Annotated in this window: 90 protein-coding genes, 2 tRNA genes, 1 pseudogene and 1 riboswitch (1 of these 94 only partly in view); of the genes and pseudogenes, 47 read left to right on the top strand and 46 right to left on the bottom strand. The window is 59.1% G+C overall.

Annotation, left to right across the window (positions count from 1 at the left end; genetic code table 11):
• The 3 genes from G5171_RS09720 to mgtE form a co-directional block, all read left to right on the top strand.
• Positions 1-856: the final stretch of a FlgK family flagellar hook-associated protein gene (locus G5171_RS09720; RefSeq protein WP_421260098.1), read on the top strand. It extends 1,148 nt beyond the left edge of the window; 856 of the gene's 2,004 nt are visible here — the last part of the coding sequence; the start codon falls outside the window, past its left edge; its stop codon occupies positions 854-856.
• A gap of 4 nt (positions 857-860) precedes the next feature.
• A complete protein-coding gene (gene flgL, locus G5171_RS09715) occupies positions 861-2,069 on the top strand; it encodes a flagellar hook-associated protein FlgL (protein WP_216979071.1) in 1,209 nt (402 codons plus the stop codon).
• A gap of 176 nt (positions 2,070-2,245) precedes the next feature.
• A riboswitch (M-box (ykoK) riboswitch) is annotated at positions 2,246-2,415 on the top strand.
• A gap of 122 nt (positions 2,416-2,537) precedes the next feature.
• Positions 2,538-3,887: a magnesium transporter gene (gene mgtE, locus G5171_RS09710; protein ID WP_421260097.1), complete on the top strand. Its 1,350-nt coding sequence runs from the start codon at positions 2,538-2,540 to the stop codon at positions 3,885-3,887.
• 65 nt (positions 3,888-3,952) lie between these two features.
• On the opposite strand, the gene ppx is transcribed toward mgtE, so the two are convergent.
• The 3 genes from ppx to G5171_RS09695 form a co-directional block, all read right to left on the bottom strand.
• Complete coding sequence (ppx, locus tag G5171_RS09705; protein WP_421260096.1) at positions 3,953-5,443, bottom strand: exopolyphosphatase; 1,491 nt, start codon at positions 5,441-5,443, stop codon at positions 3,953-3,955.
• A complete protein-coding gene (gene ppk1, locus G5171_RS09700; RefSeq protein WP_005344546.1) occupies positions 5,433-7,502 on the bottom strand; it encodes a polyphosphate kinase 1 in 2,070 nt (689 codons plus the stop codon). The genes ppx and ppk1 overlap by 11 nt, the downstream gene beginning before the upstream one ends.
• A 74-nt stretch (positions 7,503-7,576) precedes the next feature.
• The gene (locus G5171_RS09695; protein WP_005344548.1) at positions 7,577-8,092 is read right to left on the bottom strand and encodes a glycine cleavage system protein R; all 516 of its coding nucleotides are present in this window, start codon (positions 8,090-8,092) and stop codon (positions 7,577-7,579) included.
• A 197-nt stretch (positions 8,093-8,289) separates the two neighbouring features.
• Between G5171_RS09695 and G5171_RS09690 the strand changes: the two genes are divergently transcribed.
• The 5 genes from G5171_RS09690 to G5171_RS09670 all read left to right on the top strand — a co-directional run bounded on the left by G5171_RS09690 (position 8,290) and on the right by G5171_RS09670 (position 14,260).
• Positions 8,290-9,168, top strand: coding sequence for a DUF2726 domain-containing protein (locus G5171_RS09690; RefSeq protein WP_421251220.1), 879 nt, complete (start codon positions 8,290-8,292; stop codon positions 9,166-9,168).
• A 268-nt stretch (positions 9,169-9,436) separates the two neighbouring features.
• Positions 9,437-10,858 (top strand): sigma-54 dependent transcriptional regulator, encoded by a 1,422-nt coding sequence (locus tag G5171_RS09685; protein WP_421260122.1) that lies wholly within the window; start codon positions 9,437-9,439, stop codon positions 10,856-10,858.
• 106 nt (positions 10,859-10,964) lie between these two features.
• On the top strand, positions 10,965-11,999 hold the full coding sequence (locus G5171_RS09680) for a sensor histidine kinase (RefSeq protein WP_421260095.1): 1,035 nt from the start codon (positions 10,965-10,967) through the stop codon (positions 11,997-11,999).
• On the top strand, positions 11,996-13,339 hold the full coding sequence (locus G5171_RS09675; protein ID WP_421243984.1) for a sigma-54-dependent transcriptional regulator: 1,344 nt from the start codon (positions 11,996-11,998) through the stop codon (positions 13,337-13,339). Before G5171_RS09680 ends, G5171_RS09675 begins: the two co-directional genes overlap by 4 nt.
• Positions 13,340-13,498: 159 nt before the next feature.
• Positions 13,499-14,260 (top strand): Nif3-like dinuclear metal center hexameric protein, encoded by a 762-nt coding sequence (locus tag G5171_RS09670; RefSeq protein WP_216979065.1) that lies wholly within the window; start codon positions 13,499-13,501, stop codon positions 14,258-14,260.
• A 117-nt stretch (positions 14,261-14,377) separates the two neighbouring features.
• Here G5171_RS09670 and purN read toward each other — a convergent pair whose 3' ends face one another.
• Both purN and purM read right to left on the bottom strand, forming a co-directional pair.
• Positions 14,378-15,016 carry a phosphoribosylglycinamide formyltransferase gene (purN, locus tag G5171_RS09665; protein ID WP_421243983.1) on the bottom strand — a complete coding sequence of 213 codons (639 nt, stop codon included), beginning with the start codon at positions 15,014-15,016 and terminating at the stop codon, positions 14,378-14,380.
• Between the two features lie 32 nt (positions 15,017-15,048).
• Complete coding sequence (purM, locus tag G5171_RS09660) at positions 15,049-16,086, bottom strand: phosphoribosylformylglycinamidine cyclo-ligase (RefSeq protein WP_421243982.1); 1,038 nt, start codon at positions 16,084-16,086, stop codon at positions 15,049-15,051.
• Between the two features lie 176 nt (positions 16,087-16,262).
• Here purM and upp point away from each other — a divergent pair, with 176 nt between their 5' ends.
• The 3 genes from upp to hda all read left to right on the top strand — a co-directional run bounded on the left by upp (position 16,263) and on the right by hda (position 18,863).
• Positions 16,263-16,889 carry a uracil phosphoribosyltransferase gene (gene upp / locus G5171_RS09655; RefSeq protein WP_005334115.1) on the top strand — a complete coding sequence of 209 codons (627 nt, stop codon included), beginning with the start codon at positions 16,263-16,265 and terminating at the stop codon, positions 16,887-16,889.
• Between the two features lie 150 nt (positions 16,890-17,039).
• Positions 17,040-18,059 (top strand): DUF2066 domain-containing protein, encoded by a 1,020-nt coding sequence (locus G5171_RS09650; protein ID WP_139406423.1) that lies wholly within the window; start codon positions 17,040-17,042, stop codon positions 18,057-18,059.
• Positions 18,060-18,161: 102 nt separating this feature from the next.
• Positions 18,162-18,863, top strand: a complete 702-nt coding sequence (hda, locus tag G5171_RS09645; protein WP_013723920.1) for a DnaA inactivator Hda — start codon at positions 18,162-18,164, stop codon at positions 18,861-18,863.
• Positions 18,864-18,969: 106 nt separating this feature from the next.
• On the opposite strand, the gene aceA is transcribed toward hda, so the two are convergent.
• From aceA to G5171_RS09625, 4 genes are all read right to left on the bottom strand, one after another.
• The gene (gene aceA / locus G5171_RS09640; protein WP_139406426.1) at positions 18,970-20,283 is read right to left on the bottom strand and encodes an isocitrate lyase; all 1,314 of its coding nucleotides are present in this window, start codon (positions 20,281-20,283) and stop codon (positions 18,970-18,972) included.
• 73 nt (positions 20,284-20,356) lie between these two features.
• Entirely contained in the window at positions 20,357-21,964 is a 1,608-nt protein-coding gene (aceB, locus tag G5171_RS09635) for a malate synthase A (protein WP_421260094.1), read from the bottom strand.
• A gap of 688 nt (positions 21,965-22,652) precedes the next feature.
• Positions 22,653-22,793: a hypothetical protein gene (locus G5171_RS09630; RefSeq protein WP_005334106.1), complete on the bottom strand. Its 141-nt coding sequence runs from the start codon at positions 22,791-22,793 to the stop codon at positions 22,653-22,655.
• Positions 22,794-23,016: 223 nt separating this feature from the next.
• Positions 23,017-23,093 (bottom strand) — tRNA-Pro (locus G5171_RS09625).
• A gap of 249 nt (positions 23,094-23,342) precedes the next feature.
• Here G5171_RS09625 and tadA point away from each other — a divergent pair.
• The 9 genes from tadA (at position 23,343) to G5171_RS09580 (ending at position 34,451) form a co-directional block, all read left to right on the top strand.
• Positions 23,343-23,888, top strand: coding sequence for a tRNA adenosine(34) deaminase TadA (gene tadA / locus G5171_RS09620; RefSeq protein ID WP_265177713.1), 546 nt, complete (start codon positions 23,343-23,345; stop codon positions 23,886-23,888).
• Between the two features lie 204 nt (positions 23,889-24,092).
• On the top strand, positions 24,093-26,330 hold the full coding sequence (locus G5171_RS09615) for an ABC transporter permease subunit (RefSeq protein WP_139400607.1): 2,238 nt from the start codon (positions 24,093-24,095) through the stop codon (positions 26,328-26,330).
• Positions 26,331-26,362: 32 nt separating this feature from the next.
• A complete protein-coding gene (pstA, locus tag G5171_RS09610) occupies positions 26,363-28,012 on the top strand; it encodes a phosphate ABC transporter permease PstA (protein ID WP_005359546.1) in 1,650 nt (549 codons plus the stop codon).
• 133 nt (positions 28,013-28,145) lie between these two features.
• Positions 28,146-28,964 carry a phosphate ABC transporter ATP-binding protein PstB gene (gene pstB / locus G5171_RS09605; protein ID WP_236350713.1) on the top strand — a complete coding sequence of 273 codons (819 nt, stop codon included), beginning with the start codon at positions 28,146-28,148 and terminating at the stop codon, positions 28,962-28,964.
• A gap of 85 nt (positions 28,965-29,049) precedes the next feature.
• Positions 29,050-29,760, top strand: coding sequence for a phosphate signaling complex protein PhoU (gene phoU, locus G5171_RS09600; protein WP_005334097.1), 711 nt, complete (start codon positions 29,050-29,052; stop codon positions 29,758-29,760).
• A 189-nt stretch (positions 29,761-29,949) separates the two neighbouring features.
• On the top strand, positions 29,950-31,269 hold the full coding sequence (locus tag G5171_RS09595) for a hemolysin family protein (RefSeq protein WP_005334094.1): 1,320 nt from the start codon (positions 29,950-29,952) through the stop codon (positions 31,267-31,269).
• A 19-nt stretch (positions 31,270-31,288) separates the two neighbouring features.
• Complete coding sequence (locus tag G5171_RS09590) at positions 31,289-31,831, top strand: hypothetical protein (RefSeq protein ID WP_167558049.1); 543 nt, start codon at positions 31,289-31,291, stop codon at positions 31,829-31,831.
• A gap of 292 nt (positions 31,832-32,123) precedes the next feature.
• The gene (locus G5171_RS09585; RefSeq protein WP_421251218.1) at positions 32,124-33,026 is read left to right on the top strand and encodes a homocysteine S-methyltransferase family protein; all 903 of its coding nucleotides are present in this window, start codon (positions 32,124-32,126) and stop codon (positions 33,024-33,026) included.
• Positions 33,027-33,035: 9 nt separating this feature from the next.
• On the top strand, positions 33,036-34,451 hold the full coding sequence (locus G5171_RS09580) for a basic amino acid/polyamine antiporter (RefSeq protein ID WP_421260093.1): 1,416 nt from the start codon (positions 33,036-33,038) through the stop codon (positions 34,449-34,451).
• A 112-nt stretch (positions 34,452-34,563) separates the two neighbouring features.
• Here G5171_RS09580 and G5171_RS09575 read toward each other — a convergent pair whose 3' ends face one another.
• A complete protein-coding gene (locus tag G5171_RS09575; RefSeq protein WP_421251216.1) occupies positions 34,564-35,403 on the bottom strand; it encodes a sterol desaturase family protein in 840 nt (279 codons plus the stop codon).
• Between the two features lie 182 nt (positions 35,404-35,585).
• Between G5171_RS09575 and G5171_RS09570 the strand changes: the two are divergent.
• Positions 35,586-36,378: pseudogene (locus G5171_RS09570) on the top strand (substrate-binding periplasmic protein).
• Positions 36,379-36,486: 108 nt separating this feature from the next.
• On the opposite strand, the gene G5171_RS09565 reads toward G5171_RS09570, so the two are convergent.
• The 3 genes from G5171_RS09565 to G5171_RS09555 form a co-directional block, all read right to left on the bottom strand.
• A complete protein-coding gene (locus G5171_RS09565; RefSeq protein WP_064338276.1) occupies positions 36,487-37,230 on the bottom strand; it encodes an amino acid ABC transporter ATP-binding protein in 744 nt (247 codons plus the stop codon).
• Positions 37,214-38,173, bottom strand: a complete 960-nt coding sequence (locus tag G5171_RS09560) for an amino acid ABC transporter permease (RefSeq protein ID WP_100646278.1) — start codon at positions 38,171-38,173, stop codon at positions 37,214-37,216. Before G5171_RS09560 ends, G5171_RS09565 begins: the two co-directional genes overlap by 17 nt.
• A gap of 99 nt (positions 38,174-38,272) precedes the next feature.
• On the bottom strand, positions 38,273-39,073 hold the full coding sequence (locus G5171_RS09555) for a transporter substrate-binding domain-containing protein (RefSeq protein WP_005334079.1): 801 nt from the start codon (positions 39,071-39,073) through the stop codon (positions 38,273-38,275).
• Positions 39,074-39,592: 519 nt separating this feature from the next.
• Here G5171_RS09555 and G5171_RS09550 point away from each other — a divergent pair.
• Positions 39,593-40,726, top strand: coding sequence for a GGDEF domain-containing protein (locus G5171_RS09550; RefSeq protein ID WP_421251215.1), 1,134 nt, complete (start codon positions 39,593-39,595; stop codon positions 40,724-40,726).
• Positions 40,727-40,818: 92 nt separating this feature from the next.
• Here G5171_RS09550 and G5171_RS09545 read toward each other — a convergent pair whose 3' ends face one another.
• The 8 genes from G5171_RS09545 to G5171_RS09510 form a co-directional block, all read right to left on the bottom strand.
• Entirely contained in the window at positions 40,819-42,153 is a 1,335-nt protein-coding gene (locus tag G5171_RS09545; RefSeq protein WP_421251214.1) for an MFS transporter, read from the bottom strand.
• A 21-nt stretch (positions 42,154-42,174) separates the two neighbouring features.
• A complete protein-coding gene (uhpB, locus tag G5171_RS09540) occupies positions 42,175-43,695 on the bottom strand; it encodes a signal transduction histidine-protein kinase/phosphatase UhpB (protein WP_421251213.1) in 1,521 nt (506 codons plus the stop codon).
• Positions 43,692-44,282 (bottom strand): transcriptional regulator UhpA, encoded by a 591-nt coding sequence (gene uhpA / locus G5171_RS09535; protein WP_005334071.1) that lies wholly within the window; start codon positions 44,280-44,282, stop codon positions 43,692-43,694. Before uhpA ends, uhpB begins: the two co-directional genes overlap by 4 nt.
• A gap of 193 nt (positions 44,283-44,475) precedes the next feature.
• Complete coding sequence (gene rnk, locus G5171_RS09530; RefSeq protein WP_005334070.1) at positions 44,476-44,871, bottom strand: nucleoside diphosphate kinase regulator; 396 nt, start codon at positions 44,869-44,871, stop codon at positions 44,476-44,478.
• Positions 44,872-45,116: 245 nt separating this feature from the next.
• Positions 45,117-45,854, bottom strand: coding sequence for a substrate-binding periplasmic protein (locus G5171_RS09525; RefSeq protein WP_128836039.1), 738 nt, complete (start codon positions 45,852-45,854; stop codon positions 45,117-45,119).
• A gap of 82 nt (positions 45,855-45,936) precedes the next feature.
• Positions 45,937-46,623: a hypothetical protein gene (locus G5171_RS09520; protein WP_421260121.1), complete on the bottom strand. Its 687-nt coding sequence runs from the start codon at positions 46,621-46,623 to the stop codon at positions 45,937-45,939.
• Between the two features lie 72 nt (positions 46,624-46,695).
• Positions 46,696-48,087, bottom strand: a complete 1,392-nt coding sequence (locus G5171_RS09515) for an alkaline phosphatase (RefSeq protein ID WP_421260092.1) — start codon at positions 48,085-48,087, stop codon at positions 46,696-46,698.
• Between the two features lie 11 nt (positions 48,088-48,098).
• Positions 48,099-49,496, bottom strand: coding sequence for an alkaline phosphatase (locus G5171_RS09510; RefSeq protein WP_421260091.1), 1,398 nt, complete (start codon positions 49,494-49,496; stop codon positions 48,099-48,101).
• 323 nt (positions 49,497-49,819) lie between these two features.
• On the opposite strand from G5171_RS09510, the gene ylqF reads away from it, so the two are divergent.
• A complete protein-coding gene (ylqF, locus tag G5171_RS09505; protein ID WP_005334061.1) occupies positions 49,820-50,770 on the top strand; it encodes a ribosome biogenesis GTPase YlqF in 951 nt (316 codons plus the stop codon).
• Between the two features lie 136 nt (positions 50,771-50,906).
• Here the strand turns inward: ylqF and G5171_RS09500 are convergent, their stop codons facing one another.
• The 3 genes from G5171_RS09500 to dinG form a co-directional block, all read right to left on the bottom strand.
• Positions 50,907-51,803, bottom strand: coding sequence for a histone deacetylase (locus tag G5171_RS09500; protein WP_421243973.1), 897 nt, complete (start codon positions 51,801-51,803; stop codon positions 50,907-50,909).
• Positions 51,804-51,984: 181 nt separating this feature from the next.
• Entirely contained in the window at positions 51,985-52,644 is a 660-nt protein-coding gene (locus G5171_RS09495; RefSeq protein ID WP_005344612.1) for a DUF2057 domain-containing protein, read from the bottom strand.
• Positions 52,645-52,784: 140 nt separating this feature from the next.
• Positions 52,785-54,857 carry an ATP-dependent DNA helicase DinG gene (dinG, locus tag G5171_RS09490; protein ID WP_216979049.1) on the bottom strand — a complete coding sequence of 691 codons (2,073 nt, stop codon included), beginning with the start codon at positions 54,855-54,857 and terminating at the stop codon, positions 52,785-52,787.
• Positions 54,858-55,253: 396 nt separating this feature from the next.
• On the opposite strand from dinG, the gene G5171_RS09485 reads away from it, so the two are divergent.
• A complete protein-coding gene (locus G5171_RS09485) occupies positions 55,254-56,303 on the top strand; it encodes a porin (RefSeq protein WP_005344614.1) in 1,050 nt (349 codons plus the stop codon).
• Positions 56,304-56,846: 543 nt separating this feature from the next.
• On the opposite strand, the gene tyrA is transcribed toward G5171_RS09485, so the two are convergent.
• The 12 genes from tyrA to hinT form a co-directional block, all read right to left on the bottom strand.
• Positions 56,847-57,974 carry a bifunctional chorismate mutase/prephenate dehydrogenase gene (gene tyrA, locus G5171_RS09480; RefSeq protein ID WP_421251210.1) on the bottom strand — a complete coding sequence of 376 codons (1,128 nt, stop codon included), beginning with the start codon at positions 57,972-57,974 and terminating at the stop codon, positions 56,847-56,849.
• Positions 57,975-58,108: 134 nt separating this feature from the next.
• The gene (locus G5171_RS09475; protein WP_421243971.1) at positions 58,109-59,182 is read right to left on the bottom strand and encodes a 3-deoxy-7-phosphoheptulonate synthase; all 1,074 of its coding nucleotides are present in this window, start codon (positions 59,180-59,182) and stop codon (positions 58,109-58,111) included.
• Positions 59,183-59,590: 408 nt separating this feature from the next.
• Complete coding sequence (gene glgC, locus G5171_RS09470) at positions 59,591-60,892, bottom strand: glucose-1-phosphate adenylyltransferase (RefSeq protein WP_158112320.1); 1,302 nt, start codon at positions 60,890-60,892, stop codon at positions 59,591-59,593.
• A 289-nt stretch (positions 60,893-61,181) separates the two neighbouring features.
• Entirely contained in the window at positions 61,182-62,099 is a 918-nt protein-coding gene (gene secF / locus G5171_RS09465) for a protein translocase subunit SecF (RefSeq protein WP_421260090.1), read from the bottom strand.
• A 150-nt stretch (positions 62,100-62,249) separates the two neighbouring features.
• Entirely contained in the window at positions 62,250-64,052 is a 1,803-nt protein-coding gene (gene secD, locus G5171_RS09460; protein ID WP_421260089.1) for a protein translocase subunit SecD, read from the bottom strand.
• 158 nt (positions 64,053-64,210) lie between these two features.
• Entirely contained in the window at positions 64,211-64,645 is a 435-nt protein-coding gene (locus G5171_RS09455; protein ID WP_005344628.1) for a hypothetical protein, read from the bottom strand.
• A 95-nt stretch (positions 64,646-64,740) separates the two neighbouring features.
• Positions 64,741-65,598, bottom strand: coding sequence for a DUF6279 family lipoprotein (locus G5171_RS09450; protein WP_421260088.1), 858 nt, complete (start codon positions 65,596-65,598; stop codon positions 64,741-64,743).
• Between the two features lie 3 nt (positions 65,599-65,601).
• Positions 65,602-66,447: a phosphotransferase gene (locus G5171_RS09445; RefSeq protein WP_421260087.1), complete on the bottom strand. Its 846-nt coding sequence runs from the start codon at positions 66,445-66,447 to the stop codon at positions 65,602-65,604.
• Entirely contained in the window at positions 66,437-67,033 is a 597-nt protein-coding gene (lpoB, locus tag G5171_RS09440; protein ID WP_005334041.1) for a penicillin-binding protein activator LpoB, read from the bottom strand. Before lpoB ends, G5171_RS09445 begins: the two co-directional genes overlap by 11 nt.
• Positions 67,033-67,431: a YcfL family protein gene (locus G5171_RS09435; RefSeq protein ID WP_005334038.1), complete on the bottom strand. Its 399-nt coding sequence runs from the start codon at positions 67,429-67,431 to the stop codon at positions 67,033-67,035. Before G5171_RS09435 ends, lpoB begins: the two co-directional genes overlap by 1 nt.
• An 83-nt stretch (positions 67,432-67,514) precedes the next feature.
• On the bottom strand, positions 67,515-68,909 hold the full coding sequence (locus tag G5171_RS09430; RefSeq protein WP_421260086.1) for a COG3014 family protein: 1,395 nt from the start codon (positions 68,907-68,909) through the stop codon (positions 67,515-67,517).
• Positions 68,910-68,938: 29 nt separating this feature from the next.
• The gene (hinT, locus tag G5171_RS09425; RefSeq protein WP_421260085.1) at positions 68,939-69,289 is read right to left on the bottom strand and encodes a purine nucleoside phosphoramidase; all 351 of its coding nucleotides are present in this window, start codon (positions 69,287-69,289) and stop codon (positions 68,939-68,941) included.
• A gap of 249 nt (positions 69,290-69,538) precedes the next feature.
• Here hinT and G5171_RS09420 point away from each other — a divergent pair, with 249 nt between their 5' ends.
• On the top strand, positions 69,539-71,551 hold the full coding sequence (locus tag G5171_RS09420; RefSeq protein WP_005344641.1) for a methyl-accepting chemotaxis protein: 2,013 nt from the start codon (positions 69,539-69,541) through the stop codon (positions 71,549-71,551).
• 71 nt (positions 71,552-71,622) lie between these two features.
• On the opposite strand, the gene G5171_RS09415 is transcribed toward G5171_RS09420, so the two are convergent.
• Entirely contained in the window at positions 71,623-72,498 is an 876-nt protein-coding gene (locus tag G5171_RS09415) for a 6-pyruvoyl trahydropterin synthase family protein (protein ID WP_180342922.1), read from the bottom strand.
• 80 nt (positions 72,499-72,578) lie between these two features.
• Between G5171_RS09415 and G5171_RS09410 the strand changes: the two genes are divergently transcribed.
• The 5 genes from G5171_RS09410 to G5171_RS09390 all read left to right on the top strand — a co-directional run bounded on the left by G5171_RS09410 (position 72,579) and on the right by G5171_RS09390 (position 77,947).
• A complete protein-coding gene (locus tag G5171_RS09410) occupies positions 72,579-73,922 on the top strand; it encodes a dihydroorotase (RefSeq protein WP_042053202.1) in 1,344 nt (447 codons plus the stop codon).
• A 112-nt stretch (positions 73,923-74,034) separates the two neighbouring features.
• Positions 74,035-74,111 (top strand) — tRNA-Pro (locus tag G5171_RS09405).
• A gap of 216 nt (positions 74,112-74,327) precedes the next feature.
• A complete protein-coding gene (locus G5171_RS09400; protein ID WP_421251243.1) occupies positions 74,328-74,759 on the top strand; it encodes a CC0125/CC1285 family lipoprotein in 432 nt (143 codons plus the stop codon).
• A gap of 204 nt (positions 74,760-74,963) precedes the next feature.
• Complete coding sequence (locus tag G5171_RS09395; RefSeq protein WP_421202613.1) at positions 74,964-76,223, top strand: dicarboxylate/amino acid:cation symporter; 1,260 nt, start codon at positions 74,964-74,966, stop codon at positions 76,221-76,223.
• A gap of 104 nt (positions 76,224-76,327) precedes the next feature.
• Positions 76,328-77,947 carry a methyl-accepting chemotaxis protein gene (locus tag G5171_RS09390; RefSeq protein WP_421213327.1) on the top strand — a complete coding sequence of 540 codons (1,620 nt, stop codon included), beginning with the start codon at positions 76,328-76,330 and terminating at the stop codon, positions 77,945-77,947.
• Positions 77,948-78,014: 67 nt separating this feature from the next.
• Here the strand turns inward: G5171_RS09390 and G5171_RS09385 are convergent, their stop codons facing one another.
• Complete coding sequence (locus G5171_RS09385; protein WP_421213329.1) at positions 78,015-78,617, bottom strand: DUF924 family protein; 603 nt, start codon at positions 78,615-78,617, stop codon at positions 78,015-78,017.
• Between the two features lie 250 nt (positions 78,618-78,867).
• Here G5171_RS09385 and G5171_RS09380 point away from each other — a divergent pair, with 250 nt between their 5' ends.
• The 3 genes from G5171_RS09380 to G5171_RS09370 all read left to right on the top strand — a co-directional run bounded on the left by G5171_RS09380 (position 78,868) and on the right by G5171_RS09370 (position 81,850).
• Positions 78,868-79,008, top strand: coding sequence for a hypothetical protein (locus G5171_RS09380; protein ID WP_021231002.1), 141 nt, complete (start codon positions 78,868-78,870; stop codon positions 79,006-79,008).
• Position 79,009: 1 nt separating this feature from the next.
• Positions 79,010-79,930 carry a DUF808 domain-containing protein gene (locus G5171_RS09375; RefSeq protein ID WP_421260084.1) on the top strand — a complete coding sequence of 307 codons (921 nt, stop codon included), beginning with the start codon at positions 79,010-79,012 and terminating at the stop codon, positions 79,928-79,930.
• A gap of 123 nt (positions 79,931-80,053) precedes the next feature.
• Positions 80,054-81,850: a M3 family oligoendopeptidase gene (locus G5171_RS09370; RefSeq protein WP_421260083.1), complete on the top strand. Its 1,797-nt coding sequence runs from the start codon at positions 80,054-80,056 to the stop codon at positions 81,848-81,850.
• Between the two features lie 63 nt (positions 81,851-81,913).
• Here G5171_RS09370 and G5171_RS09365 read toward each other — a convergent pair whose 3' ends face one another.
• Positions 81,914-83,320, bottom strand: coding sequence for a nucleobase:cation symporter-2 family protein (locus G5171_RS09365; protein ID WP_421243962.1), 1,407 nt, complete (start codon positions 83,318-83,320; stop codon positions 81,914-81,916).
• A gap of 504 nt (positions 83,321-83,824) precedes the next feature.
• Between G5171_RS09365 and ycfP the strand changes: the two genes are divergently transcribed.
• Positions 83,825-84,364, top strand: a complete 540-nt coding sequence (gene ycfP, locus G5171_RS09360) for an alpha/beta hydrolase YcfP (RefSeq protein ID WP_005334000.1) — start codon at positions 83,825-83,827, stop codon at positions 84,362-84,364.
• A gap of 74 nt (positions 84,365-84,438) precedes the next feature.
• Positions 84,439-85,731 (top strand): NAD(P)/FAD-dependent oxidoreductase, encoded by a 1,293-nt coding sequence (locus tag G5171_RS09355; protein ID WP_216979035.1) that lies wholly within the window; start codon positions 84,439-84,441, stop codon positions 85,729-85,731.
• Positions 85,732-85,815: 84 nt separating this feature from the next.
• Here G5171_RS09355 and G5171_RS09350 read toward each other — a convergent pair whose 3' ends face one another.
• From G5171_RS09350 to G5171_RS09340, 3 genes are all read right to left on the bottom strand, one after another.
• Positions 85,816-86,457 (bottom strand): energy-coupling factor ABC transporter permease, encoded by a 642-nt coding sequence (locus tag G5171_RS09350; protein ID WP_005361550.1) that lies wholly within the window; start codon positions 86,455-86,457, stop codon positions 85,816-85,818.
• A gap of 88 nt (positions 86,458-86,545) precedes the next feature.
• Positions 86,546-87,343 carry a pyruvate formate lyase 1-activating protein gene (pflA, locus tag G5171_RS09345; RefSeq protein WP_005333994.1) on the bottom strand — a complete coding sequence of 266 codons (798 nt, stop codon included), beginning with the start codon at positions 87,341-87,343 and terminating at the stop codon, positions 86,546-86,548.
• A gap of 65 nt (positions 87,344-87,408) precedes the next feature.
• Positions 87,409-90,345 (bottom strand): EAL domain-containing protein, encoded by a 2,937-nt coding sequence (locus G5171_RS09340; protein ID WP_421260082.1) that lies wholly within the window; start codon positions 90,343-90,345, stop codon positions 87,409-87,411.
• A 135-nt stretch (positions 90,346-90,480) separates the two neighbouring features.
• Here G5171_RS09340 and G5171_RS09335 point away from each other — a divergent pair, with 135 nt between their 5' ends.
• The 4 genes from G5171_RS09335 to pbpC all read left to right on the top strand — a co-directional run bounded on the left by G5171_RS09335 (position 90,481) and on the right by pbpC (position 100,491).
• Positions 90,481-92,169, top strand: a complete 1,689-nt coding sequence (locus tag G5171_RS09335; RefSeq protein WP_005344666.1) for an FAD-dependent oxidoreductase — start codon at positions 90,481-90,483, stop codon at positions 92,167-92,169.
• A gap of 215 nt (positions 92,170-92,384) precedes the next feature.
• Complete coding sequence (locus G5171_RS09330) at positions 92,385-93,044, top strand: DedA family protein (protein ID WP_005353037.1); 660 nt, start codon at positions 92,385-92,387, stop codon at positions 93,042-93,044.
• 165 nt (positions 93,045-93,209) lie between these two features.
• Positions 93,210-98,093 (top strand): alpha-2-macroglobulin family protein, encoded by a 4,884-nt coding sequence (locus tag G5171_RS09325; protein ID WP_421260081.1) that lies wholly within the window; start codon positions 93,210-93,212, stop codon positions 98,091-98,093.
• A gap of 1 nt (position 98,094) precedes the next feature.
• Positions 98,095-100,491, top strand: a complete 2,397-nt coding sequence (gene pbpC, locus G5171_RS09320) for a penicillin-binding protein 1C (protein ID WP_421260120.1) — start codon at positions 98,095-98,097, stop codon at positions 100,489-100,491.
• A gap of 426 nt (positions 100,492-100,917) precedes the next feature.
• On the opposite strand, the gene G5171_RS09315 is transcribed toward pbpC, so the two are convergent.
• A complete protein-coding gene (locus tag G5171_RS09315; protein WP_421260119.1) occupies positions 100,918-101,883 on the bottom strand; it encodes a hypothetical protein in 966 nt (321 codons plus the stop codon).
• A 176-nt stretch (positions 101,884-102,059) separates the two neighbouring features.
• Between G5171_RS09315 and thiI the strand changes: the two genes are divergently transcribed.
• On the top strand, positions 102,060-103,508 hold the full coding sequence (gene thiI / locus G5171_RS09310) for a tRNA uracil 4-sulfurtransferase ThiI (RefSeq protein WP_421260080.1): 1,449 nt from the start codon (positions 102,060-102,062) through the stop codon (positions 103,506-103,508).
• A 698-nt stretch (positions 103,509-104,206) separates the two neighbouring features.
• On the opposite strand, the gene ahpF is transcribed toward thiI, so the two are convergent.
• The 3 genes from ahpF to G5171_RS09295 all read right to left on the bottom strand — a co-directional run bounded on the left by ahpF (position 104,207) and on the right by G5171_RS09295 (position 107,620).
• Positions 104,207-105,793, bottom strand: coding sequence for an alkyl hydroperoxide reductase subunit F (ahpF, locus tag G5171_RS09305; protein ID WP_005344672.1), 1,587 nt, complete (start codon positions 105,791-105,793; stop codon positions 104,207-104,209).
• A gap of 122 nt (positions 105,794-105,915) precedes the next feature.
• Positions 105,916-106,482, bottom strand: a complete 567-nt coding sequence (ahpC, locus tag G5171_RS09300; protein ID WP_005344674.1) for an alkyl hydroperoxide reductase subunit C — start codon at positions 106,480-106,482, stop codon at positions 105,916-105,918.
• Between the two features lie 691 nt (positions 106,483-107,173).
• The gene (locus tag G5171_RS09295) at positions 107,174-107,620 is read right to left on the bottom strand and encodes a CBS domain-containing protein (protein WP_040066530.1); all 447 of its coding nucleotides are present in this window, start codon (positions 107,618-107,620) and stop codon (positions 107,174-107,176) included.
• Between the two features lie 230 nt (positions 107,621-107,850).
• Here G5171_RS09295 and queA point away from each other — a divergent pair, with 230 nt between their 5' ends.
• The 7 genes from queA to nlpI all read left to right on the top strand — a co-directional run bounded on the left by queA (position 107,851) and on the right by nlpI (position 114,809).
• On the top strand, positions 107,851-108,903 hold the full coding sequence (gene queA, locus G5171_RS09290; protein WP_335828135.1) for a tRNA preQ1(34) S-adenosylmethionine ribosyltransferase-isomerase QueA: 1,053 nt from the start codon (positions 107,851-107,853) through the stop codon (positions 108,901-108,903).
• A gap of 74 nt (positions 108,904-108,977) precedes the next feature.
• Positions 108,978-110,114, top strand: a complete 1,137-nt coding sequence (gene tgt, locus G5171_RS09285) for a tRNA guanosine(34) transglycosylase Tgt (protein WP_005337329.1) — start codon at positions 108,978-108,980, stop codon at positions 110,112-110,114.
• Between the two features lie 51 nt (positions 110,115-110,165).
• Positions 110,166-110,501 carry a preprotein translocase subunit YajC gene (gene yajC, locus G5171_RS09280; protein ID WP_005337327.1) on the top strand — a complete coding sequence of 112 codons (336 nt, stop codon included), beginning with the start codon at positions 110,166-110,168 and terminating at the stop codon, positions 110,499-110,501.
• Between the two features lie 18 nt (positions 110,502-110,519).
• On the top strand, positions 110,520-112,373 hold the full coding sequence (secD, locus tag G5171_RS09275) for a protein translocase subunit SecD (protein WP_421260079.1): 1,854 nt from the start codon (positions 110,520-110,522) through the stop codon (positions 112,371-112,373).
• Between the two features lie 10 nt (positions 112,374-112,383).
• Positions 112,384-113,331: a protein translocase subunit SecF gene (gene secF, locus G5171_RS09270; RefSeq protein ID WP_005344682.1), complete on the top strand. Its 948-nt coding sequence runs from the start codon at positions 112,384-112,386 to the stop codon at positions 113,329-113,331.
• Between the two features lie 83 nt (positions 113,332-113,414).
• Positions 113,415-113,783 (top strand): rhodanese-like domain-containing protein, encoded by a 369-nt coding sequence (locus G5171_RS09265; RefSeq protein ID WP_005344690.1) that lies wholly within the window; start codon positions 113,415-113,417, stop codon positions 113,781-113,783.
• A 90-nt stretch (positions 113,784-113,873) separates the two neighbouring features.
• Positions 113,874-114,809 (top strand): lipoprotein NlpI, encoded by a 936-nt coding sequence (nlpI, locus tag G5171_RS09260; protein ID WP_005344691.1) that lies wholly within the window; start codon positions 113,874-113,876, stop codon positions 114,807-114,809.
• Positions 114,810-115,343 lie beyond the last annotated feature (534 nt).

Below are 115,343 nucleotides of genomic sequence, written 5' to 3'. Positions count from 1 at the left end.
AGCGACGTTTGAACTGGCTGGTCACGGGATCTCGATCGATCTTACCGGCACACCGGCGGCAGGAGACAAGCTGCTACTGCAACCGGCAAAGGGGGCTGCTGCCGGGCTTGCTCAGCAGATCACCCGGCCGGAAGACCTGGCCCTGGCTGCACCGCTTAAAGTGCAGAAGACAACCAACAACATCGGCAGTGCGGACATTAAACTGGATGGTGTCTTCAATACCGGAACGGGTTCCGGTTTTGGTACCAATAGCCTGGATCCCGCCGCGCCCCAGATCGTCAAGATCGGCAACAACGGCAACTATGAGGTATATGCCGGTGATGGGACTACCTTGATAGGAATCGCTCCGGCAGCCAGCAAAGGGCAGAATTTGATGGCATCTATCGTCAGCCCCTTTCCGGGCGGACCCGCGGTCTATAGCAACCCTAAACAGAGCCCGGGCTACGAGTTCAGTATTACCGGCACGGTAGTACAAACCGACAGCTTCCAGCTCAGTTACAATACCAATGGTTTTGCTGACAACAGTAATGGCTTGGCTATGGCGGAGTTGCAAAACAAGGATCTGGTGCGCAAGAGTACCAACGGGGGAACGACCAACGACAAGATGACTTTCAACCAGGCTTACTCAGGCTTGGTGATGGAAGTGGGCAACAATACGAGCCAGGCAAAAACTCAGCTTAAAGCCAATGAATCCAAGCTGATCCAGAGTACCGGGATCTATGAGAGCGTCTCCGGGGTCAATCTGGAGGAGGAGGCGGCCAATCTGATCCGTTTCCAGCAATCTTATGCGGCATCCGCCCAGGTGGTCAGTACGGCCAAAACCATCTTCGATACATTGCTTTCGTCCGTGAGGTAACGTCATGCGCATCACCACCAACATGATCTACGATCGGAATCTTTACTCCCTGACCAATACCAACGAGCGGCTGGACAAGGCCTATCAGCAGTTGCAAACCGGCAACAAGTTTCAGACTGCTGGTGAAGATCCAGCAGGCATGAGCCAGAAGATGGCATTGACCAAAGAGATTGAGTTGTTCAAACAGTACAGTGTGAATGGCAGTTTGCTGCAGAACAGCCTGGGACATGAAGAGACGGTATTGGATTCTCTCAATACTGCGATGCTCAGTGCCCAGACCCTGATCCAGAAGTCCAATAATGGTGCCATCAGCCTTGATGACCGCAAGGCCATCGCCAGCGAACTGGAAGGGTTGCAGCAGCAAATGTTTGACCTGATGAACAGCAAGAACTCATCGGGTGAATTTATTTTCGGTGGCAATCAGAGCAAGACACAGCCTTATATAAGAGACGCCAACGGCAAATACATTTATCAGGGTGATCCTGGCCAGCGAAATATTCAGGTATCACCCACAGTGCAAATTGCTGCCAATGATTCTGGACAGGATCTGTTTGAAATCGTAGCGACCAGAAGAACCGCCAGTGCCACCAGTGCAAATATCAACGTCGGGGTCGGTGATCAGGGGGATTTTGATAATTTCTATAAAGCAAGTTATGACCCGACACTGCCCAGCAACACCTACACTGTTTCTACCACCATTGGCCCACCTGATACCTATGATATCAAAGATGCCGGTGGCAATACTCTGCAGACGGGCAATTACACTCCTGGTACCAAAATACCGTTCAATGGTCTCGAATTGACACTGGACCAGCCTGCAGGTGGCGCAGCCCAGCAGTTTGCTCTTAATCCTCCCAAAAATGACAACGTGTTGAACGGGATGTCGGATTTTATTACTGCTCTGCGTGACCCCAATATTTCCGCGGAGAGCTTTGAGCAAAAAGTGGCTGATGCCACTGTTCATATGAAAAATGCTCGTTTGAATATCGATCACGGGTTGGGTGAGCTGGGTGGCCGTATGAATAGTCTGGAGCAGGTGATGGGGTCCAACGAGGGATTGAGCACTCTCAACGCCGAAGCGAGATCCAAGGTGTCGGAGGCCGATCTCTATGAGGTGATTTCAACGTTGTCCAAAGAAGATGCTGCCTTGAGTGCCTCACAACTCTCGTTTAGCAAAATAAGTCGTCTGACATTATTTGACTATATTCGCTAAGAAAAGGCCCCTATGGGGCCTTTTTACTGTGGGTTTCCGGCAGAGTTCCCCTGGTATTGTCGGACAATTGTAACAAGCTGTTGCCATACTCGGTTTCATGGTTGAGGCGGGGTTGACCTCCCGGTGGGATTGGATAATCATGCCGCCCGCACAACAGAGGGTTGTGCATATTATTTGCAGCATCTCGTTAGGCGAGGCTCCTGTATAAACACAGGCCACTGATCTCACGACGTCCAGAGACGCCCAAGATCAGGACAGTTTTCATCGGATTAAGGTGTAAACCCAAGTGGCTTCCGGCATGCCGGATACGTTATACAGTGCTAAAGCTGGTACGTGGGGATGATGACACGCCGAACGGCGTCATTTCCTGCCTATTACTCGTCAATCAAATTGCTGTTTTCTTGTCGTTGCATCCGGCTATTTCCGGAAGCATTCAGGCTTGCCTGAAATCACATGAGGTTCTTTGTGATGAAGAAAACACACACCATTCTCAACCGTCATCAACTACTCGATCTCGCCAGTCTGCAAAGCTGGCTGGAACACAACCTGGATCCGGTTCAGCGTGCCGATCAGCTGCTAACCCTGCGTCCGGAAGAGCTCAACTGCATCTTTGACACCTTGCCTGCGTCAGAAGGGGCAGAACTGATCGCCTCTCTCTCCGCAGAGTGTGCCGGTCGCCTTTTGCTGCGGCTACATGGCAGCATCGTCAGCGTATTGCAAGAGGCGATCCCCCGCCGCGAAATGGTGGCTATCCTGCGCAAGCTGGGTCGCCAGGAACGCACCATGCTGCTGGCCCGTTTCCCGGCCCAGGCGCAGGCGTTGTACTACTCCCTGCTGGATTGGCCGTCTGAGTCCGTTGGGGCTAACATGCGCTATGAGTATCTGGTGGTGAGCGAACAGGATACCGTTGGCAAGGCCAAGCAGCTGATCCACGACGCCTGGGACAACGCCCAGCTATTTCGCCACATCTATGTGGTCAATGTAGACGGTCGTCTGCAGGGGAGTATCTCGCTCAAGAGCTTGCTGATTGCCGACCCCGAGGCCAGTGTTACTACGCTGATGGATCGCGAAACCGTCCGGATCAATGCCCGGGCGGATCAGGAACTGGCTGCACGCCTGCTGATCGATCGCGACCTTTCGGTCCTGCCAGTAGAGGATCAGGGGCGCTTGGTCGGTATTTTCCATGTTGATGATGCGGCCGATATTCTGGAACTAGAATCGACCGAGGATGCCGAGATGCAGGGGGGCTCATCCCCGCTCGATACCTCTTACTTACAGGCGACACCTTGGCAGCTATGGCGTAAAAGAGTGGGCTGGTTGCTCATCCTGTTTGTGGCGGAAGCCTACACCGGCACCGTGTTGCGAGCGTTCGAAGAGCAGCTTGAGGCGGTCATCGCGCTGGCGTTCTTTATCCCGCTGCTGATCGGCACAGGGGGCAACAGTGGTACCCAGATCACCACCACCATAGTACGTGCCATGGCGGTCGGGGAGGTGAGTCTGCGTAACCTCGGTACCGTGCTGAAGAAAGAACTCTCTACAGGTCTGCTCATTTCAGGTGCCATTGCAATGGCGGCCTGGGTTAGAGCATGGAGCCTCGGTGTCGGTCCCGAAATTGGCATGGTAGTGACCTTGACGGTGATCGCCATCGTGCTCTGGAGCGCCACAGTTGCCTCCATCATCCCAATGGTACTGCGTCGCTTCCGTATCGATCCTGCTGTGGTATCGGCTCCTTTTATTGCCACCCTGGTGGATGGCACTGGTCTTATCATCTACTTCGAGATTGCCAAGCTGCTGCTCCCGCAGTTGCAGGTGGCCTGACGGGGAAACAGCAAAGCAAAGAGGCAGCCGATGGCTGCCTCTTTGCTATCTGCGTATCTGCGGGCTCAGGCCAGTTGAAAGAGCAGGGGCCAGCCCTGCTCCTGGCAATAACGGTGCTCCTTCTCCAGATTCTGCATCAGAAGGCGGTTCTCCTCGCACCAGTCGATCGGCAGGGTCACAACCAGCTGATCGCCTTGCACTGAGACTCTCCACTCAGGCAGCAGGTCGTCCTGGCGTCTGTGATGGGCTGCTACCGCAAGGCGCAGAATGCGGATGCAGCGCAGCACCGTTTGTATGTCGTGGTTGGGCAGGGAAGGGAGCTCGGAGAGCTTGAGCCCCTTGCGCTGAAAGCGTACCAGCGCCGCCAGCAGAGCTTGATCGTCCTGGTTGAAGCCGGGCAGGTCGGTGTGTTGCAGGATATAGGCGGAGTGGCGATGGATGCCGCTGTAGTTGATGGCAAGGCCAATTTCGTGCAGCCGCGCCGCCCAGCCGAGGATGGCGCGATAGGGGTCTACCTCCATCTGCCAGGGTTCTTGTAGGGCGTCAAACAGGGTCAGCACGCTCTGCTCTACCCGGGCGGCTTGCTTTTTGTCCATCCGGTAGTGGGTGCCAAGGGCTTGCGCAGTGCGCTCGCGGATATCGTGGTGCTGCAAGCGCTCCTCAAACTCGTAGAGCAGCCCTTCACGCAGGGCGCCATCAGAGTAGTCGAGCCGCTCGATGGGCAGCGAGGTAAACAGGCCGAGCAGGATGGCGACCGCGGCGGCAAACACCTCCTGACGCTCTTCGGTGAGCCCGACCAGCTTGAGGTTATCGACCCGCTTGCGCTCGATCATCAGGGCTTTAAGTCGCTCCAGCCCCTCCAGCGTAATACTGCCGTCAGTCAGCCCCTCACCCTGCAGTACGTCGCGCACGGTGCGGATCGAGCCTGAACTGCCAAGACAGCTCTGCCAACCCAGCTTGCGGTACTGGTTGACGATGGGGGCGAGCTGGTGCTGCGCCTCCAGTACCGCATTGCTGAAGTTTTTCTCGCTCAGCTTGCCGCTGGCAAAAAAACTCTGGGTAAAGCTGACGCAGCCCATCTTGCGGCTGGTGAGTGCCTTGTGATCGAACCCCTCGCCGATGATGAGCTCGGTGCTGCCACCGCCGACGTCAACTACCAGTACCTGACCTTCAATATGCTGGGTATGGGCGACGCCCTGATAGATGAGGCGCGCCTCTTCCTGCCCGCTGATGATCTCGATGGGGTGGTTGAGCACCTTGGCCGCTTCGCTGACGAATTCACGGGCGTTACTGGCGCGGCGCAGGGTGTAGGTACCGGCAATACGAATTTGATCCGGTTTGATATTGGTGAGCCGTTCGGCAAAGAGTGACAGACAGGCGAGGCCGCGTTCCATCGCCTCTGGGCTCATGCGCTTCTGCTCGTCCATCCCCTCGGCCAGACGCACCCGCTCCTTGATGCGATCGACGATGCGAAAACGCCCTTCGCTCAGATGGGCGATCACCATGTGAAAACTGTTGGAGCCGAGATCGACGGCGGCGTAGAGGCTATTGTCCATTGTTTGACTCGATACGTTTGAGATAGTCGTAAATCGCGACCTGAGAGCGGATTTTTCGGCGATTGCCCCGCTTCACATATTCGTTTTTCTGGTCGGCATCGATCACCCGCGCCTTGCAGGTATCACTCAGTTGTAGCTCGAGAATATCCATGATGCGCTGCTTGAGCCGCTCGTCATAGATGGGCGTGCCCACCTCGATCCGGCCGTCAATATTGCGGCTCATCCAGTCAGCGCTGGAGATATAGAGCTGGGGGTTGCCCTTGTTGTGGAACACCATCACCCGCGGGTGCTCGAGGAAGCGGTCGATGATGCTGATCACCTTGATGTTGTCACTCAAACCCGGCACGCCCGGCCGCAGGGCGCACATGCCACGGATGATCATCTGGATCGGCACGCCCGCCTGACCGGCGGCATAGAGCCGGTTGATGAGATCCCGGTCCACCAGATTGTTGATCTTGAGGATGATGCCGCTCGGCTGGCCCGCCTTGGCGTTGGATAGCTCGTTGTCGATGAGACGATAGAGCTGACGTCTGCTGTTGATGGGGGAGACCAGCAGGTGGTTGAATTTGTAGCGCCGATAGGGGTACTCGATATATTCAAACACCCCCTCTACTTCGGCGGTGATATCCGGATTGCGGGTCAGCAGCGAGAAGTCGGTGTAGATCTTGGCGGTCTTCTCGTTGAAGTTACCGGTACCGATGTGGGCATAGCGCACTGGCTCGCCATTTTCGTGGCGAGTGATGAGGCATAGCTTGGAATGGATCTTGAGGCTCGGTACCCCGAACACCACCTTGACCCCGGCATCGGTGAGGATGTTGGCCCAGTCGATGTTGGCCGCTTCGTCGAAGCGGGCACGCAGCTCGACCACCACGGTCACCTTCTTGCCGTTGTTGGCGGCATCGATGAGGGAGTGGATGATCCGCGACTTCTTGGCCACCCGATAAATGTTGATGCGAATGGCGCTCACCGCCGGATCGAACGCCGCCTGGCGCACCAACTCGGTGAAGTGGTGGAACTTGTGATACGGGTAGTAGAGCAGAATATCCTGCTTGGTGATGGCATCGAAGGCGTTGACGAAGCCGTCAAAATCGCGGCAATCGAGGGCCGGCAGTTTGGGGTTTTCGAGATAGTCACGGCCCACGTTGGGGAAGCCGATGAAATCCTTGAAGTTGTGGTAACGCCCACCCGGCATGATGGCGTCGTAGGAGCTGATCTGCAGCTTGAGTTTCAGGAAGCTTATCATGGCGGCGGGCATCTCCCGCTCGTAGACGAAACGCACCGGCATGGCGGTGAGGCGCTGCTTCAAGCCGTCACTCATCTTGTCCACCAGGCTCAAGTCCAGCTGGTCGGAGAGGTCGTATTCGGCATCCCGGGTCAGCTTCACCGCATAGGCGGCAATCTCGTCGTAGTCGAAGAAGCCTTTGAAGATCTCGTCGAGGCAGAAGCGGATGACGTTATCCAGAATGATGATCTGCTTCTTGCGGCGGGTCCCTTCCGGCGGCAGCTGGAAGAAGCGGGGCAGGTCATCGGTCGGCACTTCCACCAGGGCGTACTGGATCACCTGACCGTTCTTCTTCATCTCGATGGCCAGATAGGTGTACTCATCCTTGAGGAATTTGACCGGATTGACCTCCTTGTTGAGCAGGATCGGGATGATATGACGCAGCACCTTCTCCTTGAAGAAGACCCGCAGCCACTTCTGAATGGCATCGGAGAGCTGGTTCTCGTTGACCAGGAAGATGTTGTGGCGAGCGAGTGCAATCAACAGCTCCTTGTAGGTGTTGTCAAACGCTTCACCGAGCGCCATCACTTTTTGCTGGATGGCGCGCAGCAGCACCTTGGCTTCATCGTCGCCTCCATGTACTTCATTGATGAGGATGCGACGCTTGACGTCCGATACCCGCACCTTGAAGAACTCATCCTGGTTGGAGGAGAAGATCCCCAGAAAACGGACCCGCTCGATGAGGGGCACCGTCTTGTCCATTGCCTCTTGCAACACCCGTTCATTGAATGAGAGCCAGCTCAGCTCTTTCTCTTCATACAGCTTGTCGGTGCTCATCTTGTGCCTCTGTTTCAGGTCGCGTCTGCGCGGCAGTTATGGCGTTAATATATGACAAATAAATGACGGTATTGTTACTGCTCGCTGAACGCCTCGTCTATGTCGACCACCAGATCGTCGGAGAGGGATTCCAGCGCGGTGATCAGGTCATCCATCGCGAGTCCGTCGGGCAAGGCAACCAGCGCGTGAGCATAGAATAGCGGGGCGCCTGAGTGGGGGGCCGGCTCACAGCCGGTAGTGAGATCGGCCACGTTGATCTCGAGTTGGCGCAGGATGCTGGCTACTTCATGGACGATGCCGGGGCGGTCGTTGCCGGTTACCGTCATCATTACCTGATGAGCCGGCTCGGTGGTTGGTGTCCCTTCGGCAAAGCTGATGGTCAGACCCGGCAGCAGGGCCAGTGCTTCGCATAGGCTGCGATAGTGCTCGTCGGGGACAGATACATGGAGGATTCCGGCAAACTGGCCTGCCAGTTCGCTCATGGCGCTGCCCAGCCAGTTGCCCTGCTCGCGGCTGATGACGGCCGCCAGACTCTCGACGATCCCGGGTTTGTCTGAACCGATCACGGTGACCACCAATTGCTTTTGCATCCTGCTCTCCTTGAAATTGGATTTCTTGCTCGATCCCCATTGTGCCTGCTGTGGCTGGTCATATGAACCCCCGCCTGCGGGCAAATAGATAAAAAGACGGGACTTTTACACTTTCCATACGCTTGTCTGCTGCCTTGCTTCGTGGCGGCTGTGGTAAAGTAATTCCCCTTTCGTGTTGTGAACTGGATCGTGCTCTCATGAATACCCTTGTCCTATCGGGATTACTATTGCTGGCGCTGCTTGTGCTGGCGATCTTCTGGAGCAGAGGCAGACAGCAAAAGCGCCTGCCCTATGATGTGCAGGAGACCCTGTTCACTCCCGCCGAGCGATCTTTCCTCGGGGTGCTGGATCTAGCGGTGGGTGACAAGGCCCGGGTCTTTGCCAAGGTGCGGGTGGCCGATGTGCTGACGCCGCTGGCCGGGATCGGCAAAAGCAAATGGCAGCAGTACTTCAACAAGATCAGCGCCAAGCATTTCGACTATCTGCTTTGCCACCCCGCCGATCTCTCTTTTATCTGCGCCATCGAACTCGATGACAGTTCCCACCGTCACCAGAAGCGCAAGGCGCGGGATCTTTTTCTGAAAACCGCCTGCGACAGCGCCGGTCTGCCGTTGCTGCAGATCCCGGCAAGTGCCAGCTATCTGGTGGGAGAGCTGCGCGAACAGATCCTGCCGCTGCTGGTCAAAACCAGCGAGCCGCTGATCGACGATCTGCCGCACGGGGCGCGTCGCGAGCCGACGTTCAACCCTCTGCTGCTGGATGGCGTGGATGTCGGTGCCGGGATGCGTGGTCGCACTGCCCATACCGAGGCGATCTCGCCTGCGTCGCTCCACGAGCCCGCCATTCAGGCCAAGGGGATGGTGGAGGCGCCACAGAGTGAGGGGGAGCTGGTCGATGGCTTGTTTGCCGATGTAGAAGATGATGAAGAGCATGAGGTGCAGCTCTGCCCCCGCTGTGATGCGCCGCTGGTGGAGCGGGAAGCGAAAAAAGGTCCCCACGCCGGTCGGCTATTCCTGGCTTGCAGCCGTTTTCCCGAATGTCGCTATGCGGCGCCGCACCACCATAATCGCCACTGAGTGCTCTTCACAGTGTCACATGCTGCCCTCTGACGAGGGCAGTTTTTTTTCTGCCATTGGTGGCGTTTGTTCGCGGCGCCAATGCAGAAAATTCCTCGGCAAAATTTATCTAATCTCCCGTTTCTGTCGATACACTTAGCCTGAATACGACAATTTTTGACAATGCGTCGGTTTTTTGGCACTTTGTGTGCTTGCAAAAATACAGTCTGTAGCTGTTTTATTAATAAATAAAACAATAGGTTAGTTCAGGATGTCGCGAGGGATGGATATGGTGGAGATGGGCGTGTTGATTGTTGATGCCGATGCGCAGCGGCGCCAGCAGTTGGGAACCGTACTCTCGTTTATGGGGATCCTGTGGCAGGATGTCGCAGAAGGGGACCTGGATGTTGCTATCGAATCTTCCGGCCCACTGCAAGGGGTACTGGTAGGTGAGCTGACTGGTCGCACTTTGCCCGAGTTACTTGCCGCTTTCCCTCGTACCCCCTTTATCTCGCTGGTTGAGGAGGTACTGCCCAACAGCAACTTCATCGGGGTCGCGCTCTCACCCTTTACCTATGAATCTCTCACCCGCCATCTGCACTTCTGTCAGGCCTTTGTCTCTCTCCATCCTCGTCAACAGACTCACGACAAGGGGCAGACGTTACTGCGTTTGCTGGTGGGTAAAGGAAAAGGGATCCAGGAGGTTCGTCGCCTCATTAGCCAGGTGGCCGAGACAGATGCCAACGTGCTGATCCTCGGCGAGTCCGGAACCGGCAAAGAGGTCGTGGCCCGTGCCATTCACGAACTCTCGGCCCGCAGTAGTGGCCCCTTTGTGCCTATCAACTGTGGTGCCATTCCTGCCGAATTGCTGGAGAGCGAGCTGTTCGGTCACGAGAAGGGAGCCTTTACCGGCGCCATCGCAGCCCGTCGCGGTCGTTTCGAGCTGGCGCAGGGGGGCACCCTGTTCCTCGACGAGATTGGCGACATGCCGATGCCGATGCAGGTCAAACTGCTGCGGGTATTGCAGGAGCGGCTGTTTGATCGGGTGGGTGGTGGCAAGCCTATTCAGGCTGATGTGCGCATCATTGCGGCGACCCACCGTGATCTGGAGGCATTGATCCGCAGTCAGGGCTTTCGTGAAGATCTCTACTATCGTCTCAACGTCTTCCCGATCGAGACTCCGCCACTGCGGGAGCGCATCGATGACATTCCGCTGCTGCTGCAAGAGCTGCTCAACCGTCATGCGGAGCAGCACCACAGCGTGATCCGTCTGACTCAGCGGGCGCTGGAATCACTGATGCAGTATCCCTGGCCGGGTAATGTACGCGAGCTTTCCAATCTGCTTGAGCGGCTGCTTATCCTTTACCCACAGCAGATTGTCGATGTGGCGGATCTGCCAAGCCGTTATCGTCTGCTGCCGTGTGAACCGAGGGATGAGCGGCTGACAGAGTTGGATGAGCGGGATGCGCTGGCTGCGGTATTCCAGGAGCCGCCGGAACTGGATCATCCTCTTGCCTCTGCCCGCACCATGCAGTTGCCGGAGGAGGGGGTCAATCTCAAGGAAATGTTGGCCGACCTCGAGGTGGAGTTGATCCGCCAGGCGCTGGAGTCTCAGGACGGGGTGGTGGCCCGCGCCGCCGATCTGCTCGGCATGCGGCGCACCACCCTGGTAGAGAAGATGAAAAAGTACGGGATGAGCAAGGACGTCTGAGGGTCAAAGCCTTGACGCCAACGCACAATTCATTGTTTTAATTCATATAATTTAGTGGCATGGAAATTGAATAACCTGACTCAATAGCCAGTTTGAGGTCAGCTTTATGACAATCCAGCAACAGGACATGCCACTCCAGTCACACGAAGTGAGCCAGCTCTACGCCATCTTCAAGGCGCTCCCCACCGGGGTGTTGCTGCTTGATGGGGCTGGTGTGGTCACCCGCGCGAATCCAGCAGCCATCTCACTGCTGGGAGAGCCGCTGGAAGGGGAGCTTTGGCGTAACATCATTGCACGCTGCTTCGAGCCGCGCGAGGATGATGGCCACGAGATCTCCCTGCGCGACGGGCGCCGGGTGCAGCTCTCGACCCAGCCGCTGCCTGATCAGCGTGGTCAGCTGGTCTTTATCAACGACCTGACTGAAACCCGCAAGCTGCAGGATCGCATCAATCACATGAAGCGGCTGTCGGCACTCGGTAATATGGCGGCTTCGCTCGCCCACCAGATCCGCACTCCGCTCTCCGCAGCCATGCTCTATGCCGCCAACCTGGCCAACCGTACCCTCAAGCCGGAGTCCCGCACTCAGTTTCAGCAAAAGCTGATGGCCCGTCTGCAGGATCTGGAGAAGCAGATCAACGATATCCTGCTGTTTGCCCGCAACGGTGACAGTCAGGTGGTCACCCCCATCTCGGTACAGGGCCTACTGGTTGAAGTTCAGGCAGGCGCCGAGGCTTTCTGTCAGCAACAGGGCTGCGAGCTGCACATGGAGGCGCCTGAGCCCGATCTCTGTCTGCTGGCCAACAGCAGTGCGCTGGCGGGAGCCATCAACAACCTGATAGCAAATGCTCAGCAGGCAGGGGCCACCTCGCTGCTGGTCAGCGCGGTGCGCAGTGGTGCCCGGGTGGAGATACGGGTCATCGACAATGGCAAGGGGATCCCTTCCCATCAGCTCGGTCAGGTATTCGAACCCTTCTTTACCACTCGCTCCCAAGGCACTGGCCTCGGGTTGGCGGTGGTGCAATCCGTCGTGCGTGCCCATCAGGGGGAGGTCGGTGTGGCCTCGGTTCCCGGTGAAGGCACCTGTTTTACTCTGTCGTTCCCCCTGCATCAGCAACCGGTGCAGCTTGGAGGTGTAGCATGACACAGGCCAGGATCCTGGTAGTTGAAGATGACAATGGCCTGCGCGAAGCGCTGGTGGATACTCTGTTACTGGGGGGCTATGAGTGTCGTGAAGCGGACAGTGGCGAGCGGGCTCTGCTGGCGCTCTCCCGTCAGCCGTTTGACATGGTGATCTCCGATATCCAGATGGGGGGGATGGATGGGGTGACGCTGCTGGCCACCATCCGCCAGCAATATCCACAGATCCCCGTGTTGCTGATGACCGCCTACGCCAATATCGACGGTGCAGTTCGTGCCATGCGCGAAGGGGCCATCGATTATCTGGCCAAGCCCTTTTCTCCGGAAGTGCTGCTCAATCAGGTTAGTCGTTATGTACCGGCCCAGAAGGTGGAGAAGCGCGCCGTGGTCTACGGGGATCCCAAAACCGCCGAGCTGTTCCAGCTGGCGACCCGAGTGGCCAGAAGCGAAGCGACCGTGATGGTGACCGGCCCGAGCGGAACCGGCAAAGAGGTGTTGGCCCGTTACATTCACGACAACTCCAACCGCGCCGAGCAGCCTTTCGTCGCCATCAACTGCGCCGCCATTCCGGAAAACATGCTGGAGGCGACCCTGTTTGGCTACGAGAAGGGGGCTTTCACCGGTGCGGTACAGGGGTGCCCCGGCAAGTTCGAGCAGGCGCAGGGGGGCACCCTGCTGCTTGACGAGATCACCGAGATGGATCAGGGGCTGCAAGCCAAATTGCTGCGGGTGTTGCAGGAGAAAGAGGTGGAGCGGCTCGGCAGTCGCAAGATGATCCCGCTGGATGTGCGGGTCATCGCCACCAGCAACCGGGATTTGAAAAAAGCGGTACAGGATGGCCTGTTTCGCGAAGATCTCTACTATCGTCTCAACGTCTTCCCGCTGCGCTGGTCTGCTCTGAACGAGCGGACCGGTGACATTCTGCCGCTGGCGGAACATTTGCTGGCCCTCCATGCCAGCCAGCAGGGGTTGCCGACACCCAGATTGACCGAGACATCACGGAGGAGGCTGCTAGCACACAGCTGGCCCGGCAATGTGCGGGAGTTGGACAACGTGGTACAGCGCGCCCTGATCCTCAGTCCGGACGGGCTGATCGATGGGGAGCACCTCATTCTGGAGGAGCTGGACGAAGAGAGCATGGAGTCGATCTGTGTGGAGCGCAGTTATGGCGGTGATCGCCTTGGCAGCGAGCTCAAGCAGCAGGAGCACCAGATCATTCTCGACACCCTGCAAGAGTGCAACGGCAGCCGCAAGGATGTCGCGGACCGACTCGGCATCAGCCCGCGCACCCTGCGCTACAAGCTCGCCCAGATGCGGGATGCGGGGATCGATTTGCCCGCCTGAGTCAGGTTGTTTGCCCGAGAGTGAGGGCGAAGCTTCATCGTGCTGGCGCTGTCATGGTCTTGACAGCCCGGCTCGATTATCATGGGGCCCTTGGCGCTTTGAGCCTGGCCCCTGTTTTTATTGGTAAAGCAGGGGACCGAGCCTTAATAAGGGACCCCTATGATCTCTCATCGAAAACTCGAAACCGTACTGAACCATCTGCTCGAACCTCACGCCATAAAGGATTACTGCCCCAACGGCTTGCAAGTGGAGGGGCGCGAGCGCATTCGCAAGGTGGTGACCGGTGTCACCGCCAGTCAGGCGCTTATCGACGCGGCGGTGGCTGCCGAGGCCGATGCTATTCTGGTCCATCACGGCTACTTCTGGAGCGGTGAACCGGCCCAGATCACCGGCATGAAGCAGCGTCGGCTCAAGACCCTGCTGACCCACGATATCAACCTGTTTGCCTACCATTTACCGCTGGATGTCCATCCCGAGGTGGGTAACAACGCCCAGCTCGCCAAGCTGCTCGACATCAAGGTGCGTCGCGGTCTGGAGCCGTGGAACAGCAAGAGCGTCGCCATGGTGGGCAAGCTGGAAGAGCCGATGAATGGTGCCGACTTTGCCAAGCTGATTGCCGATCGCCTTGGCCGCGAACCACTCTATTGTGGCGACAGCGGCCCCGAGCTTATCCGTTCCGTAGCCTGGTGCACCGGTGGCGGTCAGAGCTACATCAATCTGGCGGCGGAGCAGGGCATCGATGCCTTTATCTCTGGCGAAGCCTCCGAGCAGACCATTCACACCGCTCGCGAGATGGGGATGCACTTCTACGCCGCTGGCCATCACGCCACCGAGCGTTATGGTGTCAAGGCGCTGGGGGAGTGGCTGGCGACCGTGCATGGGCTGGATGTCACCTTTATCGATATCGACAATCCGGTCTAGGGTCGCTTGGCCGCGTAGCGGCGTAATCGGACCTGACCTAAGCCATCGTGAGGTAGGTAGAAATGACAAGGGAGGCCTAAGCCTCCCTTGTTGTATCTGACATGCAGTTGTTAGCGGTTACTCGCAGGCGTAACCCGCGGCACCCAGCAAGGTGCCATCCAGTTGTACGGCGCCATCAACCATCTGCAGCCTGCCTTCGCAGAACCAGCGTACCACCAGCGGATAGATGCTGTGCTCCTGCGCCTGTACCCGTGCCGCTACCTCGTCCGCACTGTCTCCTTCAAAGATGGGCACACGGGCCTGCAGGATCACCGGGCCACCATCCAGCTCTTCGGTGACGAAGTGGACGCTGGCGCCATGCTCGCTATCACCGGCATCGATAGCACGCTGGTGAGTGTGCAAGCCCTGATACTTGGGCAGCAGGGAGGGGTGGATATTGATCATCCGCCCGGCGAAATGGCGCACCAGATCGCCGCTCAATATCCGCATAAACCCGGCCAGCACCACCAAGTCCGGCTGATAGTCTGACATCAGCGCAAGCAGGGCGGCGTCATACTCCTCCCGGCTGGCAAACTGCTGCTGGGCCAGAATAGAGGTCGCCACGTCTGCCTCTCTGGCGCGAACCAGACCATAGGCATCGGCCTTGTTGCTGATGACGCCGACCACCTCACCGGCAATCTTGCCGCTGGCACAGTGGTCGATGATCGCCTGCAGGTTGCTGCCGCTGCCGGAGATTAGCACCAGGATGCGTTTCATAGGGGAGGTCATTTGGCTGTTGATCCGGTCATTCATTGAATGACGACCTGCTCCTCACCATCGGCTGCCTTGGCGATATGGCCGATATGCCATGCATTTTCGCCTTCCGCCTTGAGCAGGGTCAGCGCCTTCTCCAGCTGGTTGGCGGGCAGGACGATGATCATGCCGACACCGCAGTTGAAGGTGCGATACATCTCGTGACGGGTAACGTTGCCAGCCTGCTGCAGCCAGCTGAACACTGCCGGCCACTGCCAGCTCTGCTCATCGATTACCGCTTGGGTGTTGGTGGGCAGGACGCGGGGGATGTTCTCCCAGAAGCCACCACCTGTGATGTGGGAGAGGGCGTGGATCTCGCACTCCTTGATGAGCTTGAGCACAGGTTTCACATAGATGCGTGTCGGCTCCAGCAGGGCGTTGGCCAGGGTCGTGTCACCCAACGGTTGATGCACGTCGGCCTTGGAGACTTCCAGAATTTTACGGATCAGGGAGAAGCCATTGGAGTGAGGGCCGCTGGCGGCCAGGGCGATCAGGGCATCCCCTTCACCGACCTTGCTGCCGTCGATAATTTTGCTCTTCTCCACCACACCGACGCAGAAACCGGCGATGTCGTAGTCTTCCCCTTCATACATACCCGGCATCTCGGCGGTCTCGCCGCCCACCAGGGCACAGCCTGACTGCTCGCAACCGGCACCGATCCCGGTGACCACTGCGGCCGCGGTGTCCACGTCCAGCTTGCCGGTAGCATAGTAGTCGAGGAAGAACAGCGGCTCGGCGCCCTGTACGATCAGATCATTGACGCACATGGCTACCAGGTCGATGCCCACAGTGTCGTGCTTCTTCAGGTCGATGGCCAGCCGCAGCTTGGTGCCCACACCATCGGTACCGGAGACCAGTACCGGCTCCTTGTAGCCCGCAGGGATTTGACACAAGGCCCCAAAGCCGCCAAGACCACCAAGGACTTCAGGACGACGAGTGCGCTTTGACACGCCCTTGATACGTTCAACCAGTGCATTGCCGGCATCGATATCTACGCCAGCATCCTTGTAGCTCAGTGAGGTTTTGTCAGTCACGAGTATTCCCCGTCATGTAAAGAAGTGGAGGGTAAAATTCGGGGCGTATTCTAACAGTGGCGGTGAAAAACCAGAAAGGAAATCGTTTGCGCGTTTTTGCGCGGAAATGCTCTACAAGCGGTGGCTTTTGTTGTATGATTCCGCGATTTTTTTGCGGCAGGTTAGAGGAGATAATAATGAAAGTCGTTGAAGTCAAACACCCCCTGGTCAAACACAAGATCGGTCTGATGCGTGAAGGCGATATCAGCACCAAGCGTTTCCGTGAACTGGCCAAAGAAGTGGGCAGTTTGTTGACCTATGAAGCGACCTCTGACTTCGAAACCGAGAAGGTTATCATCGATGGCTGGAATGGGCCAGTAGAAGTTGACCAGATCAAAGGCAAGAAGGTAACCGTCGTACCCATCCTGCGTGCCGGCCTTGGCATGATGGATGGCGTACTGGAGCACATGCCGAGCGCCCGTGTCAGCGTGGTCGGTATCTACCGTGATGAAGAGACCCTGCAACCGGTTCCCTATTTCGAGAAGATTGTCAGCAACATTGAAGAGCGTCTGGCGCTGGTCATCGATCCGATGCTGGCCACTGGTGGCTCCATGATTGCCACCATTGATCTGCTGAAGAAGAAAGGCTGCCAATCCATCAAGGTGCTGGTACTGGTTGCCGCGCCGGAAGGGATCAAGGCGCTGGAAGCCGCTCATCCTGACGTAGAGCTCTACTGCGCTTCTGTCGACCAGGGGCTGAACGAGAAAGGTTACATCGTGCCGGGTCTGGGCGACGCCGGCGACAAGATCTTCGGTACCAAATAAGTTTATGCCTTGACCTGCTTCCCATGTGGAAGGGGTGATCGGAGCCGGCGCATCGCCGGCTCTGCTGTTTGTGGCCGCTTGTGCCAGCCTTGCCGCAGGGCGCTCCTTGCCGCTACCATAAGCTTACTCTCCCATTTCGAGACTCTGTTCATGTTCAAACGTGTTGTGACCGCCCTCTGCTGCGGCTTGTCGTTCATGGCCTCGGCCGCTCAGGTGACCGACCTCTATCAGGGCAAGGCCCCGACCAGTGGTGACATGGTGGCCGCTCAAGGGCAGGCACTGGGTCAGGTACTGATCAAGGTGACCGGCAAGCGCGACATCCTCACCCAGCCGGTGGTGGTCAAAGCGCTGGCGGCCCCGGGCGACTATGTCAAAAGCTATGGCTATCAGGATCAGGACTCCGTCAAGTATCTGAAAGCCGAGTTCAAGAGTGACAAGGTCAACAGCCTGGTCTCCGAGAGCCAGTTTGCCCTGCTTGGCCCGGCTCGTCCCCAGATGGCGATCTGGCTGGTGGTGGATCAGGGGGAGCGTCGCCTGCTGGCAGATCAATCCAGCGATGGTTGGGCGCAAGCCTTGCGCGAGCAGGCCCAGGCGCTGGGGCTACCCATCAGCATTCCGCTGATGGATCTCGATGACAACATGGCGGTCAGTGCCACCGACGTCTGGGGACGCTTTGCCGACCCGATTTTGCAGGCAAGCCAGCGCTATGGCGCCGAGATGGTGGTGCTGGGCAAGCTGACACCGGAAGGTGACAAGTGGAGCATCGATTGGGGACTCTACGGTCCCAAAGCGGCCGGTGAAGTGACCGAGCTGACCCGTGGCAATAGCACCGGCACTCAGGCCGAAGTGGCGCAAGGGTTTGCCGATACCCTGGCGGCCTGGCTGGTGAAAAACTACGGTGCCCGCATTTCGGGTCCGGCAACCAGCCAGACCCTGGTGGTGGATGGCCTCTCCGAAGTGGACAGCATGATCGCCGTGCAGAAGATGCTGCAGGGGATGGCCAACGTCAGCAAGGTGGCGATCGGCAAGCTGGAGGGAGACCAGGTCACCTTCAACTTTACCCTGCAAGGGGATCAGGCCGAGCTGGTGCGGGCGCTGCAGCTTGAGAGTCGTTTGCGCAAGGTTGACGATAATGGCAGCGGTTTGCGTTACCAATGGTCGCAGCCCTGATTTTATAAGGCTTTTGTAGACCGCCCGGCTTGCCCGGGCGGTTCTCTATCTGCCATTGCGATGGTACACTTAGCCACAAATGTCACAGTCAAAGCCCAACGAGTGAAGCAACCGGCCCAACTGTCTTTAGCCGTACAACTACCGGATGATGAAACCTTCGTCAGTTTTTATCCCGGCAACAATGCTCATCTGATCACCGCTCTCAAAAACGCGGCCATCGGTCAGGGATCGCCTTTCCTCTATTTCTGGGGAGCCAAGGGATCCGGACGCTCTCATCTGCTCCACGCCACCTGTGCCGAGGTCAACGCCCGCGATGCGGCGGCGGCCTATCTCTCCCTCGATCAGTTTGAACAGCTCGACCCCAGCATGCTCGATGCCCTCGAAAGCTTGCCGCTGGTCTGTCTCGACAGCCTTGAGGCGATCGCCGGCAATGCCGTGTGGGAGCGGGCGCTGTTCGATTTCTATAACCGCTGGCAGGAGAAGGGCGAGGGAACGCTGGTGGTCACCGGCTGCAGCGCACCGCGCAAACTGGGGCTGCAGCTGCCGGATCTCGCTTCGCGCCTCGACTGGGGGGTGAGTTTCCATCTCGAAGAGCTGGATGACGAAGGCAAGCTCAGTGCCCTGCAGCTGCGTGCCGAGCTGCGGGGCTTCAAACTGCCCATCGATGTGGGCCGCTTCCTGCTGAACCGACTCTCCCGCGATATGCGCACCCTGCTCACCACTCTCAATCAGCTCGACAATGCCTCATTTCGCGCCAAGCGCAAGCTCACCATCCCCTTTGTTAAAGAGATCCTCGAGCTCTGATCCTCTCGGCGGTGTGCGGTTGTGCACCTGACTTTCGTTTGAGTGGCAGATAAAAAGAAACCCCGGCTTCAGACCGGGGTTTTGCTATTTCAAAGGGCTCTGCCTATCAGTGGAACTGATCTTCTTCGGTGGAGCCGGTCAGTGCGGTGACCGAGGATTGGCCACCCTGAATGACGGTGGTCACCTTGTCGAAGTAACCGGTACCTACCTCCTGCTGGTGGGCCACGAAGGTGTAACCACGGCTGGCGGCGGCAAATTCCGGCTCCTGCACCATCTCGACGTAGTGCTTCATCCCTTCGCCACGGGCGTACTGGTAGGCCAGCTCGTACATGTGGAACCACATGTTGTGGATACCCGCGAGGGTGATGAACTGGTACTTGTAACCCATATCGGAGAGCTCCTGCTGGAAGCGGGCGATGGTGGCATCGTCCAGATTCTTCTTCCAGTTGAAGCTCGGGGAGCAGTTGTAGGCCAGGATGCGATCCGGGAACTTGGCCTTGATTGCTTCGGCAAATTTACGCGCTTCGTCCAGATCCGGCTTGGCGGTTTCACACCACACCATGTCGGCGTAGGGGGCGTAAGCCAGACCGCGAGCGATGGCCTGATCGATACCGGCACGCACCTTGTAGAACCCTTCGGCAGTGCGCTCGCCAGTCAGGAAGTCTGCATCGTACGGGTCGGCGTCGGTGGTCAGCAGGTCAGCGGCGTTGGCGTCGGTACGGGCGATCACCAGGGTGGTGGTGCCGCACACATCGGCTGCCAGACGGGCGGCAACCAGCTTTTGCACCGCTTCCTGAGTCGGTACCAGCACCTTGCCGCCCATATGGCCACACTTCTTGACGGAAGCGAGCTGATCTTCGAAGTGCACGCCAGCGGCGCCCGCTTCAATCATTCCCTTCATCAGTTCGAAGGCGTTCAATACGCCACCGAAACCGGCTTCCGCATCGGCCACGATAGGTAGGAAGTAGTCGATAAAACCCTCGTCCTGCGGCCCGATCTTGTTGGCCCACTGGATCTGGTCGGCACGGGCGAAGGAGTTGTTGATGCGCTCCACCACGGACGGTACAGAGTTGGCCGGGTAGAGGGACTGATCCGGATACATGGTGGAGGACAAGTTGTTATCCGCCGCCACCTGCCAGCCGGAGAGGTAGATCGCCTCGATCCCCGCCTTGGCCTGCTGCACCGCCTGACCACCGGTCAGGGCGCCGAGGCAGTTGACGTAGCCTTTCTTGGCGTCGCCGTGGATCAGGCCCCACAGCTTGTCGGCACCGCGCTGAGCCAGGGTGTGCACCGGCTGCAAGCTGCCGCGCAGGTTCACCACATCTTCGGCGCTGTAGCCGCGCTTGATCCCTTTCCAGCGGGGGTTTTCCGCCCAGTCTTTCTCGATAGCCTGGATCTGTTGCTCACGGGTCAGTGCCATATCAGTTCCCTCTTTCATTGATTTCACGTTTCCATTGACTTGTTATTGGCGAGCCCCGCTGGGGGCCCGTGATTCAGAGCCGCTCGTAACCGGGCAGCGTCAGAAAATCGATCAGGGTGTCGGCGCAGGTGATCTCTTCCATCAGTTCACTCGCCTCGGCAAAGCGTCCTGCTTGCCAGCGTGCGGCGCCCACCTCGGCTTTGACCACCTCCAGCTCCTCGGCCAGCATCTGGCGGAACAGCTCTTTGGTCACCACCTTGCCATTCGACAGGCTCTTGCCGTGGCGGATCCACTGCCAGATGGAGGTACGGGAGATCTCGGCGGTGGCGGCATCTTCCATCAGACCGTAGATGGGGACGCAGCCGTTGCCGTTGATCCAGGCCTCCAGATATTGCAGGGCAACCCGGATATTGGTGCGCATCCCCGCCTCGGTGCGCTCGCCCTCACAGGGTGCCAGCAGGTCGGCGGCGGTGATGGGGGCATCCTGCTCACGCAGCACGCCGAGCTGGTTCTTGGCACCAGCCGCAATGGTGGCATTGAACACCGCCATGGCGGTATCGGCCAGGCCAGGGTGGGCGACCCAGGTGCCATCGTGGCCGTTGTTGGCTTCGCGCTCCTTGTCCGCTTTGACCTTGGCGAAGACCTGCTCGTTGACGGCGGCATCCTTGGCCGGAATAAAGGCCGCCATACCGCCCATCGCCAGCGCTCCGCGCTTGTGGCAGGTCTTGATCAGCAGCCGCGAGTAGGCGGAGAGGAACGGCTTGTCCATGGTCACCACCTGACGATCAGGCAGTACCCGATCCGGATGGTTCTTCAAGGTTTTGATATAGCTGAAGATGTAGTCCCAGCGGCCGCAGTTCAGCGCAACGATGTGATCCTTCATCTGATAGAGCAGCTCATCCATCTCGAATACGGCTGGCAGGGTTTCAATCAGCACGGTGGCCTTAATGGTGCCACGGGGCAGACCGAACTTGTCCTCGGTCCAGGCGAACACCTCGCTCCACCAACGCCCTTCCAGATGGCTCTGCAACTTGGGCACGTAGAAGTAGGGGCCCGAGCCTTTGGCCAGCAGCGCCTGATAGTTGTGCAGGAAGTAGAGGGCAAAATCGAACAGGCCGCCGGGGATGGGTTCGCCATCGAAGGTGACATGTTTTTCCGGCAGGTGCAGACCGCGCACCCGGCAAATGAGGACGGCCGGATTGGGGTTCAGGGTATAAGCCTTACCTTCCGGACTGGTGTAAGAAATGCTGCCGTTGACCGCATCGCGCAGGTTGATTTGGCCCTCGATCACCTTGTTCCAGGCGGGTGCCAGTGAATCCTCGAAATCCGCCATGAACACCTTGACGTTGGCGTTGAGGGCGTTGATCACCATCTTGCGCTCGACCGGGCCTGTGATCTCCACACGGCGGTCTTGCAGGTCGGCAGGAATGCCGCGAATGGTCCAGTCACCTTCACGGATGTGGGCGGTTTCCGGCAGGAAGTCCGGCAGCTCGCCACCATCGATACGGGCCTGACGTGCCACACGTTGTTTCAGCAACTCCCCTCTTTGGGGAGCAAAACGTTCCACCAGTTCGGAGACCAGAGCCACCGCGTCCGGCGTCAGAATTTGCGCGTATTCGGGCAGCATCTCGCCCTGGATGCGAAGGCGGGCGCTGCAGTGGGTCTGAGCCGGTGCCGACATAAGGTTCACTCCTTTGAGAATTACATTTTGAACTTACTAACTACGACTAAAGTCGAATCCCTGTTCCTAAAACGTTCCCGCAACAACGGGATAACACGATTGATAAGGTGCGAAATATTGTTGATTACGTCAACAGTTTTTTTTAAACGCCTGTTTTTTTGATATAGTTAAGTTGATGTTTTTTATTGCTTTATTTGGTTGGTATAAAAACTCTACGCAGATGGTTATGCTCCTGCTTTTTCCCATCTGACAACGGCTAATTTGGGCCGTTACCTTGCCCCTCGCTCTGTAACTTATTACGTAATAAAATTACAAATGCAAAAACAAATCCCGACCTAACTCCAGGCTTTGCCAAAACAGCCGTATAAAGTGCGTTTGAATGTGGCAATGAATGTTTTGCTATTGCTAGATCTAGTTGGTGAACGTGCGTTTTAAACTTGGTGTGGTGATGCAGGCTCTGTTGGCACCAGCGGTTGCAACGATGGAAAGTGAAGCGCAATAACGTAGGTTTGTATCAATTGTCGGGGGGGATGCCGGGGAGGGAAGAGGGAGACGCATTAGTCAATAATACTGCCATCCTTGATAGAATTAGCAGTTTGTCGTTTTTTGCAGATTTCTCGCCAAGGGTGTGAAACTGAGTGTGTTGAACAGGCGATGCCCCAGTGATTGAGCGGCCATCTGGCCGGGCTCAATAGTCATCATCCGGTTCGGCCAGATCGATCACATCCAGCTGAATGACCTGTTCATTTTCGCTTTCGGTGTGGCAAGGGGTGTCGTGAGGAACGGAATAAAGCGTAATGGCGGGTGCGAAATCGGTGTTCTGGTTCATGCCTGGTCCTGTGTTGCACGCAAACCGGACAGTGATCCCTTCACTCGTGTTTCCACCTCCCTGTGTTGTCTACCGGCGGAAAGTTGCGCATCTTAATGAGTTCGGCAAAAAGATTCAAGTGGTTCTGAGTGTTTTTTGTTCTTGGTAGGCTGGCGTTGTCAGGAGGATAAATCGGAGGCAAAAAAATAGCCCAGTCGTTTGACTGGGCTATTCTCGGGGAAAATGGTCGGTGTGAGAGGATTCGAACCTCCGACCCTCTACACCCCATGCAGATGCGCTACCTGGCTGCGCTACACACCGACGGAGTCAGACTCGGCTGACGGGGTGGAAGTCTAATAGCATGGCCAAACGGGTGCAACTCCTTTTTTATCATAGAGATGCTGATTGCTTCTTTATTGCTCAGTCGGGATGCGGCTTGGGTCTGACGTGCAGATTTGGCATAATCGCCGCCCTGTCACCGCGAGCTCTCATGCCTGCTATCTATGGAATTATCTGACAGATGTGGATAGCTGGAATGCAAACAGCACAATTGAACAATATAAAGAGGGGATGGGCGTGAAACCATCAGAGGTCCCAGAGACACCGAGTCAAACCGAGCAGGACGAACAGTGGATGCGCCATGCCATGGCATTGGCCGCCCGGGCCGAAGGGATTGGCGAGATCCCGGTCGGTGCCGTACTGGTGCTGGATGGTCAGGTGGTGGGAGAGGGGTGGAACCGCTCCATCAGCGAACACGATGCCTGTGCCCATGCCGAGGTGATGGCAATCCGGGCTGCGGGCAAGCAGCTGGCGAACTACCGCCTGCTCGACACCACCCTTTATGTGACGCTGGAGCCCTGCTGTATGTGTGCCGGTGCGCTGATCCATAGCCGGGTCAAGCGGGTGGTTTACGGCGCCCGAGATCTCAAGACCGGTGCCGCGGGGTCGGTGTTCGAGATCTTGCAGGACCCGCGCCACAATCACAGAGTCGAGCTGACCGGCGGTGTGCTGGCCGATGCCTGCTCGGCCCAGTTGTCAGCCTTCTTCAAGCGCCGCCGTGCCGAGAAAAAGGCAGCCAAACTGGCGCTGCAACAATCAAACGATACCCTTTCCTGAATCATTCGGGGGCAGCGCAGGCTGCCCTTGCTGATTATCAGCATAAATATCCCTTTATAAACAATATATTACGCTCGCCAGCCTTCGAAGGGATCCCCGCCCATTTTTCCGCTAACAACCTCTGTTAAAGCGTTCTCGATGTAACAAAACTGTCATGCAACCGCCATATAATGCCGCGAAGCCTAGCTTACATTGAGGTCTTGCATGTCATCGGAATCGTTAAACCTGGTCATGGCGGGCAGTAGAAAACGCCGGATCAAGGATAAATTGGCCAAATATGGCGTCACCACAGGCGGAGCCCTGGTACTGGTGGCGCTGCTGCTCATCTTCTTTTATCTGCTCTATGTGGTGAAACCCATCTTCAATGGCGCCTCCATGGAGCCGACCGCCTCGTTTACCCTGCCTGCCGCAGGGAAGACCGCCTGGCTCGGCGTGGAAGAGCAGAACGAGATCGGCTATCGCTTCAGCGATAAAGGGCAGGTCAACTTCTTTGCGGTGCAGGGAGATGACAAAATCAAGGTCGGCCAGTCACTGGGTCAGGCCCAGGTTGCTGGTGACATCACCACGGTAGCGACCCCTGCTCCTGGTCAGCGGCTGATCGCCTACGGCTTTGCCGATGGTAAGGCGCAGGTCGTCCAGCCAGCGTTCAAGGTCTCCTATCCCAACGATGTGCGGGTGATTGAACCCAGCCTGCAATATCCCTTCGGCGAAGAGCCGGTGGTGATCGACCCGCAAGGGAAGGCACTGCAACTGATGGTGTTCGAAGCCACCAAGGACAAGATGGCGACCGCCGCCGTGACCGAAGATGGTCGTGGCGTGATGACGGTGATGAGCGGTGAGGAGAACTTCATCTCCGGGGAGATTGAGTGGAGCAGTGAAAACTACACGATTCCCTCCCTGCCGCGCCATGTGGATCAGATGTTGCTGACCCCCAATCTGCGGATCCTGTTCGTGCGCGAGGGTAATCGCCTCTCCGTCTATGACATTCATAACCTGAGCGAAATCTCCCTGCGCAACGTGTTGGAGATCAATGCCCCCAACGCCAATGTGACCCGGGTTCAGCTGCTCTCCGGCGCCTCTTCACTGCTGGTGGGTAATGACAACGGCGTGATTTCACAGTGGTTCGAAGTGGCGAAGGATGGCAAACGCCAGTTCACCCAAATTCGTGACTTCAAGGGCGATGGCGCGGTAGATCTGCTGACTCCCGAGCACTTTCGCAAAGGCTTCATCAGTGCCGACAAGGACGGCATCATCAGCTTCTTCCACGCCACCGGCGAGACCAAGCTGCTGACCGAGACGGTGGAAGGGGGCGAACTCTCTGCCCTGGCCATCTCCCCCCGTCACAACCTGTTGCTGATGCAGCAAGGGAACAGCTTCAAGCTCTTCTCGGTGGAGAACGAACACCCCGAAGTGACCTGGTCTGCCCTCTGGCAACAGGTGTGGTATGAAGGCTATCCGGAGCCCCAGTATGTGTGGCAATCCACCTCCGCCAGCAACGACTTTGAAGCCAAGCTGAGTTTGGTGCCGCTGGTATTCGGTACGCTGAAAGCCTCTTTTTACGCCATGGTGTTTGCTGTACCGCTCGGCGTGGCTGGTGCCATCTATACCGCCTACTTCATGTCGGCGGGGCTGCGCAAATACGTCAAGCCGACGGTCGAGATCATGGCGGCGCTGCCGACCGTTATCCTGGGCTTCCTGGCGGGTCTGTGGCTCGCGCCGATCATCGAGGGTGCCTTGCCCGGGGTGATCCTGCTGCTGGTATTGCTGCCGATGGGGATGCTGCTGACTGCACTGCTCTGGAACTATCTGCCGGAGCGCGGCAAGTCCTTGCTGCCGGAGGGGTGGCACGCCATCCTGCTGATCCCGGTGCTGCTGCTGATTGGCTGGGGTGCCTTCGCCCTGAGCCCGCTCATCGAGAACGCCTTTATGCACGGTGATTCGCGCATCTGGCTGACTCACGAAATGGGCATCAAGTTTGACCAGCGCAACTCGCTGGTGGTCGGTATCGCCATGGGCTTTGCGGTCATCCCCACCATCTTCTCCATCGCTGAAGATGCGGTCTTCTCGGTGCCCAAGCACCTGACCCAAGGCTCGCTGGCGCTGGGGGCCACCCCGTGGCAGACCCTGAGCCGGGTGGTGATCCTCACCGCGAGCCCGGGCATCTTCTCTGCGGTGATGATGGGCCTCGGCCGCGCCGTGGGCGAGACCATGATCGTGCTGATGGCTACCGGCAACACCCCCATCATGGACTTCTCCATGTTCCAGGGGCTGCGCACCCTCGCCGCCAACATCGCGGTGGAGATGCCGGAATCGGAAGTGGGCAGCTCCCACTATCGGGTACTGTTCCTCGCGGCCTTCGTCCTGTTTGTGTTCACCTTTTTGTTCAACACCCTGGCCGAATTTGTCCGTCAGCGGTTGCGTGAAAAATACAGCTCGATGTAAGGGGCGACTCTGTAATGGACAAGGAATCGACAATGGGTAAGTGGTTTAAATCAGGGGCCCCCTGGATCTGGATGACCGGCGGTGCCGTCAGCCTGAGTCTGGTGGCGGTACTGGGTCTGCTGCTGCTGATCGGCTGGCGTGGTCTGGTCTACTTCTGGCCGCACCCCATCTATGAGTGGCAGCTGGAAGACGCCAGCGGCAACAAGAGCGTACTGATCGGCGAAATCAACGATCGCGAGCAGGTTCCGGTGGAGCGACTGCGCGCCGCAGGTCTGGCGCTGGAAGGGGAAGAGCGCGAGCTGCTGACCCGCTATCTGGTCAAGACCGGCAACCGCGAGTTTGTTGACCTCGATTTTCGCTGGGTGCTGGAGACGGACATCAAGTCCCAGAGCCAGCCAGCCGAGCTGGCCATGGTTGAGCGTGCCACCAACGGCAACTTCTATGGCTATATCGTTGGGGTGAAAGAGGATGGCCGCGAGCTCACCTCTGATCTGCATCCTGCCCTGCAGCGGGTGCTGGCGCGAGCCAATGCCCTTTCAGAACAGGCCAACGATCTGCAAAAAGGGGACATCGGCAGCATCAACTATCAACTGGAGCGGCTGCGCCTGAAAGAGCGCAAGGCCGAGCTGGATGACAAGCTGACTGATCAGCTCAAAGCCGAACTGGCCAGCGAGCGTCAGGCCCTCAACGATCGCTATCAGGTGCTGGAAAAAGAGCTCTTCTCACTGCGTAGCCAAGCGGACCGCGACGCCATCACCGTCAAGGATATGCGTGGCGAGTTGGTGACCATGCCGATGTCCAAGGTACTGGATGTGGTATGGCCCAACGACATGAGCCTGCTGGCCAAGGTGGGTCACTGGTTCCACCAGATCGGTAAGTTCGTCTCTGACGATCCCCGTGAAGCCAACACCGAGGGTGGGGTGTTCCCGGCCATCTTCGGCACCGTCTTCATGGTGTTCCTGATGGCGATCATCGTGACCCCGCTGGGGGTGGTAGCGGCAGTCTACCTGCACGAATATGCGGGCAAGAACAGCCTGACCAAGATCATCCGCATCGCGGTGATCAACCTGGCGGGCGTGCCCTCCATCGTCTACGGCGTGTTTGGTCTGGGCTTCTTCGTCTACACTCTCGGCGGTTCGTTAGACCAGCTGTTCTACCCGGAAGCGCTGCCGAGCCCGACCTTTGGTTCACCCGGCGTGATCTGGTCGGCGCTGACCCTGGCCATCCTGACCCTGCCGGTGGTGATTGTCTCCACCGAAGAGGGGTTGGCGCGGATCCCGAGCACCATCCGTCAGGGCTCGCTGGCACTGGGCGCGACCCAAGCCGAAACCCTCTGGCGCATCGTGCTGCCGATGGCGAGCCCGGCCATCATGACCGGCCTTATTCTGGCGATTGCCCGTGCAGCCGGTGAAGTGGCGCCGCTGATGCTGGTGGGGGTGGTAAAACTGGCACCGACCCTGCCGATGGATGGCAACTTCCCGTATCTGCATGTGGAGCGCAAGTTCATGCACCTGGGATTCCACATCTATGACGTCGGCTTCCAGAGCCCCAACGTCGAGGCGGCCCGCCCGCTGGTCTACGCCACCTCCTTCCTGCTGGTGACGGTGATCGTGGGTCTGAACCTGACCGCTATCGGTATTCGTAACCACTTGCGCGAGAAATTCCGGTCGCTGGAGCATTAATCCGGCGCCGCTTGAGTGATACAAGAGTGAGATAACAGAGGGGCGGCCGAGCGCGAGCCGCCATCTCTCTGCACCAATACGTGAGGGGCGCCGGCAGCAGTCCGGCCACTCCAGATTGATTTTGAGGTAACAGATGATCAACGTAACGACCACGTCTACCCAGCACACCGCGCTGGACCTGCTCAACCTGACCCCGGAGCAGACCGCGCTGGAGGTGAAGGGTCTCAACCTGTACTACGGCAGCAAGCAGGCGCTGTTCAACGTCAACATGAAGATCCCCAAAGGGCAGGTGACCGCCTTTATCGGCCCGTCAGGCTGTGGCAAATCGACCCTGCTGCGCTGCATCAACCGGATGAACGATCTGGTGGAGATCTGCCGCATCGAGGGGGAAATCCAGCTGCACGGCCACAACATCTATGACAAGAGCGTCGATGTTTCCGCCCTGCGTCGTCAGGTGGGCATGGTGTTCCAGCGCCCGAACCCGTTTCCCAAGTCCATCTACGAGAACGTGGTCTATGGTCTGCGCCTGCAGGGGATCAACGATCGTCGCACTCTGGATGAAGCGGCCGAGCGCTCCCTGCGCGGTGCGGCCTTGTGGGACGAGGTGAAGGATCGTCTGCATGACAACGCCTTCGGTCTCTCCGGTGGTCAGCAGCAGCGTCTGGTGATCGCCCGTGCCATCGCCATCGAGCCGGAAGTGTTGCTGCTCGATGAACCGACCTCGGCGCTCGACCCCATCTCCACCCTCACCATCGAGGAGCTGATCAACGAGCTCAAGAGCCAGTTCACCGTGGTGATCGTGACCCACAACATGCAACAGGCTGCGCGCGTGTCGGATCAGACTGCCTTCATGTATATGGGCGAGCTTATCGAGTACTCGGATACCAACACCATTTTCACCACCCCGGCCAAGAAAAAGACCGAAGATTACATTACCGGTCGTTACGGCTAAGGAGAGGAGAGGATGAATCTCAGCAAACAGATTGGCAGTCGGTTCAACGGCTAAGGCATAATCGGAGCAATCAAGGATTATTTGTATGGACAATATGAACCTCAATAAACACATCTCCGGTCAGTTCAATGCCGAGCTAGAGAGCGTGCGCAACCAGGTGCTGGTGATGGGCGGTCTGGTAGAGCAGCAACTCACCGACGCCATCGCGGCGATCCACGATCAGGATCTCGATGCGGCGCGTAAAATCGTGGCCAACGACCACAAGGTCAACGCGATGGAAGTGGCGATTGACGAGGAGTGCACCCGCATCATCGCCAAGCGTCAGCCGACTGCCTCCGACCTGCGACTGGTGATGGCCATCATCAAGACCATCACCGATCTGGAGCGCATTGGCGACGTGGCCGACAAGATCGCCCGCATGCTGACCGACAACGCCAACAAGCCGCAGCCGCCGCTGGTGTCGCTGGAGAACATGGGCCGTCGCACCATCAAGATGCTGCACGATGTGCTCGACGCCTTCGCCCGTATGGATCTGGATGCGGCGCTGGCGGTCTACAAGGAAGATGACAAGGTAGACCGTGAGTACGAGTCCATCATTCGCGAGCTGATGACCTATATGATGGAAGATCCCCGCACCATCCCCCAGGTTCTCAACGTGCTGTGGGCGGCGCGGGCCATCGAGCGGGTTGGCGATCGTTGCCAGCACATCTGCGAGTACATCGTCTACTACGTGAAAGGCAAGGATGTGCGCCATACCAAGGCGGACGATCTGGGCACCTTGCTGGGCAAGGGCTAACCGGAAGTGAATAAAAAGGCGCGTGAAGCGCCTTTTTTGTTGCATAACTGGTCGGAGTAAGATAAAGCCCCCAACTGGCTGTTTTCTGATAGAATACTCCCCTGTGTGAGTCCCGGATGGGCTCACGGTCCGGTCTCCCGGGCCCAGTTTGCCGTCTTGTGCTAAGGCGGGTGTAGCAATAGGTTAATCATGAGTTTTGCCGATAGTTTGTTCTTTTTAATGCTGCTGGTTGGCGGCAGTGTGTTCTTCTCCCTCTCCGAGATCTCTCTCGCCGCGTCTCGCAAAATCAAATTGCAGGTGATGGCAGATGAAGGTAATCGCCAGGCCGAAAAGGTGCTGGCCCTGCAGGCCCAGCCGGGCAACTTTTTCACCGTGGTGCAGATTGGCCTCAATACCGTCGCCATTCTGGGCGGTATCCTGGGTGAGTCTGCCCTCAACCCCGCCATCAAGGGGATTGTCTCCCAGTTCTACCAAGGGCCCTGGCTTGGCGAGATCAGCTCCGGTGCCTCCTTCGTGTTCGTCACCGGCATGTTTATCCTGATCGCCGATCTGATGCCCAAGCGTCTGGCTATGACCATGCCCGAGCAGATTGCCGTGGTGGTGGTGCGCCCCATGCTCTTCTTCGTCACCGTGCTGATGCCGCTGGTGTGGGTCTTCAACGGATTGGCCAACTCCCTGTTCCGTCTGATGCGCGTCTCCACGGTGCGTAACGACGAGATCACCTCCGACGATATCTATGCGGTGATGGATGCCGGTGCCGAGGCGGGGGTTATCCAGCGCGAGGAGCATCAGCTCATCGAGAACGTGTTCGAGTTGCAGTCCCTTGGTGTCACCTCTGCCATGACGGCCCGCGAGAGCCTTATCTACTTCACCCTGCAAGAGAGCGAAGAGAGCATCAAGGCGAAGATCGCCGAGCATCCCCACAACAAGTTTCTGGTCTGTGACCACAACCTCGACAGCATCAAGGGCTTTGTCGATGCAAAAGAGCTGCTGATCCGCGTTATCGGTGGCCAGAGCATCGACCTTATCGGTGGCAATCTGGTGCAGAACGTCATCATCATCCCCGATACCCTGAACCTCTATGAGGCGATGGAGTACTTCAAGAATCATCGTGGTGACTTTGCCGTGGTGATGAACGAGTACGCGCTGGTGGTGGGGATTGTCACCATGAACGACCTGATGAGTACCGTCATGGGTGAGTGGGCCACCCACGTGGTGGAAGAGCAGATCGTCCAGCGCGACGAGAACTCCTGGCTGGTGGACGGGGTCACCCCCATCTCCGACGTGATGCGCGCCTTCGATATCGAAGAGTTTCCCGAGAACCAGAACTACGAGACCATCGCCGGCTTTATCATGTATATGCTGCGCAAGATCCCCAAGCGCACTGACTCGGTCAAATACGCCGGTTACAAGTTCGAAGTGGTCGATATCGACAGTTACAAGATTGATCAGCTGCTGGTTACCCGGGTCGAACCGGCTGTGGCCGAGAAGCCAGCTCAGGAATCGTAAAAGGAGCGACATAAGAGTCATGAAGATGCAGTCTCATTCCCGTGCGCTGGCCTGTGTCGCGCTCGCCCTGGCACTGGGTGCCTGTAGCCAGAGTGCGCCGCGCAAAGCCACAGTGGCTGCCAAGCCGGTTGCCCCCAAGCCTGCCGTGGTGGTGCCGCAGCCGGATCCCGACGCGGTGGTGCAAAGCGGCATGGTCGAGCCGAGCCCGGTCTTTGATGAGCAGTACCACGGCCCGGATCAGGGGTCGCTGGAGTCGGTGACCGCCCTGTTTGCCCGTGGTTACATCGAGTCCGCCATGCGCGAGACCATGCTGGCGGCGGTGCACAACGACTATCCGCTGCTCGGCATGCGGGATGTGCGGTTGACCGATCCGGTCTCCAAATTCCTCACCTCCGAGCATGCGGCCACCACGGCCCATGACTACCTCTATGCAGGTGTACAGCGTCGCCTCGGTCGTCCGCTCAGCCCTGCCCAGTGGGAGCAGATCTGGCGCGGTTTGCCACAGCAGGGTCGGGTCTCCGACTGGGTCAAGCAGATCAAGCGAGTGCTGGCCGGGCGTTAAGTCGCCAGCGGATCAAGATAGTGATGAGGCCACCTTCGGGTGGCCTCTTGCATTTCTGCATTTACATCGCCGGTCGCATGCTGATTTCTGTTGATACTGATTGCCGCCCGTGGCACTTTGTTTTATCTTATTTTGGCCATCTAAACATCCATATGTTTTTATGGCTGTATAATAAAAGGCTTCACAGGATGAAGCAGGACGATCTGCAGCGATTCGATGCGAAACCGCAGATCAACAAAACAAACAGATAAATACGCAAATAAACAACGCACATAACAAAGAGACACGACAGATGGAAACCAGGGAATTGTGGGTGCTGGATGGGGGCATGGGGCGCGAGCTGGCACGGCGGGGGGCACCGTTTCGTCAACCCGAGTGGTCGGCGCTGGCCTTGATAGAGGCGCCAGAGACGGTGCGTGACGTGCATCAGGCCTATGTGGCGAGCGGGGCCAGGGTCATAACCACCAACAGCTATGCGCTGGTGCCGTTTCATATCGGCGATGAGCGTTTCTTTGCCGACGGGGAGGGGCTGGCAGCACTTGCTGGTCAACTGGCCCGCGAAGTGGCTGACGAGCAGAAGGGTGCCGTGCAGGTGGCGGGTTCTCTGCCACCGCTGTTTGGCTCCTACCGTGCCGACCTGTTCAAGGCGGACCGGGTGAACGAGCTGGCCACGCCGCTTATCCGGGCGCTATCCCCTTATGTGGATATCTGGCTGGCCGAGACCATGAGCCTGATTGCCGAGCCACTGGCCCTGAAAGCGCTGTTGCCTGACGATGGCAAGCCGTTCTGGGTCTCCTTCACGCTGGAAGATGAGGCGCCGGGCAACGAGCCGCGACTGCGCTCCGGCGAACGGGTGGCCGATGCGGTGACCTCGCTGGTGGCGGCTGGAGTCGATGCCATCCTGTTCAACTGCTGTCAGCCCGAGGTGATCGAGGGGGCCCTCGAGGTTGCTCGCGCCCGATTGCAGGCGCTGGGCCGCGCAGACATTCGCCTCGGTGCCTATGCCAACGCCTTCCCGCCGCAACCCAAAGAGGCCACCGCCAATGATGGGCTGGACGAGATCCGCGCCGATCTGGGGCCGCTGGATTACCTTGGCTGGGCCGAGCGCTGGCGCGCAGCCGGGGCGAACCTAATCGGCGGTTGCTGCGGCATCGGCCCCGAGCATATTCAGGCGCTGAGCCGCCGGTTGCGCTAAGGAGCTTCCATGAAAGAGAACAAGATTGGGCTCTGGTCACTCACCGCGCTGGTGTTCAGCTCCATGGTGGGGGCGGGGATTTTCAGCCTGCCCCAGAACATGGCCGAGGTGGCAGGCGCACGCGCCGTGCTGATCGGCTGGGGCGTGACGGGGGGGGGCATCCTGGCGCTCGCCATGAGTTTTCTCTATCTGTCGCGGTTAAGGCCGGACCTTGACGGCGGCATCTACAGCTACGCCCGCGCCGGTTTTGGCGATCTGGTGGGCTTTTTCTCCGCCTGGGGCTATTGGCTCTGCGCCACCATCGGCGTGGTGGGCTATCTGGTCATCGCCTTTGCGGCGCTGGGCAGCTTTATCGATACCCCCGAGCAGATCTGGTTTGGTGATGGCAATACCCTGGCGGCGTTTGTCGGTGAGTCCTGCATCCTCTGGGCGGTGCACCTGCTGGTGGCCCGTGGTGTGCAGCAGGCGGCGCTGTTCAATCTGGTGGCGACCTTGGCCAAAAGCCTGCCGCTGCTGCTGTTTATCCTGTTTGCCTGCTACTGGTTCGACCCGGTCACCTTCGCGGCGGATCAGCAGGGCAGCACCCTGGCGGTGCCGGTCTCCGAGCAGGTGCGCAATACCATGCTGATCACTCTCTGGGTCTTCACCGGTATTGAGGGGGCTGCGGTGCTGTCGGCCCGCGCCAGAAACCGGCGGGATGTGGGCACGGCCACTGTGCTTGGTGTGGTGCTGGCGCTGCTGCTCTATGTGCTTATCTCGGTGCTGGCACTGGGGATATTGAGTCGGCCTGAACTCGCGGCCCTGCCCAACCCCTCGATGGCAGGGCTGATGGCCCAGATGACCGGCTCCTGGGGCAAGCTGCTTATCAGTGTCGGCCTTATCGTCTCGGTGCTCGCCTCCTATGTGAGCTGGACCCTGTTCTCGGCCGAGGTGCCGTTCAGCGCGGCCCGACACGGCGCCTTTCCTGCCATCTTCCGGCGCCAGAACCGCAACGGGACGCCTATAGCATCGCTCTGGCTCACCAGTCTGACGGTGCAGACATGCCTGCTGCTGGTGTGGTTGCTCGGCAAGGGCTACACCAGCCTGCTGCTTATCTCTACCTCGATGATCCTGGTGCCCTACCTGCTGATCGGCCTGTTTTTGCTCAAGCTCTTGTTCAGCAGGAAGGGGGAGAGCGGGCAGGGCCAAGGCCTGATGCGGGCGGTGGCACTGGTGTCGAGCGGTTACGGCTTCTGGCTGCTCTATGCCGCCGGGGTGGAGTATCTGCTGCTGTCGCTTCTGCTCTACGGGCCGGGTCTGCTGCTGTTTCTCTACAGTCGCCGTCAGCTGGGCACAGATCTTTGCCTGAGTGGCCGCGAGCGGCTGTTGGCCGGAGTAACCTTGCTGAGCCTGATCCCCGCCGTCTGGTCGTTCGCCCATCTCTGATATCGAAGATGTGACTGACCATAAAACAGAGCGCCACCGTGGCGCTCTCTTTGTTATCAGGGACTGGTTATCTGGGGCTTGCTATCCGGGAGTTGCTATTCGGGGCGAAGGCTCAGCGGCTGGCAGGCCCAGCCGGTTTGCCAAACAGCACCGCGAGCTTTTGTCGCCAGGGTAGGCCACGGGCGTCATGCAGCATGTCGCGCCACTCGTGGAAGGTGAGGGTGAGGGGGTTGAAGCTGTGGATCGGCTTGGTGATGCCGAAGCGGCATGGCTCGGCCGGATCTTCTTCGACAAAGGTGCCGAACAGCCGATCCCAGATGATCAGCACCCCGGCGAAGTTGCGGTCTATGTACTTGGCGTTGCTGGCGTGGTGCACCCTGTGGTGGGAGGGGGTGTTGAAGATCCACTCCAGCCAGCCGAGCTTGCCCACCACCTGGGTGTGGACGAAAAACTGAAAACCCAGGCTCAGCAGCACGGTGGCGACCACCGCCTCGGGCGGGAAGCCGATGACAATCATCGGGATCCAGAACAGCCACATGCCGGAGATGGGATACATCAGGCTCTGGCGAAAGGCGGTGGAGAGGTTGAGTCGCTCCGAGCTGTGGTGCACCACGTGGGAGGCCCACAGCCAGCGAACATGGTGGCTGGTGAAATGGAACAGCCAGTAACAGAGATCCTGCAACAGGAACAGCAGTAGCACACTCCAGAGATTCAGCTCGATATCGAACAGTCGCCAGCCCCAGAGGGTGTCATACAGATAAGCAATGGCGATGGCCGCCAGCGCATCACCCCCTTGGTGCATCAGGGCCAGCGCGGCGTTGGCCAGCAGATCTTTCCACTGGTAGGTGGCAGTGGGAAAGGCCGCGCCATGTTTGCGCAGATAGAGCATCTCCCAGCCGATAAAGGCCAGAAAAACCGGGGAGAGGTAGAGCAAAAGCAGTTGCACATCCATATGCGGCCATCCATTCAGAGCAATTGTTCTTCAGCATAAAGGATGAAAGCAATATTTCATTAACATTTTCTAGCCATCTTGCCCGATGGCTTTGGCGGGTTTGCAGTGAGGCCGCAATTCAATCTGATGGATGGTGACCGCTGACTATGCTTGATGCAGATTGACCGTCAGAGGATTGGGCGATGCGTGTCTGTGTTTATCTGTTGCTGGGATTTTGCCTGCTGGCCCAGGCCAAAACCCGTGTTGAAATTTTGGCCGATGCCAACTATCCCCCCTACTCCTGGCAGGAGGGGGGAGGAGGTCAGGGGGATCTATGCCGATATTATCCGCGAGGTGACCACCCACATGAGTAGTTATGAGGTGGTGCTCAAGCCCATGCCCTGGCGGCGCGGTCTGAGCATGGTGGAACAGGGCAGCGCCTTCGCCATCTTTCCGCCTTACTACCAGCCCGACAGTCGTCCCTGGATGTGGCCTTACTCCCAACCGATGCTCGACGAGGAGCTGGTGGTGATGTGCGGCGCCAGTGTTGCGGTCAATACCCCGCAGGCCAGGTTTCCGCTCGACTATCACGGTTTGCGCTTTGGTATGAACGCCGGCTTTGCTGTCGGCGGAGATGCCTTCTGGCAGGCGGTGAAGGAGAAGCAGATCGACGTGGAGGAGGTGAAAAGCAATCGGGAGAACCTGCTCAAGATTGTCCGCGGTCGGGTCGATTGCACCATCAATGACCGCCTTTCCCTGCTTTATGAACTGCTGAACATGATCAAGGGAGAACAACTGGCGGTGGCCGATATGTCTCTGCTCAAACAGGGGCCGGTGCTCAGCAAGGAGCAGGGGGTCCTCGGCTATAGCCGCAAGGGGGAGTATCCCTACAAACAGGCCTTTATCGACCAGTTTGACAAAGAGCTCTATCAGCTCAAGAAACGTGACGGGGTGAAAGTGATCGTGGAGCGCTATCTGGGAAAGTCCCCGCGCTGAGCCGATGAGATGGGGACTCGGGTTCAGCTGGGTTGAGTCTGCTCCAGCGTCAAGTACAAAAAGAGGGACCCTGCGGTCCCTCTTCGTTTATCCAGCAGAGCGTGTTGGCTACAGCACCTGACTCAGGAACTGGCGCAGACGCGGGGAGGGGGGATTGTCGAAGAAATCGGCCGGTTTTTCATCCACCAGCAGTTCGCCACTCTCCATAAAGAGCACCCGATCCGCTACTTCGCGGGCAAAGCCCATCTCGTGGGTCACCACCACCATGGTCATCCCCTCGCGAGCCAGCCCCTTCATCACATCCAGCACTTCCCCCACCATTTCGGGGTCCAGCGCACTGGTGGGCTCGTCAAACAGCATGATGCGCGGCTGCATGGCGAGTGCGCGGGCGATGGCCACCCGCTGTTGCTGACCGCCGGAGAGTTGGGAGGGATAGCTGGCCGCTTTCACCGACAGCCCCACTTTCAGCAGCAGCGCCTTGGCTCTGTCTTCGGCCTCACGGCGCGACAGGCCACGCACCTTCTGCGGAGCGAGGCAGATGTTATCCAGCACCGTCAGGTGGGGGAAGAGGTTGAAGGACTGGAACACCATGCCCACCTCTTCCCGCAGCTTGTTGACATCGCCCGGCTCGGTCAGGCAGATGCCGTCGACCACGATATTGCCGTCGTTGATGGTCTCCAGCTGGTTAAGGGTGCGCAGGAAGGTGGATTTGCCCGAGCCGCTGGGGCCGACGATCACCACCACTTCCCCTTCGGCGACCTGGGTGCTGACATTTTTCAGGGCATGCACTTCGCTACCGTAGAACTTCTCTACGCCGGTCGCTTTGATGATGGGATCAGTTGCTTTTCGCATATTTTACCTCGAGACGGCGTACCAGGAAGGAGAGGGTGCCGGTGAGCACCAGATAAAGCAGGGCCACGGTGAACCATACCTCGAACGGGCTGAAGGTGGAGCTCACCACCTCGCGCCCCGCCTTGGTCAGATCGGTGATGGAGATGACCGAGACCAGCGAGGAGTCCTTGATGAGGTTGATGAATTGGCCTGCCAGCGGTGGCAGCACCCGCTTGAACGCCTGCGGCAGGATGACATAGCGCATGGTCTGGGCGGAGGTCATACCCAGGCTGCGGCCCGCCTCCATCTGCCCCTTGTGGATGGAGCTGATACCGGCGCGGACGATTTCCGCCACATAGGCGCCGGTAAAGACCGCCAGCGCGGCGACCCCGGCGGTGAAGCGGTCGAGGTTCAGCACGGTGCCGATAAAGAAGTAGACAATAAAGATCTGCACCAGCAGCGGCGTGCCGCGGATGAGCTCAACGTAGGTGACCGCCAGATTGCGCAGTGCGGGATTGGGGGATAGTCGGGCCAGCCCGGCCAGGGTGCCGAGCAGGATGGCGAAGATGCCCGCCACCAGCGAGAGTTTGACGGTGACCCAGACGCCCCAGGCGATGGGGCCTGCAGTCCAGCTCAGTTGGGTGTCGAGGGTATCGCCACGAAAAACGGTATCCCCTTCGGCGACTTGTACGCCGGTACTGGCAATGGCTTGCCGCACATTGGGGTCGAGATCGTCTTGCAGGAACAGCTTGCCCTTCTCGGCCTCGCTGGTGCCCGCCATCACGGTGCCGTCAAATTCGGCGAGATTCTTCTGCTCCGCCTGATAGGCGATGTATTGGGGAATGCGTTCCCAGCGCCAGGTGTAATCCACTGACTGGACAGCCTTGTAGATGCCGAATACGGCAACCAGCAGCATCAGCAGGAAAACCCCATGCCAGAGTAGCTGATTGGGTTGTTTTTCCATCTGTCTTGTCGGTTTGGGTGTGTGCACAGTCACAACCTCTTCTCGTTATTGTGTGGGGAGCTGCGTGGTGCAGGGGCGGCATGTGCCGCCCCCCGGAGGTTATTTGAGCTGATTCAGCCAGGCGTTGGATTCGAACCACTTCTTGTAGAGACGGTCGTAGCTGCCATCGCCCTTGATCTGGCGCAGGTAGTTGTTGAACCAGTTGAGGGTGTCCTGATCCCCTTTGCGGATGGCCCAGGCCAGCGGCTCGAAGGTGAACGGCTTGTCGAGGTGCACCACGGCGCCCTGATTCTGGGAGGCGAAAATAGCGTTGTAGGGCAGGTCATAGACGAACGCATCGACCTTGCCGTTGATCACTTCCAGCTTGGCGTCATCCTGGGTTTCAAACTGCAGCAGGGTGGCTTTGGGGATCAGGCGCTTGACTGCCTGCTCGCCGGTGGTGCCGAGCTTGACCGCGATCTTGTATTTCGGGTCGTTGAGGTCGGTGAAGGATTTGATTTCGCCCGCCTTCTCTTTGCGCAGGACTATGGTCTGGCCGACCACGATGTAGGGATCGGCGAAGTTGACCCGCAGGTTGCGCTGGGGCGTGACGGTCATGCCGCCCATGATGACGTCGAACTTGTTGGTCAGCAGCGCCGGAATGATGCCATCCCAGGCGGTGTTGACGAACTCGACCTTCACGCCCATCTCTTTGGCGACCATCTTGGCGAGATCCACATCAAAGCCGATGTACTGGCCCTGCTTGTTGGTCATCTCGAAGGGTTGATAACCGGCGTCGAAGCCGACTCGCAGCACGCCGCGTTCGAGCACGGCATCCAGGGTGGAAGTAGGGGCTGGGGTCGGGGCCGCCGTGGCGATCCCGCAAAACAGCAGGGTAGAAAGAATCAGTTTTTTGATCATAAGTGACGTCTCTGTCGGTGGTGTGTTCGGCCTTGAACCTGATCCCGTGCGACTCCGTGGCACAAGAGACTGCTGCATCCGGCAACAGGCAAGACAGGATGAATGTCTTGAGCGGGACAAAAGCCCCATATGAGATGCTATGAATAGTGATTGAGTGAAAAATGTACCAAAAACAGATTGTGTCAGAAGACTCAACAGGTTAGAGACATTTATTGCTCATGGCTTCATTCATAAAATCACACGAAAACAACATATCTATCTAATTGAGTGGGTTCAAGCCCAAATTATCCCCAAGACATTTTGTTACAAAGCCAGGGTGCCGCTTGCAGCTCTCATTGTGCTATTGGGCTCCGTAAGAGGCTTTTATGGGGCTGATACGAATACGCATTGGTGGGATATCACACGCATTGCTCTGTTTGTCAGCAAACGAACGGGCTTTATTGTGAAAACCATCAAGTCGCACTGGGTCTTGGCAAACGCTTCTCATATACTCAGTTACCCTCTCTGCATGGCTTTGGTATGGACGCCTCACTACTGCTCAAGCTGGATATTTTTACCTTGATGATCATGGCCTTGTGTGGCTATTGTCTCGGTTTCCTCACTCTTACCATCATTCGCGTTACCCACAACGATATTCCCGGCGTCGGGGTCTGGTGGTGGTCCAGTCTGTTTGCCATGCTGGGTCAGGCGGGATTTGCCAGTCTGCTGCTGACACCTACCCCCTATGGCTCCTGGGTGGGCAATGTGTTCCTGATTTTTCATGTGTCGTTGCTGCTGGTCGCCCAGCGTTGTTTCTTCCGTCAATCGCCGGGCTGGCCTGTCTGCTGGGGATTCATCCTGCTGTTTGCAGCCATCATGACCTGGTCGGTCGCCATCGATGGCCGGATTGCGGTGCGGGTGATGATCAGCAGCGCCACTTTCCTCATGCTCAGTTCGCTCATCATCTGGCAGCTCTGGCGTCACGGTCGACCCGATTATCAGGTGGCGGTCTGGGTGCTGATTGGCCTCAATCTGGTGCTGATCGCCATGACCCTGATGCGGATGTTTACCGTGTGGGGCGAGGTGATCGAAAGCCCGTTCCAGCGTCAGCTGTTCAACGTGTTGCCCTATGTTTCCATGCTGGTGGGTAGCTCCATGCTCACCTTCGGGGTGCTGCTGCTCTGCAACCAGCACCGGGCGCTGGAGCTGCGCTATCAGGCCAGTCATGACCCGCTGACTGGGTTACTCAATCGCCGTGGTTTTATGGAGCGTCTGGCCCGGGGGCGCCCTGCACAGCAGGGCGCGCTGGTGGTGCTCGATCTGGATGACTTCAAGCAGATCAACGATCGGCATGGTCATGAGGTGGGGGATCGGGTACTGGAGCGGGTCGGGTTGTCACTGCGCGAGCTGGAGGGGGTATTGGCGGGCCGCTTTGGGGGCGAGGAGTTTGTGCTGTTGTTTCGCCATGTCACTGCAGACGAGGCGATCGCCCGTTGTCAGTCACTGCGGGTTCAGCTTGCGGCCAGCGAGGTAGAGGGGATCCATATCACCGTCAGCATGGGTATTGCTCACTGGCAGGGGGAGTGGCACTTTGACAGCCTGTTCAGCCGTGCGGATGACGCTCTCTATCGGGCCAAGCGGGAAGGAAAGAACCGGGTCTGTCAGGCTGCCTGATGCAGGAATAGGTTCAGGAATAAAATCAGGGCGAGGTGATCCGCGCCCTGGCTGTTTCTGTTTGCCGGATATAGCTTGTCAGCTGCCACCCGCTAATCTGCATTCGCTTGAGCGGCTCTCGGTGCCTGCGCCTTGAGGAAGGGGAGCAGCAGCAGAGCCGAGACGCCCGCCGCCACCGAGATCACCACGAAGAAGCCGTTCCAGTGCCAGATCTCCATCACCTTGGCCAGCGGATAGCCCGACAGCGCTGCTCCCATATAGGCAAAGAGGCCGACAAAGCCGGTGGCCGCCCCCGCCGAGTTTTTGTGGGAGCACTCCGCCGCCGCCATGCCGATCAGCATCTGGGGGCCAAACACGAAAAAGCCGATGGTAAAGAAGCAGGCCGCCTGCATCACATAGCTGAAGAAGGGCATCAGCCAGAGCGACCCCACCGCCAGCAGGATCCCCACCGCAAAGATGAGGTTCATCGGGCCACGGTTGCCGTTGAACAGCTTGTCCGATCCCCAGCCCGCCACCAGCGCACCGATAAAGCCTCCCACCTCGAACATGGAGATGGCCGAGTTGGCGCTCATCAGATTGAAGCCGCGCTGCTCGGTCATGTAGAGATTGCCCCAGTCATTGATGGCGGTGCGTACCACATAGACCAGTACGTAACAGCAGGCGAGCAGCCAGATATAGGGGTTGCCCAACACATACTTGCGCAGGATCTGGCGGTGGGAGAGCCCCGCATCCTGAGTCTGCTGGGCCAGCTCCATGGCGTCCTTGCGCCACTCGCCCACCGTTGGCAATCCCATGGCACTCGGGGTATCCCGCAGTCGCCAGCAGAGGAACAATCCCGCGATGATGGCGATAAGGCCGGGCACTATCATGCCGTAGCGCCAACCATGTTGCAGAGCAATGGTGCTGACGATAAGGGGAATGAGCGCGCCGCCGACGTTGTGGGCGGTGTTCCAGGCCGACCACCAGACCCCGCGCTCGGTGCGCGAATACCAGCTGGTGAGCAGCTTGGAGCAGGGGGGCCAGCCCCAGCCCTGGAAGAAGGCGTTGGCGACCCAGAGGGCGGAAAACATCCAGAGTGCCGACGAGAGGCCGAACAGTATGTTGATAACGCCGGTGGCCATCAGCCCGACACCCATAAAGTAGCGCGGGTTGGCGCGGTCACTGATGATGCCGGAGAAGAACTTGGAGCAGCCGTAGGTGATGTAGAACAGGGTCCAGAGCATGCCGATATCGGACTTGTCCAGCATGCCGCTCGCCAGCATGTCCGGCATGGCGAAGTTGAAGCTCTTGCGGGTGAAGTAGAAGACCGCGTAGCCCAGATACATGGTCAGCAGCAGGTGCAGCCGCCAATGGCGATAGGTGGCGTCGATCTCGGCCTGATCCCGGATAAGGGGCTGCGGCGGCGCGCTTCTCATAAAACTCAGCACAGGCAGGCCCTCTGGTGGTGATTAGCCATGACCCTCCTCCCGTCTGCGACTGGGCAGGTTGACCGTCAGCTGGGTGCCGTGGATGCAGGAGAGTTGCAGACTGCCCCCGAGCGCCTGTACCCGCTCGCGAATGCCGAGCAGGCCATAGCCCTGTTGCGGGCGGCTTTCCGGCAAACCGCGGCCATCATCTTCCAGCACCAGTTGCAACTGCTCGCCGCTGGTCCGGGCGCGAATGGTGACCGAGTGGGCGTTGGCATGTTTGACCACGTTGTTGAGCCCCTCCTGACAGACCCGAAACAGGGTGACCCGCTGGGCATCCGAGAGATCCCCATCCGCCAGCTGCCACTCCAGACGGGTGACGATGCCGTGACGTTCCAGCTCCAGCTCCCTCAGCAGTGCCCGTACCGCCTGTTCCAGAGTCATGTCATCGAGCTGGCGCGGGCGAAGCCGTCCGAGCAGACCGCGCACCGCGTCATAGATCCCGAGCGACAGTGTGTCGATCAGGGCGCTGCTCTGGCCCACCCCGGCGTTGTCGGGGGCGAGGCGGCGCACGATCCCTGCCTGGGTTCGAATGGCGGTGATGGTCTGGCCGATGTCGTCGTGCAGCTCGCGCGCTACCTCCTTGCGGATGCTCTCCTCGGTCTCCAGCAGCCGCTCGGTGAGCTGGCGATTGTGGGCGAGCTGGCGGGTTAGCGCCTGATTGAGTTCGCGCTGGCGCTGGATCCCCGCGCCGAGCAGCAGGCCGGTCAGGCTCTGGGCCAGCAGGGAGAGCAGCAGATCGAGGGGGTGATCGTGCCAGGCCTGACTGGCCAGCAGGGCGATGGTGTTCATCAGGGTGGCGAGCAGCGCCCCTTGCCAGCCGTAGCGCCACGCCATGGCGATGATGGGGATGGCCAGACAAAACGGAGTGAAGCGCACCAGCGAGTTGGGCAATCCCAGTTGCAGCCAGAGGCTCAATACGAACAGCAACAGATACCAGACCAGATGGCGAAAGCGCCACTCCACCGGTTGATCCACCAGCGCAGGCCCCAGCGGCACCCAGGTGGCGCGGGTGAGGTAGTGCCAGATCAGCATGCAGGTGGAGGTCAGCGTCAGCCCGCCGGTCAGGCTGAGCAGCAGGGCCGAGAGGCCATCTTCCCCGGCCAGATGCCAGAGCAGGGCTTGCAGCAGCGCCGCCGCCGTGACGGTGGCGAGCAGCAGCAACAGTTGCTGCCAGTCGTTGCGCACCTGCTGGCGACGGGCAATCAGCAGCGGTAGCAGGGTCAGCAGACTGCCCGCGACCAGCCAAGGCCAGTGGGACAGCCCCACTTCCAGATTGAGCCAGTAGAGCAGCAGCCCTTCGCACAGCAACAGCGGCGGCCAGTAGTGGCCCGGGCTTTGCAGCAGCAAGCCGAGGCGCAGGCCGAAGGGGAACAGCAGCACCGCCAGCGCCGGGCCACCCGCCAGATGCAGGCTGATGCTCCAGAGGCAAAACCAGCCGGCGGCAAAGATGAAGCAGGCCGCCAGCGCGATGGCGACATAGCTGGCAAAACGGGAGATCACCAGCTATCCAGCATGCGGTGGGCCAGCTCGACGTTGTTGCTGACCTTGAGCTTGTCCATCAGGTTGGCGCGATGGACGTGGACGGTTTTGGGGGAGAGGCCGAGCTGCTCGGCGATGGCCTTCACCTCCAGCCCCTGTGCCAGCAACTGGGCAATCTCCCGCTCCCGATTGGTGAGGGGATCCCGGCTGCTGCTGGCCAGCTTCTGGGCGATGTCCGGCGTCAGATAACACCCCCCCTGGGCGGCGGTGCGCACCGCGGCGATCAGCTCGTCCGGGCTGCAGCGCTTGGAGAGAAATCCCTTGGCGCCGGTTTGCAGTGCCTGCTCGATGAGGGCCGGGCTGTCGTGCACCGAGAGCATCACCACAGCAAGGCCGGAGGGGAGCTGCTTGAGCAGATCCAGTCCCGACTGGTCGGGCATCGAGATGTCGCAGACGCAGACGCGCGCCCCGCTGCCGGGCAGGCCGGCAAGGGCATCGCTGGCGGAGCCGAATTCGGCGACCACCTGCAGGTCGGGCTCCAGATTGAGCAGTTGGGCAAAACCGGATCGGACGATCTGGTGATCGTCGATGAGGGCAATTTTTATCATGATGTCAGCCTGAAATTCGGTGCGTCATGACCATGACGCGGCCAACAAGATACCTGCCCCCCGAGTCAGGCTCAAGCAGCAGCAGGAAAAGGGGCTAAAAACCGGGGGGCAAGGTGCGTAAAGCTTGATCGGGATCAGCTGGCAAGGGCGAGCAAGCGGGCTGATCAACAGGGAGATGACCAGCCCGGGGGACTCAGCGGTGCAGTTCGCCGGCGCGCTCCGGCTGATAGACCACTTCCAAAATTTCTACCTCGATGGTGCGACCGGCCGGGCCCGGCCAGGCGATGCTGTCGCCCACTTTCAGGCCGAGCAGGGCGCTGCCTACCGGCGCCAGTACCGAGATGTTGCTCTCGTCGCCCTTGGCATCGCGCGGGTAGACCAGGGTGAGGCAGAACTCGTTGCCGCTGCTCTGCATCTTGAAGCGTACCTTGCTGTTCATGGTGACCACGTCCGGCGGCATGTCGGCCGGTTCGCGGATCTCGGCGCGGTCCAGCTCCTCTTGCAGGGCCAGATGCTGCGGATGGTTGCCGAGCAGTTGTTCGATACGGTCCAGATCAAGGCTGGAGATAACCAGATGAGGTTGTTTCATAAGATATTCCTTATCAATAGCGGATAGGCCCATACCGGCGGGTGCAGGTTGGCCATCACGCAAAGTGTTACAAAAATGGATTCAACAGGTTCAATCGATTGAAAATGCCATGCCCCCAAGCGACTCGCGGCCGAAGGAGCGAGGCGGGGGCTCAGCAGGGTGTGAGCAAATGCGAGGAAATAGCGAGTATTTTCATAGGGCTACCATAACCATTCTGGCCGGCCTTGGCAACCGCGATTGAGTGACTACTCAGGAGCCTGATAGTTGTACTGACGGATGATCCGCGCCAGTGTGCCATCATGGCGCATCTCGTCGATTACGGCTTGCCAGCGCTGCGCCTGTTTGAAGGGGAAATCCTTGTGAGCGGCCAGGAACAGTTGGGTGTTCATCAACACTTCCCCGCGAACCAGCTGTTGTGATGAGCGTTTGTCTTGTTGTTGGGCATACAGGATGACATTCCATGCGGCGACCCAGGCATCAATGCGACCGCGATGGAGTTTATGAGCGTTTAGTTGCTCATCTGCCACTGTCTCTCCCCGGATCCCGATGCGTTGCTTGAGTAGGTGTTGACCAAACGAGTAGCGCAGCACGCCCACATCAAGGTTTTTCAAATCGCTGCTTTTCAGTGCTTTTGGGTGAAACCGGCGATCGCTGACGATCAAAAACTGCTCATCGAGGATGGGCGTTACCCACTGATAGAGGTGCTCTCGCTGACTACTTCGCACGGGCGGTATCATCAATACATCGGGGCGGTGAATTGTCTGGGTCAGTGCACGTGGAAGTGGCATCAGCTCGATGGTCAGCGGCTCGCCTAGACGGCGGGCTGCTTCCTCCATGATCTCGATGGCGACACCGCTTGGTTTGCCGTGAGAGGAGCGAATGACGTAAGGGGGCAGCTCGGCCGCCACCAGCACAATAGCCTGGGCACCGGTGTTCACCAGCAATAACAGCAGGGCAAAAAAGGGCAGGCAGAGAGCGCGCATCAAGGTCGTGAGTCAGAGTCGAATGAGCAGAGTGTAACATTCCTGCCTGCGTTGTCGTTGGGCTCGCTGAGGGGTTGGGATCTCAGTCGAAGAAATCCCGCAGATCGCGCACTTCGTAATCAGCGAGTTGCTGCCAGGGGAGCTGAGCAGGCAGCTTGCGCAGGGTCACCTCCATCCGGTAGCTGCGATAGCCATCGAGACTGGCCGATTCGACCACCAGCGGGATCTGCCACTGACTCGACCAGAGAATCCGGGTTCGTTGCTGCCCTTCGCGCTTTTCATACCAGCGGGCCTGCTCGGGGGCGGCCTCATTCAGCGGGGTCATCCCCTCGATCAGCGCCGGGTTGACGAGATGGCGGATCCGCGGCCAGTCGGGTTTGAAGGCCACCTGGCCATACTCTTCCACCGGTACTTCAACCAGCTGGTTGTGCCAGCTGTCGGCATAGCGCAGCTGAAGTTCACCCTCATCACTGCGACTGACCCAGCGGGCCGCCATCTGGTGGGTAAAGTGCTTGTGGCCGGGCGTGGCGTCGTGAGTGGCGTGATAGGCACGGGCAAGGGGGAGGGGAATGAGCCGCTGGCTCCACACCTGATTGCCCACGCGCAGCCACTTCTCTTGCCAGACACTCTCTCTGGCGATGCCATCGCTGCCGGTGTTCCGGTCGTGATAGCTGATCCGGGCGGCGAGATCCGGGGGCGTGTCGTCAGCATGCAGGGGGAAGGCGAGGGTGCTGCCAAGCAGCCATAACGAAAGCAAAAGTCGCATCATCATCTGTCGCTCGAAAGAACCGGGGCCCGGGCCGCTGAGTCAATTGCTCAGATGCACCCGGGCCCCTGCTGCTTACAGGCCGAGCGCCTCCCGCAGTTTGCCAAACACCTTGGTGTTATCCAGTGTGCCTTTGAAGCGGTTGCTGCCGGCGCCATCGGCAAACAGCATCACATCGCCGCCGCCGTGGGTTTCCGATGTCAGTTTGACGCCGGTCTCCTGCAGATAGTCATTGGCCATCACCTGATCGCTGGTGAGGACGGAACGCACATCGGGGCGGTTGGGGCCGTTACCGAACACCAGGGTGGTGAAGGGCTTGCCATCCACGTCGTTCTGGGTCGAGCCGTCGCCATTTTTCACCAGATCCAGCACCGGACTGCCCTTGGCGGAGTAGCCGTTAATGGTCATGGTGTGGTCATGGTCGGCGGTGACCACGATCAGGGTATTGTTGAGATCCACTTTACCCAGCGCCGTCTTGACCGCCTCATCCAGTGCCACCGCGTCGGTGAGCGAGCGCTTGGCATTGGTGCCGTGCAGGGCGTGATCGATCCGGCCGCCTTCTACCATCAGGAAGTAACCCTGACTGTTCTTGCTCAGCAGGTCGATCGCCTTGGCGGTCATTTCGGAGAGGGACGGCTGGGTATTGGCAGCCCCCTTGGCGACCCGATCCAGCTCGTAGTCGAGGTGGGATTTGCTGCTGAACAGACCGAGCACCTTGCCACTGGTGACCTTGGCCAGTTCACTTTGGGTGGTGACATAGCTGTATCCCTGTGCCTTCATCTCCGCGGTCAGGTCGCGGTTGTCATTACGACCGCCCTTGTTGCTGGCGCTGTAGGGAGTCCAGTGGTTGGCGCCACCGCCCATCAGCACATCGACCCCATCCCCCAGCGCCTGGTTGAAACCAGTTCCTCCGGGAACAGCTTGTGCAGCGATGTCATAAGCGGCATCCCGATGGCAGATGTGGGCGTAGGTAGCCGCCGGGGTCGCGTGGGTCAGCTCGGTGGTGGTGACGGCCCCGACCGATTTGCCTGCCGCCTTGGCCAGCTCCAGGATGGTGGGCACCGGCTTGCCGTTATCGCTGCTGCAATTGTTGACTGTTTTGTTGCCATTGACGTCTTTGCCGGGGGCGACGGCTTTGGTGTCGCTGCTCATGGCGATCACCTCGTTGTTCATCTTGACCCCGGTGGTGTAGGCCGCCATGGAGGGGGCCGAGTCGGTGGTCTGGGCATCGTTGGAGAAGGTCTTGATGCGGGCACTGCGCGGCAGTTTCATCATCTCCAGATTGCCCTCTTCTCCCACCTTGAACAGGCGGGTGGCGGTGAGCACGGTGGGCCCCATGCCATCACCGATAAAGAGAATGACGTTTTTGGCATCAGCGGCCTGTGCCTGGGAGGTTGCGCCCAGCGCACTGAACAGGGCTGCGCAGACCAGCGTGTGCTTGATGGATGTGTTCATCTGTTTGCTCATGAAAGTGCTCCTTACAGCTTGGCCGCAGCCTTGATCTTGCCGAACACGGCGGTGTTATCGAGTGAGCCATGGAAGCTGTCAGCCCCCTTGCCGATGGCGCCGAGGAAGACATCTGTGCCGCCGTGGGTCTCGTTGCCGATCTCGCCCACCTTGACCACCACTTCCTGGTGGTAGTCATTGGCGGAGACGGTGGCATCGTCGAGCGGGGCGACGCTGCTGCGCGGGCCATCCACCCGGTTGTAGCCGTTGCCAAAACCTATGATGGTGTAGGGCATGCCCTCGCTATCCTTGCTTGGCTCGCCAGTCTCGTAGTTCTTCACCAGCCCGAGTACGCCGGGGTTGTCGGCAGTGGTCTTGCCGGTGCGCTTGGCATAGCCGTTGAGCACTAGCGTGTGGTCGTGGTCGGCGGTGACCACGATCAGGGTGTTTTTCAGCTCGGGGTCGCTCTTTTTCACCTCGTCGATGGCGGCCTTGATGGCGTTGTCGAAGGCGATGGTGTCCTGCAGCGCCCGCTTGGCGTTGGTGTCGTGCAGGGCGTGGTCGATACGGCCCCCTTCCACCATCAGGAAGTAACCCTTCTCTTTGCCCTTGAGCTGCTTGATGGCGGCCAGGGTCATCTGGGCCAGTGACGGCTCGCTGGCGGGGCGGTCCAGGTCATATTTCATGTGACTGGAACCAAACAGTCCCAGCAGCGGCTTGCCCGCATCGGCCTTGTTCAGCTCATCCAGATTGCTGGCAAACTGGTAGCCCTTGGCCTGCATTTCGCTGATGAGGTTGCGGCCATCCTCCCGCTTGCCCTTGTCGGCTTTGGGCAGGAAGAAACTGCTGCCGCCACCGAGCACCACATCCAGCCCCTCCTTGAGGGCGCTGTTGTATCCTTTGCCGCCCGGTACCAGCTGGACGGCGATATCGGCTTCCAGATCCCGGTTGCAGATATGGGCATAGGTAGCCGCCGGGGTGGCGTGGGTTACCCGGGTACTGGTCACCACGCCGGTACCGCGGCCATCGGCTTTGGCCAGCTCCAGCAGGGTGGTCACCGGCTTGCCGGCGCTCTTGCTGCAGTCACTCTCATAGGTGGCGTCGCCGTCCATGCTGATGACGCCGTTGTTGCTCTTGACCCCGGTCATGTAGGCCGCCATGGAGGGGGCCGAGTCAGTGACCTGGGCATCGTGGGAGAAGGTCTTGATAAAGGCCGTCTCTGGCAGGATATCGATGGTGAGATCACCCTCTTCGCCGACACCGTAGATGCGGGCGGCCGTCAGGGTGTTGAGGCCCATGCCGTCACCGAGGAAGAAGATGACGTTGGTGGGTTGGGCTGCGGGCTTGGTCGCCACCGTGTCATTGTCTGATTTGCAGCCGGCAGCCAGGGCGGCGCCGATCATCACTGCAAGTCCTGCCATTTTTCTCATTGGGGTTCGCTCCTTGTAAAACCTGAGCGCAGCCTAGAGGGGGCAGATGACACTTTTACTGACAATCGGTGACGGTTGTGTGAAAAGATGATAAAAATGTTACATTATATCAATGTGTTATCTATCAATTGAGCGGATTGGCCCGGCCGTTTCCGGCAAGGTTGCTTCGCCTCGGCGGTTTGCTGATTTGATGAGGTGATGGTTAGAATGACCTGTCAAAAGAGGCCCGCAGCAGGTAAAATGCGCCCCCTTCGTTCGATGCCCGCGGCAGAGCGCCTGTTGTTCCATTCGCGCGCCCGCAGCCCCCACAGAGAGTAACGGATATGTCCATCAACTGGTTCCCCGGTCACATGCACAAGGCCCGCAAAGAGATTGCCGAGGTCATGCCCCAGGTCGATGTGATCATCGAGATGCTCGATGCCCGCATCCCCTTCTCCAGCGAAAACCCGCTGGTACCCGAGCTGCGTGGTGACACCCCGGTGATCAAGGTGCTGAACAAGGCGGACCTCGCCGATCCGGCGATCACCGATCTGTGGGTGGCGCACATGGAAAAAGAGAAGGGGATTAAGGCGCTGCCGTTGACACAACAAGAGCCGGAGAAGATCAAACAACTGCTGACCCTCTGCCACGAGATGCTGCCGGAACGCAACTTTGAGCTGCGCGGCGTGCGGGCGATGATCATGGGGATCCCCAACGTGGGCAAGTCCACCCTGATCAATACCCTGGCCGGGCGCATCATCGCCCGTACCGGCAACGAGGCGGGGGTGACCAAGTCCCAGCAGCGGATCAAGCTGGATAACAACGTCATCCTGACCGATACCCCGGGTTTCCTCTGGCCCAAGCTCAACCCGCCCTCCTGCGGTTATCGTCTGGCCATCACCGCGGCCATTAAAGACACTGTGTTCGACTATGCCGATATCGCCATGTTCGCCGCTGACTACTTCATCAAGGCCTATCCGGAGCGGATCAAGGCGCGCTACCAGATTGACGAGTTGCCCGAAACCGAGATCGAGCTGCTGGAGATGATCGCTCGCCAGCGGGCCTTTATGCGCAAAGGGGGGCTGGCCGACTTGCACAAGGCGTCCGAGATCCTGATCAACGAGTTCCGCTCTGGACTGCTTGGCCGCATCTCGCTGGAGACGCCGGAAATGGTGAGCGTCGAGATTGTCGAAGCCGCCGCAGAAGCCGAGCAAAAAGCCAAAGAGAAGGCCGAGCGGGAAGAGGAGCGTCAAGCCCGCGCCCGCCGCAAGTACGCCCGCAAGCGTCAGAAATAGTTATCCTCAGGCGTCCCGAGCTTGCCCGACAACGAGCGAGCTTGTGTGACCGAGATGACGAAACAAGAAGAGGCGACCCCAGGGGTCGCCTCTTCTGTTTTATCTGGTGAAATGCCCGACATATAAAGGCATGTAATCAGCCAAAACGTTGTCGCGCCGTCTCAAACAGCGACATATGAAGCGGGATCAGCTGTTGCCAGTCGCGGCGATAGCCGCCACCGGGCACTGCAGCGATGGGCACGCCGTGCAGCAGTGCACAGTCAAACACCATGGCATCGCGCAGGCGAACCGCTTCATCACTCAGGGAGAGATAGCCAAGCTCGTCGGCATGATGCACATCGACGCCCGCCTGATAGAGGATGAGATCCGGCGAATAGAGGCGCAGTGCCAGTGAGAGCGCCTGTTGCAGTGTAGTGAGATAGGCATCGTCCGTCATGCCGCTAGGCAGCGGAAAATCGAGGTGAGAAGCGGCTTTGTGATGGGGAAAGTTGTGCTCCCCATGGAGGGAGAGGGTGATGATATCGCGCCGCCCAGTGCACAAGGCCGCACTGCCATCTCCCTGATGCACATCGAGATCGACGATGAGTACCTGTTCACAGCCCCCCTCGTCGAGGCAGGTCTGGGCGGCAATCACCAGATCGTTGAACAGACAAAAACCGCTGCCGTGATCCCGATGGGCGTGGTGATAGCCGCCGGAGATCTGCAAGCCGCAGCCCTGCTCAATTGCATAGCGGCTGGCGGCAATGGTGGCACCCACCGAGCGCAAGGTGCGCTCCATCAGCATGGGTGACCAGGGAAAACCAATCTTGCGGATGGCGCGATCTTCAAGCTGGCCGCTCAGGGCCGCCGCGACATAATCAGCATCGTGAATGCGGCAGATTTGCTCCCGGGTGGCCGCAGGTGCTTCGCCAAGGGGGTAACCCCGTGCCTGCAACTGCTCAAACAGCCCCTGATACTTGGCCAGCGGAAAGCGATGGCGTTCGGGTAACGTCAGGGAGGAGTAGAGGGGGTGATAGAAAATGCGCAACGACATGGTGCCATTCTCCCTGGCAAGGTGGCGCTTTCTATATATGGAATCAGCAGATGAACCCATATATGCACTCTCTATATAAAAAGAAAGAGGAAGCGCGTAAATCAAGGCGAGTCGTGAGTGAGGCCACAGGATATGGAAAAGGGGAGCTTGGCTCCCCTTTCTGTCAATATCTCAGCCCGGCTTATTGCTGCTGGATAACCCAGATCTGGAAGGCTTTGCGGGTTTCCGCATCCGCCTTGTTGTACCAGTTTTGCAGCTGGGTCAGGGCTTCCGGATTGCTCTGTGCCTTGCTCGGCGCAGCCACGACTGGTGCGCTGGCGGCTGCCATCACGGCAGCAGAGGAGACAGCAACGGTTTTGGGCTGGTTGAATGCTTTGCCCATGTTGATCAGCTCTTGCTGATAGTCACGGGTCAGCTGGAAGCCCTCTACTTTTGGCATCACGAATTGTTCGCTGCTCACTTGCTGCCCTGTGACCTTGTCTTTCAGCGCCACTTTCTGATCTTTCAGGAACTGTTTGGCTTCTGCTTCATTACGGGGCTTTTTATAGTCCAGCACCAGTTGCTGATTGTCGGCGGCGGTGAAGTTCAGCACCAGCGGCTCGGCGGTCACCAGCTTGATTTCGTTACGGCTGGAGTAGTTGCCTTCAAAGGCGACGACCAACTGGTGCTTGCCGGCAGAGAGGGGGAAGGTGCTGGTTTTGTCGAGCAGCTTGGGGTTGATGGATTGGCCATCGATCAGCTGCACGATGTAAGGGTTGGATACTTCCAGTTGGGCATCAGCCAGGGCGCTACCGGCCCACAACAGACCAGCCAGCGCCGGTACCAGAACAGTCAGTTTCATTTCATCTCCTTGAACAGTCAGGCGATTGCCCACTGAAAACAGGGGCTCATTTTTACAGGTTTGGCCTACTGCGGCAATGGCTCTTTCCGGTGACTAAAGAGTGGTCTGCTGTTGATTTTTTTATTTATACAGTGGTTTGATTACTCGATCCGCCGAGAGAACGGCGGGAGGGCATCGAGCAACCCCTTGCCATAACGTTTGGTCAGCAATCGCCGGTCAAGGATGGTGACCCGCCCCCGATCGGCCTCTTTGCGGATGAGTCGACCACAGGCCTGTATCAGTTTGCGCGATGCCTCCGGCACTGTCAGTTGCAGGAACGGGTTGCCTCCTCGCTGCTCCACCCACTCGGCGGTGGCCTCCTCGACCGGCGAGTTGGGCACCGCAAAGGGGAGCTTGGTGATCACCAGATTGGTAAGGTAGTGACCCGGCAGATCCAGCCCCTCCGAGAAGCTGCCGGTACCAAACAGGATGCTGGCCTGACCGCCATCGCATTTTTGCTTGTGCAGGGTGAGCAGGGCGCTACGGGAGGCTTCCCCCTGCACCAGCAGTGATAGTCCCTTGGCTCGCAAGCCAACAGCCACCTCATTCATCTGCCGGTAGGAGGAAAAGAGCACCAGACTCGCCTCCTTGCCCGCCAGAATGCGCGGCAGCACGCTGACAAGCTCGCTGGTAAAAGCAGGCGAGTTGGGTTCGTGCGCCATTTTGGGCAGATAGAGCTCGGCCTTTTGGTAGTCAAACGGTGAGCGCAGGCGCAGATATCGGGTGCCGTCATGCTCTTTGAGCCCTACCTGATGGCGAAAATAACTAAAGGATGAGAGGGCGGTGAGCGTTGCCGAGACCAGCACGGCCCCCAGGCATTTCGACCAGAGCCACTCCTCCAGCAGATATCCCACCTCTATGGGGGAGGCATGCAGCCAGATATCGCCATCATCGCTCTTGGCCATCCAGCGGGCGAGCGGGGTTTTGCCTGTCGGGATATGGCGCCCCAGCATCTCCCACAGGGCGCAGAAACTCTCCAGCCGCTGCAGATGAAAACCGCTCTCGGCCAGCAGGGGTTCTGCCTCCTTACGGCGGATCTCGCCATCTTTCAGTGCTTCACCGATCGCTCCCTGCATCCTATCCAGCGCCCGCAACGCTTTCTTGCTCGACTCCTTGAGGTTCTCTGCCAGCATGGGCAGGGGATCCGGCAACACCCCCTCGGCGAAACGATAGTGGGGGTCACTGCCAAACAGCCGATCGTTGGCGCCGAGCCACTGCTCGACCGCCTTCAAGTCGGGTTGGATGGAGGCCAGCGCATCCTGCAATTTGAGTTGGGGGTCGAGCAGGCTTTCCTTATTAAGCGTCCGCGCCAGCTTGCCTGCGCTTTGCACCAGCTTCTCCAGCCAGCGGCGTGAACCTTTGATACTGGCCGACGCCGCGCCGTGATCCCGGGCAATGGTAGGCAGGTGATGGGCTTCATCCAGTACATAGATGCATTCATCTGGGGGGGGCAGGATGATACCTCCGCCCATGGTGAGATCGGAAAGCAGCAGCGCATGGTTGACCACCAGTACATCGGCGCTATCCATGTCGTTGCGGGCGCGATGAAAGGGGCAGTGCTGGTGATGGCTCAGCGCTTTGTTGCAAGTATGACGGTCGGCGGCGATGCGATCCCAGCAAGTGTCGGGAATGGGCTCTGGCCAGTTGTCCCGATCCCCATCCCATTTGCCATTGGTGTAGGCCTGCCACAGGGCCTGGTAGCGATCTTTGTCGCTGTCAGATGGCTTGGATTTGCTCAGACTGCCAAAGTCGAGCTCAAAGTTGGCCATCTCGGCACCACTGGCTGCCTGCTCCAGCAGATGCTCGCAACAGTAGCGCTGGCGTCCTTTGACCAACATGAAACGAAACGGCAGCTCACTGTGGCGGTGGTAGAAGGGGAGGTCTTTGTGGATCAGCTGCTCTTGCAGCGCCACGGTGGCGGTGGAGATCACCAGCTTCTTCTGGGTAAGGCGAGCTACCGGAATAGCGCCTTGTGCATAGGAGAGTGATTTGCCGATGCCGGTGCCGGCTTCGGCAACCAGAATGCGGCGCTGTTTATCGTACTCCCCGGTTAACGTCTTGGCGATTTCGGCTACCAGAAAATTCTGCTCCTTGCGCGGTACAAAACCGGGTAATTCATCCGCAATCTGGCGATAAGTCTGACGGATGATGGCTTTGAGGCGAGTCGAGAGCATAAAGATAAAGTCAGCTTGGGAGTTAATCGGAAGACAAGGATACCCGTAACCCCTTGGAGAGGTCGAGGAGACATCCATTCTCACAATGGTTTCTCGCTACTTAGACAACCTTGGGGGTTTATCAGGCATCTGGCTTCATGCGCATACAAAACACACCGTTTAAGTTCAAAAAAGCAGCTAAATAGATTGCAAACGTTTCCCTTTTAGCTGCTTTTTAGGTGAGATCTGGCTCACATTTTTGTCTCCATGACTATGGTTTCCATAAAAAGTTCCAAGTTTTTTCATTGCGGTTCAAAAAATCCGGTGCTAGTCTCGGCGGCATAGTGATGCAAAGAACATCGCTAACACAGGGAATAACAACAACTTAGTGTTTAATTACAGTAGGCATTGGAAACTATGAAAAAGACAATTCTGGCTATTGCTATTCCGGCTCTGTTTGCATCCGCCGCTAACGCAGCAGTGATCTATGACAAAGACGGTACCACTTTCGACGTATACGGTCGTGTACAAGCTAACTACTACGGTGAACACGATGATACCGACGGCGAGCTGATTGGCTCCTCCCGTCTGGGTTGGTCCGGTAAAGTTGCTCTGAACAACACATGGTCCGGTATTGCCAAGACCGAGTGGCAAGTAGCTGCTGAAAACTCTGACAAGGGCAGCGACGGTAAGTCTAGCAAGTTCGACGCTCGTCATATCTATGCAGGTTTTGACGGCACCCAGTACGGTAAAATCATCTTTGGTCAGACCGACACCGCTTTCTACGACGTGCTGGAGCCGACCGATATTTTCAACGAATGGGGTGATGCAGGTAACTTCTATGACGGTCGTCAAGAAGGCCAGGTTATCTACTCCAACACCTTTGGTGGTTTCAAAGGCAAGGTTTCCTACCAGACCAACGACGACGTAGCTGTCAAGATCACCGACGTAGGTCAGAAAGTTAAAGAAGATGCAATCTTCGGTTCCGATGTTAAGCGTAAGAAAGCCTATGCAGCTGCCGCTGGTTACGACTTCGACTTCGGCCTGGGCTTCAATGCCGGTTATGCCTACTCTGATCTGCAGAACAAAGTTAACGGCAACACTGGTAAGAAAGACGAGTGGGCTGTTGGCGCGCACTACGCTATCAATGGTTTCTACTTTGCTGGTGTTTACACCGAAAGCCAAGTTAAGAACAAGAGCCTGGGTATGAAAGATGACGGCCGTGGCTACGAGCTGGCTGCATCTTACAACGTAGACGCCTGGACCTTCCTGGCTGGCTACAACTTCAAAGAAGGCAAGGCCAACGCTCAAGCTGCCGGTTCTACTTACAAGGATCTGGTTGACGAAACTCTGCTGGGTGTTCAGTACGCCTTCACTCCGAAGCTGAAAGCTTACACCGAGTACAAGATCCAGGGTATCGAGAAGCATGACGACGAGTGGACTGTTGCTCTGCAGTACAACTTCTAATAAGTTGCACATGAGTAATATCCAGGCTTGAGTCTTTGACCAGGCTACGATTGGCCGAGATAATTTCTCGGCCATTTTCTTTTTTGGCGACAACGTATTGGCGCCATGATAAATCGCTGGATTGCTGTGTTAAGTGAGCTTTGGCAAACCATCTGTCTCGGTTAATCTCTCCTGCTTCCTGCTTCCTGCTTCCTGCTTCCTGCTTCCTGCTTCCTGCTTCCTGCTTCCTGCTTATCTCTTTGATGGGAGGCACTGTTCTTCTTTGCGTCGTACAGCCTTGCTCGCAGCCGTTTGGTTTGACCGTTAGAATCTGGCAGCCCTTGCAAGGGGCGGTGCTATTTGCGCGGATTGCGTGGATATTGAGGAGGCATACTTGCTGGATGTGAGGCAGCGCCAGATGAGGGCATTGAGGCCAGTCAGCGGTGGGGCTCGACGTAAGGCCGAGCGTGACTGACGTCAGTGTTTAAATATGTAACAAATAAAATGGGAAGATGCTCAGGCATCTTCCCATTCTGGCGATATGAGGTAGCTGCTTTTGCAGGATCAGCCGTGTTGGCGGCGGTCGTTGGCCTGGGCCAGCAGCATGCGGCTTTCACGCAGGAACTGGTCGGCATGCTCGCCGAAGAAACCGGAGACTTGCGAGAAGGCCTCGATGAAACCGTCCCTGTCCCCCCGCTCCAAGAGCCCCAGCGCTTCGCCGAAGTTTTGGTAGTAGCGGCGGATCATCGCCAGATTCTGCGGTGACGACAAAATGATGTCGGCATAGAGGTGGGGATCCTGAGCAAACAGCCGCCCCACCATGGCGAGCTCCAGCCGGTAGATGGGGGAGCTCAAACTCAGCAGGCGATCCAGATTGGCCTGCTCCCGGGAGAGGTGCCAGCCATAGGCAAAGGTGGCGAAGTGACGCAGTGCCTGAATGAGGGTCATCGCCTCATCGTGGGCCTTGGCTTCCACCTGTTGCAAGCGGGCGCCCCAGATGGTCATCTGATCCAGCAGCCATTGGCTGGCGACGGGGTTACGACCCTGGCAGCAGACGATCACCTGCTTGGCGAGACTCGCCACATCCGGCCCGAACATGGGGTGCAGTCCCAGTACCGGCCCCTGATGTACCGCCAGCATATGTTCGAGCGGCGCCGCTTTTACGCTGGTGACATCCACCAGCAGGCAGTGGGCGGGCAAGTTGCCGAGGCGGTCGATGATCTGGCAGGTGATATCGATGGGCACCGCCACCATCACCAGACCCGCGTCGGCGAGGATCTCGTCAGCGCGTGGCCAGTCGGCTTGCTCCAGCGTCTCGACCCGATAGCCTGAGAGGCTGAACATATGACCGAACAGCCGACCAAGCTGGCCCTGACCACCGATGATGACCACTTTGCCAAGGTCCGGCTTTATGCATTTGAAGCCGGTATCTTTCTCGCTGGCGTAAGATTCGCGCATCACCCGGCGCAGTACGTCTTCGATGAGATCGCCGGGCACTCCCAACTGCTCGGCCTCGGCGCGGCGGCGGGCCAGCATGCTCGCTTCCCGATCCGGTGCATAGATGGGCAGGCCGTAGCGACTCTTTACCTCACCCACTTCTCCCACCAGGGCCAGACGGGCGGCCAGCAGATCGATAAGCTGCTTGTCCACCGCATCTATCTTGTCCCTGAGTACATTCAACTCTTCAGCCATATCCAGTCCCTGCTGGCGCCGCAGCGGCGGCGCCCTGAAATTCAAGATGCAACAAGGTATCACGGCGTGAGCGGCTTGATGCCACCAGCGGTGATACCTCGATTGTTCAATAGGTTACGACAAGATACCACGGCTTACCGCGCAGTTCTGCCCTTGAGAGGGTCAGCCAGCTGGCTGTGGCAGCGGGCCAGCAGGGTGGCGGTGGTGTCCCAGTCGATGCAGGCATCTGTGATGGAGACCCCGTAGCGCATCTGCTCCTTGGGCTGCTCGCTGGACTGGTTGCCCTCGAACAGGTTGGATTCGAGCATCACCCCGATGATGGAGCGGTTGCCCTCCTGGATCTGGTGGATGACGTTGTCGGCCACCTTGGGTTGCAAACGGTGATCCTTGCTGGAGTTGCCGTGGCTGCAATCCACCACAAGGCTCGGCAGCAGGCCCGCTTTCTCCAGCGCCTCTTCCGCCAGCGACACGTTGACCGAGTCGTAGTTGGGATGTTTGCCGCCGCGCAGGATCACGTGGCCATCCGGGTTGCCCTGGGTCTGCAGCAGCGCAACCTGGCCCTGCTGGTTGATCCCCATAAAGGCGTGAGGGGAGGAGGCCGCCTGCAGCGCATTGATGGCGGTCCCCAGGTTGCCGTCGGTGCCGTTCTTGAAGCCGACCGGCATGGAGAGGCCGGACGCCATCTCCCTGTGGGTCTGGGATTCGGTGGTGCGGGCGCCGATAGCCGACCAAGAGAAGAGCTCGGCCAGGTATTGTGGGCTGATGGGGTCGAGCGCTTCGGTGGCCAGCGGCAACTCCAGCTCCGCCAGCCAGCAGAGCAGCTCGCGGGCACGATGAAGCCCCAGCTCCACATCGAAGGTGCCATCCAGATTGGGGTCGTTGATAAAGCCTTTCCAGCCGACTGTGGTGCGCGGCTTCTCAAAGTAGACCCGCATGACAATGTAGAGAGAGTCCTGATAGGCATCATGCAGCGCTTTGAGTCTGGTTGCGTACTCTTTGGCGGCGTCCATATCGTGGATGGAGCAGGGACCACAGATCACCAGCAAGCGGTGATCGCGACGGTGGATGATGTCGGCGATGGTATTGCGGGCCCCTTGCACGAATGCCAGCGCTTTGTCGGAGATGGGTAACTTCTCCTTGAGCTGGGCAGGCGTGATCATCACTTGTTCGGACTGGATATGGATGTTGTTCAGGGGGTCTCTTTGCATGATTTCATTCTCTCTACTGTATTAAGCCAAAAGCGATTGTACCGATATGTTTACGTTGGTACCTGCTTTGTTACGCAACCGCCCTCACCTTACCAAGGAAAAACAAACAATCAAGTGAAACTAGCGGATTTACCGCTAAAAAGTCAGATAAAGGAGCTGCTATATAGTGCGAACAGGAATAATACAGAGAGGTTTTCGGAGGGTTAATGGTTATTTTGTAATTTAATGTTTACAGTTTGAGGCGTAAAGGCTGCATTGTTCAGCTGTTCGAGCACAGTGAATGTCATCTCTGCTGCACAGCTACGCGATGGCAATGATGGTGTGAGGTGGCTATCTGGTCAGCCATAGAAAGAGGGAGCCATGATGGCTCCCTTTGCGGTAGGAAGGGGGATCCCGTCTGGCTGCGGATCAGCGCTTTTGTTTTTCCTGCAGCTCTTTGTTCAGGCGAGTGAGCATCCCCTGGGTGACCAGCACTATGCCCTGCTCGGAGCGGTGGAAGCGACGTGCATCTTCATCGGCGTTTTCACCGATCACCGTGCCTTCCGGCAGTTTGCACCCCTTGTCGATCACCACCCGGCGCAGTCGGCAACCGGCACCAATCTCCACACCCGGGAAGATAACGGCCTGATCCAGAGTGCAAAAGGAGTCGACCCGCACATTGGTAAAGAGCACCGAACTCAGGATGAAAGAGCCACTGACGATGGTGCCCCCGGCAAACATGGAGTTGATGGTCATGCCGTGCTGGCCGTTTCGGTCCTGCACGAACTTGGCGGGAGGAGTCATGTTCTGACTGGTCCAGATGGGCCAGTCCTGATCGTAGATATCGAGCTCCGGCGTGACGGAAGCGAGATCCATATTGGCCTCCCAGAAGGAGTCCACGGTGCCCACATCGCGCCAGTAGGGGCGGCGATCCGGACAGCAGCCGACACAGGACATGCCAAACGGGTGAGCGAATGCGGTGCCCTCTTTCACCACGCGGGGGATCACGTCCATGCCGAAATCGTGATGGGACTGCTCGTTGGCAATGTCCTCTTCCAGCAGCTGATAGAGATACTCCGCATCGAAGATATAGACGCCCATTGAGGCCAGCGCGGTGTCGGCCTTGCCCGGCATGGCGGGCGGGTTAGCAGGCTTTTCGACGAAGGCATTGATCTTGCGATCATCATCCACCGCCATTACACCGAAGGCGCTTGCTTCACTGCGTGGCACCTCGATGCAGGCAACGGTCACCTTGGCGCCCATATTGACGTGGTCGAGCAGCATGGCGGCGTAATCCATCTTGTAGATGTGATCGCCTGCCAGCACCACCACATATTTGGGGGCGTGATCGCGGATGATATCCAGATTCTGGTAGACCGCATCGGCGGTACCCCGATACCAGTTCACCTCATCCACCCGCTGCTGGGCAGGGAGCAGATCGATAAACTCGTTCATCTGGTAGCGCAGGAAAGACCAGCCCGATTGGAGATGGCGCAACAGGCTGTGGGATTTGTACTGGGTCACGACACCTACCCGACGAATGCCGGAGTTGATGCAGTTGGAGAGCACGAAATCGATGATGCGGAATTTGCCGCCGAAATGAACGGCAGGTTTTGCACGGTTGTCGGTTAACTGTTTGAGGCGACTACCCCGCCCTCCTGCGAGTACCAAAGCCATGGTCTCGTTCAGCAACTGTCTGGATTTTGCTGTATTGGCAGGTTGTAACAACATCTCATATCCCTTTGTAGATAAATCACTACAATGTTGCCTCCTTTGAGCCCTCAAGAAAGTGCTTTCAGTCACATTTTATGGTTTCTGACGTAATAAAATGACCTTTTTGTTATTAAAAATGACGGGTTGATCCGTCATTGCTTTCAATATGGTCAGTTGTCAATTGAAGCGAGCCGAGCAAAAAAAGGGGCGGCGAGAGACCGAGAGGAGGGATGGAAAAAGCCCCTGCCAATGGTTGGCAGGGGCACGGTTCGTTGAGACTCGGTAAGCCGGGCCTGGTTAACAAGGTTCAGGCTGCGTTGGCCAGTGGCTCCTCGCTCTTCTTCTGGTAGGCCTGCGGGGTGAGCCCAAGCAGCTCCTGCACGGTCGAGGCGACGGTAATGGAGGAGACGGTGCCCACCAGGATCCCGGCAAACAGGGTGAAGGAGAAGCCGTAGAGGGCGTCACCGCCAAACAGCAACAATGCGCCCACGGTAAACAGGGTGGTGCCCGAAGTGATCATGGTGCGACTGAAGGTCGCCTTGATGGCCACATCGGAGCATTCGTGGATGCCCATCTGGGTACGCGAGCTCAGCAGATCCCGCAACCTGTCCGAGATGACGATGCTGTCGTTGAGGGAGTAGCCGATCACCGCCATCAAACCGGCGATGATGTTCAGATCGAATTCGATCTGAAAGAGTGACAGCAGCCCCAGCGCCACGATGGCGTCATGGACCACCGAGAGCAGGATGCCGATGGCCTGACGCCACTCGAAGCGAAACGCCAGATAGGCCGACATCGCCAGCGAAGCGACCAGCACGGCCAGCATCCCCTGCTGGAACAGTTCGGCACCCACCTGAGGGCCGACGATGGTGGTGCGCAGCAACTCGACCGGCATCCCCAGCTGTTGGGTCAGCATGGTGGCGAGATCCGCCGCGGGCCAGGGCAGTTCGTGGGGGGGCAGCTTGATCAGCCACTCGCCGGGAATACCGGCCGAGCTGAGCTCAACGGCCCCCGCCAGCGGGGAGACCAGCATGGCATTGAGCTCATGGGCCTCTTTCAGGGTCTGGATATGAAGCTCCAGCAGGATCCCGCCGGTAAAATCGAGCCCCAGTGTCAGGCCGTTCACCAGCAAGATGGCGACGCTGGCCACGGTCAGCAGGATAGAAGCCCACAGGCCAATATAACGCCAACGGGTCAGCCCCATGGCAACGATCATTCTCAACATAATTTTCTCCTTGGCCAGCCAGCATCTGGCTGTTGGCCCATCACGACGTGTCGCGACACGCCGGGAAATAGTGTTCTGCTTTGGCCGCCCCGGCCATATCCATGGCCGATGGCGCAACCAAAGCCGCTCATCAGAGGGACGGCTGTCCCGTTACACCTTCAGCGTGCGCTCGCTGCTGCGTCCCCACAGGGGATTGATGATGGCGCGCGTCCCCCAGATCCCGGTGATCATGCTGGAGAGCAGACCCAGAATAAGGGTGATGGAGAAGCCCTGCAGCGGCCCGGAGCCGATGGAGTAGAGCACCACAGCACAGATGAGCGTAGTGATGTTGGCATCGAAAATGGTGTGGAAGGCCGAGCGATAGCCAAAATCGATGGCGTTGGCCAGTGAGCCTCCTTCTCGCAGACGGTCCCTGATCCGCTCGAAGATCAGCACATGGGTATCCACCGCCATACCCACCGTCAGCACCAGACCGGCGATCCCCGGCAGGGTCAGCACGGCGCCCGGCAGCACTGCCAGCATGCCGACCTGCATCAACAGGTTGGCGACCAGCGCCGTGATGGCAACCCAACCGAATTTGCGGTACCAGGCCATCATGAACAGCATCATGCCCGCCATGCCGAAGGCCAGCGCGGTGAAGCCCGCCTCGATATTCTGCATCCCCAGCGTCGGGCCAATACTGCGTTCTTCCAGGATCTTGAGAGGGGCGGTGAGGGCGCCGGCACGCAGCAGCATTGCCAGCTCTTGCGCCTCCGGCAGACTGCCAATGCCGGTGATGCGGAACTGGTTGCCAAGGGCGGTCTGGATGGTGGCGACGTTGATCACCTCGCTCTGGGCGCGTAGTTTGCCCTGAGCGTTGGTCTTGTACTCGGTGAAGACGGTTGCCATCGGCTTGCCCACATGCTGGCGGCTGAATTGGTTCATCTTGCTGCCACCCAGGGTGTCGAGCACGATATTGACCTGGGGTTGACCCATTTCGCCCATGTTGGCGCGGGCATCGACGATGTGCTCGCCGGTGAGTACCGGCTTGCGTGCCATGCCTACGGCCTGACCGTTGCGATCGGCGATATAGAAGTGGCTGTCGGCTTTGGCCTCGTAGAAGGCCAGCGAGGCGGTGGCCCCGATCACCTCTTTCGCCTGCTTGGGGTTGTGCACCCCAGGCAGTTCGATCCGGATGCCATCTTGGCCCTGACGCACCACTGAGGCCTCGACGATGCCGAGTTCGTTGATCCGTTTTTTCAGGATCGACAGGTTCTGGGTCACGGCGTTGTTGACCAGCAGGGTGCGCTCAGCATCGCTCAGCACCAGTTTCAGATCATTGCCGGAGCGGGTCAGCTTCCACTGATCCTGACGGGTACCAGCACTCTCCTTGATGATGGCGAGCCAGCTCTCTTGTTCGGCCACCTCCGGCAGGGTGACGGCTACGGCGCCTTGTGCCGTGCGCGTGACGCTGGCGCCGCGCAGATTGGCTTCACGGAAGCGGGTGCGCAGGGTATCCACCAGATTCTTGGTCTGATTGTCGATGACAAAGTCCACGTCCACCCCGATCAGCAGTTGGGAGCCGCCACGCAGATCCAGCCCCAGCTTGATGGGGTCGGCGCCGAGGCGGGTGATCCAGGTCGGCGCGTTGGAGTGAAATTCCAGGGTCAGGGCGGCACTGTCGCCCCCTTGCTGTTCCAGCAACTGCTTGGCGCGCTGCTGATCGCCCTGACTGGCAAAGACCAGCTCGACCCGCTCAGGTTGCTCAATGACCTTGACCGGGGTCAGGTGTTTGTCGCTCAGCAGCATCTGCTGCTGGGTGGTCAGGCGCTGCTGTCCGTGCAGGCCGAGGGAGGGCTGCTCACCGAAAAAGGTGGGCAGGGAGTAAAAGGTAAAGGTCAACAGCATCAACAGCAGCAGTGCGTACTGCCACTTGCTCATGCGGTTGAGAACGGTGCGATTGCTCTTTCTCATGGCAAACAAGCCTCTGTCAGGAGAATGGTGCCCGGGCCGATAGCAACAAGGCTCGGCAAGGCGCAAAAAATGGGATGCATCAGATGCGGATCAGGCTGCCGCCGGATCCGTCAGGAAGAGGAGATGAGCAAACAGTGGATGTGCCAGCCCCTCCGGGGTCAGGCGCTCAGATAGCTCTGGGTGAAGCGATATTGCAGATGTTGGCGCTGTAGATGGCGCCGATGGATCGCACCGAAGCGATCGCGAAAACTCTGTTTGTGATAGAGCTCGGGTGCCAGCATCAGCCAGCCGAGCAGCAACAGCAGGATGGCTTGGGCAGACCAGCTCTGGATCAGCTCGTAGACCACGCTGTTGGGCTGGTTGTCACTGCGCAGGGATTGTTCGAGACGCAGCAGGTGATTCTGATGGCTGCCGACAAATTTGATGATGCCATCATCGCTGTCGCTAAGCTGATTGAGCGCCTGACTCTGCTGCTGTTCACTCTGGGGAGATGCGGACAGCAGGGGGCCTTCCATTCGAGTGATGGAACAAAGCAGGGTGAGGGCGATAACCAGGGTTACCAGCACCAGTTTGGCTTTGTCGATAAGGCGCAAAAGTTAATTCCCGATAAATAGAAAGGGCAAACTACCACACGCGCCTGGTTTGAACAAGGCGGCCCCGAGCGCATGGCACCATTCGGTGCCGCTCGTCAGCTGCCGCTCATCTGCTTGAAGTCGCGGGCATAACCCTTGAGCAGGGAGTAGAGATGTGCCCGCTGGGAGATATCCAGCGACTGGCTCATGGCGCTCAGCCAGTTGACGGTACGCTGGCGCGACTGTTCGGTATAGCCGGTAAAGCGGCCATCCATCAGCCCATCCCCCTCGGCCAGCAGGTCAGTTAGCTCGCGGGTAAAGTCGGGACTCTGGCGCTGCTTCATCAGCCTGTCCAGCTCCTGGGTCCAGGACTCCTGAAACTCGAGCCAGGGGGGCATCAGCTCGTATTGCCATTCGGCCCACTGGGCCACCAGTGGTGCCTGTGCCGGTTTCACCTCGCCAATCCAGAACTCGAGCCGCTTGTTCATCTTGTCGCGAAACTCCGCCAGCATCTGCTCTTTGGGCTCAGTGGCAAAGTCCTTTTGCCGCTCCTGTTGCCGCTTGACCCGATCGGTCATAAAGCGGGCCACCTGCTCATCGGTCAGGGTGCGCGCCAGCCTGACCGCGCGGGGGATAGTATTTTCCAGCGTGCGGGTCAGGCTCTGCTGCACCGCATCGAGATTGGTCGAGATCTGCTCCGGCGTCATGGGGCTGGCCACCGCCTTGGCCAGCGCGTCGAGATCCTTGGCGTAGCGTGGCAGCTCGTGCTGGCGATGCCAGGCCATCAGCCCCTTCACTTCGCGGCTGAGCAGATCCTTTTGGGAGTAGGAGAGGGCGAAGTAGTCATCCAGTTGCCAGATGATGGCGGTATCGAGCCAATAGTAGATCACCCGGGTGGAGCAGCCGGTCAGCAGCAGGCCGATCAGCAGCAGACCCCAGGTTTTCGGCTTGTGCCAGCGCAACTTGTTTATCATCTGTTACTCCAGTCGTTGCCGGTTGATGGCGATCAGGGTGTCATAGTCGAGTGAGGGCTGTTGCTCTGCCATCAGCAGGGCCCAGAGCAGGCCGATATAGTCGACCCAGGGTAAAAATGCCTCGCTCTGAAAGTCGGGCCACAAGTGGCGCGGCAGGGCCTGCAGATAGTGCGCTTCCAGCGCGTCGCGCCGCTCGGCGGGCCACTCGTGGGTACGCTGGATGCTGGCGAGCTCAAAGCCGGGGTGACCTGCCGCGCCATACTCCCAGTCGATGACCCAGGGTTTGCTTCCCAACAAGTTAGCCGGATTGAGATCATGGTGGCAAGGGCGCCAGCAATCATTTGGTTCACTGCTGGCGAGCAAGCTCCGCTCCAGGGCGGGCAGCCAGGAGGGAATGTGGGCCAGTCTAGCGCGATAGCCTGCGGCGTGAGCCCGCACCGCCATCACCACCGCAGGTAGCGGCAGGCGATGGAGCTTGCGCAGCACCTCTGCCAGCAGATGGGGCTGATCGGCTTCCGGTGGCGCCGCGTGTACCCAGTTTGGCTCATCGCACCATTCGAGCAACATCAGACCGCTGGCGGGATCGCCATAGTGGCAGGGCAGCGCCAACCCTTCGGCCATCGCCCCCTGATAAAGCTGCCACTCGGTGGGGCGGTCGATGCCAAGGCGCACCGGGTCGGAGTGGCCCTGACGCAAAAAGTAACTGCGCCCCGAGGGGAGGCGCAGTCGATAGTTGCAGTTGGTCAGACCTAACCCGAGTGGTTCCAGCTGCCCCTCCCGCCAGGGGGCGGGCAGGCTGGCCAGTAGCGGATCACGGTTGCCTGTCACCGGGAGCTTGTTACCAGCCAAAGGTGGATTTCTTCGCCTGTTTGCGGATCTCTTTCTGATCGGCCCAGAGCAGTTCGCCGTTTTGCAGATCCATCAGGTTCATGGTCATCTGGTAGTAGACATCTTTCACCTTGCCATTGTCCTTGACGATGCTGGCGAGGTTGCCATAGACCATGTAGCGGGCACCGGTCTGCTTGCCCAGACGTACCATGGAGGCCGGGTCTACCATACCGCTGCTCTGCTGGTATTCGAGCTGCTGCTTGACGGCGGCCACCTTGCTCATGTCGACGAAGCGGAACTTGCCGGCCCGCAGCAACTTGGTGCGGATGGTATCGGTGATGGCTTCGGTATCGATGTGCTCGGAGGTCTTGTTGCGGATAGAGTCCATAAACATCACCGGACGACCGCCTGCGGTGATCTCGCTGGTGGCTGGCGACGCCAGCATGGAGTCTGCCATCTTGTCGGCGATGGCCTGCAGATCGCTTGAGCCGTAATCGACGGTGACGGTTTCAGTTTCAGTGGGATCGCCATAGCTGACGGTGGTGCTGGAGCAGCCGCCCAAGAGCAATGCAGAGGTCAATATCAGCAGGGCATGATTCATTTTCATCAGTAGGATTCCTCAATCACTTCGCGTACGTAAATCCGGTAACCCTGCGCCGCCGGGCTGGGCGCCAGGGCCGAAAGGGTGCGGGTCTGATAGCCATGCAGCTTGATGGGGGTCCAGCCGCGGCCATCGCTGGCGACCTCCTGACCGGCCTCATCATACCAATAGAAGATATATTGCAGCTTGTTATCGCCGCGCTGGGTGCTGGCGGCGGCTACATTGACCTGCAGCAGGCCATTTTGCTGGCGGCGGCTCAGCTCGGTCAGGGTGACGTTGACGTTTTGATGCTGCTCCAACGTGGGAGCACCGCCCGCCGGGCCATAGAGCGCCACGCCTGAGGTGTTGGTGGCGCAGCCGGTCAGCAGCAGCGCGAGCCCGAGGGCCAACCCGTATGCTTTCATCTTGCTCTCCTTAATCGGGGTGAGTGGGGCCGCGTGTGAGCCTGCCCGGTTAATTGTCTTGCTCATCTCTCTTCGCCATCTGCTCAGAGCGGCATCACCCGGGTGGTCAGACCGGCGCCAAGGCGCTGTACCCAGACCAGGGTGGTGCGTCCCTTGTGGATGGTGAGCGGCAATTGCCGCTGCGCTGCCCCCGCGCCCAGGGTGAGATTGATGTCACCTGCCAGCACCATCCCCTGCCAGCTCGATGCCTGAGCTGGCAGCGTCAGCCAGCTGCGGGTATCGGCCCGCTCCGAGAGGGTGTTGAAGATCCCCACCAGAATATTGCCCACATCCCCCCCCTCTTTGGCGGCGGTGCGGCGCATCTGCTCCTTGGCCACCAGTCGCAGCGCCTGGCGTGTCAGCATGCCGGGCAGCCGCTCCTGCAGATCTTTGGCGGCCAGCGCTTCCAGCCTGACCAGCTCGCTGGTCTGCTCGACCCGCTTGCCGACTTTCACCGTCAGCGGGCCGGTGTCGCTGGCCCGATTATCGTAATAGGGGATGGCCACGGTAAAGGTACGAAAATCGCCGCGAGAGGTGGAGATGGGCAGCGGCAGGAACAGTTCGCGCCGTGCCGGGATCAAACCATCTTCAAACAGCACCACCAGTTGGCCCTGATCTTTTGCAAGCGGCGGCGCTTTGCGGCCCACCTTTTTCTCTGTCTCGTGGATCTCGTCCGGTGAACCACGCAGCACTGCCAGTCGCAGCAAGGCATCCTGCAGGCTGCGGTTGTCCGGCGCTATCTGGTAGCCGCGCTGATAGTCGACCCAGGCGTCGTTGAGATCCCCAGCCGCCTCATAGAGCACGGCGGAAAAATAGAAGGTGTAGGCGTTCTGAAAACCGTTCTTGACCTTGCCGATCAACCGGTCGAGATCCGGTGCGCCGCGTGACATCAGCTGGCGCATCTCGCCTTCAGCCTCGGCCTCTTCGCTCTCATCCTTCGCCTTGCGTACCTCATCGGCGCGCCGTTTAAGCGCCTGCTCCTGCACCTGATTGGCCCGGCGTACTTCCACCAGGGCGCCATCGGCATCACCCCGTTGCAGGTAGTTGAGGGCCAGATAGTGGTGCAGCATGGTGCGTTCGTAATCGGGGGTGAGATAGGCCATCGACTGATCGTTGGTGAGCAGGCTGCCCACCTGATCGAGCCCGTGACTGAGCCGGTATTCGGCCTGATTGTCTTCCCACTGAAGTCGGCTGTCGGCGGCGGTGAACGCCTGCTTGCTGTCCGCATCTTGCCCTGCCAGCCAGGCAATGCGTCCCTGTTCGAGCCGAGCCAGCACAAAGGAGTCATCCCCAAGGGTCGAGTCACGCACCTCGGGCAGCGCCTCGTCGGCATGGCCCAGCAGCAGCTGGTTGCGCAGGGGCACCATCTGATCGGAGTAGGAGACGAACATATCCTGCCAGTGTGAGGCACAGCCTCCCAGCAAGACACTGGCCAGCATCAGGCCGGCCAGTCGAACGCGCGGGAGGATCACAGGCTGAGCAGCGGCCCCAGTGGCTGGCCGCCGACCAGATGCATGTGGATGTGGTAGACCTCCTGCCCGCCGTGGCGGTTGCAGTTCATGATGAGGCGATAACCATCTTCGGCGATGCCCGCCTCGCTGGCCAGCTTGCGGGCCACGGTGAACATCCGGCCAAGAGCCAGCTCATGCTCGGCTTCCACGTCGTTGACGGTGGGGATCAGGGTATTGGGGATGATCAGAATATGGGTCTTGGCCTTGGGGTGAATATCCCGGAATGCGGTGACCAGATCGTCTTGATACAGGATGTCAGCAGGGATCTCTTTACGGATGATTTTGCTGAAAATGGTTTCTTGCGCCATGGCTAACTCCCTTATATGAAAAAGAAAATCGAACTTGCACCCCAAGTGGCTCCCGAAAGGGGGCGAGCTGCGCGTCAAGTGTGACACAAGCCGAGATTTGACACAGCTGATGTCCCATTCCCTTCAGTTATTGTTAAGAATACCGATAGCCAGAGGGACGTCATCTGCATCACCTGTTCAGGGTTCTGCAGGGTATCAAAAGGACGGGGTACTCAGGCAAGGGACTTTTGCATATACAGCGGGACAATAATGAAACAAACAATGTCGGATCTCTCCATCTTGCAGCGAGTCTACCTTGGCTTCGCGATCCTGGTGGCCGTGATGGTGGCCAGTTCACTGCTCACATTTCGTAGCCAGGAGACTCTGGGGAACGCGCTGGAGCAGGTTACCCAGCAGTCGATGCCGCTGGTAATTGCCAGCAGTCAGACCCAGATCACCCTGCTCAGCGCCAACAAGTGGCTGGGGGATGTGCTCACCGAGCAGGATCCCAAACAGCTGCCGGCCGAAGTGGCCGAACTGAAACAGGCCAAGGCCGCGGTAGGCAAGAGTCTTGACGCCTTGCGCCAGCAGGTCGCCCACCACCCCGAGCTGCAAGGGGAGATGAGCACGCTCAGCCAGCAGGTCGACAGCTACCTGCAACTGACCGACACCCTGCCCGGCGAACACGAGGCACTGCTTACCCGGCTGCACAAGGTCAATCTGGCCAAGGGGCAGTTTCAGGTCAGTCTGCCCCAGTTCAAGAAGAGTCTGGGGGACATGATGGTCACCATCGACGACAGCTTTATCAAGATGCTCTCCGAGACCCTGACCACCAAGCTCTCCGCCATCGAACTCTCTACCATGGATGCCCTCAATCAGAGTATTCCCGCGCCCATTGAAGCCGCGCTCAAGCGCAACAGGATGCAGATTGAAGGGTTCAACAGCACCATCAAGGATCTGCAGGGGGAGCTCAAGGATTTCGATAACAACATGGGTCACTACGTCCATGGTTTCGTGCGCGATACGACCGCAAGCGAAGGCGTGCTCTCCCAGTATTTGGCGCTGATGAAGCAGCAGGAACAGATGCGGGAGAAGAGCAAGCAGGCCAGCGCGCTCATCGTGGCAATTCAGGATCGGCTTGAGCGGATCACTGCTCAGAGCCAGCAACTGATGAACCAGAGTATTCAGCATGCCAAAGCCGCACAGAGCCAGAGCACCCTGACTCAGGGCGCCAGCATAGCGGTTGCCATCCTGATCGCCATGCTGGTGGCTTATACCCTGGGCAAGGCCATTCGCCGTCCGCTCAGGGAGCTGCTGCGGGTGCTGACCGAAGTGACCCAGGGCGACATGACCCAGCGCATCGGTTTTCGCAGCAAGAACGAATTCGGCCAGCTGGGCAGCCAGATCAACTTGCTGATTGCCCAGATGGGGGAGGTGCTGGCGCAGCTTTCACAGGCGTCCGCCCAGCTTAACGATGCTGCTCACGGCAACCGCCATACCACCGAATCAGTGCGGGCGGATCTGGAGAAACAGCGGCAGGAGACCGCCTCGGTCGCCGCCGCCATGACCCAGATGGAGGCCTCGGTGCGGGAGGTGGCGCAGGCGGCCAACCAGACCCTGGAGCGGGTGCAGGATGTGGAGAAGGCCTCCGAGATGGGGCGTAAGGTGATGGCAGGCAATATCACCACCACTCATCAGCTGGCGGGCAAGCTGCAACAGACTGGCAAGGTGATTGGTGATGTGAGCAGCATGAGCAGCCAGATCGGCAACATCCTCGATGTTATTCGCGGCATCGCCGAGCAGACCAACCTGCTGGCCCTCAATGCGGCCATCGAAGCGGCGCGGGCCGGCGAGCAGGGGCGCGGTTTTGCGGTGGTGGCCGATGAGGTGCGCAGTCTGGCGGGTCGTACCGCCCAGTCCACCAGCGAGATCCAGACCATGATCGAGAACCTGCAGCAGGGGGTTGCCAAGGCAGTGACAGTAATGCAGGAGTGTTCTCGCGAGATGGACAGCTGCGTCGAGCAGAGCTCTCACGCCAACAACGCCATGGAGGAGGTGCAGGGGATTGTGGTGCTGATCAGCGACATGTCGAGCCAGATCGCCTCTGCTGCCGAGCAGCAGCAGGCCACCAGCGCCGACATCGCCACCAATCTCAACCGCATCTCCGATATCTCGGATCTCAACTATCAGGGGATTGAGCGGGTAGCCGAGACCAGCCAGCAGCTGGACTCCCTCGCCGAGCAGCAGGAGAGCCTGGTCAAGCGCTTCCGCCTCAGCGCCTGATGGTCGAGAGTTGAAACAACAAGGCCCCGCAGATGCGGGGCCTTCTCTTTATTGCTGCAGCGACAAGGGGATCAGGCGTAGGCAATCGCACCCTTGCCGACCCCTTCATAGGCGACAATCTTGACGAACTTGTCGCCCACTATATTCTTCACTTCGCGAGCAATGTAGCAGGCCAGCAGCTCGACCGTGGTGTCGGTGTCGATCATCTCCACCTCGGCGGTGGGGATGGCCAGCTGGAACAGCCCTTGCGGCGCCATATATTTGAAGCCGCAGTGATGCTCGCCAAGCTGGGCATTGGCGCGAGGGCTCAAAGCGAGCTCGGTCAGCGCCACCTTGTCCTCCTCGGTGCCGAGGTAGATATCGCCCCAGCGCTCGGCCCAGTTGAGCTCAAGCTCCTGGTCGCGCTCGCCATCGATGTGGATCTCGATGGGAGAGCGGTGGCCGTGGGCGATGCGCTGGCAGTTGCCATCGTGCTTTTTCAGGCCGTGGCTGTAGTGGTAGAAGGCACCGGTGATCGCCTCCTGACGCAGGGTCAGCGACAGATCCTTGATGTTGCCCGGCAGCCGTTTGGCCAGCACCGCCAGCAGGTAGCGGGTCACCGACTCTTTATCAACTTGCGGGGCAGGGATAAAGGCAAAGCCCTGGGATGGGCAGCGCAGATGGATGGAGCGACCCGGGCGCAGCAGATCCACTGTGCTTTCGTCACCATCCAGTGTCTCGACGTGGATCAGCGGGCACTCGGTCGGCACCAGCAGCTTGTGGTCCACCTCTTCATCAATGATCGACTTGATCAGCTTCTTTACCCGGCCAAAGTCCAGCAGCATGCTCATTTCGTTGAGCTCACCGCTCATTTCGATATCTACCAGCCAGCTCTCACCCACCATGCCGCGGCGTTCGCACAGGTAGCTGGAGTCGATCACGGTCAAATCTCTTACAAATAACTTCATCAGTCAGGCCTTGCTACAGAGAAAGGGCAGTTTTGCGCTATTATGACCCGCGATTATCGGCAAAGGAACTGGAACCCCCCATGAACAAACTGCTTATCAAGAATGCCACCTTGGTCAACGAAGGCCGCATCTATGCCTCCGATGTGTTGATCGAGGGGGAACGGATTGCCCGCATCGCCCCGGATATCGAGGCGCCCGATGCGCTGGTTATCGATGCCGCAGGTCGCCATCTCATCCCCGGAATGATCGATGATCAGGTCCACTTCCGGGAGCCGGGATTGACCCACAAGGGGACTATCGCCAGCGAATCCCGCGCCGCCGTCGCCGGTGGCACCACCAGTTTCATGGAAATGCCCAACGTCAATCCCCAGACCACCACCCTCGACGCCCTCGAAGCCAAATACCAGATCGCCGCCAACTCCTCCGTCGCCAACTACAGCTTCTATCTCGGCGCCACCAACGACAACCTCGAAGAGATCAAGCGTCTCGACCCCAAGCAGTCCTGCGGGGTCAAGGTGTTTATGGGCTCTTCGACCGGCAACATGCTGGTGGACAATCAGGAGACCCTGGCGGCCATCTTCCGCGAAAGTCCGGTGATGATCGTCACCCACTGCGAAGACACCCCGACCATCGCCAAGGCGGAAGAGGCGGCGCGGGCCAAGTGGGGCGAGAATGTGCCGATGGGCGAGCACGGCCGCATTCGCAGTGACGAGGCGTGCTACAAATCCTCCAGCATGGCGGTGGCGCTGGCGAAAAAATACGGTGCCAAGCTGCACGTGCTGCATCTGACCTCGGCCAAGGAGCTGTCGCTGTTTACCGCCAGCCACGACCTGAGCGAGCTGAAGGACAAGAACATCACCGCCGAGGTGTGCGTTCACCACCTCTTCTTCAATGATGCCGATTACGAGACCCAGGGCAGCCTGATCAAGTGCAACCCTGCGGTGAAGAGTGCTGCCGACCAGCAGGCACTGCTGGATGCGGTACGCAACGACGTGCTCGACATCATCGCCACCGACCACGCGCCCCACACCTGGGAAGAGAAGCAGAACAGCTACTTCAAGGCGCCGTCCGGTGTGCCGCTGGTGCAGCACTCTTTGCAGGCGCTGCTGGAGCTCTACCACAACGGCGTGTTTACCCTGGAGACCATCGTCAAGAAGACCTCCCACGCGGTAGCCGAGCGCTTCCAGGTGCAGGATCGCGGTTATATCCGCGAGGGGTATTTCGCCGATCTGGTGCTGCTGGATCTGGGCAAGCCCTATGTGGTCAACGATGACAACATCCTCTACCACTGTGGCTGGTCGCCCTTCAACGGCTACCGCTTCCACAGCACGGTGGAGATGACGCTGGTGAACGGCCAGATCGCCTGGCAAAACGGGCAGGTGACTGACCAGATCCTGGGCAAGCGGCTGACCTTTAACCGCTGATTGTTCGCAAAGCAGGCGAACGCACTGTGGCCGAGGAATTGGCGGCGTTTCCCTGTTGACATGGCTAGGTCATCTCCATAAACTCTGCCCCCGTCAGCCGAGCTGACTCCGTCGGTGTGTAGCGCAGCCAGGTAGCGCATCTGCATGGGGTGTAGAGGGTCGGAGGTTCGAATCCTCTCACACCGACCAAATTCCCCGATAAAGGCCTTGTCAAACGACAAGGCCTTTTCTTTTGCCTGCGATTTGCCGCACAGGCGTGAAGCCAGTGGTGATGCACGCGGGTCGCTGTTGGCGTGAGTCGATTGTGCAGCCACCGCGCTTTATGGTGTAGTAACGACTCTGTTGCTCATTTGCCTGGCGAGGCCTCTCGTGTCTGCATCCGTATCTAAACCCTGTTGTCTGCTGATGCTCACCCTGCTGCTGGTGGGCTGCGCCACCCCTTACGAGAGTGAAAAGTCATTCTGGAACGGCCAGACCGGTTTCTCCCAGACCCGGCTTGGCCCGGACAAATGGCAGCTGGAGTTTGTCGGCAACGATCTGGTGGACAGGGAGACCGCCCGCAAATATGTGCTCAAGCGGGCAGGGGAGCTGGCACAGGCAGAGGGTTACTCCTGGCTCAAGGTCGATGAGCTGCTCATTAACCGCGATGCCGTCAGGGTGACCCCATCACGGCCGATCTTCGGCTTTGACGAGGATGAGCCTGATCTCTTTATGGCCCAGATGCAGGTGCAGCATACCATCTCGGCGCTGCTCACTTTTCGCCTGTTGCCACGGGCACTCGATGAGCGAACTCTGAATGCGAAATATCTCGCAGAAATCAAAATAAGCAGCGATTAATATTGGTGGTTTGCAAGATCCATATCACATACACCTAATGGCAGGATAAAATTCTGGATAAAGCCTCTAGATTTACCCCCTGCTTTTAGGCATTCTCCCAGCATACCAGCCGCCAGGAATCAACGGCTCGGATCACAAAAACGGACTGTAGTGGCTCCCACGCCACTGTTTACGGCTTGCACCAATCAAAACCGGGACTCCCCCATGAAAATGAATAAACTGACGGTCGCCATCCTCATCTCCATGATGTTTGGCATCCTCACCGGCCAGGGCTATCGTATGTTTGCCGCAGATCAGGCTGCGGATTTCGCCAATAACATCACGATCCTGACCGATATCTTCCTGCGACTGATCAAGATGATCATCGCTCCCCTGGTCTTCACCACTCTGGTGGTCGGGATCGCCAAGATGGGCGACACCCGCACCGTGGGGCGTATCGGTGCCAAGACCCTCGGCTGGTTTATGCTGGCCTCCCTGATGTCCCTGAGTCTGGGTCTGGTGATGGTGACCCTGATGCAGCCGGGTGTGGGTCTTTCACTCTCCCTGCCCAATGACACCGCCAGCTCGGGCATTGCTGCCGGTGCCATTACCCTGAAAGATTTTGTGACCCACGCCATCCCCAAGAGCGTGGTAGAGGCGATGGCCACCAACGAGATCCTGCAGATCGTGGTCTTCTCCCTCTTCTTCGGTCTGGCTGCCGCCGCGCTCGGCGATCTGGCCAAGCCGGTAGTGGTGCTGATGGCCAGCGCTGCGGAGATCATGCTGAAAGTGACCGGTTATGTGATGAACTTTGCGCCATTCGCGGTATTTGGCGCCATCGCCGCCATGGTAGCCAAAGAGGGGTTGGGTATTCTGGTTACCTACGGCAGCTTTATGGCCCAGTTCTATATCGCGCTGGCCTGCCTCTGGCTGCTGCTGATCGCCATGGGCAGCGTTTTCCTGCGTGGTCGCGTCATCAAACTGTTGGCGATGATCCGCGAACCCATCCTGCTCGCTTTCTCGACCGCCAGCTCCGAAGCCGCCTATCCGAAGACCCTGGATCGTCTGGAGAAGTTCGGTTGTGACAAGCGCATCGCCAGCTTCGTGCTGCCGATGGGGTACTCCTTCAACCTCGATGGCTCCATGATGTACTGCACCTTCGCGGTGATGTTCATCGCCCAGGCGTATGGCATCGAGCTCTCCATGGCCCAGCAGATCACCATGCTGTTGCTGCTGATGGTCACCTCCAAGGGGATGGCCGGGGTACCGCGCGCCTCTCTGGTGGTGATTGCCGCGACCCTGAACCAGTTCCATATTCCGGAAGCTGGCATCCTGCTGCTGCTGGGGATCGACCATTTCCTCGATATGGGCCGCTCTGCCACCAACGTGCTGGGCAACGCCATCGCCGCCAGCGTGGTTGCCAAGACCGAAGACAGCTTGGGTGACACCGTCGCGCTGGGCGAGAGTGAGCCAGCCAAAGCCTGATCACAACGCCATGAAAAATAAACAACAACGGCCCGCTAAAGCGGGCCGTTGTTGTTTATGGCTCGTCTACACTGCTAGATAGTTTCCATCTGGAGTGTACGGTTATGAATATTGCTCGTCGACTGCAACTGATCGCGCTGCTGGTGATTCTGACGCTCATTTTTCTCAGTTGGTTCAGTATCAATCGCCTTGGGGCAGGCAACCGTGATTTGAGCTATGTGACGGACAATACGGTGCCGAGTATTTCCCTTATCAAGGAAGTCCAGGCCGATTTCTATGAGCTGCATTCGCATGTGCAGACTCATATCCTCAACACTGACAATAGCAAGATGCAGCAGATCGAAACGAATATTGCAGATATGCGTAAACAGATCAGCTCACTGTTGGATAAATACAAAAGCGATATGCTATCCAATGATGAAGATCGGCGCCTGACTGACGATGATCAACGCATTATTGCGCAATACTATCAGGCGATAGACAAGGTTCTGCTGCTTTCCAGCCAAAACAAGAATGATGAGGCAAGAGACGAGCTAGCAACGGAAGCCTCCAGACTGTTTGAAGAATTTGCCAAGGCAATCGAGCTTCACGTCAACTTCAATATGGATTTGGGACTGGCGCTCAAGAAGCAGGGCCAGGAGAACTACGACAACAGCCTGCAAACCCTGTTGCTTATCGCCGGTGGTGCCACCGTACTGACGATGGGGCTGTTTGTCTGGTTGTTCAATCAGGTGGCCAATCCCCTTCGCACCGCCATGGATACCCTGACCCGGATCCAGCGCGACCTCAACTTTACCCTCAGAGCGGATGTGAAACAGCAGGATGAGATTGGTCTGACCCTCAATGCGGTCAACCGGTTGCTCGATACGCTGCAACAGACATTTACCGAATTTTCCGTCGGCAGCTTGCAGATCAAGAGCACTGCCGAATCCCTCTCTCAAGCGGCGCAGCACCTCGCCAGCTCGGCCAGTCAGGCCAATGATGCTACCAGTCTGATCGCCGCCGGTGTGGAAGAGATGACTGTCAGCATCACAGATATCTCCCAGCGTACCCAGGAGACGAGCCGTATCACCAATGAGTCAGGGCAGCTGGCTAGCGAAGGAAGCAGAACCATAGATCGTACCGTTCATGCCATCAACGAGATCGCCGACTCCATTCGGCAGGCCTCGGCCGAGGTCATTGCGCTGGGTGAGGGCATTTCGCGCATTGGCGGTGTGGTCAACGTGATCCGTGATGTGGCGGGGCAGACCAACTTGCTGGCCTTGAACGCGGCCATTGAGGCGGCGAGGGCCGGGGAGTCCGGCCGTGGCTTTGCGGTGGTGGCAGATGAAGTGCGCAAACTGGCTGAGCGCACAGCCCAATCCACTCAGGAGATATCTGCCACTGTAGAGGCGATCCAGCAGGAGTCGAACAATACGGTCTCCCGCATGCATCTGGTGGAGGAGAAGGTGAGCCAGGGGGTCAACATGGCTACCGAGAGTGGCGCCATTATTGCCGAAATCCGCAGTGCGTCGCACCGGGTGATGGAGCAGGTGGGCGAGATCACCAATGCCATCCGCGAGCAGAGTTCGGCCGCCGAGTCGATCGCTCATCAGGTAGAGCAGATTGCTCAGGTCGTGCAGCAAACCAGCAGCACAGCGGAGGAGACCTCAGCCGCAGCCGAGGAGCTCAATGTCACCACCGAGAGCATCCACCAGCAGATATCCCGCTATCGCATTCAGTAACGCCGAGAGTTGTTATCCATACGCTATCCCCGCCAGCCAGCTGGCGGGGATTTTTTATATGGCCTGCTTAGAAGCCTGAGCCCGGTTGCTGCAAAAATGTCGCCTCTTCCGGTGTGCTGGTGCGACCCAGAATGTCGTTGCGGTGGGGGAAGCGGCCAAAGCGTTCGATGATCACCTGATGGCGGCGGGCAAAGTCGGCAAATCCGGCAAAGGTCGCCTGCGCCGGTGTGCCAGCTTGCTCGGCAGCCAGTGCCTCGAACAGCGCCACACTTCTGGCCTGTTGTTCGCGGGATTCGGCATGCTCCAGCGGCAGATAGAAGAAGACCCGCTCCAGTGGTGAGAGGGATTTGTCCGCCCCGATGGACAGCCCTTTCAGGCAGAGATCCCGTGCCAGCGGATCCCGGGCAAAGGCTGCAGGCGTGCCGCGATGGATATTGCGGGGCAACTGGTCGAGCAGCAGGATCAGCGCCAGCCGACCGCTGGGGAGATCGGCCCAGTGGGCGAGACTGCCCTTGGCTGCGGCCTCTGCCAGCTCGCCAAAGCGGCTGGCCAGCAGGGCATCCGTTTCGCTGCTTTTTCCCCACCAGAGCGGGGCTTGCCGTGTGGCCCGCAGGACGTCATCGGCTTCGTTGCCAAACCAGAGAGCGAGCAGAGATTGCCAGGGTTGCATGGGAACTCCTTGAGGTGATTCAGAGGGAACCAGGAACAAATGGCTCAGGGGTGCTGCCGAAACGGCGGCTTCTCGTTACACTGTGCCATCTTTTGCCCGAAAGACGTAACCCCCGATGGTGAGCGCCGGATTCTTGGCGCGGCCGATGATGGCCTGCGATCGCCATGAGGTGGTCCTGTTGACCCTGGTGGTTATCGGGACGTACACCTCTCTCCCGGGGTTGTTCTCACTGATATAAGGAAGCTTTGATATGGCCGGAACCAGTTTGTTGGCCCTGCTCGATGATATCGCCAGCGTGCTTGATGACGTGGCGCTGATGACCAAGGTCGTGGTGAACAAGCGCGAGACATTTTTCGGGAAGACGTTTCTCACTGATATAAGGGATCTTTGATATGGCTGGAACCAGTTTGTTGGCCCTGCTCGACGATATCGCCAGCGTGCTTGATGACGTGGCGCTGATGACCAAGATGGCGGCGAAGAAGACCGCCGGGGTATTGGGGGATGATCTGGCCCTCAACGCGGAGCAGGTTTCCGGAGTGCGTGCCGAGCGGGAGCTGCCGGTGGTGTGGGCGGTGGCCAAAGGCTCATTTCGCAACAAGCTGATTCTGGTGCCCGCCGCCATCGCCATCAGTGCCCTGGTGCCCTGGCTTATCACGCCACTCTTGATGCTGGGAGGCGCCTACCTCTGCTTTGAGGGGGCCGAGAAGCTGGCCCACAAGTTCCTGCCTCATGAAGTGAGCGAAGGTGAGGCACACACAGCTCCTATTCCCGATGATCTGGTCGCCTTCGAGCAGCAGAAGGTAAAAGGGGCGATCCGCACCGATTTTATTCTCTCTGCCGAGATCATCGTCATCGCTCTTGGCACGGTACAGGGAGCAAGCCTCGTGCTGCAGCTATCGGTGGTGGCGGGCATCGCCCTGCTGATGACCATCGGGGTCTACGGGTTGGTGGGGCTGATCGTCAAGCTCGATGACATCGGTCTGCATCTGCTGCAAAAGCCCGATGGCAGCGCCTTGCGCCGCGCTGTGGGGCAGGGACTGTTGGTGACGGCGCCTCGTCTGATGCACCTGCTGGCACTGGTCGGCACCATCGCCATGTTTATGGTGGGCGGCGGCATTCTGGTGCATGGCTGGCCCTTTGCCCATCACCTGATTGAAGGTGCAGCCGCTGTAGTCGCCACCCTGCCCACAGCAGGTGCCGTACTGGCGGCGGTGACGCCGACGCTGCTCAACGCCGTGGCCGGTGTGGTGGCGGGTCTGCTGCTGGTTGCCGTGATGACGCTGGTGAGCCGTCTCGCCCCGGCCAAGGGATAAGCGAGCTTGCGGGCCATTGTCTCTTTTTTCCTCTCTTCATTTTTTGGCCTTCGGGTTGCCCGGTTTCGGACTTGCTGCCCGCAGGTCTGCTGCGCCTCCCGATAAAGGCCTTTGCGAGAAGCTATGTATCAACAACAGTGGAATAACGACCATATCTACCCGGGCCTCGACAGCCCAGAGCTGGAAGCGGACATGCGCGCCGCCCGCCACGCGCTGGAGGAGCTGACCAGCTATATGGCGGGTCTGGACATGGTGCGCGGTGATGACGCTGCACTGCTGGATTTCTTGCGGGAAGTGCGGCTGCGCGCCCGTGATATTCGCCATATCGGCTGGAACGTCGCCATTCTGGCCGCATGCCGCGGCAGTCAGGATGCGCGGGATCCGCAGGCCAAACAGTTGGCGTCCCGTGCCCGCGCCCTTAATGCCGATCTGTTCAAGACGCTGGCGCCGGTGGAAGATCTGATGCTGGCCTTGCCGGAAGAGGAATTCGCCGCGCTGATGGCGGATCCGCTACTAGGCGAGGAGGCGTTCCGCCTGCGCCACGAGCGTCGTTTGCAGGATCAGCGCCTGCCGGTGGCGGCAGAGCAGCTGGTGATTGGTCTGGGCACCGATGGCCTGCACGCCTGGGGCAACCTCTACAACGATCTGGTGGGCAAGATCCGCTTGACCATTGATGGCCGCGAGATGGGGCTGGCCGAGGCGAGCAATCTGCTCTCCAGCCCGATACGTGCGCTGCGTTTAGAAGCCTTTGATGCCATCAGCGCCGGTTGGGAAGGTGAGCAGGAGACGGTTGCCGCTATCCTCAATGCCCTCAACGGCTGGCGGCTGGAGCTGGCCCGTCAGCGTGGCAAAACCCGTGTGCTCGATGCGCTGGATCTCTCCTGCCACCAGAGCCATATCGAGCGTGCCACCCTCGATGCCCTGATGAGCGAAACCTGGCGAGCCCGTGGGTTGGGCCAGCGGGCGCTGGAGCTGATGGCCGAGTGCCTTGGTCTCGACGATCTGGGGCCGGAGGATCTCTTTGCGCCGCCGCCAGCTGCCAGCAGCCGCGACATTCCTTTTGATGAGGCGATCGAGTTGATTGCCGATGCCTTTAGCCGTTTCGATCCCGAGATGGGGGCGTTTGCCCGCATGATGGCCGAGAAGGGGTGGATTGATGCGGCCCCCACGCCAAATCGCCGCACCGGCGCCTACTGCACCAAGTTTGCCGAACCGGTCGAGCCGCGGGTCTTCGTCACCTATGCCGGCACTATGGACAACGTCATTACGCTGGCCCATGAGCTGGGCCACGCCTGGCACAACTGGGTCATTCGCGATCTGCCGATGAGTCAGCGCAGCTATCCCATGACGCTGGCGGAGACGGCCTCCATCTTCGCCGAAACCCTGGTGCGCAGCGCCCTGTTCGAGCAGGCGCAAAGCCCGGAAGAGCAGCTGGCCATCGCCTGGGCCGAGGCCGACGGCGCAGCCACCTTCCTGGTCAATATCCCGGCTCGCTTCGATTTCGAGCAGGCGCTGGTGGCCGAGCGGGCGCAGGGTTATGTGCCGGCAGAGCGACTCAAGGCACTGACCGACGAGGCGTGGGGACGCTGGTATGAGGGGAGCCTGACCCGCTATCACCCCATGTTCTGGGCGGCCAAGGCGCACTTCTCCATCCCAGGGCTGGGCTTTTACAACTACCCCTATCTGTTTGGTTATCTGTTTAGCCTCGGGGTCTATCAGCAGTTGATGAGCCGCAAGGCGGCGGGGGAAGAGGGAGTGGCCGAGGCGTATCGCGCCTTGCTGCGCGATACCGGCCGGATGAGCGCCGAAGATCTGGTAGCCAAGCATCTGGGGCAGGATATCCGTGAGGCCGCTTTCTGGCAGGGGAGTCTGGCACAAGTAGCGCAGGCGGTAGAGCGCTTCGCGCAGTTGCCTGCCTGATTGGGTCAGCGGTGATATGAACAACAGGCCCCCGGACCGTCTCGCTGTCCGGGGGCCTGTTTGTTATGCCTGCTCTTGCTGCGGTTTGATGGGACCTACGAACAGAGGACGGGTCTGGTGAGTCAGATCCGGCTGATAGCCGTTGAAGAAGAGGTTGAGCAGCACCGAGCTGATGGTGGCCAACAGAATACCGCTATGAAAAAGCGGTTGTAGCTGCGCCGGAAGCTGCTGGAAAAAATTCCCGGAGACCGTCGGGATCATGCCAATTCCAAGACTGATGGCGACGATATAGAGGTTGTGACGGTTGCTGTTGTAATCGGTGCGCGCCAGGATGCGAATACCGGTTGCCAGCACCATGCCGAACATGACGATACCGGCGCCCCCCAGCACGAAGGGCGGGATGGAGGCGACCAGCACCGACATCTTGGGGATGAGGCCAAAGGCAAGCAGGATCCCCCCCGACATCACGCAGACCCAGCGACTCGATACTCCGGTCACGCTCACCAGACCGATATTCTGGGAGAACGATGTGTGGGGGAAGCTGTTGAAGATCCCACCAATGATGGTGCCTATGCCATCCACCCGCAGCCCGCGCACGATATCACCGCGCCTGGCCGGATGGCCGACGATGTCGCCAAGGGCCAGAAACATACCCATCGACTCGATAAAGGTGATGAGCATGATGACTGTGAGGGTGGCGATGGAGATGGGATCGAAGGTGGGCCAGCCGAAGGCGAAGGGCACTATGGGGGCAAACCAGGCTGCCTCGCCGAGGCCGTCGAGGCTCACTTCGCCCATGGCGATGGCCACCACGAAGCCGAAGATGATCCCGAGCAGCACCGAAATATTGCTGAAAAAGCCCTTGGTGAAGCGGGTCACCAGCAGGATAAAGACGAGCACCAGAAAGCTGGTGCCGATGTAGCGCAGGCTGCCATATTCCGGATTGCCCTTGCCCCCCGCCATCCAGTCGATCCCCACCTGCATGATGCTGATCCCGATGGAGGTGATAACCACCCCGGTCACTACGGTGGGGAAGAGCGGCATCAGCCTACCTATCAGCGGCACTAGCAGGGTCGAGATGATACCGGCGGCGATGGTGGCGCCGAAGATGCCCGTCAGCCCCAGATCCGGGTTGGCTCCGATGGCCAGCATCGGCATCACGGCGGCAAAGGTGACCGACATGATGACCGGCAGCCGGATCCCGGCAAAGCGGCCAATCCCGACACATTGCAACAGGGTGACGATACCGCAGCAGAAGAGATCCGAACTGATAAGGTAGGAGATCTGCTCCTTGGGCAGCCCCAGACTGCCGCCGATCACCAACGGCACCGCCACGGCGCCGGCGTACATCACCAGCACATGTTGCAGGCCCAAGGTAAAGAGTTGGCCCATGGGGAGCATGCGCTCCACTTCATCCACCGGGCGCTTGCGCGTGCCCGGTCGGGGGGAGGGGGGGTTGGTCTCGTTCATGAACAGATCACTCCTTGAAGCCCGCGCAACTGCTACAGGCAAGATAGTGAAAGCCGCAGCTTTCCCGGTCATTGATCTCGTGTATTGACAGAGGTGCCAGATCCCTTTGCAGTGGTGAGAGGGATCCGGTGCAGCACGGGTCAGTGCACAAAACATGCACAATGCCGCTCATGAGCGAAAACGTTTGGCGATAACGCCTTGTTTTTGCGGGATGAGTCACATACCGGCCAGATAAGTGTCCGGCTGTTGGCAGGGGAAGGAGGTGGGGCATCTCAGATTGGTAAGGGATTTATCATTATCGGTCTGGCGATCTCACTTTGATAGCCAGGCACCAGAGCGTTGCTCGCAATGCTCCCCCCTGCATGTGACGGCGCTCGCGGGTCACAAGGCGCAATCGGGGGCGGGGGCGTGATCCAAAGCAAGAAAGTTGGATGTTTTGGTGGCGCGCGGGGCAGCCGCTGGGGTAGTTTCGATAAAACCGACACAGTTCCTGAGGTCTTATCCATGATCATCTATCTGCATGGCTTTGATGCCACCAGCCCCGGCAATCACGAGAAAGTGCTGCAGTTGCAGTTTATTGATGATGATGTGCGTTTCGTGCACTACAGCACGGTTCACCCCCGTCATGATATGAGCCATCTGCTCAAGGAAGTGAAAAAACAGCTCGATATGAGTACCGATCCCAAACCACTGATCTGCGGTGTCGGACTTGGTGGCTACTGGAGCGAACGGATCGGCTTTCTGTGCGGCATTCGCCAGGTGATCTTCAACCCCAACCTGCACCCAGAAGAGAACATGCAGGGCAAGATCGACCGGCCGGAAGAATATGACGATATCGGTACCAAGTGTGTAACTGAATTTCGTAAGAAAAATTCAGGAAACTGCCTGTGTATCCTTTCCGTTCAGGATGAAGTGCGCGATAATCGGGACACTGAACGTGAATTGAAGAACTATTACGACATCGTGTGGGATGAGCGCGAGACTCATAAGTTCAAAAATATCTCGCATCATCTACAGCGGATGAAGGCCTTCAAAGAAGCCTGATCCATCACGTCGACCGATTTCGTTTTAGGGAGCCAATGGCTCCCTTTCGTTTTGAGGAACCGAGGAAAATCATCATGATGAATATTGTCGTTGTAGGCGGCGGCGCCGGTGGCCTGGAGCTTGCTACCAGTCTGGGTCGCAAGCTTGGCAAAAAGAACAAGGCCAAGATCACTCTGGTCGATCGCAACCGCACCCACCTGTGGAAACCCTTGCTGCACGAAGTAGCCACTGGATCCATGGATGCGGGCATCGATGCCCTGAGCTACCAGTCTCACGCCAAGAACCACGGCTTCGACTTCCAGCTCGGCACCCTGACCGACATCAAGCGCGACGAGAAACGCATCGTGCTGGCCCCGATCCACGACGACAATGGCGACATCGTGGTCAACGAGCGCGAGCTGCCCTACGACTATCTGGTGATGGCCATCGGTTCTGTCTCCAATGACTTCAACACCAAGGGCATCAAGGATCACTGCATCTTCCTGGATAGCCCCTCCCAGGCGCACCGCTTCCACAACAGCATGATGAACCGCTTCCTGCAGTTCGCGACCGAATATAAGCCGGGCGACAAGGTGAAGATTGCCATCGTCGGCGGCGGCGCCACCGGCGTAGAACTCTCTGCCGAGCTCTACAACGCGGTCGAGCAGCTCTACGCCTACGGCTTCAAGAACCTCACCACCGACAGCCTGAAGGTTACCCTGGTGGAAGCGGGCCCGCGCATTCTGCCGGCTCTGCCGGAGCGCATCAGCGGCGCCGCTCATCAGGAGCTGGTCAAGCTGGGTGTGGACGTGCGTACCGCCACCATGATCACCGAAGCGACCAGCGACGGTCTGCACACCAAGGATGGCGAGCTGATTGAAGCTGACCTGATGGTGTGGGCGGCCGGTATCAAGGCTCCGGATTTCATGAAGGATATCGCTGGTCTTGAGACCAATCGCATCAACCAGCTGGTGGTGAAAGAGACCCTGCAGACTACCCGTGACGAGAACATCTTCGTTATCGGTGACTGCGCAGCCTGCCCGCAGCCGGATGGCAAGTTCGTGCCGCCGCGCGCCCAGTCTGCCCACCAGATGGCCAGCCAGGCATTCAAGAACATTCTGGCCAAGATGAACGGCGGCGAGATGAAGCCCTACCTCTACCACGACCACGGTTCGCTGGTCTCCCTCAGCCGCTTCTCCACCGTGGGCAGCCTGATGGGTAACCTGATGCGCGGCTCCATGATGGTGGAGGGCTACATTGCCCGTCTGGTCTACATCTCCCTCTACCGGATGCACCAGATCGCCCTGCACGGCTACGTCAAGACCGGCCTCATCATGCTGGTGGGTCGCATCAACCGGGTACTGCGCCCGACCCTGAAGCTGCACTAAGCCGGGATTTGGCATAATTCGGAATAGCAAAAGGAGAGGCGATGGCCTCTCCTTTTTTATGGGCGCAGATCAGGAACGAGAGAGCTACTTGCCCAGATAGGTACGGTCGAAGAAGGTATTGACCCAGTGAGGGCGGTAGATGGCCAGCACTGTCATCGCCATGCCGTTGAGCAGAGCTTCGGGGAACAGCAGCAGTGGCCAGATGGAGAGGTAATCCGCCGTGATGGTGTGCCAAGGGTAGCTGTCACTTAGCCCCATCAGCAACGCACTGGCGGCCACCTTGACCGAGATGGTGATGGCGCCGCCGAGAAAGGCGGCCACGAAGATATAGACAAAGAGATGGCGCGGCAGCCAGGCCCAGCTGGCCAGAAACAGCAACCAGCTGGTGGCTACCGGCAGGGCGATGCCAACCAGTGCCTGCCAGCCAAAATCGGCCAGATTGGTGACACCGAAGTAACCGAGCACCAGCAGGGTCAGGCAAGGGGCGAGCAGTGCCAGCCGCCAGCCAAGCAGCAGGGTGAGGGAGGTGAGCCCGAGAAAATGGACCTCCAGCCCCTCATGCAGACCGGCCCTTAGATACCAGAGCGGCACCAGCGCGATGGCACTACCCAGCAACAGGTGCTGATAGAGGGGGTTGTCATGGAGGGTCTGCCACAGGGAGCGGCGCAGGCTGAAGGCCAGCAGTACCAGCCAGATCAGGAGGGCGGCGAGTTGTCCTTCACTCATCTTGTCGTCCATTCATGCAGTAGAGTCCGGGCGGCCTTCCCGACCGCCCCATAGCAGAGCAGGCTGACGAATCAGCCTGCTTTTACCATCAATATTTGACGTTGTTGTGGTACTTGCCGAGGATGCCCTTGACCCGTTCCATGGTCTCCTTGCTGGGGGGCTTGATCCCGCTCAGCTCGTACGGGTCGCCCAGCACGTCCCACTTGTGTTTGCCGAGCTCATGGTAGGGGAGCAGCTCCACCTTCTCCACGCTCTCGCCCAGCTCGGCGATAAACTGACCCAGCCCTTCGGCGCTCTCGTCGTCATCGCTCCAGGTCGGCACCACCACGTAGCGGATCCACATGGTCTTGCCTTTGGCTGCCAGATAGCGGGCAAACTCCAGGGTGTATCTGTTGCTGACGTGGGTCAGCGGAATGTGTTTCTCGTCATTGATCTGTTTGATGTCGAGCAGCACCAGATCGGTCTGGTCGAGCAGCTTGTCCACCTGTTCGTCGAGATGACGGACGAAGCCGTTGGTGTCGAGACAGGTGTGGATCCCTTTCTCTTTGCAGGCGGTAAAGAGTTCGGTAATGAAAGCCGGTTGCAGCATGGCTTCACCGCCGGACGCTGTCACGCCACCGCCGGAGGCATTCATGAAGTGGCGATAGCTGGTGATGTCACTCATCAACTCCGGTACGGTCACTTCGCGGCCACCTTCGGTATCCCAGGTATCGCGGTTGTGGCAGTACTTGCAGCGCATCAGGCAGCCTTGCATGAATACGATAAAGCGTATTCCCGGGCCATCGACAGTGCCGCAGGTTTCGACGGAATGGATCCGGCCAACGGTGCCGTGAGCTCCGGCTGGCTGGCTGATTTCAACGGCAGGGATCCGATTAATGACAGACATAAACAACTCCAACGATTCGAGCAGGCCGTCATTTTATTACATAAACCCCTATTGATCCTACACCTTTAGTCCGGCGCCCGGCTGCCAAGCAGCTGCTCCAGCCCCTTGACGGTGAGCGGCCGACTGGTGAGAAACCCTTGATAATGCTGGCATCCCAGCGCTTTGAGGATGGCCAGCTGCGCCTCCTCTTCCACCCCTTCGGCGGTGACGGTAAAACGGAAGACCTGGGCCAGATCGAGTATCGCCTTGACGATGGCTCTGTCCTGTTCGCTGTGTACCAGGGTCTGAATGAAGCTTCTGTCCAGTTTCACCTCGTCGGCGGGCAGATCCCGCAGATAGGCCAGCGACGAGTAGCCGGTACCGAAGTCATCGATGGAGATGAGGATGCCGAGCTCCTTGAGCTGGCGCATTCTGGCAATACTCTCCTGCCGATTCTCCAAGACTACCGATTCGGTCACCTCCAGCAGCAGGCGGGAGGGGGGCACACCGGTATCGCGCAAGATGTACTCCACCTGTTGTACGAAGCCCTGGGTATGGAACTGGCGGGCACTGACGTTGACCGATAGATGGGGGATCTGCAGGCCACGGTTGAGCCAGAAGCTGTATTGGGCGCAGGCGGTCTTCATCACCCAGTAGCCGATTTCGAGGATCAGGCTGGTCTCTTCGGCGATGGGGATAAACTCCCCGGGCGGCACCATGGTGCCGTCGCTGCGCTGCCAGCGCAGCAGCGCCTCGATGCCCGACAGCGAGCCATTGTCGACCCGGTATTGCGGTTGATAGTGGAGTTGCAATTCGTGGTGACGCAGGGCATCGCGCAGCTCATTGGTAAGGGTCAGCCGGTTCTTCTCGTGCTGGGCCATCGCCTCGGTAAAGAACACGTAGTGGCCCTGACCGGCGCGCTTGGCCATGTGGGTCGCGGTGTCGGCCTGTTGCATCAGGACCAGATGATCCGTCTCGTTGCCGGAGAAGAGGCTGATCCCCACCGAGGCGCTGCAGTGCAGTTTGTGATCGCCGATGTCGAACGGGGTGCGAAACAGCCCCATCAGCTCGCGGGCGAAGTGCTCTGCCAGAATTTTGGCGGTGACTTCCCCTTGTCCCAGCTGGGTAAAGAGCAGGGCAAACTCATCCCCCGAGATACGCGCCTGCACCAGATTGTCCTGGGGCAGCTCCCTGAAACGCTGCACCACGGACTGCAGCAACAGATCGCCGCAGGCGTGACCGAGGGAGTCGTTGATCGACTTGAAGTTGTCGAGATCCACCAGCAACAGGGCGCCCCACTGGCCGTTGGAGGCGCTCAGGGTCTGCTGCAAAATATGGTTGAGGCTGCGGCGGTTGTGCAGACCGCAGAGATCGTCGTAGTAGGCGAGCTGCTCGATATGTCTGGCCGCCTCTTTTTCCTGGGTGATGTCGTAGAAGCTGCAGATAAAGTGGCTGAGCTCCCCCTGCTCATCCTTGACGCCGTTCACCATCAAGCGCACCGGAAAGAGGTGCCCATCCTTGTGCAGACAGCGCTCTTCACCGAGCCAGAACTCCTGCTCGTTGACGGTGCGGCTGACATCTTCCTTGAGATGATCCCCGTAGTAGGTGGGACGCAGCTTGCGAATGGAGTGACCGATCACCTCTACCTCGCCAAATCCGGTGATCCGGCTGAAGGAGTGGTTGACCTTGAGGATGATGCCGTTGTGATCCATCACGATCAGTCCATCGTGGGTATTGAAGGCTACTTCCGCCAGCCGCAGGGCGTCGTCGGCGGCGAGGCGCTTGAGCTCGATGGCGGCCCGCTCGTGCTGGCTGCTCAACAGATCCAGCAGAAGCTCTGGCTCTTTCAGTGGGGCGTCGAGCAGCAGGGTGATCTGCCCCATGACGGCACCGTGCTGGTCATGAAGCGGGATACCGATATAGGTGTCGGCCTTGAGGGCCAGCAGCCGGGTCGCTTTGGGATAGCGTACGGGCAGATCTTCCACATAGATGGCCTGACCGTGCTGGAACAGCTCCTGAGCGGGGCCGGGGTCGAGCTGGATAGGCTTGAGGGTGGAGCAGATCTCCTCGTTGATGACGCAGCGGGGGATGATCCAGAGATCCTGACCGCGGGGCTGGAACTCGCCGATCCAGCCCACCCGGGCACCGCTGGCGCTCATGGCCCAGCTTACCAGCGTCTTGCAGTAGTCGATGCCGGTCTGCTGGTGCAGCTCGGGCGGGAGGGCCAGCTCGGCGCGGTGCTCTTCCGGTTGCGGTTGCCAGTGGCCGAGCAGCTGGGCGCTGCTGCGCACCAGCTGCAACATCTCCTCGCTAAGCGGGGTGGGATCGATATACTCCAGACTCAGCACCCCGAACAGCTTGTCCTGCTCCAGCAGGGCACCATCGAGGCGTGAGCGCACACCGGCACTGGTCAGATAGAGGTGATTGCTCAGCATCGGCTGGTGGGCCGCTTCCGAGAAGCTTAAGGATTTGCGGGTACGCAGGGCGCGGATATAGCGGCTGTCACCGCGAATGGGGTAGAGCGCCTCGACCCCCAGGGTGAACACCGGGGTGAGTTGCTCGCTGCCGAGATCGCCGTTGGCCTGATAGTGCCAGAGTATGAGCCGATCGGCCCCCAAGCTCTCTTTAAGGGCTTCGAGCAGGGGCGCATACTGTTGCTGGCTCGCCATCTGGCTGAGGCGCGGCAGTTGCAATGCAAGATCGGCGATGGGCTCCTGACGAAGGTTCTGCAGACAGATGAGCCAGAAGCCATCCTGCTCGTGAGCGAGTGCGATATGCCAGAGCTGGCTGGCAAAGCGCACGGTGATCTTGCCGCCATGGCCGTTGGCCAGCAGTTGTTCGATGGGCAGGCGCAGGGCATCGGGCAGCTGGGCAGGCCAGGGGGCGCGCGGTTCGTCGAGCCAGTAGAGCGGGGTTTGCATCACGTCGGTCAGGGCGACCAGCCGTTGACTGCGCAGGTCCAGACGGAAAAAGAGTGGCGTCTGGAGGGCAGGAGGAAGATGACTGAGTGCGGTAGACGACATGAACAAACAACATCCTGTTAAGCAACCGTCGGGGTTGCAAGAATACTGCAAAATGGTGTGAAACAAAATTTCATTGAATTCTAAATTAGAAAAGTCTAATTTATTGCCCATTATCATGTATGAGGAGTCTTGCAGATGAAACGGATCCTGATTATCGGTGGTGTCGCGGGGGGCGCATCGGCGGCGGCTCGTGCTCGTCGTTTGAGTGAAGAGGCAGAGATCGTGATGTTCGAGCGGGGCGAGTTTGTCAGCTTCGCCAACTGCGGTCTGCCCTATCACATCGGGGGCGATATCCCCGACCGGGATGCCTTGCTGCTGCAGACTCCCCAGAGTTTCAAGCGCCGTTTCAACGTCGATGTGCGGGTCTTCCACGATGTGATTGAGATCGACAAGGCGGGCAAGACCTTGCTGGTGCGCAACCTGCAAACCGGTGAAGAGCAGCGCGAGCATTACGATGTGCTGCTGCTGAGCCCGGGGGCTGCGCCGATCCGTCCTCCCTTCCCCGGTATCGACAGCCCCCATGTCTATACCCTGCGCAACATCCCGGACATGGATCGCATTCTGGCGGCTCTGCATCACGATCAGCCGCGCCACGTCACAGTGGTGGGCGGCGGCTTTATCGGGCTGGAGATGATGGAGGCACTGCACCAGCGCAAGCTGGATGTCACCCTGCTGGAGCTGGCCGATCAGGTGATGGCGCCGGTGGACAAGGAGATGGCCAACATGCTCCATGCCCGCATCCGGGAAGAGGGGATCGACCTGCGCCTGCGCACCGGCCTCACCGCCATCGAGAGTCTGGATCTGCCTGCCGAGAAAACCTCCGCCGTGCCGACCGCCAAAAGTGGTGGCCTGCGCCTGACCCTCAATGACGGCTCCCATCTTGATACCGGTCTCTTGATCCTCGCCATCGGCGTCAAGCCGGAAACCCTGCTCGCCGCCAAAGCGGGGTTGGAGCTGGGCCCGCGGGGCGGCATCAAGGTGGATGCCGGGATGCGTACCTCGGATCCCTTCATCTATGCGGTGGGGGATGCGGTGGAAGAGATTGACTTCGTCACCGGCGAATCTGTGCTGATCCCGCTGGCGGGCCCGGCCAACCGGCAGGGGCGCATCGCCGCCGACAATATGCTGGGCCGAAGCGAAACCTACAAGAAGACGCAAGGGACCGCCATCTGCAAGCTGTTCGATCTGGCGGTGGCCAGCACTGGCCTCAACGAGAAGCGACTGGTGCAACTGGGATTGCCCTTCGAGAAGGTTTATGTCCATCCGGGCAGCCACGCCGGTTACTACCCGGGCGCACATCCGGTCAGCCTCAAGCTGCTGTTTGCCCCGGATGGCAAGATTTATGGCGCCCAGGCCATCGGCAAGGATGGCATCGACAAGCGCATCGACGTACTGGCGGTGGCCCAGCGTGCCGGTCTCACCGTGTTTGATCTGCAGGATCTGGAGCTCACCTATGCGCCGCCGTTCGGGTCGGCCAAGGATGTGATCAACATGGCGGGCTTTGTGGCAAGCAACCACCTGAAGGGGGACACCCTGCTCTGCCACGTGGCCGAGGTGCAGGCTCGTAACCCCCATCAGCTGGTGGTGGATGTGCGCAATGGCCCCGAGCTCGACAAGCTGGGCCGCATTCCGGGGGCGCTGCATATCCCCCTCGACGAGTTGCGTGGCCGCCTCCATGAGCTGCCCAAAGAGAAAGAGCTGCTGATCAGCTGTCAGGTCGGGCTGCGTGGTCACGTCGCTTGCCGCCTGCTGAGCCAGCACGGCTTTAAAGTGAAGAATCTCTCCGGCGGCTTCAAAACCTGGCAGATGGCGACCGCCGAGTAACCGTTTTATTTCTGTGCCTGTTTGCCCCTCTCCCTTGTGCGTGCAAGATGAGGGGCTTTTTGTTTCTGCTTTTCGCCCTTCTTGCATTCCCTTCGTTGCTGCAATATTTCGACACACTTTATTTTCTGTGCCGGACAAAATTAACGTTTTGTTCAGGGGATGGGTGCTATAACCCCTGCCTCGTTCATGATGAACCGTGTAGTAGGGAGAGTGACATGCTGGATATGCTGATGGCCATTTGGCATCAGGATTTTGACGCCCTGGTTCAGATGCAGGCGGTACCCCTGCTGATCAGTTGCCTGATGCTGGTACTGCTGCTGGAGTCCGCATTCGTCTTCCTGCCCCTGCCGGGGGACAGCCTGGTACTGCTGGCCGGTGGGTTGGTTGGCATGGGGGTGTTTGGCCCCGAAGTGACTCTTGTCTATCTGCCGTTGGCTGCTGGCATAGGTTCCGTGCTCGCCTACTGGCAGGGACGGGCCCTGCAGCGCACCCGCTTTATGGATCATATCGAACGGATGTTGCCTCCCGACAGCCTGCCCAAGGCGACCCGGCTGCTGAAAAAGTACGGTTTTCTGGCGATGTTCTCCTCCCGTTTTATCCCGTTCGTGCGGGTGCTGACCCCCATGTTGATGGGGATTGGCCGCCTGAGCGTGCTGCGGATGTGCGTGGCCAGCTTTGCCAGTGCCTTTATGTGGGCGCTCTGCCTCAGTTTGGTGGGCAAGCTGGCGATGAATACCCCCTTCTTCCTCCACCACAGCGAACTGTTGACCCGGGCCCTGCTGATTACCTCGCTGGTGCTGTTTCTGGCGGCCGTCATGGCCATCCTGTTTCGCTGGTTCAAAGGTGGAGCAAAAAACGAGACCAGCCACGACTAGATGACAACCCTTGCCGCACTGGATCGGTGGGCAAGGGGGTTCTCGTGCTGCTGGGGGGCGGAATTGTGTCCATTCGGGTAATGAGCTTTGTGTCGGGTGAGCAGGATGCCTTATCCTGTTTCCAGCCACGCTGCGTTTGCAGCGCTCCAACTCGGGATGGAACCTATGCGCCTCTTCGACTCTCCCTCTGCTTCTCACCGCTCTATCGCTGAAACCGGCGCTCTGCGCCGCCGCTGGTCAACCCTGCTGCTTTGCGGGGTAGTCGGTTTGCTGTCTGGCTGCGGCCCTGACAAACCCACCAGCCAAGTACCGACCACAGAATCTACAGCCCAGCAGGAGGCCGGGGCGCCAACTTCTGTAGTGCAGGCCAATGCCCGCCAATATCGCGATGCGCCGGCACTGGCGCTGGTCTTCTCCGGCTCCTTGGTGCCCAAGGCCAATTGGCAGAGCTGGCTCGGGGTCAGTGAGGGGGGCAAGCAGGTGCAGGGGGAGTGGATCTTGGCCGACGATGGTCGCACCCTCTATTTCCCGAACGTTCAGCCCGATAAAAGCTATGAAGTGAGCCTCAAGGCGGGGCTGGGCCCATCCCCTCAGAGCTGGACCCTCAAGACCCGGCCGCTGGAGGCGGGGGCCTCTTTTACCGCCAGTGGCATGGTATTGCCGCTGCGCGACGAGCTGCGCCTGCCCATCAGCGCGGTCAACGTGGACGAGGTCAATATCGACTTCTTTCGGGTCGATGCCGAATATCTGCCCCGTTTTCTGGCGGAATATCGCCCCGGTGCCGGCATGGGCAACTGGGAGCTTGAGCAGATCACCCAGCGGGCCAAGCGGGTATTCAGCGGCCGCTATGGGCTGGAGCTCGATGCCAACCGGCGCGAGACCCGCCTCATCAATGTGAAGGAGCCGCAGCTGGCGGAGGCTGGTGTCTACTTTGCAGTGATGTCGCCCCTTGGCAACTACGACTGGCGCAAGGAGACCACCTATTTTGCGGTGAGCGACATGGGGCTCAGTGCCCGCCGTTACCGCGATGAGCTGGAGGTGTTCGTCAGCTCCCTGGCCAGCGCCGACCCGCTCAAGGATGTGCAGCTCTCCCTGCTCGACGAGAAGGGCAACCGGCTACAGGTGCAAACCACCGATCCCCAGGGTCATCGCCGCTTCGATCAGGTGCAGGGGGCTCGCCTGCTGCTGGCCGAGCAGGGCAGCCATCTGGCGGTGCTGCGCCTCGATGGGGCGGCGCTCGATCTCTCCACCTTCGATCTCGGTACCCAGCCCTGGCAGGCCCAGCAGCTCTATCTGTTCAGTGGGCGCGACCTCTATCGCCCCGGCGAGCGGCTCGACAGCGAGATCCTGCTCAAGGGGCAGGATGGCCAGCTGTTGCCCGGCATGGCGGTGGAGCTGGAAGTGAAGCAGCCGGACGGTCAATTGCTCGAACAGAAACGGCTGCTACCCGATAGCCTTGGCGCGGCCCACTACGGTCTGCGCCTGCCGGATGATGCGCCGCTCGGGCGCTGGAGCATCAACCTCAAGACCGCCGCTGGCAGCCGCTTCGAGTGGCCCTTTTTGGTGGAGGAGTTCTTGCCGGAGCGGCTCAAGCTGCAGCTTGGCAAGGGGCCGGATGGGGAAGTCACGGATCTGGGCGCAGCCCTGACGCTGCCACTGCAGGGGGACTATCTCTACGGCGCGCCGGCCAGTGCGACCAAGGCGAAGGCGGAGGTGAAGATCAGCCGCGCCACCATGCCCTTTACCCAGTGGCAGGAGTTCACTCTGGGTGACGTGCTGCTCGCCGAGCTGGCCAGGGATCTTGAGCCGCTGAATCTCACCCTCAATGCGCAGGGGCAGGGGACTTTTTTGCTTGCTGATGAACTCGATGGGGTGCGCGCCCTCGGGCCACTGGAGGTGGCCTATCGGGTGTCGCTCTCCGAGCCCGGCGGTCGCGCCGTCAATCGCAGCCGCACCCAGTATGGCTGGCCTGCAGGCAGCCAGTGGCCGGCGCTCAAGGCCGATTTTGTGGCGGATCGGGTAGAGGGGGGCAAGCCGCTCCCCTTCCAGATCCTCAACCTCGATGAGCAAGGCCAGCCGGTGGCGGGGGCGGTGAAAGTGCGCCTCATCAACGAGTACCGCGACTACTACTGGCACTACGCCGATGGCGAGGGGTGGAAGTACGAGTTCAACAGTCAGCCCTATCTGGAGCAGGAGCAGACCCTGCAGCTGGATGGCAAGGGGCCGACCCCGCTCACGCTGCAGCTGGCGGCGGGCTGGTATCGGTTGGAGGTTGAGAACAGTCAGGGCCATCAATCCAGCCTGCGGGTGGAGATCGGCAGTTACGCCTGGGGCGGTGGTGGCGAGCAGGCACGGCCTGACAAGATTGCCATCACTCTCGACAAACGCGCCTATCAGGCGGGCGACAAGGCCAAAGTGACTCTGGTAGCCCCGCGCCCCGGTAAGGGGTTGCTGCTAGTGGAAGATGGCGACGGCCTGCGCTGGTGGCAGCGTATCGAGCTCAAGGGGGCCGGTGGCGATGCCAAGGACGCCCGCGGCGAGTTCGAGATCCCGGTCAGCCCCGAGTGGCAGCGCCACGATCTGCACATTTCGGCCCAGATCGCCGCGCCAGACAGCGCCTCCAAACCGGTCAGCAGCCAGCAGGGACAGAGCCTGCGCTCGGTCGGGCTGGTGCCGCTCACCCTGGACCGGGAAGCGCGCCGTCTGCCGCTCACCCTGAGCGCGCCTGATAAAGCGGTGCCGCTTACCCGGCTTGAAGTGACCGCCACCTCCACCCCCAATAGCCAAGGCCGTGTGGTACTGGCAGCGGTGGATCGGGGCGTGCTCAATATCAGCGATTATCAACCCCTCGACCCGTTCGAGATCTTCTTTGGTCGCAAGCGCTTCGCCCAAGATTTGTTCGACAACTACGGGCAAGTGATCCCGCCGCAGGATGGCAAGCTGGCCCGCCTCAATTATGGGGGTGACCGGGCGCCGCTGAAAAAGGGTGGCGCGCTGGAGAGCCGGGTCGAGATCGCCGCACTGTGGAGTGGCGAGGTGAGCTTTGATGAGAGTGGCAAGGCGGTGATCCCGCTCGATCTGCCCAACTTCAACGGCGAACTGGCGCTGATGGCGCTGGCCTGGAACGAACAGCAAGTCGGCGAGGCCGAGCGTGCCGTCAAGGTGGTGGCGCCCCTGGTGGCCGAGATTGGCTGGCCGCGCTTTGGCGCCAGAGGCGATGAGACCCGGGCGCTGGTGCAGCTGCGCAACATGAGCGGCGAGGATCAGACCCTCTCCCTTGCCTGGACCCTCAATGGCGGGCTTAAAGCAAACGGCGAGCTACCCCGCACCCTGGCCCTTAAAAATGGCGAGGAGCAGTGGCTGACCCTGCCGCTCACCGTGACCGGGGCAAGCGGCGTGGCAAGCCTGCAGTTGGCGGCCAGCGGCAAGGATTTTGCCATCAGCCGCGACTGGACTTTGCCGCTGCGCTCTCCCTGGCCGGCCGAGACTCGCCAGCGCTACCAGATGCTGGCTCCCGGCCAGCAGATGAGCTTTGCGCCAGCTGAGCTGGTCGGGCTGGATCGCGCCAACCTACAGGGGCTGCTCAGCCTCTCCGGCACTCCCCCCTGGGATCCGGCAGCCCAGTGGCAGGCGCTGGCCGACTACCCCTACGCCTGTCTGGAGCAGACCCTGTCACGGGCCTGGCCCTATCTGCTGACCACGGCGGATGAGCGGGCCGCCTGGAGCAAACCCGCAGAGGGCAAGAAAGCGGCGAGCGAGTCAGATGTGCAACGCGCCCTGCTACAGCGGCTGCAGCGGTTGCAACTGCCAAGCGGTGGCTTTGGCCTGTGGGATGGTCGCTCCGACGAGGAGCAGTGGCTCAGCGCCTATGCCGCCGACTACCTGCTGGCGCGCAAGGAGGCGGGCGACGCAGTGCCGGAGGCGATGCTCAATCAGTCTTTGAACCGGCTGCAAAGCTATCTCACCGACAGTCAGTACGGCGAGCGCTGGAGCAGTGCCCCCGAGCACAGCCGGCTGGCCTATCAGGCATACAGTGCCTATGTGCTGGCCCGGGTGGGCAAGGCACCGCTCGCTACCCTGCGCCTTGTCTGGGAGCAGCAGGCCGATCACGCGCGCTCCGGTTTGCCGCTTTTGCACCTCTCGCTGGCGCTCTCGGCCATGGGGGATGAGCAGAATGCCGCCAAGGCCCTCAGCCGGGCATTGGCGACCGAGCGCGGGGATGACTATTTGGGTGATTACGGCTCACCGCTGCGCGATCAGGCCCTTGAGCTCTCCTTGCTGCGCCAGCACAAGCTGGCTGCGGAACGCTGGCCTGATCTCAGCGCCAAGGTGGCCGATACCCTGGCTCACCGTCAGTGGCTCAGCACCCAGGAGCGGCTCGCCCTGCTGCGACTCGCCCGCTTCGATCCGGCCGTCGACTGGCAGGCCAGGGTAACCTCCTCTCTTGGCAGTGGATCCCTGAGCGGTTCGGTTCCGCTGCAGCAGGGTGCCCCCGAGGCACTGGCGGCGAGCACCGTCACCAACGAGGGCAAGGGATCCCTCTATGTGCAGCGCACCCTGGTCGGTTACCCCGAGCAGGCGCCGGCACGGATCAGCATGGGAATGAGCGTGACCCGCAGCTGGTTCAATAGCGACGGTCAGCCGTTTGATCCCGCCAAGGTGAAGGTGGGCGATCTGGTGGTGGTGCGGCTCAACGTCAGCAGTGAGTCGGCGGTGCCCGATGCCCTGCTGGTGGAGATGGTGCCCGCCGGCTTCGAGCTGGAGAACCCGGCCCTTGGCAACAGCATCAAGCTGGAAGAGCTCTCCATCGAGGGGAAACCGGCGTGGCAGAGCGAGTGGAACGACTATCTCAAGCATCAGGAGTTTCGCGATGACCGCTACACGGCGGCGCTGGATCTGAGCGAGGGGAGCAACCAGCAGCTGGTCTACCTGATGCGGGCGGTGACGCCGGGTCGCTATCAGGTGCCGCCGACCCAGGTGGAGGATATGTACCGCCCCGAGCTGCGGGCTGTGGGTGAGGATATCCATGAGGTGATCATCTCTGAGTAACATTCCCTCCCTTGAGCGGGTTCGCCCGCTCACTTTCTGGCAGCGTGGCTGGCTGAAATTAGGGCGCAGCGGCCGCGCTGGCTGGCACTGGCTTGGTGGCCTGCCACGCTGGCTGCGCTTTTCGGTGCTGGGCGTTGTTGCACTGCTCCTGTCATTGCTGGCGCTGGATCGACTCTTCCCGCCGCCACCGCTCGACCCTGCCTACGCACGGGTGGTGCTCGACATGAAGGGGCGACCACTGCGCGCCTTTGCCGATACCAGCGGCGTGTGGCGCTATCCCGTGACCCTGGAGCAGGTCTCCCCCCGCTATATCGAGGCGCTGCTGGGCTACGAGGATCGCTACTTCTGGCGTCATCCCGGGGTCAATCCGGTGGCCATGGTGCGCGGGGTCTGGCAGTGGCTGCGCTATGGGCGGGCTGTATCGGGCGGCTCGACCCTTACCATGCAGGTGGCGCGTCTTATCGAGCCCTACCACCGGAGCGTGCCCGGCAAGCTGCGCCAGATGGTGCGTGCGCTGCAACTGGAGTGGCACTATGACAAGCGCACCCTGCTCACCGTCTACCTCAATCGGGCGCCGTTTGGCGGCAACCTGGAGGGGGTGCAGGCGGCAAGTTTTGCCTATCTCGGCAAGAGCGCCGCCAAGCTGACCTATGCCGAGGCTGCGCTGTTGGCGGTGCTGCCCCAGGCTCCCAGCCGCAACCGGCCGGACCGCCATCCCGAGCGGGCCCGCACCGCCCGTGACAAGGTGATGCAGCGACTGGTAGCGCAGGGTGTCTGGCCCGAACAGGCGTGGCTGGAGGGACGCATCGAGCCGGTGCTGGCCCGAGGTCACTTCACGCCGATGGAGGCGCCGCTGTTTGCCCGCCTTGCCGCCGATAATCAGGCCGGGGCGCTGGTGCACACCACCATAGACGGCGATCTGCAGCGTTGGTTGGAGGGGCGGGTGGCGAGCTATATCCGTCGCTTCCCCGAGCAGACCTCAGCGGCGTTGCTGTTGGTAGATAACAAAACCATGGCGGTGCGCGCCTATGTAGGCAGCGCCGAGTATGGCAATTTGCGCCGCCACGGTTACCTCGACATGGTGCAGGCGATCCGCTCTCCCGGCTCTACGCTGAAGCCCTTCATCTACGGTCTGGCCATGGATGAAGGGTTGGTGCACTCGGCCTCCTTGCTCTCCGATGCGCCAAGGCTGGGGTCTGACTATCGTCCCGCCAACTTTTCCGGCGCCTTTCAGGGGCCGGTGACCCTCGCCCAAGCGCTGCAGCAATCCCTCAACGTGCCTGCGGTGCAGGTGCTGGAGGCGCTCGGGCCGGACAAACTGGTCAGCCGCCTCGACAACGCCGGAGTGCGGCTGGCCCTCTCCGACAAACCCAATCCGGCCATCGCGCTGGGGGCGGCGGGCATTCGGCTCGAGCAGCTGGTGGCGCTCTACAGTGCGCTGACCCAGCAGGGGCAGGTGGCCATGCCGGTCTGGCTAGCGGGGCAGCGAGCGGTGTCGCGCCCCTTGCTGAGCCCGGGGGCAGCTTGGATCATCTGGCAAATATTGAGCGCGCAGGGGCGGGCGGATCAACCCTTTGCCAGCGAGGCGACCGGCCGGGTCAACCGGCTGGCCTGGAAGACCGGCACCAGCTATGGCTATCGCGACAGCTGGGCGATGGGGGTCTCCGGTCGCTGGACCATCGGCGTCTGGCTTGGTCGCCCCGACGGTACCTCCATGCCCGGTTTTTACGGGCAGAGCGCGGCGGTGCCGCTGCTGCTCTCTGTCTACTCGCGGCTGGCTGACAACAGCCCCCTGCCGGCACAGCCCAATACGGTGAGCGAAGCCGAGATCTGCTGGCCGCTGGGGCGCAAAATGAACTCGACCCTGCCTGAGGCCTGCTTGCAGCGTCAGAGCGCCTGGTTGCTGGAAGGGCGCGATCCTCCCACCTTGCCGGATCCCATGGACTGGCCCTCGCCGCTGCGGCAAGTTGCACTCACTGCCGAAGGCAAGCCGACGCTGACCCGTTGCCCCGATGCTGCACAATCCGGTTTTTGGGCACTCTGGCCGTTGTCACTGGAGCCTTGGCGGTCCCCCGGCGAGCGGCGGCAGGCGCTGCTGGCCAGCAGTTGTGCAGGGGAGGGGCAGAGCGCCGAGCTGCAGGCTCCCATTCGCATCGTGGCGCTGGGGGAGGGCAACCTTATCCGCAGCCAGCGCTACCGGTTGCAGCCCAAGGTGCTTGGGGGGGTTGGCAAGCCGGCCTGGTTTCTCAATGGCCAGCGGCTGCGCTGGGACGGGGATCAGGTGCTGAGTGTGGCGGGGCGCTACCAGCTGGTGGTGGTCGATGAAGCAGGCAACAGCGATCGTATCGAGTTTCGCGTGGTGCATCCTGACAGTGATGCCGGCACCATCATCCGTTGAGCATTATGCCGACAGCCATTGAGGTGAATGTAATTAACTATTTGAAATGCATTAATGTTTGATGCATTAAATTAATTTATGAATAATTGCTGATTCATTCAAATCCAATCGGGAGTTCTCTTTTGCTGCGTGTTTTTTGTCCCTTGCTGGTGCTGATGAGTTCGGGTTGTGCCACGACCAATAATGGTGATCACCATGTTGCTCCTGAACGTACCGGGTTCTATTCACCTTTCGAACCCGCTTCCGAGAGTTTTGTACGTTGTTATCAGAAACAGTTTGCCTGTACTCCTTCCAATATCCGTCGTGACAGGGCGATGGAAGCGCGCCGTGACGCACAAGCGCGGGCCAATCACCGGGGTGATGATTGGTAGGCCGCAGATAACGAGAGGGGTTGGCGGATGCCAACCCCTTTTTCATTCCGCCAATTCAGCCCGGTTGGCGCAGATGGCCGAGCCGGGTGAAGAAGTGCTGGCTCTTGCGTTGGTGAAAGTGGCTCTTCTTGATGGGATGGAAGATAAGGTTGCTTTCGGGGTGGCTCGCCTTTAACTGATGGAGCATCGCCACGGCGGGCAGGCAGGTGCTGACCAAGGTGGTGAGTGGCATGCTGAGGGTCTCGGGGCCGAGCAGTTGATTCAGTCCTTGCCGAGCCTGCTCAAAGCGGGTCAGGGCCGCCGGGTCGGCATAGCCGCTACCCAGCGTGGCGAGCAGGTTGTCTAGGGCCAGATGAAATTCGGCCAACTGCTGGCGAAAGCCGCTGCGCCCACGCAGGGCAATCAGCTCTGCAAACGGAATGTCGACCAGGTGAGTGGGCACTTGCAACGGGATCTCGAGGTGGAAGCAATCCTGCCCGCCGCGATTGTGGTAGCGGGATTCGAGCAGGTGGAGCAGGCGGTCGAGATAGTCGTGATCGGTAATGAGCGCCCCGTCATTGGCGAGTGCCCACTCACGGGCAAGGCGCATGGAGAGCAGATTGGCAAAGCGCCGGGCCATTCTGATCCCCCCCTCATCCCGGGTCGCAAAGCCGTGAGCCAGACAAAAGTCGTGCAGCCGCTCCAGCCCCGCCTGAGCCGGGCAAAAGCAGTCGTGGTTGGCCTCCTGACGCCAGCGACCAATCAGCTCCTTGTTGCCAAACACCTTGTGACGGACGAAATCGGGGGCCACCAGGCCGCTTATCTGGCTCTCCAGTTGCGGGGTAATGGCGGCAAAGAAGGCGGCATCGGGCCGCTCGGCCAGCAGATCGGTCTGCTGTTGAAGGGTATCGAGCAGGGCGGTGAGGCCGCTCTTTTCGCTGACGGTGAAGACGAAGGCGAGCCGCTCCAGATAGAGCAGGGCAAATTTGAGCCAGAGCTCGTCGCGTACCTCCATGCCGGGGTAGTAGATATAGGTCTTCATCGGATCAGTCTGTTGCAAAAATCTGGCGAGGCGCAGGGTCGGGAATATACGCAAGATTGGCGCTGCACGGCAAACATTGCGTGGGGGAATGTGAGCAAACGCTCATCCAGTAGGCGCTGGTCACAAAGTTCTGATATAATCCGCGCCTTTAAATCAAGGTCACCCGAGTCATTACCATGAAGTTCATTATCAAGCTGTTCCCGGAAATCACCATCAAGAGCAAGTCGGTTCGCCAGCGCTTTATCAAGATCCTGCAGGGCAATATCCGCAACGTCCTGCGCCGCTTCGACGACGATGCCCGCGTACGGATGGATTGGGACAAGCTGATTGTGAGCTCCCGCAATGACCAGTTCCGCGAGCAGGCTATCGAAGCCCTGGCTTGCATCCCGGGCATTCAGGCCTTCCTCGAGGTTCAAGCCAGCAAGTTTACCGATCTGCACGACATCTTCGAGCAGGTGAAAGCCGTGTGGGGCGAGCAGCTCAAGGGGAAAACCTTCTGCGTGCGCGCCAAGCGCCACGGCAAGCACGAGTTCTCCTCGCTGGAGATTGAACGTTACGTGGGCGGTGGTTTGAACCAGCAATGCGAAAGCAACGGCGTGCGCCTCAAGAACCCGGATGTGAAGATCAACCTCGAAATCGATGGCGAAGAGCTCTACATCGTCAGCGCCATCCATCAGGGCCTGAGCGGTATGCCCATCGCGACCCAGGAAGATGTGCTGAGTCTGCTCTCCGGCGGTTTTGACTCCGGCGTTGCGTCGTTCCAGTTCATCAAGCGCGGCTGCCGGGTGCACTACTGTTTCTTCAATCTGGGCGGTGCGGCCCATGAGATCGGCGTCAAGCAGGTGGCCTATCACCTGTGGAACCGCTTCGGTTCATCCCACCGGGTACGTTTCACCGCGGTGGACTTCGAGCCGGTGGTCGCCGAGATCCTCGAGAAGATCGACAACGGTCAGATGGGGGTGGTGCTCAAGCGGATGATGATGCGTGCCGCCGCCAAGGTGGCCGATGAATTCCAGATCCCGGCGCTGGTGACCGGCGAGTGTGTGGGTCAGGTCTCCAGCCAGACTCTCACCAACCTGAACGTGATTGACCGGGTGACCGACAAGGTGATCCTGCGCCCGCTTATCACCTGGGATAAGCCGGATATCATCAGTGAAGCCCGCCGCATCGGCACCCTGGAGTTCGCCGAAACCATGCCGGAGTATTGCGGTGTCATCTCGAAGAAGCCGACCGTGAAGGCCGAGCTCTCCCGCATTGAAGAGGAAGAGGCCAATTTTGACTTCTCCATTCTGGACAAGGTGGTGGCCGAGGCCCGTTACCTCGATATCCGCCGTATCGGTGAAGAGACTGCTGCTGAAGTGCAAGAGGTGGAAACGACCCAGGTGCTGGGCGCTGACGAGGTGATCCTGGATATCCGCTCTGCCGATGAACACGATGAGAAGCCGCTGGTGGTGGAAGGTCGTGAAGTGCTGCATATCCCCTTCTTCAAGCTGGCCACCGCCTTTGGCGATCTGCCCAAGGAGAAGACCTATCTGCTCTACTGCGATCGCGGCGTGATGAGCAAGTTGCAGGCGCTCTATCTGAAAGAGAAGGGCTTTGATAACGTCAAAGTTTACCGTCCGTAATTTGGCACTCAATCGCCTATAAAAAGGCTATGCACCCATTACGTTACATGTTGCATGGGGTGCCCAAGCACCTCATGCAAACACACATTGATATTCACCTCCTTCCCGTCATGTTCCAGTATTCTGCGCCAACCCATAACTAAACAGCTAGCCTCCGACGACGATAGATAAGGGCATGACGTTTCCGATGGCTTCGGCATTCATCTGCTCTTACTGAAAACCTGCATAGTCCTGCTCCACCATATAGTTAGTGCGATGTAAACCGGCCCGGTCCCCGGATTCGCTCTCTGTCTCCTGGCTGTCTTGTCGTGCCAGGTAAGCCCCGTAGCCTTTTGAGCAACTCAAGGAAGAAGGTCTCATCGACTTCAGCAATGCCCTCTTCCCGTGTGGCTTGATACTTGGCCATCGTACGCAGAGAGTGGGGACGTCAGCGCAAAGCGGTATGTTTGTTGACGTCGTAGCAACACAGACCTGTCTTGCGGACGGTCAATCTCTGGCTTACATATCGTCTTCCCAGCACTGCGCTTTGCGCAATCTGGTAAGGGGGGAGCTGTATAGAGCTGGTGTGTAGACAGTACTGGTTTTATTCAAACTTAATTTTTCGACATGCCATTGGGACAGTGTTTGTCCTGAGCACTTGGCGCGGAGACGCATGAAAAAGCCGACTCATTGAGTCGGCTTTACGGTGCAGAGAATGGTCAGGCTGTGACGGTGTCTGCTTTCGCGACTTCCGCTTCCGGTGCGGGGTTGCGGATGAGGTAATCGAACGCCCCCAGCGCGGCAGTGGCGCCAGCACCCATGGAGATGATGATCTGCTTGAACGGTACCGTGGTGGCATCCCCAGCGGCGTAGACGCCGGGCAGTGAGGTCGCACCCTTGGTATCGATCTCGATCTCGCCAAAGCGGGTCAGGGCAATCTCGCTCCCTTTCAGGAACTCGGTGTTCGGTACCAGACCGATCTGGACGAAGATGCCAGCCACCGCCAGGTGTTTGATCTCGCCGGTAGTGCGATCTTCGTAATCCATACCGACCACCTTGCTGCCATCACCGATCACTTCGGTAGTGCGGGCACTCATGATGATGTCGATATTGCCCATAGAGCGAGCCTTCTTCTGCAGCACTTCATCGGCGCGCAGGGTGTCAGCGAATTCCACCACGGTCACATGCTCGACGATGCCAGCCAGGTCGATTGCTGCCTCGATGCCGGAGTTACCGCCACCGATCACTGCAACCCGCTTGCCTTTGAAGAAGGGGCCATCGCAGTGCGGGCAGTAGGCCACGCCCTTGGTGCGGTACTCGAGTTCGCCCGGCACGTTCAGGTCGCGCCAGCGGGCACCGGTCGCCAGGATCACGGCGCGGCTCTTCAGGGTGGCGCCAGAGGCGAGATCCACGTTTACGTAGCCATCCTTGCTGATGGCGGCAGCGCGCTGCTCGGTGATCACTTCCACGCCGTACTGCTTGACGTGCTGCTCCAGGCTCGCGGCCAGCTTGGGGCCTTCGGTGTAGGGCACGGAGATAAAGTTCTCAATGCCGACGGTGTCCATCACCTGACCACCAAAACGCTCGGCGACGATGGCGGTGCGAATGCCTTTACGGGCGGCATAGATGGCTGCTGCGGCGCCAGCCGGGCCACCTCCGACAACCAGAACGTCGTAGGGATCTTTCTCATTCAGCTCGGCGGCTTTGCGCTCTGCAGCACCGGTGTCGAGTTTGGCGACGATCTCTTCCAGCGAGATGCGGCCCTGGCTGAACGGTTGACCGTTCAAGTAAACATTCGGCACCGCCATGATTTGACGCTCATTGACCTCTTCCTGGAACAGGGCTCCGTCGATCATGGTGTGAGTGATGCCGGGGTTCAGGGTGGCCATCAGGTTCAGCGCCTGCACCACGTCCGGGCAGTTGTGGCAAGAGAGGGAGATATAGGTCTCGAAGTGGAACTCGCCCTTGAGATTGCGGATCTGCTCCTGCACGGCCGCATCGGCCTTGGAGGGGTGACCGCCGCTTTGCAGCAGGGCAAGCACCAGCGAGGTGAATTCATGACCCATGGGGATGCCGGCAAAGTGAACGCGCGGGGCTTGGCCCTGCGGCGCGATACTCATTGAAGGCGTGCGGGTGGCATTGCCAGAGGTCTGGGTGATCTTGGGGGACATTTCGGCGATCTCGCTGGCCAGCGCCAGCAGCTCTGCAGATTTGTCGCTGTCGTTGCCGGACACGCTGATCTCGATGGGATTGACGATGTACTGCAGATAGGTGTTCAGCTGTTGTTTGAGGTTGGTATCCAACATCTTCGAATTCCTTCTTGGTGATTGCGGGTCGGCATCTTCACAGGTCAAAAGCGCGCGATGGCGTTTCTGAGGGCCGGAAAGCAGACCGGCCCTTATGCGGGCCGGTCTTGGAAGCGGAAGGCTTAGATCTTGCCTACCAGATCCAGGGACGGGGCCAGGGTAGCTTCACCTTCTTTCCACTTGGCCGGGCACACTTCACCCGGGTGGGAGGCGACATACTGGGCTGCTTTGACTTTGCGCAGCAACTCCAGGGCGTCACGGCCGATACCGCCAGCGTTGATCTCGACGATCTGGATGATGCCCTGCGGATCAATCACGAAGGTACCGCGGTCGGCCAGGCCGGCTTCTTCGATCATCACGCCAAAGTTGCGGGTAATGGTGCCGGTCGGGTCGCCAATCATCGGATACTGGATCTTCTTGATGGTGTCAGACGTGTCGTGCCAAGCCTTATGGGTGAAGTGGGTATCGGTAGAGACAGCGTAGATCTCGACGCCCAGCTTCTGGAATTCAGCGTAGTTGTCAGCCAGATCGCCCAGCTCGGTCGGGCAGACGAAGGTGAAGTCAGCCGGGTAGAAGAAGACCACGGACCACTTGCCTTTCAGGTCTGCGTCAGAGACCTGCACGAATTTGCCATTGTGGTAGGCGGTAGCATTAAACGGCTTGATTTCAGTGTTGATGTAGGTAGACATGTAATTGCTCCTTGGTTATGTACATATGCCTGTCTGGTGTTGAAGAGTCTTGCCAGACGAGGCGCTTAACTTTCGATGGATTCATCATAGGGGCTTCTGCTAATCGATAAAAGCCGCATTTTTGAATCGCTTAAATCTATTTATTAGATAGCTCACTATGGCTGTACCTAACATGAATATCTCTGGCCTACTGAGATAACTCCTTATCATGGTTCAATATCTGTGCGCTACATCGCCTTTTCAAGGCATGAGAAGAGGTGTGCAGAGGCATGGCGACGCGATGAGATAAACGGTGGAGCAAACAGGTGGCGCAGGAGGTTGAGGGAACTGGTCGCAGCGATGGAGATGTGCTGACAAGGGGGAGAGCAGAAAACGCGTATAAAAAAATCCCGGCGCTATCGCAACGACAGGGCCGGGTCATCAAACAAGGAATGGCTATATAAACAAATGCTTTACAGCAAAGACTAACTACGGGGTGTGCAAACTTGCAGACATATGAGAGGAAGAGGATGGGTGCACACTCCTTCATCTCCCCCTCGGCAACTATTGCATGAGGGGGATAATAGTGTGATGAAGATCACATGGCAAGCGGTTGGTGTAATTTTTCAATCAAAATGAAACACTTTCACCTTTATTGCTCTTTATTACTGCTGAAAACGCTTTTTCTGTAATTAAATTACAGATTGTTGTGTCAAAAATCGGTTGGGGGCTCCTGCTCCTCCATCAATTCCAGCAGGTTGATGGCCACCGAAATGAAGTCTGACTCGGTGACGATGCCGATGAGCTTGCGTCCCTTGAGCACCGGCAGACAGCCATACCGGTGGCGCTGCAGGTAGAGCGCAGCCTCCTTGATGCCGGCATGGGGATCCACGCTCGCAACCTGGCGGGTCATGATCTCGTCAAGGTGGACGCTGTCGGTAAATTCCGCCTCCCGCTCCGGGCTTATCAGCAGCAGCTTGGATTCGCGGGTGGCCAGGATGTCGGTGAGGGTGACCAGCCCCTGCAGATGGTGGTGTTCGTCAACGATGGGAATGTGGCGGATCCGCTCCTGCTGCATCAGATCCATCGCCTGTTTGACGCTGTTCTCCGGCCCCAGGGTAAAGGGATGTTCTGTCATGATCTCGGATATGGTCATCATGGTAGGCCTCCTGATTGCATTGGTTTTTCTTCTCCGCCTGTCTCCACCCTAGCCCAGCCATGGGTGGCAAAACATGATCAGGGTCAATACAAAACATTAAAGAGTCATTAACCGGTTAGTGCTCACAAAATTGCCCGCTACCCCTTGTCTCTCTTGGGTTTTTGGTCTTTTGGGTTGCCTTGGAAGATGGGGATAACTAGACTAGCCGCCGATTCCCCCCGAGGTGAAAGATGCAAGTATCCGATTTTCATTTTGATCTGCCAGACGAGCTGATTGCCCGCTATCCGATGGCGGAGCGTACCGCCAGCCGCCTGTTGCAGCTCGACGGTCAAACTGGCGCTCTGCGCCACGGTCAATTTGTCGATGTGCTGGATCAGCTCAATCCGGGCGATCTGCTGGTATTCAACAACACCCGCGTCATTCCGGCGCGCATGTTTGGCCAGAAGGCCAGCGGTGGCAAGCTGGAGGTACTGGTCGAGCGCATTCTGGACGAGCACAGCGTGCTGGCTCATGTCCGGGCATCCAAGGCACCCAAGCCGGGCACCCGGATGATCATGGATGGGGGCGTGGAGGCAGAGATGCGCGCCCGTCACGACGCCTTGTTCGAGATCCACTTCCTCGACCCGCGTCCGGTACTGGAGATTTTGGAAGCCATCGGCCACATGCCGCTGCCCCCCTACATCGACCGTCCCGACGAGGATGCCGACAAGGAGCGCTACCAGACTGTTTACAATCAAAAGCCGGGCGCCGTTGCCGCGCCGACCGCCGGTCTGCACTTTGATGAGCCGCTGCTTGAGAAAATTCGGGCCAAAGGGGTTGAAACGGCCTTCGTCACCCTGCATGTAGGGGCGGGGACCTTCCAGCCGGTGCGGGTTGAGAAGATTGAAGATCACCACATGCACTCCGAGTATGCGGAAGTGCCGCAAGAGGTGGTGGATGCCATCGCGGCCACCCGTGCCCGTGGTGGTCGGGTGATTGCGGTGGGGACCACATCGGTGCGTTCGCTGGAGAGCGCGGCCAAGGTCACACTGGCGCAGGGCAAACCGCTGGCGCCCTTCTTTAGTGACACCGATATCTTCATCTTCCCTGGCTACCAGTTCCAGATTGTCGATGCCATGGTCACCAACTTCCATCTGCCGGAGTCGACCTTGATCATGCTGGTCAGTGCCTTTGCCGGTTATGACAACGTGATGGCGGCCTATCAGGCAGCGGTGGCCGAGCAGTACCGTTTCTTCAGCTACGGGGACGCCATGTTCGTCACCCGTCGCCAGGTTGAAGCATAAGCTTCAGCGTATTTACCGGGCCCTGAGCGGCCCTCCTATTGTCAGACTGTTTCTCTGACTGAATCGAGGTAGCAATGAAATTTGAACTGAAAACCACCGACGGCCGTGCCCGTCGCGGTCAACTGGTCTTCGAACGTGGCGTGGTACAAACGCCGGCCTTTATGCCGGTCGGTACCTACGGCACCGTCAAGGGGATGACCCCTGAAGAAGTGCGTGAAACCGGTGCCCAGATCCTGCTGGGCAACACCTTCCACCTCTGGCTGCGCCCGGGTCAGGAAGTGATGCGTGCCCACGGTGATCTGCACGATTTCATGAACTGGCAGGGGCCGATCCTGACTGACTCCGGTGGTTTCCAGGTATTCAGCCTGGGCCATATTCGCAAGATCACCGAAGCGGGCGTCCACTTCCGTCACCCCATCAATGGCGAGAAGATCTTCCTCGACCCCGAGAAGTCCATGGAGATCCAGTACGATCTGGGCTCCGACATCGTGATGATCTTCGATGAGTGCACGCCCTATCCGGCTACTTACGAAGAGGCGCGCAAGTCGATGGAGATGTCCCTGCGCTGGGGTAAGCGTTCTCGTGACAAGTTTGATGCGCTCGGCAACAAGAATGCCCTGTTCGGCATTATTCAGGGGTCAGTTTATGAAGATCTACGGGATGTCTCTCTCAAGGGGCTGCTGGAGATCGGTTTCGACGGTTATGCGGTCGGCGGTCTGGCGGTGGGTGAGCCCAAAGAGGATATGCACCGCATCCTCGAGCACGTTTGCCCGAAAATTCCGGCCGACAAGCCACGCTACCTGATGGGGGTCGGCAAACCGGAAGATCTGGTGGAGGGGGTTCGCCGCGGTATCGACATGTTCGACTGCGTCATGCCGACCCGCAACGCCCGCAACGGTCATCTGTTTACCACTGATGGCGTAGTGAAGATCCGCAACGCTCAGCACCGCAACGACACCAGCACCCTGGATGCCGAGTGCGATTGCTACACCTGCAAGAACTACAGCCGCAGCTACCTGCACCATCTGGACAAGTGCAACGAGATCCTCGGTGCCCGTCTGAATACGATCCATAACCTGCGTTATTACCAGCGTGTGATGCAGGGTTTGCGGGACGCGATCGAGCAGGGTAAATTAGACGACTTTGTAACTGAGTTTTACCGTCGGCAAGGGAAGCCTGTGCCTCCGTTAGCTGAAAATGACGTTAAATAACAACAACATATAATTTTGTTTTTCAAATCTACATCAATAAGAGGTTGTTAAATGAGCATTATCTCCAAGGCGTATGCAGAAGGCGCAGCACCGGGTGCACAGGGTGGTGGTATGGAAATGATCATCATGCTGGCCGTATTTGGCCTGATCTTCTACTTCATGATCTATCGTCCCCAGGCCAAGCGCGCCAAAGATCATCGCAATCTGATGAGCTCCTTGTCCAAGGGTGATGAAGTGCTCACTTCCGGTGGTCTGGTTGGCAAGATTGCCAAAGTGGCTGCTGACAGCGATTACCTGGTGATCGCTCTGAACGACCAGACTCAAGTCACCATCAAAAAGGACTTCGTCTCTGCCGTTCTGCCCAAGGGTTCTATCCAGTCCCTTTAATCTCCCAAGGAGCACAGCGTGTTGAATCGCTATCCGCTGTGGAAATACCTGATGGTGGTCTTCGTGATCGCCATCGGTTTTCTATATGCAGCCCCCAATCTTTACGGCGAAGACCCGGCCCTGCAGGTTTCTGCCAGCCGTGGTGCCGAAGTCAAGCTAGATACCCTTGACCTGGTGACACAGACGCTCGACGAGGCGAAAATCCCGGTCAAACATGCTGCGTTCGAGCACGGTCTGATCCTGATCCGTTTCAAGAACACCGAAGACCAGCTCAAGGCGCGCGATATTGTTGCCAACAAGCTGGGTGACAACTTCATTACCGCACTCAACCTGGCACCTTCCACTCCCGCCTGGCTCGAAGCCATCGGTGCGGCCCCTCTGAAGCTGGGTCTTGACCTGCGCGGTGGTGTGCACTTCCTGATGGAAGTGGACATGGCCGAAGCACTGACCAAGCAGCAAGAGCAGATGGTGCAGGATTTCCGTGCCGAGCTGCGCACCCAGAAGATCCGTTACTCCGGCGTGCGCCGGGTCGGTGATCAGGTGCAGTTGATCTTCCGTGACGAAGCCGATCAGGAACGCGCCGTTTCTCATCTGCGTCGTCAGAACCCTGATTTGACTTTCACTACCGAGCAGAAAGGGGATGAGTTCATCCTGCTGGCTGGTCTGAGCGAAGCCAAGATCAAGGAAGTGAAGAAGTACGCCCTGGAGCAGAACATCACCATCATCCGTAACCGGGTCAACGAACTGGGTGTGGCCGAGCCGTTGGTACAACAGCAAGGCGCCGAGCGCATTGTCGTTGAACTGCCCGGTATTCAGGACACTGCCCGCGCCAAGGAAATCCTGGGGGCGACCGCTACCCTGGAGTTCCACATGGTGGATGAGGCTGCTGATATTCAGGCTGCCGCGGAAGGGCGAGTACCTCCCAGCTCCAAGGTCTATACCGATCGCAATGGTCGTCCTGTGGTACTGCACAAGCGGGTGATCCTGACCGGTGACCACATCGTGGGTGCCCAGTCCGGTTTCGACGAGTACAGCCGTCCCCAGGTCAACATCAAGCTGGATGGCCAGGGTGGCAACAAGATGGCCAACTTTACCAAGGACAACGTGGGTAAAGGGATGGCGACTGTCTTCATCGAGTACAAGCCGGTTGGTCAGCCTGGTCCGGATGGCAAGCGCAAGTTCCGCAAGCAGGAGGAGGTGATCAACGTCGCCACCATCCAGTCGCGTCTTGGCAGCCAGTTCCGTATCACAGGTATCGACAACGCCAACGAAGCCCACAACCTGGCGCTGCTGCTGCGTGCCGGTGCCCTGATCGCCCCGATCCAGATCGTGGAAGAACGCACCATTGGCCCGAGCCTGGGTCAACAGAACATCGACAGCGGTATGGAAGCCATCGGCTGGGCCATGCTGGTGATCGTGCTGTTCATGGGGATCTACTACCGCGCGTTCGGCTGGGTCGCCAACCTGGCGCTCTGTATGAACCTGGTGTTGATTGTCGGCATCATGTCGATGATCCCGGGTGCCACCATGACCCTGCCGGGGATCGCCGGTATCGTCTTGACGCTGGGGATGGCGGTGGATGCCAACGTGCTGATCTACGAGCGTATTCGTGAAGAGATCCGCAACGGTCGCGGTGTTCAGCAAGCCATCCATCTGGGCTTTGATCGGGCATTCTCCACCATCGCCGACTCCAACGTGACCTCGCTGATCACTTGCGTGATCCTGTTCGGTATCGGTACTGGCGCCATCAAGGGCTTTGCCCTGACGCTGGGCATTGGTCTGACCGCCTCCATGTTTACTGCCATCACAGTTTCCCGTGCCATTATCAACCTGGCTTGGGGTGGACGGCGTATCGACAAGCTGCCCATCTGAGGATAGAGAGATGTTTCAGATTCTACATTTTGAAAAACCGATCCCGTTTATGCGCTATGCCAAGCCGGGTGTGGTTTTCTCTTCCGTGCTGATGGTGGTAGCCCTGTTCTTCCTGTTTGATCGGGGGCTGAACTGGGGTCTGGACTTTACCGGTGGAACCACCATCGAGGTGGGATTCCAGCAGTCGGTGAGCCTGGACAAGATCCACGACGTTCTGGAAGAGCAGAAGATTGAAGGGGCCACCCTGCAACACTTTGGCTCCAGCCGTGACGTGCTGTTCCGTCTGACCCCGAAAGAGGGGGTCAAGGTCGAGCAGCAGGGTAACGAGGTGCTTGCGGCGGCCAAGCTGCTCGATGAGGGCGCAGTGCTCAAACGCGTCGAATTCGTCGGCCCTTCAGTCGGTGACGAGCTGGCCACTGACGGGGCGCTGGCGATGCTGGCCTCCATCATCTGTATCCTGATCTACGTGGCGGTGCGCTTTGAATGGCGTCTGGCCATGGGCGGCATTCTCTCGCTGGTGCATGACGTGGTGATCACCCTGGGTGTCTTTGCCTACTTCCAGTACGAGTTCGACTTGACCGTACTGGCGGCGCTGATGACCCTGGTGGGTTACTCCCTGAACGATACCATCGTAGTGTTCGACCGCTTGCGGGAGAACTTCCGCAAGGTGCGTAAAGGGGATACCGACTACATCCTGGATCTCTCCATGACCGAGACCCTGAGCCGTACTATCATCACCTCCGGCCTCACCTTCGTGGTGGTGCTGGCGCTGCTGCTCAAGGGCGGCGCGCTGATCCACGGTTTTGCCGTGGCCATGGTGATCGGTGTGGCTTTCGGTACCTACTCCTCCATCTATGTGGCGAGTGCGTTTGCCATGTTCCTCGGCGTCAAGCGCGAGCACATGCTGCCCACCCAGGTAGAGAAAGAGGGCGCGGATCAGCAGGAGATCCTGCCGTAACAGAAAGAGCGCCTAATGGCGCTCTTTTCTTATCTCTGCGTGTCGTTTGCTGACGCAGATGATGTCAACAAAAGGAGCTTGCCATGCAACACAATCCCCGTTTTTTGGCGCTGGTTGACGGGATCCGCTCCCGCATCACCGAAACCGATGTTCACCAGATCAAGCGCTGGCAGGATGAAGGGCGCACGTTTCACCTGATCGACGTGCGGGAAGAGAGCGAGTGGGCCAAAGGCCATCTGCCCGGAGCCCAATATCTGGGTCGTGGAGTGATTGAGCGGGATATCGAGACCCTGTTCCCGGATCCCGAGACCACACTCTATCTCTATTGTGGTGGCGGTTTTCGCTCCGTACTGGCGGCCGACAATTTGCAACAGATGGGTTATCGCAACGTAATCAGTGTTGACGGCGGTTTTCGCGGCTGGCTGGAGGCCGGATACCCTGTCGAATCCTGATTTATTTGATGGAGAGGGGCTCAGCTACATGACAAAGTGGCGGCTGACCTTTACCATATGCGGGGTCAAGCGTAAGCGTCGGAGTGTTCATTGAACGTCAGGAAAGGGATTGGATACCTCCTTGGTATCCTGTTGTTGCTCCCCATGTGGGGTTGCAGCAGTAGCAGTCATGTCAACACCCCTAAGGTTCCCAAGGCGCAGCCTGCTTCACTGGTATTGGCGACCCCCCTGCAGGTCTCCTACCAAAGCGAGTTGGCGCTCGCCCGACTCGGGCAGATGCTGAGTGAAATGGAGTTGACCACGGAGCAACGGGCCGAGTTGTTCTATGAACGTGCCGTGGTGTTTGATCGCGTCGGCTTGCGTTCCCTCGCTCGTCTCGATTTCAACCGGGCCCTGCGGGAGAAGCCGGATTTCGCCGAAGCCTACAACTTCATCGGTGTCTATCTGGTACAGCAGCAGAACTACGACGAAGCCTATGAGGCATTCGACTCAGCCCTCGAGCTGGCACCCGATTATGACTATGCCTACCTTAACCGCGGCATTGCCCTCTATTACGGTAACCGTCCCGAGCTGGCTGCGGCCGATATGAAGCGTTTCTACGAAGCTCAGCCGGAAGACCCCTATCGGGTGATCTGGCTCTATCTGGCCGAGCAGAAGCTCAATCCCGCTGCGGCCATGAGCCGGATGCGCGAGCGCCTCAACAAGTACGATGACGATGCCTGGAACTGGGATCTGGTGCGTCTCTACACAGGTGAGATCAACGCGTCCCAGCTGATGGGCAACGTGGTGAAAGGGGTGAAGGATAACCGGGAGCTGGCCGAGCGCCTGTGTGAAACCTATTTCTATCTGGGCAAGTTCGAGTTGGGCAAAGGCAACCGCAAGGAAGCCATCAGCTACTTCAAGTTGGCGCTCTCCAACAACGTCTATGACTTCATCGAGCACCGCTATGCTCTGCTCGAACTGGAGCTGATGGCACGCAAGCCCTTACCGCCGGGAGCCCAGAGCAAAGGCGAACAGCCCTCCTGAATGGAGATGGCGATTACCCAGTGATAGAAAACCTCGGTATGAGGCTAATGCCAGTCAGTGAAACCTGACTGGCATTGTTTTTATCTGCTTTTTCACACCTACTCCCGTGGCTTGGCTCCATGTCACAGTGAGCTGCGTGTCGCTAATCCACACAACCCCGCCAGTTTTTCCAACTCTGCCGCCCGCTTCTGAATAATGCACGGGCACGTCTGATCCATGCAGCTCAACAGATGGATGGGGCCGATGCCGTGTGAAACCCGGCCGGCTCGTCGTATGCCTCCTGATATGGGTGATTTGCTTCCCTATCGCGGTGGGCGACTGGTTGACTATCTGCGCCTCTTGTTCGACTCCTGCCGGACTGCACTTTTAAATCGTCTCGTCTGACGAGAGGGAGTAAATATGCGTGCTGACCCGTGCTTTTACACTCCGTTACATCTGCTCGTCCTGTGACCGCCCCATAATGGCCCCTGATCCCCTAACCCTGTGCGATGGGGGGCGGATCAGTAGCCGATAAGGTGGAGATCACGAGCAGTT

Source organism: Aeromonas sp. 600774 (genome assembly GCF_049175075.1).
Lineage (GTDB): Bacteria > Pseudomonadota > Gammaproteobacteria > Enterobacterales > Aeromonadaceae > Aeromonas > Aeromonas veronii_A.
The sequence above is the reverse complement of the archived record's forward strand: the minus strand, read 5'-3'. Positions and strand labels throughout refer to the sequence as shown.

Bases quoted from the DNA above. Each gene is read 5' to 3' on its own strand.
- G5171_RS09525 (WP_128836039.1), bottom strand. From the start codon at position 45,854: ATGCGCGCTCTCTGCCTGCCCTTTTTTGCCCTGCTGTTATTGCTGGTG.
- yajC (WP_005337327.1), top strand. From the start codon at position 110,166: ATGAGCATTATCTCCAAGGCGTATGCAGAAGGCGCAGCACCGGGTGCA.
- upp (WP_005334115.1), top strand. From the start codon at position 16,263: ATGAAAGTCGTTGAAGTCAAACACCCCCTGGTCAAACACAAGATCGGT.
- G5171_RS09375 (WP_421260084.1), top strand. From the start codon at position 79,010: ATGGCTGGAACCAGTTTGTTGGCCCTGCTCGACGATATCGCCAGCGTG.
- ahpC (WP_005344674.1), bottom strand. From the start codon at position 106,482: ATGTCTACCTACATCAACACTGAAATCAAGCCGTTTAATGCTACCGCC.
- ppx (WP_421260096.1), bottom strand. From the start codon at position 5,443: ATGGACAATAGCCTCTACGCCGCCGTCGATCTCGGCTCCAACAGTTTT.
- G5171_RS09500 (WP_421243973.1), bottom strand. From the start codon at position 51,803: ATGTCGTTGCGCATTTTCTATCACCCCCTCTACTCCTCCCTGACGTTA.
- G5171_RS09325 (WP_421260081.1), top strand. From the start codon at position 93,210: ATGCGCCTCTTCGACTCTCCCTCTGCTTCTCACCGCTCTATCGCTGAA.
- G5171_RS09650 (WP_139406423.1), top strand. From the start codon at position 17,040: ATGTTCAAACGTGTTGTGACCGCCCTCTGCTGCGGCTTGTCGTTCATG.
- G5171_RS09410 (WP_042053202.1), top strand. From the start codon at position 72,579: ATGAACAAACTGCTTATCAAGAATGCCACCTTGGTCAACGAAGGCCGC.
- G5171_RS09680 (WP_421260095.1), top strand. From the start codon at position 10,965: ATGACAATCCAGCAACAGGACATGCCACTCCAGTCACACGAAGTGAGC.
- uhpA (WP_005334071.1), bottom strand. From the start codon at position 44,282: ATGATAAAAATTGCCCTCATCGACGATCACCAGATCGTCCGATCCGGT.
- dinG (WP_216979049.1), bottom strand. From the start codon at position 54,857: ATGCTCTCGACTCGCCTCAAAGCCATCATCCGTCAGACTTATCGCCAG.
- ahpF (WP_005344672.1), bottom strand. From the start codon at position 105,793: ATGTTGGATACCAACCTCAAACAACAGCTGAACACCTATCTGCAGTAC.
- G5171_RS09615 (WP_139400607.1), top strand. From the start codon at position 24,093: ATGTCATCGGAATCGTTAAACCTGGTCATGGCGGGCAGTAGAAAACGC.
- mgtE (WP_421260097.1), top strand. From the start codon at position 2,538: ATGAAGAAAACACACACCATTCTCAACCGTCATCAACTACTCGATCTC.
- tgt (WP_005337329.1), top strand. From the start codon at position 108,978: ATGAAATTTGAACTGAAAACCACCGACGGCCGTGCCCGTCGCGGTCAA.
- G5171_RS09315 (WP_421260119.1), bottom strand. From the start codon at position 101,883: ATGAAGACCTATATCTACTACCCCGGCATGGAGGTACGCGACGAGCTC.
- G5171_RS09550 (WP_421251215.1), top strand. From the start codon at position 39,593: ATGGACGCCTCACTACTGCTCAAGCTGGATATTTTTACCTTGATGATC.
- aceA (WP_139406426.1), bottom strand. From the start codon at position 20,283: ATGGCACTGACCCGTGAGCAACAGATCCAGGCTATCGAGAAAGACTGG.
- G5171_RS09420 (WP_005344641.1), top strand. From the start codon at position 69,539: ATGAAACAAACAATGTCGGATCTCTCCATCTTGCAGCGAGTCTACCTT.
- G5171_RS09670 (WP_216979065.1), top strand. From the start codon at position 13,499: ATGATCTCTCATCGAAAACTCGAAACCGTACTGAACCATCTGCTCGAA.
- G5171_RS09675 (WP_421243984.1), top strand. From the start codon at position 11,996: ATGACACAGGCCAGGATCCTGGTAGTTGAAGATGACAATGGCCTGCGC.
- G5171_RS09295 (WP_040066530.1), bottom strand. From the start codon at position 107,620: ATGATGACCATATCCGAGATCATGACAGAACATCCCTTTACCCTGGGG.
- tadA (WP_265177713.1), top strand. From the start codon at position 23,343: ATGGGCGTGAAACCATCAGAGGTCCCAGAGACACCGAGTCAAACCGAG.
- G5171_RS09355 (WP_216979035.1), top strand. From the start codon at position 84,439: ATGATGAATATTGTCGTTGTAGGCGGCGGCGCCGGTGGCCTGGAGCTT.
- G5171_RS09695 (WP_005344548.1), bottom strand. From the start codon at position 8,092: ATGCAAAAGCAATTGGTGGTCACCGTGATCGGTTCAGACAAACCCGGG.
- queA (WP_335828135.1), top strand. From the start codon at position 107,851: ATGCAAGTATCCGATTTTCATTTTGATCTGCCAGACGAGCTGATTGCC.
- G5171_RS09395 (WP_421202613.1), top strand. From the start codon at position 74,964: ATGAAAATGAATAAACTGACGGTCGCCATCCTCATCTCCATGATGTTT.
- G5171_RS09415 (WP_180342922.1), bottom strand. From the start codon at position 72,498: ATGAAGTTATTTGTAAGAGATTTGACCGTGATCGACTCCAGCTACCTG.
- aceB (WP_421260094.1), bottom strand. From the start codon at position 21,964: ATGTCGGCACCGGCTCAGACCCACTGCAGCGCCCGCCTTCGCATCCAG.
- G5171_RS09520 (WP_421260121.1), bottom strand. From the start codon at position 46,623: ATGATGCGACTTTTGCTTTCGTTATGGCTGCTTGGCAGCACCCTCGCC.
- secF (WP_421260090.1), bottom strand. From the start codon at position 62,099: ATGTTGAGAATGATCGTTGCCATGGGGCTGACCCGTTGGCGTTATATT.
- G5171_RS09350 (WP_005361550.1), bottom strand. From the start codon at position 86,457: ATGAGTGAAGGACAACTCGCCGCCCTCCTGATCTGGCTGGTACTGCTG.
- G5171_RS09390 (WP_421213327.1), top strand. From the start codon at position 76,328: ATGAATATTGCTCGTCGACTGCAACTGATCGCGCTGCTGGTGATTCTG.
- G5171_RS09690 (WP_421251220.1), top strand. From the start codon at position 8,290: ATGAATACCCTTGTCCTATCGGGATTACTATTGCTGGCGCTGCTTGTG.
- G5171_RS09590 (WP_167558049.1), top strand. From the start codon at position 31,289: ATGAAGATGCAGTCTCATTCCCGTGCGCTGGCCTGTGTCGCGCTCGCC.
- G5171_RS09335 (WP_005344666.1), top strand. From the start codon at position 90,481: ATGAAACGGATCCTGATTATCGGTGGTGTCGCGGGGGGCGCATCGGCG.
- G5171_RS09585 (WP_421251218.1), top strand. From the start codon at position 32,124: ATGGAAACCAGGGAATTGTGGGTGCTGGATGGGGGCATGGGGCGCGAG.
- ycfP (WP_005334000.1), top strand. From the start codon at position 83,825: ATGATCATCTATCTGCATGGCTTTGATGCCACCAGCCCCGGCAATCAC.
- G5171_RS09430 (WP_421260086.1), bottom strand. From the start codon at position 68,909: ATGCTGGCCAGTGTCTTGCTGGGAGGCTGTGCCTCACACTGGCAGGAT.
- tyrA (WP_421251210.1), bottom strand. From the start codon at position 57,974: ATGGCTGAAGAGTTGAATGTACTCAGGGACAAGATAGATGCGGTGGAC.
- G5171_RS09435 (WP_005334038.1), bottom strand. From the start codon at position 67,431: ATGAAAGCATACGGGTTGGCCCTCGGGCTCGCGCTGCTGCTGACCGGC.
- G5171_RS09595 (WP_005334094.1), top strand. From the start codon at position 29,950: ATGAGTTTTGCCGATAGTTTGTTCTTTTTAATGCTGCTGGTTGGCGGC.
- ppk1 (WP_005344546.1), bottom strand. From the start codon at position 7,502: ATGAGCACCGACAAGCTGTATGAAGAGAAAGAGCTGAGCTGGCTCTCA.
- glgC (WP_158112320.1), bottom strand. From the start codon at position 60,892: ATGTTGTTACAACCTGCCAATACAGCAAAATCCAGACAGTTGCTGAAC.
- secD (WP_421260089.1), bottom strand. From the start codon at position 64,052: ATGAGAAAGAGCAATCGCACCGTTCTCAACCGCATGAGCAAGTGGCAG.
- G5171_RS09630 (WP_005334106.1), bottom strand. From the start codon at position 22,793: ATGAACCAGAACACCGATTTCGCACCCGCCATTACGCTTTATTCCGTT.
- hinT (WP_421260085.1), bottom strand. From the start codon at position 69,289: ATGGCGCAAGAAACCATTTTCAGCAAAATCATCCGTAAAGAGATCCCT.
- G5171_RS09380 (WP_021231002.1), top strand. From the start codon at position 78,868: ATGGCCGGAACCAGTTTGTTGGCCCTGCTCGATGATATCGCCAGCGTG.
- G5171_RS09475 (WP_421243971.1), bottom strand. From the start codon at position 59,182: ATGCAAAGAGACCCCCTGAACAACATCCATATCCAGTCCGAACAAGTG.
- G5171_RS09495 (WP_005344612.1), bottom strand. From the start codon at position 52,644: ATGAAACTGACTGTTCTGGTACCGGCGCTGGCTGGTCTGTTGTGGGCC.
- secF (WP_005344682.1), top strand. From the start codon at position 112,384: ATGTTTCAGATTCTACATTTTGAAAAACCGATCCCGTTTATGCGCTAT.
- ylqF (WP_005334061.1), top strand. From the start codon at position 49,820: ATGTCCATCAACTGGTTCCCCGGTCACATGCACAAGGCCCGCAAAGAG.
- G5171_RS09555 (WP_005334079.1), bottom strand. From the start codon at position 39,073: ATGATCAAAAAACTGATTCTTTCTACCCTGCTGTTTTGCGGGATCGCC.
- G5171_RS09580 (WP_421260093.1), top strand. From the start codon at position 33,036: ATGAAAGAGAACAAGATTGGGCTCTGGTCACTCACCGCGCTGGTGTTC.
- lpoB (WP_005334041.1), bottom strand. From the start codon at position 67,033: ATGAAAATGAATCATGCCCTGCTGATATTGACCTCTGCATTGCTCTTG.
- G5171_RS09330 (WP_005353037.1), top strand. From the start codon at position 92,385: ATGCTGGATATGCTGATGGCCATTTGGCATCAGGATTTTGACGCCCTG.
- purN (WP_421243983.1), bottom strand. From the start codon at position 15,016: ATGAAACGCATCCTGGTGCTAATCTCCGGCAGCGGCAGCAACCTGCAG.
- G5171_RS09575 (WP_421251216.1), bottom strand. From the start codon at position 35,403: ATGGATGTGCAACTGCTTTTGCTCTACCTCTCCCCGGTTTTTCTGGCC.
- rnk (WP_005334070.1), bottom strand. From the start codon at position 44,871: ATGAAACAACCTCATCTGGTTATCTCCAGCCTTGATCTGGACCGTATC.
- G5171_RS09565 (WP_064338276.1), bottom strand. From the start codon at position 37,230: ATGCGAAAAGCAACTGATCCCATCATCAAAGCGACCGGCGTAGAGAAG.
- G5171_RS09365 (WP_421243962.1), bottom strand. From the start codon at position 83,320: ATGAACGAGACCAACCCCCCCTCCCCCCGACCGGGCACGCGCAAGCGC.
- G5171_RS09370 (WP_421260083.1), top strand. From the start codon at position 80,054: ATGTATCAACAACAGTGGAATAACGACCATATCTACCCGGGCCTCGAC.
- phoU (WP_005334097.1), top strand. From the start codon at position 29,050: ATGGACAATATGAACCTCAATAAACACATCTCCGGTCAGTTCAATGCC.
- G5171_RS09265 (WP_005344690.1), top strand. From the start codon at position 113,415: ATGCAACACAATCCCCGTTTTTTGGCGCTGGTTGACGGGATCCGCTCC.
- G5171_RS09515 (WP_421260092.1), bottom strand. From the start codon at position 48,087: ATGAGCAAACAGATGAACACATCCATCAAGCACACGCTGGTCTGCGCA.
- G5171_RS09400 (WP_421251243.1), top strand. From the start codon at position 74,328: ATGCTCACCCTGCTGCTGGTGGGCTGCGCCACCCCTTACGAGAGTGAA.
- G5171_RS09510 (WP_421260091.1), bottom strand. From the start codon at position 49,496: ATGAGAAAAATGGCAGGACTTGCAGTGATGATCGGCGCCGCCCTGGCT.
- thiI (WP_421260080.1), top strand. From the start codon at position 102,060: ATGAAGTTCATTATCAAGCTGTTCCCGGAAATCACCATCAAGAGCAAG.
- G5171_RS09340 (WP_421260082.1), bottom strand. From the start codon at position 90,345: ATGTCGTCTACCGCACTCAGTCATCTTCCTCCTGCCCTCCAGACGCCA.
- G5171_RS09385 (WP_421213329.1), bottom strand. From the start codon at position 78,617: ATGCAACCCTGGCAATCTCTGCTCGCTCTCTGGTTTGGCAACGAAGCC.
- G5171_RS09485 (WP_005344614.1), top strand. From the start codon at position 55,254: ATGAAAAAGACAATTCTGGCTATTGCTATTCCGGCTCTGTTTGCATCC.
- G5171_RS09685 (WP_421260122.1), top strand. From the start codon at position 9,437: ATGGTGGAGATGGGCGTGTTGATTGTTGATGCCGATGCGCAGCGGCGC.
- G5171_RS09560 (WP_100646278.1), bottom strand. From the start codon at position 38,173: ATGGAAAAACAACCCAATCAGCTACTCTGGCATGGGGTTTTCCTGCTG.
- pflA (WP_005333994.1), bottom strand. From the start codon at position 87,343: ATGTCTGTCATTAATCGGATCCCTGCCGTTGAAATCAGCCAGCCAGCC.
- pstA (WP_005359546.1), top strand. From the start codon at position 26,363: ATGGGTAAGTGGTTTAAATCAGGGGCCCCCTGGATCTGGATGACCGGC.
- flgL (WP_216979071.1), top strand. From the start codon at position 861: ATGCGCATCACCACCAACATGATCTACGATCGGAATCTTTACTCCCTG.
- pstB (WP_236350713.1), top strand. From the start codon at position 28,146: ATGATCAACGTAACGACCACGTCTACCCAGCACACCGCGCTGGACCTG.
- G5171_RS09450 (WP_421260088.1), bottom strand. From the start codon at position 65,598: ATGATAAACAAGTTGCGCTGGCACAAGCCGAAAACCTGGGGTCTGCTG.